Genomic DNA, 113,532 nt, shown 5'->3' with positions numbered 1-113,532 from the left:
GACCCATCTAGACCTTTCGTCTGATTTTCTATCCTCTTTTCCGGGCCCCAAGTTCGGCATTGACGGCATCCGCGAGCTATTGGGCGTGAATGATCGGCCGCTCCTGATGAGTATTTTCAAATCCGTGATCGGTCTGAGTGCTGCCGAGCTTCGGGAACAATTTATGAGACAGGCACAAGGCGGTGTAGATCTCGTTAAGGATGACGAAATTCTTTTCGAGAATGACCTGACCCCGATTACGACCCGAGTTCGTCTGTGCATCGAGTCAGCGAACATTGTTGAGCAGGAAACCGGACGCAAGCTCCTTTACGCGGCCAATCTTACCGGACGGACCTTTCAGCTTCGGGATCAGGCGCTGCGAGCCATTGATGCCGGAGCCAATGCCCTCCTGTTTAACGTGCTGTCCTATGGCTATGACGTCCTGCAGGAGCTGAGTGCAGATCCCGAAATTACGGTTCCTATTATGGCGCATCCTGCTCTCGCCGGAGCCATGTATCCGTCGCCTCATTATGGCATTGCCGCGCCCGTTCTGCTGGGCCAGCTGATGCGGCTGGCCGGAGCCGATCTGGTGCTGTTCCCTTCACCATATGGCTCGGTCACCATGCCTCGGGAAGAAAATCTTTCGATCCGGGACGAGCTGCATACAACAGCCCTTGGGGTTAAACGGAGCATGCCTGTTCCATCCGCTGGCATTCACCCTGGACTCGTACCTAAAATCATTCGTGATTTTGGCAGAGACGTGGTGGTGAACGCAGGGGGAGGCATACATGGTCATCCTTTGGGGACAGAGGCCGGCGGGCAAGCCTTTGTGCAGGCCATTGACGCTGCCATGCATGGAGTCCCGCTGTCCGAATATGCCGAGGCTCACCCGGAGCTGAAAGCTGCTCTGGAACTTTGGGGAGGAGAATAATACAGCATGATGATGAACAAGCAGCCTGTCGTCTTTTGCGACTTCGACGGCACGATTACGGACAATGATAACATTGTCGAGATTATGAAGCATTTTTTGCCGGAGGGCTATGAGGAAGTGATGCGCGCTACAGTGGAGCGGCAGATCTCTATCAAAGAAGGCGTCGGACGCATGTTTGCCCTCTTCCCTTCCTCCCGGCGTGAGGAGATCAAGAGCTTCGCGTTAGAGCAGGCCGTCATTCGTGAAGGCTTTCAAGAATATTTGCAGCATCTGCAGGACCACAGAATCCCGTTTTATGTAACGAGCGGCGGGATCGACTTCTTCGTTAAACCGCTTCTGGAGCCGTTTCATATTCCGGAGGAGCAGATTTACTGTAACAGTGCTGACTTTAGCCAGTCCCAGATTACGATTACCTGGCCTCATCCTTGTGAAGGCAGCTGCACCAATCAGTGCGGGATGTGTAAGGTGACCGTGATGAATCAATTCCCTTCCGATCAATATTACCGTATTTTAATTGGGGACAGCATTACTGATTTCGAAGGAGCCAAGATCGCCGATCTGGTGTACTCGCGCTCTACACTGACCAAACGGTGTGAGGAGCTCGGGGTTCAGCATGTTCCATTTCAAACGTTCCACGATATCATTGAGGATATGAAGCAGAAGACGCTTCAGGGGGTATGATAAATGAGATTTTCAGAGATTACTCTAGAAGAGAAGCAAGGCGCCCTTCAAGAGCTGAGACAGGTGAAGGAGCTGTTTGCACAGCGGGGCTGGTTTCCCGGCACGAGCGGCAATCTGTCCGTCCGTGTGGGTGAGTTTGACCGGGAGGACTTTCACTTTGCGATCACTGCAAGCGGCAAAGACAAGTCTGCCCATACGCCAGAGGATTATTTGTTTGTGGATCAGAACGGCAAGCCCGCTCAAGCCACGGCACTGAAGCCCAGCGCGGAAACCTTGATCCATTGTGAGATTTACCGTGAAACAGGCTGTGGTGCGATTTTTCACGTGCACACCGTGTATAATAACCTCATCAGTGAATATTATGGCGAGGAGGGCTTCGTGCCCGCCCAGAGCATCGAGCTTATTAAAGCGTTCAATATTTGGGAGGAGGATGCCAGCATCGCCATTCCGGTGCTCCCGAATTACGCAGATATCCCGAGTATTGCCAAGCTCGTACCGGGCGTATTGAACCAGACCATCCCGGGAATTGTACTTCGCAATCATGGAATTTATGCCTGGGGCAAGAATGCCTTTGAAGCCAAGCGGCATTTGGAGGCCTTTGAATTCATTTTTGAATACTTGTACAAAAAATTGCTGCTGGACGCCGCCCGCCCAGCAAAATAACCAGTACTCCAAGCCAAGGGCTGCCTGCCAAGATCCTGTATCTTAAAGGCAGCTCTTGTTCTTATGATATATGCATTTCCTGCACCAGCAGCGGCACAATCCATTGACGGAAAATATCGATCTTATGGCGGTCTTTCTTCCGCTTATCCTCCGTAAGAACAACAACGGTCTCCAGCTGGGGAATGACATACACAAATTGCCCCCCGAAGCCGCGGGCATAGTAATAGGACAGCTCTACCCCTTGTCCGAAGCCAGAACCTTCGCTCCTCTCGTCCCTAAACGTGTCCACCCACCAATGCCAGGCATAATGCCCGGAGCGCGGCGGCTCTGTGGCCATCCTGGGCTCTATAGACTGCTGCAGCAGACGCTCTGAGATGAGCTGAGTCCCGTCAAAGCACCCTTTTTGCAAATACAGCTGGCCGAAATGCAGCAGTGACTTCGGTGTCAGCTTCAGTCCGTAGCCGCCGGTATGCACCCCTTGCGGATCCATTTCCCACGCGTATTGTTCAATTCCGAGTGGACGAAAAAGCTGCTCCTCTGCAAAAACAGCCGTAGGCAGCCCCGACGCCTTCATCAGAATTCCAGACAGCACCTGAGAATTACCCGAATTATATTCAAACCGGCTACCCGGCACCTCACACAGCGGCTGCTCCAGCACAAATTGAATCCAGTCGGGGGATCTCGTCATTCGCGGAAATGATTTGGGACCGCCAAATTCAGTCCAGCTGATGCCGGACGACATCGTCAAGAGATGCTCCAGCGTCATCTCCGCTTTGTCCCTGTCTTCCGACGCTGCAAGCTGTGGAAAAAATGTCGAGACCGGCGTGCCTGCTCCCGGCAAAATCTTTTGATCCATAGCGATACAAATTAGCGCGGACAGAATGCTCTTCGTACAGGAATTGATTTTGGCCGGCTCCTTTTCTGCAGCCGCATCCCGGTAATACTGGAATTGCAGCTCTCCTCTGCAGCTAATGAGGCAGCTTCGCAGATCCACCTCTGCCATCTCATGCCTTAGCTTCTTGAAATCCATCATCACTCCAACTTTCTAATGCTTAATGATTCATTCTCTCATACCACTTGCCCGGTAAACAACCGCTTCATAAGGCAGAAGACGTCCATTACGCTCCAAACCCGTCGTACAATCGCTGTGATCCCTGTAGCTTCCGATGACAAAGACAGCCTGTTCTGCCCATGCCACCTCAGCACAGGAGAGTTCATAGCCGGCTTCCTCTCCCGTAAAGTTCAACAGGACCAGCCATGCCTCATCCTCCATCCAGCGCATATAAGCTAGGATTTGGCGGTGATCCTCCAGCACCCATTTGAAATCGCCGTAGACGAGGGTCTCGTGCTCCTTCCGCAGCCGGATGATCGATTTATAGTAATTCAGTACGGAATGAGGATCTTGTGTTTGCAGCTCCGTGTGAAGCTCTTGGTGCTTGGGATGCACCGGCAGCCATGGCTGCCCCGTGGTAAACCCGCCTTGATCACTTTCGTTCCACGGCAACGGCGTCCTGGCATGGTCCCTTGATTGACGGCGGATTCGCTGCATGATCTTCTCTTTGTCTTCTCCGCGCTCCTCAACCATCAACTGATAGTACGACAGAGATTGCTGATCCTTGAAATCCCCGATCTCCTGCAGCAAGGGATTGTGAATCATACCTAGCTCTTCTCCCTGAAAAATAAAAGGCGTACCTCGCAGCGTCATCAGCAGCGTAGCGATCATTTTGGCCGATTCCACCCGGTATGTCTCCGGGTCTCCAAAGGTATCCACCATCCTTTGCTGATCATGGTTGCTGACATAGATGCCGAACCAGCCCCCATCTTCCCCGATGTCCTTCTGCCATCGGCTTAAGACACTTCGCAGGTCCTCTAAGGTCCAGTTCTGGCTCTGAAACTCATCCTCCCGAGAACGTCCTAAGGTTGCTGCTTCCGGAGATAAAATCATATTCATTTCGTGCCGGGCGGGGTGAGTATACATCAGCACATCTTGATTTCTTACCTTCGATGCCTCTCCAGCTGTAAAAATAGGGTAATGACTGAACACCTCCTCATTCATTTCCTGCAGATAGGTATGAATATGAGGTCCGTTTTTAGTGAAAATGTCACCATTCGCCTGAAGCTTCTCCTGATTGGTATCCGGAAACCGCTGATCCTTGGACAATGAGTTTATGGCATCCAGACGAAAACCGTCAATGCCGAGCTCCAGCCAAAATCTCATCATCTTGTACATCTGCTGCCTCAGCGGAGGATAATCCCAGTTCAGGTCCGGCTGTCTGGCATTGTACAGGTGCAAATAATACTGCTCTGCCTGATCATCCCAGGTCCAGGCTGGAGTCCCGAGATAAGAGGTCCAGTTGTTAGGAGGGCCGCCATCACTGTTGGCGGGACGCCATATGTAATAGTCTCGATACGGGTTGTCTGCTGCTGAGCGGGACTGCTGAAACCAGGGATGCTGATCCGAGGTGTGATTTAACACTAAATCCATAAGCACCCGGATTCCCCGCTCATGCATTTCGTGGACAAGCCGCTTGAAGTCGTCCATTGTGCCATATTCGGGCTGGATCTCGTAATAGTCGGAAATGTCATAGCCGTAATCTACATTGGGAGAAGCATAGATTGGCGTGAGCCATACCGTATCCACTCCCAGATCTTGAATATAATTCGCTTTAGAGATTAGTCCCGCCAAATCACCGACTCCATCTCCATCGCTGTCCATAAAGCTGCGAGGATAAATTTCATAGATCACGCTTTCCTTCCAATACGCTTTGTTCATTTCTCCAGCCCCTCTCTCTATATAATAGCTGCTTCCAAAAAGTATGCTATAGCTCTTTATAACCGCTGAATCGCGCAAGGAAACGAGCAAGCCGCTGCTCTATGACATTGTGATAAAAAAAACCGCCGCCTCAAACCCACCAAAGGGCTCGAGACAGCGAGTATTTACTTACGCACCAGCCATACTGGCCGGCTGCTTGACGTATATTACCTGCCGATGTTACGGAACTTCTGGGCATAGGCTTTGGCCTCTTCGGCATTGCGCACCCGATTCCGACTCCATTCCAGCAAAATCCGGTCGATGTACCTGAAATGAACCTTGCCCGCGAATACGGCTTCTTTCAGCGCGAGCAGAATCAGCTCATCAGGATAGCGATCCTGATCCAGCCAGCCCGAGATCGTCTCCAGCTCCATGGGAGACAAGGGGCGGCCAAACTCCCGTTCAAATATCCGGAACAGATTACGTTCCTCCTTCACGGGCTGCTCAGCAGGCGGCCAGGCCTCTGCGGCACGAGACTCTTCCGAGAAGCGCTGGCCTGGCTTAGGCATCATCTCCGGCGGGGAGGACTGCTGTGAAGACAGCAGCGCCGCAAGCTTCTCATAGACTCCTTGCAGATTGTAACGCTCATACTGAATGCCGGCGTTCGGATCCCTGAATTCATCAATGGTGATCCACTGCGCCTTCATGAGCTTCTGCAGCTGCTCTGCGATCGCCTCCATCGGCGTGCCGGTCACTGCCTGAAGCTCTTCCAGGGATGGAAATGCATTCTGTTCATTCTGCTGAAACGACAGCAGATGAATGAGCAGCATACACTCCCTGTCGCTAAGACCGGCTCTTCGATAATTCCGCAATAAAGCATACGGAAGCAGCGTAACGCCCTGCTGCATTCCCGCTGCGGCACCGTCAGCCCAAGCTTGGGAAGAGCTCTGTACCTGTTCCTGTGGCTGTCTTTGGTTCGCCATGTAAATCAAGGGTACAGCCTGTAAAGCGTTCGAGGGAACGGAATAGTTTCACGCACGTGATCCAATCCGCAAATCCAGGCTACAGTCCGCTCCAGTCCCAGGCCAAAACCGGAATGCGGCACGGTACCATAGGTTCTAAGGTCCATGTACCACTGATAGTTTTCCATGGACAGCTCATGCTCCTTGAAGCGTTCCTCCAGCAGTTTGGGATCATCAATCCGCTGAGATCCGCCAATAATCTCGCCATAGCCCTCTGGGGCAATCATATCCGCACATAGTACAACCTCAGGACGATTCGGATCCGGCTTCATATAGAAGGCTTTAATTGCGGCAGGATAATGAGTAATAAACACTGGCTTCTCATACTTCTCAGCAATCGCAGTTTCATGCGGCGCTCCAAAATCCTCGCCCCAGGAAATTTCATGGCCCTCTGATTGAAGGAAGGAAATCGCTTCATCATACGTAATTCGCGGGAATGGAGCCTGGATGACTTCCAGCTTCGCCACGTCCCGACCGATCGCTTCCAGCTCTTTGCGGCAGTTCTTGACGACTGATTGCACAACATGGCTGATAAACGCTTCCTGGACCTTGAGGCTTTCCTCATGATCCGTAAACGCCATTTCCGGCTCGATCATCCAGAACTCAATCAAGTGTCTGCGCGTCTTGGATTTCTCAGCACGGAACGTCGGACCGAAGGAGTACACTTTACCCAGCGCCATCGCAGCGGCTTCCATATACAGCTGACCGCTCTGCGTCAAATAAGCATCCTCTTCAAAATATTTCGTGTGAAACAAATTGGTCGTTCCCTCTGCCGATGTCGGCGTCAGAATTGGAGGGTCCACCAATGTAAAGCCGTTATTGTCAAAATATTGCTGCACCGCGCGGATAATCTCTGCCCGAATAACCATGACGGCGCGCTGCTTCTGGCTGCGAAGCCACAAATGGCGGTGATCCATCAGGAAGTCTACGCCATGCTCTTTCGGAGTAATTGGATAATTCTCTGTAATATGAATAATTTCGATCTCGGTAATTGTCATTTCATAGCCGGACTGACTGCGCGGCTCTTCCCGAATGATGCCGGTCACGTATAGCGAGCTTTCCTGAGTCAGACTCTTCGCATCATTCCATAGCTGCTCTGACACTTCACTTTTGACAACGACACCCTGAATATATCCGGTTCCATCCCGCAGCTGCAGAAACTGGATCTTGCCGCTGGATCGCTTGTTCTGAATCCAGGCTCCAATCCTTACGGTCTCTCCTGCATGCTGATGAACTTGAGAAATTACACTTTTGGTGGTCATGCTTGTTCTCTCCTTAAACTGCTACTGTTGATTAGCCGCTGTTACGATGTTATGGGTATCCCTGGCAATAACCAGCTCTTCATTCGTCGGAATCACGAGCACCTCTACACGGGAATCCGGTGCAGAAATCCGTCTCGGTTCTCCGGAACGAATGGCGTTCAGCTCTGCATCCAGCTTGACGCCAAGGAAGGTCAGCTGCTCCAGCACCTTTTGACGAAGAACTACGGAATTCTCGCCTACACCTGCCGTAAATACAAGCACATCGACTCCATTCATGGCCGCGGCATAAGAGCCGATATATTTACGCAGACGATATTCATACATCTCGAACGCCAGTGTCGCATTGGCTTCGCCCTTATCCATGCCCTCGGTAATTTCCCGCATATCACTGCTCACACCGGAAATCGCCAGCAGGCCGCTGTGCTTGTTCAGCATGGAATTGACTTCGCTAACGCTCAGCTCTTCTTTATTCATTACATAAGGTACGATCGCAGGATCTAAATCACCGCTGCGTGTTCCCATCATAAGACCTTCCAGCGGCGTCATGCCCATGGAGGTATCTACAGACTGACCGCCCTGCACAGCCGTGACGGAAGCCCCGTTTCCGATATGGCAGGTGATGATTTTGAGCTCCTCAATAGGCTTGTCCAGGAACGTCGCAGCCGCTTGGCTTACATATTCGTGGGACGTGCCATGAGCGCCGTAACGGCGGACTTTATACTTATTATAAAGAACTCTTGGAATGGCGTACAGGTAAGATTTTTCAGGCATTGTCTGATGGAAGGCCGTATCAAATACGACAACCTGAGGCACATTCGGCATGTTAGTTTCGGCAGCCTTGATCCCCATCATCGAGGCAGGGTTGTGCAGCGGCGCCAGATCAAACAAGCGACGAATCTCGGCTTTGGCAGCATCATCCACGAGCGCAGACGCCTTAAAGGCTTCACCGCCGTGTACCACACGATGGCCGACCGCCTGAATCTCTTCAATAGAAGCAATCACACCATGCTCCTCATGGGTCAGCATGCTCAGCACCTTACGGATCGCGGTAATATGCTCCAGAATTTCACTAACCTCACTGACCTCCTGCTTCCCTGCAGGCTTGTGCGTCAATATTGAAGAATCCATCCCGATTCTTTCCACCAGGCCTTTGGCCAGAACCGATTCATCATTCATATTGTACAGCTGATATTTCAGGGAAGAGCTTCCCGCGTTAATGACTAATATTTTCACAGCCGGTCACCGTCCTTATCATACTTGAAGAAGCCTTCTCCGGTCTTGACACCCAGATGACCTGCACGCACCATCTTTTTTAATACAATGGATGGACGGTACTTAAGCTCGCCAAATTCCCGGAACATCCGCTGCAGTGCTGCCAGTACAGAGTCCAGGCCGAACCGATCTGCCATTTCCAGTGGTCCGTGCTGGAAGCTGTAGCCGATCCGCATGGCATCGTCAATATCCTCTGGCGAAGCAACACCCTCCTGCAGAAGATGGAGTGCTTCATTGATCAGGAGGCAGATCATGCGGCTTGATACAAAGCCCGGGGACTCGTAAACCATGATGCCTTTTTTCTCCACTACCTCTTCTACGAAGCGTTTGGTTTCAGTAAAGGTATTTTCAGAGGTTTTGAGACCCCGGATAATTTCGACCAGATCGACCTTCGATACCGGATGGATAAAGTGCATGCCAATGACCCGCTCGGGATACATGGTTGAGCTGGCCAGCTCGGTTAAGCTGAGCGAGGAGGTATTGCTGGCAAGTATAATGTGAGCCGGGCAAACCTGGTCCAGCTGCTCAAATACGGCTCTCTTAGCATCCAGATCCTCTGTAATCGTTTCGATAACCATGTCACAGGTCCCCAGCTCCGCAAAATGCGTCACCTTCTGAATGCGGCCCAGAATAAGCTTCTTCTCTGCCTGGGTAATTCCCCAGCGCTCCAGCTGCTTATCCAGACTGGTCTCAATCATATGATAAGAGTACTCAAGCTTTTCTGGCGTTTTCTCAACCAGCATGACATCGAGGCCTTTAGCGGCAAGCATTTCAGCAATGCCCTGGCCCATCGTCCCTCCGCCGATTACGCCGATTTTTTTGAAGTACATGGTTTACTCCACCCTTTCCTTAACATCCTATACTTTATTGTACCCTTCTTTCTGTAAACATACATTTATACGGGCACGGAATATAATAATATCTTAGCACGCTCAAAAAGTAAAAAAAAACAGCCAAGCATAAGAATTATGCTGGCTGAAGCGTGTTTTCACGGAATTGACAACGGAATTGCTCGCCGGATAAAATCTCTTCTCTCATCAGAATGTCCAGAGAGTGATCAAAGATCTGATGATGCTGTAGCAGCAGCTGCTTCGTGCGGCCCATGAGCTCCTCCAGGATCGTATTATTCTCTTTCATCAGCTCTTCGGTCGTAACCATATTCATATTGACGATGCCAAGCGAAGTCAGGCCGGACTTCATCATCGTCTCTACGATCGAAATGGATTGCTCGAAGTCGTTGCTAGAGCCCGTGCTGCGTCCCCCATAATAAATTTCTTCAGAGGCGGCTCCCGCGAGAGCAATCATAATCTGTTCCTCCAAAAAAGACTTCGTGTACAAGTACTGCTCCTGCTGCGGATTGTGCCGGACATAGCCCAGTGCCTTACCCCGCGGGCTTAAAGCAACCTGCTTTACGCTGCCTGGACGAACGAGCTCTGCCATAATGGCATGACCCAGCTCGTGAATAGCTACTCTCTTTTTCTCTTCGAGATTCGATTCCCGGTCGGAGCGTTCCCCCATCATTACCTTGTCAATCGCCATGGATAAATGGCGGTGATGAATCATTTCACTATTTTCACGCATCGTGTAGATTGCGGCTTCGTTCATGACGCTTTCGAGCTGCGCACCAGAGAAGCCATAGGCTTCTTCCGCAATTTTGTCCAGATCCACATTCGGGTGCAGCGGCTTGTTGCCGGCATGCAGATTCAGAATATGAGAACGCCCCTTCTTGTCAGGCAGGTCTACCTGAATATGACGGTCAAAGCGTCCCGGGCGAAGCAAGGCGCTGTCCAGCATTTCCTTGCGGTTAGTAGCTGCAATAACGAGAATCTTCGGCGACTCCGAGGAATAAATTCCGTCCATTTCTGTAAGCAGCTGGTTCAAGGTCTGGTCATACTCCCGCTGCTGTCCGCCTTCACGCTTTCCCCCAATGACATCGATCTCGTCTATAAAAATAATGGCGCTTTGCTTATTCTCTTTGGCTGCCCGTGTCCGTGCATCCTTAAACAAGTCACGAATCCGTCCCGCACCGACACCGACATACATTTCGACAAACTCACTGCCTGAGGCAGCGACAAAGACCGAGTTCGTGTAATGCGCCGCCGCCTTCGCCATCAAGGTCTTCCCGGTTCCCGGAGGGCCTGTCAGCAAAATCCCCTTCAGCGGCCGAATGCCGAACTTCTTGATCTCTTCATGCCGGTTCAGAAAATCCAGTGCTTCCCGGAGTTCCTGCTTGGCATTGTCCTGACCGCCGATCTCTTCAAAGGTCAGCTTCGCGGGCGCCGCTTTCTTCCGTTTCCGATCGTTGCCGGCCCCTACTGCGATTCCGCCTCTCATCTTAAGGACCATAAACAGGGCCCCGACCAAAGCAGCCGCGATCAGAATCGGCACCACGTTCAAGCCGATAAATGCCATAAATATAAACAATACAGGAACAAAGCCAATCAACGCTTCCTTACTCCATTTAGGCATGATTCCATACCTCCATTGTGCCGGGATGACGCGGCAGGATTATAAACTTGCCCGAGGTTCCATCGGACAGGCTGACATACACGTTCTGATCATCAATTTGCGCGACCGCTTTCAGGTTCGGCCTTTGATCGGCCAGCTGGTTCAATGCGGTTTGAATATCGGTATACTGCCGGTTATCCATAGCCTGGGCGACGGAGAGCATGGCGCTGTCCCACCACTCATTCAGCACGTCCGAGGAATGATCAGCCACCTCGATCATCAGCTCCCGCTGGTCAATGACGCTTTTACCTTCCTTCTGGATCTGGGACACCAAATCCCGAAGATCGGTTTCTGGCTGTAAATCGAGTTTCAAAGTGACCGTATTGCGTTTAATATCTATCTGAGAGTCATTGACTCCCTCATATTGTGACAGGACTTGAGCAATAGGATTCTGAAGAGCATAGTGACGGTACAGAAACCAGCCTCCAAAAAGCACGGAAGCCGAAACGACAACTGACAGCAAGATGGGAAATATGCGGAGCTTCAAGGTCAGTTCATCCTCTCTACATAAAGTGTACATAGGAAAGTATATCATTATAGCATTTACGACATAGCAGTTTTGAATACAAATAAGAGTATATCACATTATATATACGATTTCATTTACAACTGTGAAAATATTGAAAACAATTTGTTGTAAGCGCATTCATAGTATTGCACACCAATAAACACGCTGCCTCTGCATGAAAGGCGCGTGTTTATTCATGCTTATGGATTCGGTAATATAATATCTTCTCCGATCGGTTCACCATCGGCGAATCGAAAGAAACGGTAGCCTGTCTTGCCTTCATCACGGAAATGAAGCTGCCAGACATATTCATTCTCGTACATTCCGGGAACGAGACGCAGCATTGAGACTTCCGGAAACTGGCTGGAAATCAGGGAGGACATCTGCTTCTCACTCATGCCATCCTTCAAAGACTCTGCATGCACAAAGTCCCCTCCTGCAGGCACCCCGTCCTTCGTGAATTTCACCCATACCATAATGTTCTCACCCTTGGTGTCCAGCCCGGAAGCAACCCAGTAATTACTGTTCTCATCCCACACGGAGCGGTAGGTTTTCTCGACCTTGCCAAGTCCGCCATATTGCCTTGCAGCCTGAACGGCTGCCCGCTCTTTCTCCCAGGAGCGGGACATGACATCATTGTAGTAGATTTGAACAAAGAGCAGAACAAGCAATATGGCAGATAAGGTGAATAAGATACGTTTCGTTTTGGTTTTCAATTCAGTCCCCTCGCTCCCGCCATTATTGGGTCAAGAGAGCCTCGAAGGCTAGCTGTGCTTCCCTGCGGATCTTCTCTTCGTCCAGGGTCAGGCAAGCTCCATTCTTCACGAGCTGTCTGCCATCCACCCATACATGCTTTACATCCTTCGCCGAGGCAGAATAAACGGCATGAGAGATAAAGTCACTGTATGGCAGAAAATGCGGCTGATCCGTGTCCAGTGCAATGAAATCTGCTTTCATGCCTGCCTTCAGACGTCCCACCTGGTTCAGGAACAAGGAATCCGCTCCATATTCGGTGCCCATTCGCAGCGCCTCTGCAGCAGGAACAGCAGTAGGATCTCCACTGACGCCCTTGTGAATCAGAGCAGCGAGTCGAATTTCTTCAAACATATCCAGGTTGTTGTTGCTCGCCGGACCGTCTGTACCGAGAGATACCTTCACTCCCGCTTTCAGGAGCTCCGGTACACGGGCAATGCCGCTCGCCAGCTTCAGATTACTACCGGGATTATGAGAGACGCCGACCTGATGCGCGGCTAGAATGCTGATCTCCTCATCGGTAAGATGTACGCCGTGGGCAATCAGGCTAGGCCGGGAGAACATGCCCAGCTTCAGAAGATGCTCCACCGGCCGGACACCGTAATCCTTCACATTTTGCTCTACTTCATTGCGGGTCTCACTCATATGGGTATGCATCGGCAGATCCAGATCGATGGAAGCCTGTACAAATTTCTCAATATAGTCCGGCGGGCAGGTATACGGGGCATGTGGAGAAATCATCGTTGTAATTCGTCCATCCGCTTTTCCATGCCAGGATTTGGCGAAGTCAACCGCCTCGTTCAGCTTTCTCTGTTGTTCTTCCGGTGAGCACAGGCCGATCACCCCGCGTGTTAACACCGCCCGCATTCCAGATTGCTTCGTCACAGCCGCCACTTGATCCATATGATCATACATATCCAGGAAGGTCGTCGTGCCGCCCTTCAGCATCTCAAGAACGGAAAGAGAGGTACCCCAATAGACGTCTTGGGCCGTAAACTTCCCTTCCATTGGCCACATTTTCTCCTGCAGCCATACCTGGAGCGCCAGATCATCACCATAACCTCGCAGCAACGACATCGCTGTATGTCCATGAGTATTAATCAATCCCGGTAAAAACAGCAAATGGCTGCCGTCCATGACCTCGGTTCCCTCATCGATTTGCGGCTCCTCTTCCCCGATATACGTAATGATATCGTCCTCGATGAGCATGTATCCCGAAATGACAGTCTTTCCTTCCTCCAGCACGGCAAAGGTGCCGTTCTTAATGACCTGCTTCCGCGGTGTCATTGTTCATCTCCTCCTTCCCATTATCCAAATAGTAAGCCAGGCTTTGCAAATCTGTCGTAAAATCAGCCGTATGAATACGGATGTGAGATGGAGCCTTCAGAATGACCGGCGCGAAATTCAATATGGCCTCAATTCCAGCTGCAACCAGCATATCCGCAACATTTTGCGCCTCAATGTCCGGGACGGTGATGATGCCGATCCGAATGCTCAGCTTCTGAATCGTATCACTCAGCTCCTCCATCGGCAGCACGGTCAGGTTATTGATGCGTGTCCCCACCTTAGCGGTATGAGCGTCAAAGACCGCTACGATTTTCATATTATCCTTCAGAAAGGCATTATAGTTGGATAATGCATGTCCCAGATTTCCTGCACCGACAAGCACCACGTTAATTTGCTGATCCAGCTTCAGAATCTGGCGAATCTTCTCAATCAGATAAATGACGTCATACCCGATGCCCTTTCTCCCAAAATCCCCGAAATACGCAAGGTCCTTGCGAATCTGGGCAGGATTTAGATCCAGCCTCTGCCCCAGCTCCTGCGAGGAGACGGTGGCAACCTCTCTCTTATGCAGCTCATTCAAATAACGCAGATAGACAGGCAGTCTGCGAACCACAGCTTCCGAAATTTTATCCGATTTCATGCTTGCTCCCCCTATAGATTAAACTCAAGGCCGAACACTTTAAGTCTCTAACACTGGAACACTAACACACCTTATTCATGAATCAGGCTGAAGCCATTCCTCAATCCGAGATACCATCTGATCAGATCGCATATGCTCCATTTTCGGTCCGGGTAAAGAGTACAGAAAATACTTGCCGTAATAGGATTCAATAATTCTTGTATCATAAACAATGACGATGCCGCGGTCATTTGCAGTTCGGACGAGGCGGCCGAACCCTTGCTTGAAGCGGATGACTGCTTGCGGGACAGACAGCTTCATAAACGGATTCTTCTTCTGCTGCTGCAGCAGCTCACTCTTCGCTTCAACCAGCGGGTGGCTTGGCGGCTGAAAGGGAAGGCGGACAATGGCCAGGCAGGTAAGGGCCTCTCCTGGAATATCAACACCTTCCCAGAAGGAGCTCGTGCCCAGAAGAACCGAGGGACCGCTATCTTGAAACCGCCGGATCAGCTTGCTTCGACTCACGCCGTCCATCCCCTGTCCCAGGACGTGAATATCACGGGACTGCAGCAGCTCCTTTAACGGTTCATAGACTTGTCTCAGCATTTTGTAGGAAGTGAACAGCACCATCATTCGGCCCTGGGTCGCCACGGCCGCGTCAGCCAGCGACTGCACCAGGCTGCTGAGAAATTTGGGATCTCCCACCGTTCCCTTCACGCTCGGGAAGTCCCGGGGGACAATGAGCAGCGCCTGCTCCCGGTACTGAAACGGAGAAGGCAGCTGCACGGTGTCCAGACGGCTCTGTTCCGAGGCCTCCTGCAGCCCCAGGTTGTCAATCATATATTGGAATGATTTATCGACAGACAGGGTCGCAGAGGTGAGAATCACACTTTGCTTCTTATCAAAGAATAATGCCTTCAGCTGCTGTGATACGTCAATCGGGACAGCATAGAGCTGAAGTGACTTGCTGCGATAGCTGCTGTTGGCCTCCATCCAGTATACCGTTTCCTCGTGAGTCAGGCTCATAAAAAAGCGCAGCTCCTCCCGATGGGTGGCGAGGTCCTTAAACAAGCCGTTCAGATCCGTCACCAGACTGTCAGCGCTGTAATCATCCAGATCTTCTCTGAGCTCCTGGATCAGCACATCTCCCTGACGGGATAACTCTCCCAGGGTCAAGTAGATCTGATGCTCGATCTGCTGCAGCTCGGTCCAGGCCTTCGGCAGCTTCGACTTGGACAGCCGCAGCGTATATTGTCCTGCGTCGCCGGGAAGAGCATCCCCTCTCTCCGGAATGAGCTGGAACAGCTGCTCACTAAGCCGGTCCCAATGCTCTTTCACGCTAATAAGATCGGGGATCAGCCGATCCACAACCGCAGTCCAATCTCCAGATTTCTCATGGCCGGAGAGCTGGAGCAGCTGCCGAAGCGCCGGAAGCTGGCCGTTCTTGCTGTCCTTGTACAGACGCATCAGCGTATGCACGACCGAGAAATATTTCACGTTCAGTCCCAAATGCTTGCCAGCCACCTCTTCCAGCTGATGCGCCTCATCAATGACAAGGTTCTCGTAGGGAGGCAGCAGCTGATGGTTGGCCTTCACATCCGTAAATAGCTTGGAATGATTGGTAATGACGACATCTGCCAAGCCTGCTTCATGTCTCGCCCGGTGGTAGTAGCATTTCTTGAACCAGGGACAGGCTCTGCCCAGGCAGGAATCGGAGTCGCTGGACACACTATCCCAGAACTCGCCGTTTCGTCCGCCCAGATTCAGCTCCTCATCATCTCCCGTCTGGGTCTGAGTCAGCCACACCAGCATTTGAGCAGCAATGATAACATCTTCCTTCGGAGAGGCGAAGTCTTTTCTGTTTATTTTATGTTCAAATTTTCGCAAACACAAATAATGCTGCCTTCCCTTGAAGACGGCTGCTTTGAAAGGAAAGGGCACAACCTGATTCAGAAGAGGCACATCCCGCTCCCGCAGCTGCTCCTGCAGATTAATCGTATGGGTGCTGACAATGACCTTCTCTTCCTGCTTGACGCTCTGATAAATGGAGGGCAGCAAATAGCCGAGCGATTTGCCTGTTCCGGTTCCTGCCTCAATCAGCAGATGCTTGCGTTCATCCAAGGCCTCCATGACCTTGTTGAACATCATTTCCTGCGCTTCACGGCTCTCATAATGAGATAGCGTTTGCTGTAAATTGCGCTGAACCTGCTCCATAAATTCCGGAAAACCCACGTTCTTGAGCGGGTTACCCTCCTCTTCATCACGTACAGGCGGAATATCTGTCCAGTCCTCTACAGCCAGGGCAAGCTGACGATAGAACGTATAGCCGAGCTCACTCTCCTCATCCACCGGATGACGCTCCCGCTCTTCTCTCAAGCCATCAAAGAACCAGCCCATATCGCTGTCCTCATCGACAAACAGATCAGCCAGCCTTTGAATAGTCAGCAAGGGCAGCTTCTCCAGCTCCTCGAAACATTTCAGCAGAATATGTGCTGTTGCCAATGCGTCGCTGTCGGCCTGATGCGGCCGGTCATGCTGCAGCCCGAACTCAGCAGAAACCATGCCCAGCTGGTAGGTGTGCAAAGAGGGGAAGCATATTTTGAGAAAATGTATAGTGTCCAGAATCCGGCCGCTGAAGGGCAGGTACCCGCAGCGATCCAGTGCATTCTGCAAAAAATTAAAGTCAAACGTTACATTGTGGCCAACCAATATCACATCGTCCAGTAAAGGAACGAGCTGCATCATCATCTCTTCCAGCATCGGAGCATCTTTAACATCCTGCTCCGTGATCCCAGTCAGTCCGGTGATAAAGGGAGGTATCGGGATTCCCGGGTTTACATACGATCCGAATACACGGGAAATATGGCCGCCTTCTTCGATGATCGCCAGGCCTACCTGGATAATCTCATCTGTGGAATGGCTGCCCGTCGTTTCAAAGTCCAACACAGCATATTTCATTGAGCCAAATTCCTTCCCTACAGTCTACCTATCAGCATACCAGAAGTTACGCTTTTTGAACATTCCACACCCTGCCGGCACAAAAAGACGATGCTGCCATCCGCTTCTTTAAAGCGAAGGAGCATCGTCTTCGTGGCTTATAACAGCGAGATCAGCGGACTTCCGTACTGCAGTTCTCCCCGCTTTTGGTGGCAGACCTGCAGGTTGTTCAGAGGATCCGGCAATGTAGGATCCTGTTGAATCGCCAGAGTAAAGAACTCTGAGGCCTTATCCCTTGCTCCCTGAATCACCTGTATACAGCCCATTGCATTGTAAATGATGGCCTTCAGCTTCTTGTCCTCTGCACCAGGGAGCATCCCGAGCAGCTGCCTTGCAGCCTCTGACGTTTCCCCCAGATGCAGATGGGACATGGCAAGGTAGAGCCGGATTAAAGGACTGTCCGGGTATGATTCGGCCGCTGCCGTGAATTGAGATAAGGCAGGCTCAAACATCAGCAGCTTGTAATAGCCCTGTCCCCGGATAAACGTCTCCAGCTGCAGCTCCGGCGATCCGGTCGGCGGAAATCCCGGAGGTGCAGCCGTGTTCTCACGAAACACCGCCATTCTCTCCTCGAAGCGGAGCCACTCGTCAATGATGCCGTCACTCATCTGCTTGAGCAAATTCCAATTGTGCACCAGCGCTTGCTTTTGGGGGCCTTGAGCGGCAGGGTAATGCTTCACAATTTCATCGAACATGTTGTTCATTTCATCGAATACATGCTGAAACATGGAGTGCATCCCACCCTTAACCTGATAAATGAGTGATCAGTGCAGCCGACCTGATATCATTTTTTGTTAAGACGGGCGATTTCATTCGATGTCATGCCGTTACTTTCTGGTGTCATTCCCTTATCGCACCGTGGCGTGGATTTCGCGGTGCTCGGTTACGAGCGGCTTGTTGTTTCCATCCACAATGACGACGATCGGCTCATGCACCGCCGCTTCTTCTCTGGACAGCATCGCATAAGAAATGATAATGACAGAGTCTCCAGGCTGGACCAGCCTTGCAGCAGCACCATTCAAGCAGATCACGCCGCTTCCGCGCTCCCCTTTAATGACATAGGTTTCCAGACGGGCTCCATTATTGTTATTTACAATTTGAACCTTCTCATTTTCCAGCAAATCCGCGGTGTCCATCAAATCCTCGTCGATCGTAATGCTGCCGACATAATTGAGATTGGCTTCTGTGACCGTGGCGCGGTGAATTTTGGATTTCATCATCGTTCTGAACATCAGTTATACACCTGCTTTCGGTTGGTAAAGTACATTATCAATCAAGCGCGTCTTTCCGAATTTCACAGCTACTGCCAATATAACCGTCTCTGACAGACTGGATAATGTCGCATCGTCACTTACAGCCTGAAGCTGTGGGAAGAGCAGCACTTCAGCGTAATCAATCTGGGCCAAAGGGGCTTTGCTAATGACAGACCGCAGGTGCTCCTGCACCTCAGGAGCCGTCCTCAGGGAACCTTTTGTAATGCCTTCCAGCGCGGCACTAAGGGCCTGTGACAGCGATAAAGCCTGCCTCCGCTCTTCCGGGCTGAGATATACATTTCTCGAGCTCATCGCAAGTCCGTCCTGCTCCCTAACAAGGGGGCAGGGGATAACCTGAACCTCCAGATTCAGATCCGTCACCATCTGCTGAATCACCGCCACCTGCTGGGCATCCTTCATTCCGAAATAGGCATAATGCGGCTTTACGATATTAAATAGCTTGTTGACTACCGTTGTCACACCGTCAAAATGACCGGGGCGCGAAGCCCCGCACAGTAATGTGGTCAGCTCGCTCACCGCCACCTTCGTCTTGACCGGCTGTGGATACATCTCCTCCATGGTGGGCAGGAAGGCGATATCCACACCCTTTTCTTCAGCAATATGAAGGTCGCGTGCTTCATCCCGAGGATACGTCTCGAAGTCCTCCCCCGGTCCAAACTGGATCGGGTTCACAAATATGCTAAGCACGACGGTGCCGCATTCCATTCTTGCCCGCTCCAGCAGGCTGCCATGGCCCTCGTGCAAATATCCCATCGTGGGCACAAAGCCGATCGGTCCCATCCCTTTGGAAGTGACTCTCGACAGCTCAGTGCGAAGCGCTTGAATGGTACGAATGATCTGCATCAGCTGTTCACCTTATCCTTTTCCCGGGTGGCGCCGTAAAGCGTCGTCTCTACAGCCTTCTCTGCTGCCGCCTTGCCGCCAAAGACATGCTCTTCTGCCGGAAAAGACCGATTCTTGACCTCTTGAACATACCGGGACAGCCCTTCCGTAATGACCGCGCCAATGTCAGCATAATTCTTGACGAACTTTTTACTGCGGTAGTCTGACGTATACTTGAGCACATCATGATAGACGAGCACCTGTCCGTCACAGCCGCGCCCTGCACCAATACCGATGGTCGGAATGCTCAGCTCCTGACTGATAGCGGCTGCTGCTTCTTCCGTCACGAGCTCCAGCACAATGGCAAATGCGCCTGCCGCCTCCAGTGCCTTGGCATCCTTCATCAGACGAGCTCTGTCCTGCTCATCCTTGCCCTGCACCCGATAGCCGCCAATCTGATTCACCGCCTGCGGTGTCAAGCCGATATGTCCCAGCACGGGCACTCCGGCGCGGACTACGTGCTGAACGGTGTCTGCGATTTCCGCTCCGCCCTCCATTTTGACAGCATGGGCATGTCCTTCCTGCATCAGCCGGCGTACCTGGTCAAACGTATGATCAAGACTGCCGTGATACGTCAAGAACGGGAGATCCGCGACGATAAAGGTATGCTCAGCGCCCCGGGCTACTGCGCGGGTATGATACACCATATCCTCGATCGTGACCGGGATGGTGGAGTCGTAGCCCAGCACCACGTTGCCCAGAGAATCTCCAACAAGAATCATATCGACCCCGGCCTTCTCCGCCAGCTTTGCCGAAGGGTAATCGTATGCTGTGAGCATACTGATCGGGGTTTGGTCCTGCTTCATATTTTTAATTTTAATGATGTTTAAGGGTGTTTTGCCTGCCATGTGACACCATGCCTCCTTCAAATGACTTTGTGTGAAAACACAACAAAAAAACCTTGTTTAGCAGTACAGCTAAAAAGGTCCGATAGGCAAAAAAGAGTCACTTGCGATCGTCCCTTCTGTCTCGGTCCTTTCGGCTCAGAGCAGAATCCACAGATCTGTCCATGCAGTATGTTATTTGCTTGTATTGCTTCAATCTATATCCATCTTCAAAAGTGCAGTTCCGAGCAGCCCCGGATACCGCCTTTGGTTATGAGTATACCAAAAATAAAATGATTTCACTACCCCTTCTGCACGGGGCTAATACGGATATCACCGGAAAAAACCGGATAGTGGCTGCCGTCGCTTTTCTCAATCAGCAACGCACCTGAAGGATGAAGGCCTACCGCCTTGCCTGTCGTGACCCCGGCAGGAGACTGAACGCTGACTTCGCGGTTTAATGTAATGGAGGAGGCTTCCCACAGGCTTGCGATGGGTTGAAAACCGTCACGGTTATAGATTTTGTAGAGCTCCTCCAATTCATGCAGCACCGAAAGAATCAAATCATTCCTGTCTACCGCTCTGCCGCTCTCTTCTTTCAGCGAGGTGGCAATGGGCTGCAGCTCTTCCGGGTAGCTCTCCTTGGAAATATTCGCACTGATTCCAAGCCCGGCAATGCAGTAGCTGACACGATCATCCTCAGCCTTGGACTCCAGCAGGATGCCGCATATCTTTTTGTCGTTAATTAGAAGATCATTCGGCCACTTAATGCCCGCTGCAAGTCCGGTCATATTCCGGATACCTCTTTGAACAGCGACACCGCAGAGGAGGGTCAGCTGCTGCACCAGATGCAGCGGCTGCGACGGCCGCAGGATGATGCTCATCCAGACGCCTTTCCCATATGGAGAAAAGAAGGATTTTCCCATTCGTCCGCGTCCTCCTGTCTGTTCCTCAGCCAGGACCACCGTACCTTCAGGAGCACCCTCTTCCGCCAGTCTTCTTGCGTCCTCCTGCGTGGAAGGCGTCGTTGATAAAATATGCAGCTCTCTGCCCATGCCTCCTTGTAGAAATGTCTTCAGCTTCTCCTGCTCAAGCGGCATCGGCAGATCCGTAATCCGGTAGCCCAGACGCGGCAGAGCTTCAAACTCATAGCCCGCCTGTCTCAGCTTGTTAATCTGCTTCCATACCGCTGTCCGGCTGATCGACAGCCTGCGGCTGATTTCTTCTCCGGACAGAAATTGCTCCGGCTGCTCCAGAAACATATCCAGCAAAGACTCTTTCTTAAATTCCTTCATCGATAATCACCCGCTTTGCTTCTTCAATAAGTAAGGTTGTGTCATTGCCCACCTGTCCGGATGCTGCCAGCAGCAGCAGATGACTGAGCAGCGGCTTCATCCAGGGGCCGCCGCGGCGGCCCACTGCAGACAGCAGCCCGTCACCGGTCAAGGCGAGCTCTCTCAGGCTCTTGACCGGCATGCCGCTCAGCCAGGCTCTCGCCTGCGGAATGTCTACTGCTGGAGTACCGCCCGCTGTCTGAACAGCCTGCTGCAGCTCTAGCCACAGAGCGGCAATAGGCTCTCCCGCAATCAATACACAGCGAATCCATAATAACCGTGCCTGCTCGGATGTAAGGCCTTCGCTGTTCTCGGTCCAGGCCTCCTGTAGCTGCAGCAGCTTTTTTATAAGCTCCATCCGGCGGTTGGAGAAGGTCCATTGCCGCAGCAAGGGGGTCGAGGATGGAATACGGCAGCCTAGAAGGAGAAGGGCGTAACGAACGTCCACCTGCTCCGGGCTGCTCATCCTCACCGCAGGAATTGCAGAGATATAAGCAGACTGATGGCCACGGTACGGAAAAGGCATTTTCACATGTTCGTACAGCCGCCCTTCCCGAATCAGCTCCAGACCGCGCAGCGGATCGGGACCGGACATCAGCTTATCCAGCTCGGTTCGAATTCGTTCCATCGCAACCCACCCCAGGGTTGATCTCTGTTCCAGCAGTGCTGCCCAAGTGTCTTTAGCGATCATAAATCCAAAATTGGAAGCAAACCGGATACAGCGGATCATGCGCAGGGCATCTTCTTGAAACCGGACCTTTGGATCTCCGACACAACGAATCAGCCTGTCATCAATGTCGCTCCTTCCTCCGAAGGGATCGACAAAGCGTCCATCCATGGCGAGTGCCATTGCATTCATGGTAAAGTCACGCCGCCGCAAATCCTTTTCAATATCATCGACAAACTCCACCTCGGACGGGCGGCGATGATCCTCGTAGCCTTTTTCAATGCGATATGTCGTAACCTCGTAAGCGTGTCCATGCATAAGTACGGTAACGGTGCCGTGCTTCATCCCCGTAGGAATGACCTTCTCGAATAGTGACAGCGTCACTTCGGGCAGCGCATTGGTCGTAATATCCATATCATTCACTGTCCGGCCCATATACTCGTCCCTGACGCAGCCGCCCACCCAGAACGCCTCATGTCCTTCGCCCTGCAGAATCGAAATCACTTGGGCACTGCCATCTGCCAAATCCTTATCCGCATGCTTCCAGATTGTATTGTTATGAAGTTCTGCCATGGCACCCCTGTTCCTCTCGATACAAACAGCAAAAAGCTGAAGAACCATTCCCTGCTAGCACACAGGAGATGGATCCTCCGCTTTCTGCCCTAATACCCGGTAATAAATTTCTTCATATTTGCTGCGAATTTTCTCATTGCAAAATTCCGTTTTGGCACGCTTCAGACAAGCGGCCTTCAGACGCTCGGCAAGCGCGTCATTTCTGAGCAGCTCCATCGCGTATCCGGCCATGGCATGACTATCACCAATCGGTGCCAGGAATCCGGTCTCTCCATGGGTAACCAACTCCGGAATGCCTCCAGCAGTAGAGCCAATGGTTGGTACTCCACAAGCCATCGCCTCCAGCGCGACCAGTCCGAAGCTTTCCTTCTCGGAAGGCAGCAGCAATACGTCCGCCATAGACAGCACATGTGCAATTTCATCCTGTTTGCCCAGAAAATGCACATCGTCCGCAAGACCCAGCTCCTGGATTCTGCACTGAATCTTCGGCAGATCCGGTCCTTCGCCGACCAGCAGCAGCTTCGCAGGCAGCTCCCCACGAACCCGGGCAAATATATCGACCACATCCTGTACCCGCTTCACCGGACGGAAGTTCGAGATGTGCATCAGCACTTTCTCATGGGGCTGTGCATAATCCCGGCGCAGCGAAGCCGAGTCCTTCGGGTAATAGACCCGGGGATCCACAAAGTTATAGGTCAGGTCAATCTCCCGGGAGATATCCAGCACCGAGCGCGTCTCCGCAATCAAATCCTGGGACACGGCCGTCACCGCGTCACTTTCGTTAATGGCCAGCCGAATGAGATCCTTCAAGGATTCGTCCTGCGCCAGCACTGTAATATCTGTTCCATGCAGTGTCGTGACCACCTTCAATCGGTCACCAACCATCTGCTTGGCCAAAAAAGCACATACCGCATGCGGCACCGCATAGTGAACATGCATCACGTCCAGCTGCTGCATATTTGCCACTTGCGCCATCTTGGTCGCAAGAGACAAATCATATGGTGGATAGCGGAACACATAATAGTCGTTCACTTCAACTTCATGATAGAAAATATTTTTATGAAAAGCTCCCAGGCGAAAAGGAATGCTGTGGGCAATAAAGTGCACCTGATGCCCTTGCTCTGCCAGCAGCTTTCCCAGCTCCGTTGCCACAACCCCGGAGCCTCCAAGGGAGGGATAACAGGTGATGCCGATCTTGAGCGGCTTTTGTTTCACGGGATCAACCTCCTTCACGCACACTATGTACTTATGTTTATGCTTTCATGGTGTCAAACAGATGAACGGGAATCGGCGTCTTGGAGGCAAAGCCTTCTGCATAGGGAATCAAGCTGCGCTGTCCCAGCAAAGAATCGCGAGCCCGTACACGTTCAATATACCCTTCCGTGAGCGGTGTTGATACGGAGTCGGGATTGCCTTTTTCAAATTGGGACTGATAGCAGGATAGTGCCTTTATCTTATGGTCATAGTATTCAGTGATATCTACAATCATATCCGCCTTGCCCAAATCATTAATGAAATAGTAATAGAGCTGCTTCACATGGACGGGCGGAAGATCCGGCATGTACCGTCTCAGCTTGGCATTGAACACCGCTTCTTCTACCAGCCGGCTGCAGGCCACATGATCCGGATGACGATCCTCCCAGTACGGCGCAAACACGACAGAAGGCTGATAGGTGCGAATAACCTCAACAATTGGCGCAATATGCTCTGGCGTTATAAAAAGGCCTCGATCGGGCAGATCCAGGTTGCAGCGCAGACTCAATTCGAGCGAACGTGCAGCCGACTCCGCTTCGGTAAGCCTCAGCTCTACGGTTCCATTGGAGGACATCTCCGCCTTTGTCAGATCACAAATTCCCACCGCATAACCCGCAGTGGTATGCTTCGCAATTGTGCCGGCCATCCCAATCTCGGCGTCATCAGAGTGCGCGCCAAAGACCAGAATATCCAGCTTGAGCGGCTCTGTCATCACTGATCTACACCCGGCTTGTACTTGTGTACCAGCTCGCGCCAGCCTAGATCGCCCCGGTCAAGAGCCTTGACCAGCACTTCGGCGGTTGCAATATTTGTAGCTAACGGAATCCCGTATACATCACACAGACGAAGCAGTGCATTTATGTCCGGTTCATGCGGCTGAGCCATTAACGGATCCCGCAGAAAAATAATTAAATCCATCTCGTTCTGCGCTACCATAGCGCCGATCTGCTGATCTCCCCCGAGCGGACCGGAGGCAAATCGTTCGATCTGGAGTGAGGTCTGTTCCATGATTCTCGTGCCGGTAGTCCCGGTGGAGAACAGCTTGTGGTCCTCGAACACACTTTCATAAGCAAGCACGAAGTTAACCATTTCCTCTTTCTTCCGGTCGTGAGCGATAAAAGCGATATTCATCATATGGTTTCTCCTCTTCTCTCTACTCAATAAAATGATCGAAGCCGTAAATCATCCCTGTATATTCCATAACCTTCTGTACCGCCATTTTTACGCCAGGCATGTAGCCTGCGCGCTCGTAGGAGTCATGGCGAATTTTCAGGCTTTGTCCGAAGCCGCCGAAAATAACCTCCTGCTGGGCAAATACGCCAGGCAGGCGGACACTGTGGATTCTGAAGCCATTGTAATAGCCGCCGCGTGCGCCCTCAATGACTTCCTCCTCGCTCGGATTGCCTTGTCTCAGCTCCTCCCGGTTCGCTGCAATCAGCTCCGCGGTCTTGATGGAGGTGCCGGAAGGGGCATCCAGCTTCTGGTCTCCGTGCGTTTCAATAATTTCGACATGCGGCAAATATTTCGCGGCTTGAGCTGCAAATTTCATCATCAAAATAGCGCCGATGGAAAAGTTCGGGGCGATCAGGCCGCCGATTCCCTTGTCCTGACACTGCTTGTCCAGATCTTCAATCTGCTCCGATGTAAACCCGGTCGTTCCCATCACAGGCCTTACACCGTGCTTAATGGCCAGCGCAGTGTTACCATAAGCCGACTGCGGATTTGTGAAATCCACCATAACATCCGGCTTGCTCTCTACAAGCGCCAGCTCGAGATCTGAGGTTACGATAACTCCGCATGGCGGCAGGCCCACCAGCGAAGCGGCATCCTTGCCGCTATCGCTCATTCCAACGGCACAGGCAAGCTCCAGCTCCTCATCCTGCAATACCAGCTTCACAACTTCCTTGCCCATACGGCCGCCTGCACCGATCACGGCCACTCTGATTAGGTTAGACATTGTATTCCCTCCGATGTTGTTATGAATCATGCATATATAGCTTCAAGCGTTTTTTAAGTTCTTCCATTAATTGCTGCAGACTGCTTTCCTGCGGATATAGCCCAATGACATCCTTCAAGGCTGCCATGGCCAAGGCATGCTCATTCAGCTCACTGTAAACCATGGCAAGCCATACATACGCTTCCGGATCCAGCGGGTCCAGGGACACCGCCTGCTTCAACTGCTGGACCGCCTGATACAGCGCTGTGGAAGTGTATTGTTCCGGCTGCTCCAGCAGCTTCCGGGCCCCCTGCACCAGCGTCCGGGCCTGCAAATGCTGAAGATGCAGCACATAAGCAGGCTGGTCCGGCTGCAAGGCTGATGCTTTCTCCGCATGCAGCACAGCCTGCTCCAGGTATCCGCTGCGACCGTACGTGATCGAGCAGCGGTAATGCACCTCTGCGTCCCCCGGGTTCGCCTGCAAAGCCTGTTCAAACCAGCGAATCGCCTCTTCAAAATCGTTCTGCAGGATGCAGCGGTAGGCATTTTGAATATACGGGTTATTGTTCAATGGCTGTTCCTCCCCTGCGTTCAGGTTTGGTACAGCATATGTAAATAGAGCCTAATCGGTGTTTATTCGAGTCCACCGGTCTTTATCACGCGTATTAAATTTGTGCATGACCTTATCATGCGCCGCAGCCAAGTCAATCCCCTGCGCATTGGCAAAGCAAATGGCAATGAACAAAATATCACCCAGCTCCATCTCAATGGAGTTCTCTTCTTCATCCGCCTTTTTCGGCTTCTCTCCAAAGCGGTGGTTCACTTCTCGTGCAAGCTCCCCGACTTCTTCTGTCATTCGGGCCATCATGGATAAGGGACTGAAATATCCTTCCTTAAACTGAGAGATGTACCGGTCCACTTCGCGCTGCATCTCAGCCATAGACTTCTCCAAGCACTTACCCCTTTCCCACGCCAGCATATGACATGCCGTTATTCGCGGCCGCTTTTCTGTAATTCATCGACAGCATATGCGGCAACGTTTTAAACCTATGTTATCGTAAAGACGATTTGAAAACAAATTATTTTTTATTATCACTTCAATTTGGCATACTATGGAGAGCAACGGGAGAAATGACGAAGAAATACTTATTCTATAGGGGATGTGAGGAATTGCTGTGACGGTAGCCAAGCTGTTAATTCATCTGAAAGCGGTCATTCCAATTCTGGCAGGAACCGCTGTCTATGCCTTCGGACTGCTGTACTTTATCATTCCAAACGAGCTGATGGAGGGCGGCGTAACCGGGATTACCGTGCTGTTAAATTATGCTTTCGGTGTATCGCCTTCCCTTTCCACCATCATCATCAATGTGCCCATCTTCCTGCTCGGAATGAAAATATTAGGAGGACAGCAATCCATCTACACCGGAATCGGCATTGTTTCACTGACTTTTTTTCTCTGGATTCTGGAGGTGGCCATTCATTCCGGCTGGATTGTCCCTTTCCGAACAGAACAAGATTACATTCTAGCTTCTTTGTATGCAGGTGTGACTCTCGGCGCAGGGCTCGGCATTGTGTTTCGGTTCGGAGGAACGACCGGCGGCTCGGACATCATCGCAAGAATTTTAAACCGTAGATTTGGCTTCAGCATGGGACAGGTCATTCTCGGGCTGGATATTCTCATTATCGGTGTGTCCATTCTTTACATTCCGCTAGCCAAAATCCTGTATACGCTCGTCACGGTATTCATTGCCTCACGAGTCATTGATTTTATTCAAGAAGGCGCCTATGCCGCCAAAGCCTTCACCATAATCAGCGATCAAGCTCCCGCGATCGCGGATAAGATCACTTCCGAGCTGGACCGCGGGGTGACCCTGATTCCAGTTGTTGGCGGCTATTCCAGAGAGGCCCGTCAGATGGCCTACTGTGTCGTGTCCAGACAGGAAATCCGGCGATTGAACAGCATTGCGAAGTCTCTGGATCCCAGAGCTTTTATCATTGTCAGCGATGTTCATGATGTGCATGGCGAAGGATTTAAAGAAGAAGACTAGCCCTGGAATCAGGGCTAGTCTTAAGGAAGGTTGCACCTATATTTAGGGAGACCAAGGGCGATAGCCATCATAGGCTCCTTTATATTTACGGTACCCCGCAAAAGTTAACGCCGCCAAAATAAAGGCCGGCAATAACAGCTGACCCAGCCAAGGCCCACGGGCTTCTCCCAATGGAGCCAGAACGGGCTCATCCTTCTTTTTCCCGAAGAGCAGATTTAGCAGTTCATCTCCCTGGGCAGCAGCCTTCTTGGCCTCTGCATAGGGAGCATTGGATACAGCACCCTTGGCAAAGGAAAGCCAGGAATCCATCATGGATACCTCTTCCGGCTTGCGCTGAACGATAACGGCAGGCCGGATGAGCTCATAATGATCATGAAGACGGGTGAACGCTGCCTTCATCCCCGGCCTGTCCTGCTTGGCGGCGCTAATCTCTACCTGCTGCAGATCCTCTCGGAGCACCTTGTAATATTGAAGCCAGATCCCGTCCTTGGGATGAGTCAGGCTATCTGCGGCCAGCCTCAGCTTACCTGCAGCAATCATCCATTGTTCCGGCTCCAGCTGAGCTCTGGCGGTAGTTTCCTTCATCTCCACAATGGTTTCAGCTAAGGCCTGAATACCCTCCACAGTGGTCAGTCCCTGAAAGGAAGAAGCTTCGAATTGCTGCTGCACCTTGCGCAGGGATTGCTTGACTTCTTCTACCTTTCCCTCCTGCACCAGCTTGTAAAGCTGCTCTGTTTCTTTAACCAAAGCCTCAGCCTGCAGTTTAGCTGCCGGCGCCGGCTTCTGATTGCTGCCTGAGTGACTGCCCCAGACTGGCGACACTCCCCAGAGAGTCCATATAGCCAGGAAAACAGCCAGCATGAAGCCGCTGTGAGTCATTTTGGAAATCATAGGACATCCCTCCTGAAGCTATGGATATGCTGCAGGTGGAATTTATAGAACATGGGTTATCGTCCAGTTATCATATCACGAGGTGCACGTCCGGCTGCCCGCATGGCCCACCAGGCTAAAGCACCGCTAAAGAGCGTCAAGCTGAAGGTGAATACCTCTACAGCAATCAGATCGTCATTTAACACAGAAGGAAGCCAAGGGAAGACCATAAACGAATAATCAATCATATCATTCAGCAGTGTATACGTGATCGCAGCAATTAATGCCGGGCTTTGGAGATGAAATAAACGCACGTACAGGAGCACCTCTATCGCCATGGCTGAATGAGACGCTACTAACATCCAGTCCTGCCACACCAGCTCATTGCCCTGCGCTGCGCCTGCAAAGATCATGACACAGGCCCATATGCCATATTTAATAGAGGTTACGACGGCAAGAGCTTGTATCAGTGGCTGCAGGAGAATGCCTGCCATTCTCTTTGGCGGATACAGCAGCAGGATGAGTGCAAGGCAAAAAAACAAGCTCGCAGTGGGACTATCCGGGACAAATGGCAGCTGCCACCATGGACGGAATTCCGCTGTATATTGAAGCTGTGCTCCGTACCAAATGTATCCATAGATTGTACCGAGGCCGTTACAGATCAGCAGCAGCCATAGAAACCATGACTTTGCCAGAAACTCACGGCTCCAGAAATACTTGATGTTCAAGCTTACACTACCTCCTCTACAAAAAAACCTGATCGCAGAATACGATCAGGTTTATTGTGGCTTAACTTACTTATTCTGATTCAGCCTTCTGACTTGCCAGCCAGGTCGCAAGCTGATCCAGTTCTTCGTCCGTTACCTGTGACCTCATGGATGGCATTGCTCCACGGCCATTAACGATAACTTCAGAGATTTCTTCCTTGCTCAGTCGGTCACCTACGCCCAGAAGTGCAGGAGCGTTGCTCTGACCCTTCAGATCGGCAGCATGACATGCAATGCAGGTTGCTTTCTTGTAAATCTCCATCGCTGGATTATCTTTATCCACGATCGCAATGGTCTCCTCTTCCGCTTGCTTTGCATTAGAAGTCGGAAGACCCTGCTCATGCTTCGCATGGGCTTCTTCTTCACGAAGAATATGCTCTGCCTTTGTGCCCTGCTTCTCCAGCTCATGTGCGTAATGTGTCCAGGCAGCGTTGGTCAGGTAGATAACAGCCGCCAGTGACAGAAACATCAGAGTGGAAGCGATCGGCCGCTTGTAGAAGCGGCGTTCTTTGCCGGTGTCCAGGAACGGTGCCAGCAGCAATGCGCCAAATGCCACACCGCTGACGCCGAGAGTACCCAGTACAACATAATCTCCGGAAGCATATGGAAGCTTCAGGTATTCATACAGAAAGAGAAAGTACCAGTCCGGCATCGGAATAACCGATGCTCCCGGATCTGCCGGGTAGCCCAGAGGTGCTGGCTCCGAGATTGTCAGAACCAGAAAGCCTACGAGCACGACAACCCCTACCATCCACTCCTTCAGAAGGAAGTTAGGAATAAAGGCTTCCGACTTTCCCGGATACGCCGTGTAATCGGGCGGGGTAATAAACCCGGCACCCTTCTTGACGCGGGAATCACCCACGAATACAACTTTTTCATCAGGCTTGAAACCGTGTGCCATAAGTATGCCTCCCTTCTTCTTATAGTGGTCCTGAGATACCTTGTCTGCGGATCATGATAAAGTGCCCTACCAAGAGAGCAAGCAGAACAGCAGGAAGGAAGAACACGTGAATAGCGAAGAAACGAGTCAGCGTCTCGGCCCCTACAATTGTACCGCCCTGAAGCAGTTCCTTAATAACCGGTCCGAGATAAGGCACAGAGTTTGCGATTTCAAGGGTAACTTTAGTCGCAAAGTATGCTTTGTTATCCCAAGGCAACAGGTAGCCTGTTAATCCCAGGCCCAGCATCACGAAGAAAATCAGCATGCCGACAACCCAGTTCATTTCACGAGGCGCCTTATAGGATCCTGTGAAGAATACCCGCATTGTATGTAGGAACATCATAACAATGACAAGGCTGGCTCCCCAGTGATGCATGCCCCGGACGATCTGACCGAAAGCAACCTTCGTTTGAAGGAACTCAACGCTTGCGTAAGCGTTTATAATATCGGGTACATAGTACATAGTCAGGAACATTCCTGACAGAATCTGAATCACTGTGATAAAAAACGTCAAGCCGCCGAAGCAGTATACAAATGCGGAGAAATGATGCGCAGGGTTAACGTGTTCCGGAACCTCATGGTCCGCAACGTCTCTCCAGATCGGCGTGATATCGAGACGTTCGTCAATCCAGTTGTAGACATTCTTTAACATCCGAATCTACGCCTCCTATTTTGCTACTGTATTTGGGATGATTGCGCCGAGGTAAATCCATCCGCCTTCCTCTTTCACGTCGTACATGTCCAGAGGTTGCGGCGCAACAGCCAGGTTCTTGCCGTTCGCCGTATAGCGGGCGCCGTGGCAAGGACAATAAAATTCATTCGGATGGCTGTCATTATTGTTCCATCCTACCATGCAGCCCAAGTGCTTGCAGACAGGCGACAGCGCTACGATCTGTCCATCTTCTGTCTTGCTAATCCAGGCTGTTAGCTGTGCAGTGCTGTTATACCAGCCGTCCTGCTGCTTCAATTCGAAATCGAATTCTTGTGGCTCGGCGGTAATCTTGCTACCTTCCACTACTTTTACAAAAGATCCGTCTTCACCCTTTTGCAGGATTGGATCTACGGCGAAGCGGACCATAGGTATAACGACCCCTGCCGCCATGTAAGCTGTGGCACCGCCCAACGTATAGGTCAGAAATTGTCTGCGGGACATTTCCTTGCGCCGGGGAGGTTTGTGCGACTCTTCATGCTCGTCATTGTGGTTGTTATTCATCTGTATCAACCCCCTTTTGTCAACCGATCATTTGTTTTCAATGATTAAAATCACACGAATTACTAGGACATAATTATAATATATTAGGCACCTCTGACCGTCAAGAATTTGAATCCCGAATTTGGCTCCGCTTCCAAGGACGCTGTATGAAATTGTCGTATTTTCGTCACAATTATGTCAGGTTTGCGGTCCACATCTTGCTGATGGATTGACTTACTGCGGATTTTAGCTTGACTCCGGCTTCCTGCTGCAGCTTAGGAAGGGATAGAACCAATGAGCACTCGGGGACCTCCTCTTGGCTAAGCTCATGGTCTGCCGTAATGACGACGACATACGCAAAGCCTGCCGCTGAAGCCTTGCTGCAAATGCTGGAAAGCAATACAGATGCCCCTTCACCGCCATATTGCAGAGCAGGATAAGTTACAACTCTCCCCTTGAAAGGGATTTCAATCAGATCCATCAGGTCACGAAGACGCTCCAGCGCAGCCGTAACCTCCCACGGCATCTCTTCCCCGCTCAAACCCGTATAAGGAATCAGGCAGGTATCTACGAATGGCGCCAACTCTCCCCATCCCTCTGCCTCCACTTCACTAAATTTCATTTAAGGCATCCTTTCTGTACAATAAAATAAACTTATAGCGATTAAGCCTTGTTGTCCTATTATAAGTTTCATTCTTCTTTTAGGCAAAAAAAAAGAAGAAATGCGTAAGCATCTCTTCAATTTAATGTTTTCAGTTCATCCGTCAGGCTTCGGAAAGCCACCTTGTCGCCTGAAGCCAGAGCCTCGTCTATTTCTTTATACAGCTCCTCACTGCGATGCTTGCGCAATGCCTCGTCCCATACCATTTCTGCCGCAAGACCTAACATCACTTCATAAGTAACCTTCATTTTATCCATTCGGATGCACCTCCAAACTAAATGATTACATCGTTATCGTTATGCACTGTCCCGTGTCCAAGCTGGGGCGCGATCTCACCTGCTTTAATACCTAAGGGTGTCATTCGAATGACCGTACCCAGCGTTTGGCTTTCTCCCAGACGTAGCATCCCCAGATGGAGCAGCATTTTTACAATCCGCCGTTCCAGGATCATCCGGGGTGTATCATAATAAAAGGGGGTTACCAGGCTTCCAACTGTAGCGTGGAGCGAATCCATCGTCACCCATTCTTTAGCGCAGCGGCCAAGCCAATACACCAAGGAAGGAAGGTTAGGAACAGCGCTCTTATAAATTTTTAACCAAAAGCGGAATAGCTGTATCATGCTGACTTGATTTCCTGACAGAATACATTCTTTTCCATGCTCCGTCAGGGTTAAGCCGGCAGGCGTTTCCTGAACCCACCGCTGTGCTACGGCATAGTCGTACAGCAGCGCGAAACGGTCGGGATACTCGGAGCAGGACCTGCCATAACCGAATCTCCAAGGTCCTTTTGTAATGAGAGACTCTTCGATATGTAATGTGCTGAGCAACTGCTGCTGCTGCTTTCGGTACATAAAGCCCTCGGCATTCAGGGTAAGCTCATGCTCCTGGAAATACCTCAGCATGAGCTTCAGATCCTCTGTAATTAGGCCCTGCTCCTCCCGGTACACTTCAGGTGGCATAGAGACCTGCAATCCGGACTTCAGGTGCAGACTAAGCTCCTCTCGAAACCGTTCCTTTAAATCCTCCGGGACATGAAACATATATTTCGTGGAGGATGTGAAGCCGTTGAACAGCCAGCCACTGCGTCTGTACCTGGACACGGCCTCCCTGGGTGACTCTAATGCAGTCCGTGCAGGCTTGGAGCCGGGTGTCTCGTCAGACTTCTCCTCTAGTGAGGTATGACGTACGGCCGCCAGTAAATCCTCCAGACTATAGCTGCTCCGCGTGTCAAATACCAGATTGTTCAGAAACCGCAAGTCCCCTGGGGAGAAGCTTTTCCACTGTTCCTTCAGGAACTCTTTTCTGCCAGCTTTAATCAGTATGCTCTGAATCAATTCATGCTTGGAATTTCGCTTGCAGTCGCAGTCATAGTAACTGGCGATGTTGTTTAAATGGCTAATGTCGGCATAAGACAGCATGTCGGCTAGTTTCATTTTTTGCACCACGTCCTCACCTGTACTGCTGTATCGCATTTTTCATAAACCTGTTCTTTCGCTGACGTCCCTTTGGCTGATATGTTTAGAATTGACGGAAATGACGCCCGATAAACCTCCGGAACCAAATTTTGCTGAGATGCTCTATAGGTGAAAGGACAACAAAAAAGGACCCTCTCCAGGTCCTTCGGTGTACCCACAGCACAGGTAAACACCCCTTAGTGCTGCCTTTCTTCTATTAAATGCTGAGTACAATTCAGCAAAAGAGGCGTCCATTTCAAATCCGAGTGCTCCATAATGGTGAGAGACAAATTGCCGATCCGGTCAATCTGCAGCGACATATCCAGGCCTGCAAAAAGCTGTGCCAGAAACCCGCCATGACTTACGACCAGAAAAGAATGATCCGGATACTTACATAGCATTTCCTCCAGAAACGCCTTCCCCCGCTTCAATAGCTCTGCATCACTTTCTTGCCCGAGGTCTTGAAGCTTCCAGTTGCTACCGAACATTTGCTCACGTTCTTGAGAGGTTAAGCCCTCCACCTTGCCGTAAGAGCGCTCCAGCAGGCGTGAGTCCGGAGATTTCATCGGAATGTGCAGCATGGAAGCCAGTATAGCCCCCGTCTCCTCTGCGCGGGACAAGCCGCTGCTCATGACAAAATCCCATTCATAAGCCTCGGCAGCCAGACGCTTACCCAGCAGTCTTGCCTGAGAGCGTCCCTGTTCATTGAGAGGGATATCGGTCTGACCCTGAATTCTTCCGGCTGCATTCCATGCCGTCTCCCCATGCCGGATAAAGCCGATTCTCATGCCCTTCACCTGCCTTCATGTACATATGATTGTACTTAACGCCTTACTGCGCGGTTCAGCCTTAGGAGGAAATAGATCGCCAGGCTGACTCCAATAATGGATAGAATCATCCAATACTGCGGCTGACTGGGATCGATTCCTGCCACAAGCGGATCAATAATGCCGCTGCCAGGTCCCGGAATATCATAATGTATGCTATTGCCGGATGCATCGGAGCCTCCTGCAATCCCGGTGGGCAGGATGCCTGTAGATGGAATCTCCTCTACCGCCTGCTTCTGAATATTCCCCCGGAAGGCGAAGATGAGCAGGCTGCTGACAAATAAAGCAGTAAAGCCAGCGATCCACAGCGACAACCGCCTGCGGAATATTCTTCCTGACGCCTTCTCAGGGCCATTCTCCTCCACCAGCCAAGGAAAATCACGGTAAATACGATCCATGACGTTCCGGTTCATGATTTCTGCAGAGGCCAGGGAGGGCTCGAATTTGAGCTCCTGAACCATTTCCAGGCTTTCTTCCCAGGATTGATATTCCATCGCACAGGACGAACAGGTTAAGATATGCTGCTTCAGCCGGTAAACTCTCAGATCGTTGTCAGGGAGATCCCACACGATCTCCATCAGTTCCCGGGCTTCTTCGCATTTCATCTGCCTGTCATCCATTCTATGCCTTCAAATACTTGCTCTGCAAAATAAGGCTCCAGCTGAAGCTTCACACTGCTGCGGGCCCTGAACAACAACGATTTTACAGAGCTGACGCTCTGTCCTAGAATATCGGCAATCTCCTGGTAATCCAGCTGGTCGTACTCTCTTAGAATCAGCGCCGAACGCTGCTTCTCTGGCAAATTATTAATAGCCTCGCGGACCATCCTTACCTTCTCGTTCCGCAAAATAGCCTGCTCCGGGGCCACCTCTGGCGGTGCAATCGGAATAATTCCGCTCTCTTCAAGAGGCAGATTAGCCCCCCGCTGCTTGCGCAGCTCGCTAAGAACCGTATTCCGCGCAATGGTATACAGCCATGTTGAGAAGGAGGCATCCACCTCACGGAAGGAATGAAGACTGCGAAATGCTTTATAAAAGGTTTCGGAGCAAATATCCTCGGCCATCAGCTCCATGCCAGAGCTCTTCAGCATATGATAAACAAAAGCCATAATTTTACGTTGATATCTTCGCATTAATTCCGAATACAGCTCTACATTGCCTTGCTTAATTTCCATAATAAGTTGGGAATCGGTCATCTGATTTGTGTTCCTCCCTCGCCATCCTTCAGGACCTTGAATATGAATACATCTCTTCTGACAAGGACTCAAAGCTGCCGTAAGACCCTATAGCATACGCCTCATGATGTCTGACTATTCTATGTATTTGGCAAAATCCCCAAATCTTCTACATCGAACTCTATCATTGTAGCATATTTTGGAGCACATTTCATATTTTCGCACTAGAGTAAAGGGCAGATAAATTCTGCCCCTCCTCATCAAACCGTACGTGAGGTTTTCCCTCATACGGCTTTCCGATGTTCGTCATTCATGTGCGTGCAGATCACAAGAGCGTTTTAAGTCCACATTGTGAGGACAGTGCTTTCACTTCGCGTAATGAGCTCATCCATCGCGTGCGTTGACGTTTCTTGGCAACCCATTTGGCTAGTCGCTGGAGGATGTACCAGTCCAGTTTCGCCATCTTCTTTTGGCTGTAAGCTGTGTAGTAGTAGTTGCGCCACCCCTGTATTTTAGGGTTTAAGTATTCCAGGTGGTCCTGAAAGGTCTTGTGACGCATATTTGGCGGAGCAAGTCGCTCCTTCACGACCTCTCGGATTCGCTCTTCCGCCTTGCGACACAGCCACTGCTGGGTCGTATAGTATACTTTGCCTTTGGATGTCTCGGCTTTCGTCTTTCGATGGTGCATGCCTAGAAAATCAAAGCCTTCTTCTCCTGTCCATAGTCCAACGATGCGTGTCTTGGTTGGATGTAACGTTAGCTCTAGGCGGTCCATAATAACTCTAATGAGTTCGTACGCCCGATCTGCATCCTTCTTTGTTTTGCAGATGACCACCAGATCGTCCGCGTAACGTGTGAGTTCCCCCATTTTACTGCCATGCCGTTCCCACAGGAGATCAAAGTAATTCAGGTAGATATTCGCTAGCAGTGGTGAAATGACCCCACCTTGTGGTGTACCCAAATCTGAGCGTCTGACATTGCCTTCCTCCATGACACCCGCACTTAGCCACTTCCTCAACAGCTTCAGAATTCGTCTATCGCTGATTCGCATTTCTACCAGCTTAATGAGTTTCTCCTGATTAATGTTGTCGAAGTACCCTTGGATGTCGACGTCGACCACCCAATTTCCTTTGCGGTTACATGCTTTCCGAATGCGATCTAACGCTTGCTTTGCACTTCGTTTTGGCCTGAATCCGAATGACGTTTCCTGAAAATCCGCCTCGAAGATCGGTTCCATGACGAGTTTCGCTGCCATCTGGATGACGCGGTCTCTCACTGTGGGAATGCCGAGCGGTCGCTTTTTGCCATCCTTCTTCGGAATGTAGTAGCGCCTTACGGGTTGCGGATGATACTCGCCTTCTTTAAGAAGCCGTTGACATTCGTGTACAAAGCATGTTTCTCCTTGTTTTTCGATATCTGCCAATGTTTCTCCGTCGATTCCAGCTGAACCCTTATTAGCTCGTACTCTTCGCCATGCCTCCCACAGGATGTCTATTCGATAGACCTTGTCGTACAACGCGTGAAACCTTCGCTTCTTGTTTTCCTTGGCCGCATGACCTAGTTTCTCTTGGAGTTGTTGAACGTTTTCCTTTGGTGTTGTTAGCCGTTTGGCATTCACTGACTCGTACCTCCTTATGAAACTTGAACAAAGCAGGGCTCCTTCCCTCCTGCAGGTTGTGTTGTCCTGCATTCTTCGGTACTATGAGCCCCTCGGACTCCCTTCCTGCAGACGGTTCACTTCACCTTTTAGGCTTATAGAGCGTCTCTTTACGGTTTCAAAAAAAAAACGTGCAGGGGAGGGCCTCCCCAGTTCACTGCATCCTCTTTCATACCATGCCGATCCCCATACGCCGGAGGATTCTTCACTGCTGATCCAAGTTCTAAACAGCTTCCGTGGCCTTCGTCCAATGCAGCGAGACTCGGCATCCTCTCTTCCCTCTTGCGAGGCCTTTTTGACGACGCGGCAGAATTCACTTTATGTTACGGCCTGGTACGTTGCTCGCCCCATCTCTGACGGGTGCTTTCGTCAATACGCTTCTACTTACAGATTTCGCCATAAGCAGGTATCCTAGCTACACAGGGGCTTGGTCCCTCCTGTGACCGGATTTTCACCGGCTAGAGAATGCGTACTTAGCTGGGCACGCGACAAAAAAAAAGAGGCCGCGAAAGATTCGCGGCCGTTGTTCATGTAGAACAACACAGTTATTGGATAGGAGTGGAGAGAAACCATACTGTACTTTTATTATATGTATACGTTTTCATTTTGTCAACACTAAAGCGGAAAAATTTGTTTCCGCTCTTCAAACGTGTCTATAAGTATACGGTGTAGCCTTTGGACTGCAGCAGCTCCATGGCCTTTTCCTGCTCTTTTACATTGCGGAAGGACAGCCGCATAACCCCGGGGACGTCCTCCCGACTCTCAATAATCTGGATGTTACTGAGGTTAACCTGATTATGTCCAAGCTCGGAAGTAATCTTTGCAATGATGCCGGGATGATCGGGAACATCCAGATAAATGTCGTACCGGGAGACGATCATGCCTTTTCTGCGTTCCGGCAGCTCATTGCGGAAGGCGCCGGCTTTCTGAAAGGCATCCTGAATGCCGACTCCATCCTCCCGCTCCAGCATAGACACAAACTTCTGTATTTCCTGATTCCAGTCCTGCAGAAGCGGCAGCAGCACCTTTCGGTTATTGACCAGAATGTCTCTCCATACCACAGGATCGCTGGCCGCAATGCGGGTCACATCTCTAAACCCTCCAGCCGCAAGCAGCTGGTAAAGTGGATTGCTGTCATTGTACTGACTAATCTGGTTGACCAGGGCCACCGCAATAATATGAGGAAGATGGCTGATGGCGCCTACAATCTGATCATGCTGCTCAGGATCGACCTGTACGACATGAGCCCGAGTATGGGAGAGCAGATCGGCAAGAGAGCGAACCTGATCCTCCGGCGTTTCCGGAGGCGGCGTCAGCACGTAATAGGCATTCTCGAACAGCAAGGAAGAGGCGGCACCTACGCCAGCCCTTTCCGAGCCGGCCATGGGATGTCCTCCAATAAAGCAGGCCTCTTGAAATTGCAATCTCCGTGCACAATCGGCAATGCTGGATTTCGTACTGCCTACATCGGTAATAATACATCCCGGCTTCAGGGCCATCTGGCTTAGTCGGGTAACATACTCCTCGAGGCGGCCCACCGGGACACATAGAAAAATATAATCGGCATCCTGAGCTGCTTCCTCTATGGATAGCGTCACCTTGTCAACGACGCCTCTGGCAGCAACCTGCTCGGCATAGCTCTCATCATGGCTAAAGCCTGTCACCGTAAGGCCAGGCTTTCCTTTGAAGCACATGGCAAGCGAGCCGCCGATCAGGCCAACACCGAATATTGAAATATTTATGTCTTGATCATTGGACATCTTCAGCTTCACTACTTTCAAAGTTACAGTCTAGGCAGGTGCTTGGATCTCGCGCAGCACTTCTTCCAGGACGGAGGCAAATGCCTGATTTTGCTCCGGTGTTCCCACACTGACCCGGATATATGTCGGGTAGTGTGCAAAGCCGGGACGTACGATAATCCCTTGTCTCAGCAGCTTGTCGAACACATCTTTGCCCGAGGTCTTGACATCAACCATTACAAAATTGCCTTGTGACGGGAAATAGCTCAAGCCGAGACGGTCAAATTCTTTTTGCAAAAAGTCCCGTCCTTCTGCATTCAGCCTGCAGCATTCTTCAATAAAGCCTTGATCTCCAATCGCTGCTTTCGCTGCAGCCTGCGCCGAACGATTCGTATTAAACGGCTCCCGCACCTGGTTGATCAGCGTTATGACCTCCGGCTGAGCAATCCCATACCCGATACGCAGGGAGGCCAAGCCGTAAATCTTGGAGAAGGTGCGAAGAATCACCAGATTGCTGTATTTCTCCATCAGCGGAACGCCCTGTGGATAGCTCTCATCTGTCACAAACTCATAATAAGCTTCGTCCAGCACAACCATAACACTGGACGGCACCGCGTCCATAAATGAGATCAGGTCACGTTCTGCCACAATGGTTCCGGTCGGATTGTTCGGGTTACACACCCAGATAATCTTGGTCTTGTCCGTGACGGCGGCCAGCATGCCATCCAGATCGTGAACACCATTCTTCAGCGGCACTTCAATGCTGAGTGCACCTTCAATGTCGGCATTGCTCTTATATACCGAGAACGTCTGGTCGGCCATAATGGTCTCGTCACCGGGAACGAGAAATGCCCGGGTAATGAGCGCGATAACTTCATCCGAGCCGCAGCCAAAAATCAACGAGGATTTGGCAACCCCAAGATATTCCGATAGCGCTGTGGTCAGCTCCGCTGCGCCGCCGTCCGGATACACACTGACATTGGATAACTCAGTAATGATCGCTTCTTTCGCTTTCGGTGAGCAGCCATATGGATTTTCGTTAGAGGCCAGCTTGATGACTTCGTCCAGTCCCAGCTCGCGCTTCACCTCTTCAATCGGCTTACCCGGCTGGTAGACCGGCAGATTGACTATGTTTGATTTAGGCTTCATATTCATTCACTCACCCTTCGTGTACTTTACTGCCTTTTAACTGAGATACAAACTCCCGGATTTGCTGCAGTCCCTGCGCTTTGGTCTCTGCCTTCTCAAGCAGGGGAATTGCGGCTTCGATCTGTCGCACAATAGCACTGCCCACGACGACACCATCGCAAATCTCGGAAAAGCGGGCGACCTGCTCGCGGCTTGAAATCCCGAAGCCGATGGCTACCGGAATGTCTGTCAGCTGCTTGACCGTATTCAGGAAAGGCTCAATGCCACTGTAGAAATCCGTCCGCTCACCCGTTACGCCCAGCGAGGATACACAATACACAAAGCCGCTGGCATCACGGACAATATTCTCGATCCGCTCATGAGAGGTTGGAGCGACTAACGGGATCAGATGAACTCCTGCCGCCTTCGCCTTACTGCGAATCTTCTCAGATTCTTCAATGGGCAAATCCGGAATAATGAAGCCGCTAATATCGTGAGTCACAACCTCTTGTATAAAAGTATCTAGTCCCATTTGGAGCACGGGATTATAATACGTAAACAAAACAAATGGCAGCTTGCTGCCCGCTTGTCTTGCCTGCAGCGCGGTTTCCATACAGGTCCGAATCGTAACGAAGCTGCGCAGTGCACGCTCCGAAGCGCGCTGAATGACAGGTCCGTCCGCTAAAGGATCGGAATAAGGCACTCCCAGCTCCACAATATCGGCACCCGCTGCCTCAATCTCGGAAATGATATCCAGCGTGACTGCCGGATTAGGATCACCAACGGTAATGAACGGAATCAGTGCCGTTTCACCGGCCGCCCTTATTTTTTTAAATGCTTCATCCATCCGGTTCATAGGGTGTTACCTCCCGTGTATGCCATAATGGACTCTACGTCCTTGTCTCCCCGTCCGGACAGGCAAATGACGATAATATCCTCCTCGGTCCAATCCGCAGCCATCTTCGCCACTTGAGCTACTGCATGCGCCGACTCCAGCGCAGGGATTATCCCCTCCGTCCGGCACAGCAGCTGCAGAGCCTCCAGCGCCTCCTGATCCGTGATCGGTACGTACTGGACCCGCTCAATATCCTTCAGATAGGAATGCTCCGGACCTACGCCTGGGTAATCCAGACCGGCAGAAATGGAATGAGCTTCCTTCACCTGGCCGTAATCGTCCTGAAGCAGGTAACTCATCGAGCCCTGAAATACACCCTTGGTTCCCTTGCTCATTGTAGCCGCATGCCGATCGGTTTCTACCCCTTTACCAGCCGCCTCTACACCAAAAAGCTGGACCTCTGCATCCTCCAGAAACGGATAGAACATGCCGATGGCATTGCTTCCGCCGCCAATAGGTGCAAAGATGCGATCCGGCAGACGACCTTCCATCTCTAACATCTGCTTGCGGGTCTCATCGCCGATAATGCGCTGGAAATTCCGAACCATCATTGGATACGGATGAGGGCCAACCGCCGAGCCGAGGCAATAAAAGGTATCCTCAACGTGACTGACCCAGTAGCGCAGCGCTTCGTTCCCGGCATCCTTCAGTGTCCGGCTGCCTGAGGTGACTGGTACAACCTCTGCTCCCAGCATTTTCATGCGGAATACGTTCAGCTGCTGACGTTTAGTATCCTCTTCGCCCATAAACACTTTGCACTCCAGCCCCAGCAAGGCGGCCACTGTGGCCGTGGCCACACCATGCTGGCCGGCGCCGGTTTCAGCGATAACCTTGTTCTTGCCCATGCGCTTGGCCAGTACCCCTTGGGCAATCGCATTGTTAATTTTATGGGCACCGGTGTGATTCAAATCCTCACGCTTTAAATAAATCTTGGCTGATCCCAGATGCTTGCTGAGACGCTCCGCATAATAAAGCGGTGTCTCTCTGCCAGAATATTGCTTCAACAAATAAGCGATCTCCGCTTTGAATTCCGGATCATTCTCGTACCGCTTATATTCCTGCTCTAGTTCGATCAAGGCGTTCATTAATGTTTCCGGGACGAAGCGGCCTCCAAAATCACCGAAACGTCCATGTATATCGGGAAGCTGTATCATATGGATTTCACCCTTTCCACAAATGCGTTCACTTTTGCTATATCCTTCACACCCGGCGCGCTTTCGACTCCGCTGGAGACGTCCACCCCATCGGGCTGAAACTGGAGAATTAAATCTTGAACATTGTCTGCGTTCAGGCCGCCTGCTACAAACAGCGGGATGCCATGGCGGCGTGTCCACTGCTGATATTCAGGAATGGACTCCCAGTCAAACGTCTGGCCGGAGCCGCCGCCGTATTCCGGATCATACGTATCCAGCAGCAGGGCGTCAATGCTTCCGACATAGCTCGCCAGCTCCTGAAGATGGTCTTTCCTGGCGTCCCCGCTGCGTACCGAAACAGCTTTATAAACAGAAACCGGGAAGCTCTCTTTCACTTCCCGGCAGAACTGCGAGGTTTCCTGTCCATGTAGCTGCACAACCTCCAGCGGGACATGGGCAAGCACCTCCCGCAGCTCCTCCATGGAAGGGTTGACAAAGACCCCGGCTGCCGCAGGCTGATCAGTCTGATCCCACTGACGGAGCAGCTCGGCAAGCTCTTTGGCCCGCTCTGCTGTGACCTGGCGTTTACTTCTTGCAAATACAAAACCGATCAAATCCACGGGTAAGTTTATCATCGATTTTAGCACTTCAACGTTCTGAAGTCCACAGATTTTTAGAAGGGGAGCGCTCATGCGAGCCCCTCACTTTTGAAGTCCTGTACACGTGTAACAGGGCCCATCAGCTCGGTGACAGCGGCAGAAACATCGGGCTGCCGCATGAAATGCTCTCCAATAAGTACACCTTGTGCGCCTGCAGCTGATAGATACTGAATGTCTTCTTTTTTACTGATGCCGCTCTCGCTGATCAAGGCAATACCGGACGGAATCAGAGCACTAAGCTCCTTCGTGATCGACAGCGAGGTCTCAAACGTCTTCAGGTTGCGATTATTGACTCCTACCAGGGAGAGGCCTTCCAGCTTTAGCGCAATGCTGAGCTCCTCCTGGTCGTGCACCTCGACCAAGCAGTCCAAGCCGATCGAGCCGGCCACACCCATAAAATGCTCCAGCTGGGACGGTGTAAGAATCGCTGCAATTAACAGGACCGCATCCGCTCCAAGCAAGCGGGCTTCGTAGATCTGTGCCTCGTCTATAACGAAGTCCTTGCGCAGCAGCGGAAGGCCAACAGCCTGCCTTACCTGCTGCAAATAAGCGGCGCTGCCTTGAAAGTAGTGCACGTCGGTCAGTACTGACAAGCAATCCGCACCGGCCTCTTCATAAGACTTGGCTATCGATACGGGATCGAAATCGGGACGAATGAGTCCCTTGGAAGGCGAGGCCTTCTTCACTTCGGCAATCAGACCCATATCCCGGCTTCGGGAATGCAGCAGCTTGTTTGCAAAGCCGAGCGTGTCTGGCAGTCCTTGAATCTGCTCCCGCACATGATTCAGATCAAATCCGCGATACAGCTCCGCCAGCTCCTCTTTCTTCGTTGCGACGATACGATCAAGATACATAGGTCAGTTCCTCCGTTTTGGCAATTAATTGCTCCAGCTTGTTCTGGGCCGCACCTGAATCGATCGCCTGCGCGGCCTGGCCTACACCCTCTGCCAGAGTCTCCGCGAGACCGGACACATAAATACAGGCTCCGGCATTAGCTAGAACGATGTCACGGTAGGCATTCTGTTCACCCTGAAGAACACCGCGAATGATACTCGCATTCTCCTTAGCATCTCCGCCAATGACCGCCTGCATAGGATGGCGGCGAAGTCCTAATTCCTCTGGTTCAATATCAAATGTAGATATTTCACCGCCGCGAAGCTCACTGACCCGGGTCGGTGCAGAAACGCTGATCTCGTCCAGGCCGTCATGACTGGTGACCACCATAGCGCGCTTTAGCCCCAGCTCTTTAAGCACCTGCGCGATCGTTTCTGTTTTATGAATATCATAAATGCCCAGAAGCTGCCGGTCTGCTCCCGCCGGATTGGTCAGCGGCCCCAGCATGTTGAATACGGTGCGAATCCCCAGCTCTTTGCGCGGGCCTGCAGCATGCTTCATTGAAGGATGATAGATTTGCGCAAACAAAAAGCAGATGCCTATATCCTCCAGGCAGCGGGAGGCCTGCTCGGCATTCAGATGAATGTTGACCCCAAGCGCTTCCAGCACATCCGCACTTCCAGCACGGCCGGAGGCCGAGCGGTTACCATGCTTCGCGACACGAACGGAGACGGAGGATGAGATGATCGCCGAAACGGTTGAAATGTTAAACTTGTGAATTCCGGATCCTCCGGTGCCGCAAGTATCAAGGAGCTGTGTACGTTCTGTCCGCACGCGTCCACCCGATCCCCGCATCGCTTCTGCGAAGCCGGTAATTTCCTCCACCGTTTCACCTTTCATCCGCAATGCTGTCAAGAGGCCGCCAATTTGTGACGGCGCAGCTTCTCCTTCCATAATGCTCTGCATAACCTGTCTTGCTTCTTCCCGGCTTAGATGCTGTCCTTCCACGATCTTGGACAGACCTTTAAGAATACCATCCGCATTGCCCACACCGATCTCCTCCTTCTTCTCTATTCATTTAGGGTTATATTCGAAAAAATAATCCTGATTCGTCACATGATCAGGCTTCGGCTCCGGCGGAAACATCTCCTCTGCTACCCGGATCGCCTTCAGCATCCCCTTCGCCTTGTTTACCGTTTCCTCGTATTCCTTCTCTGGCACCGAATCCCAGACGATGCCCGCTCCCGCCTGAACATAGGCCTTGCCTTTGCGGAAAATAATTGTGCGGATGGTGATACAGGAATCCATGTTGCCGGCGAAGCCTAAATAACCAATCGCTCCCGCGTACGCTCCTCTGGCTTCCCTCTCCAGCTCTGCGATAATTTCCATAGCTCGCAGCTTCGGCGCACCGGAGACGGTACCCGCCGGAAGACAGGACAGAAATGCATCAAAAAAGTCCTTATCCTCTCGCAGCTTGCCCGTCACGCTGGAGACGATGTGCATGACATGGGAATACCGTTCAATCTCCATAAAGGACTCACATTTCACGGTACCGAATTCACTGACACGCCCCAAATCATTTCTTCCTAAATCCACCAGCATGAGATGCTCGGCGCGCTCCTTCTCATCCTGCAGGAGATCCTCTGCCAATGCTTTGTCCGCAGCCTCATCGGCTCCCCTCGGCCGGGTACCGGCAATAGGCCGGGTTTCGAGCCGGCCGCCGTCTACTTTGACGAGCGCCTCCGGCGACGTTCCTACTATAATTTCTTCATCCATTTTCAAGTAGTACATATAGGGTGATGGATTCACTGTCCGAAGCACCCGGTAAACATGGAGCGGGGAAACCTCGGTATCAATATGAAAGCGCTGGGATAGCACAACTTGAAAAATATCACCGGCGCGAATATATTCCTTCGCCTTTTCCACATTTGCGATATATTGCTCCTTGGTCATGTTGGACTGAATGTCCTTCGGCTCCAGGTTAACCGGAATGCCTCTGGCGTTCACATTCTCACGAGGTCCCTGCTCCTGCAGCTGTCCCGCTGTCGCTTCAAGCCTGCTGCACACCTCATGATAGGATCGCCGAATCTCCTCATCGGTGTCTCCTTCCTTAATATGGACATTACCCAGAAGCAGAATGTGCTGCTTGATATGGTCGAACACGATAATCTGGTCGCAGAACATAAAACGAATATCGTCCATTCCCAGATCGTCCAGCGCATGCGCCGGCAGATTCTCATAATATTGCAGCAAATCATACCCGAAAAAGCCAATCGCGCCGCCTGTAAAAGGAGGCATCTCCTCTAGCTGCGGGCTTCGATATCCTCTCAGCAAGGCCTTCAGCTCCTCCACGGGCTTGCCGTTCAGCTGTTTGCGCTCGCCGTCCACCTCCACCTCAATGGTGCCGTTCTTGCCTTTAATCATCAGGAAGGGATCCGTACCGATAAAGGAATAACGCGCCCATTGAACGCCGCCCTCCACACTTTCCAGCAGAAACGCTCTTTCACGCTCGGCGTAACGCTGGAATAATCGGATCGGGGTTTCCATGTCGGCCAGCAAACGTACCGCTACGGGAATCAGGTTATACCGTCCTGCCAGGCTGATGACCTGCTCTACAGATGGACTCGCCATGCTCTCTTCCTCCTTAAAATTGCTTTGAAATGTTTATCTTAAAAAGCCAAAAAGACCCCTACCAAGGGTAGAGGTCACAAATTCAGAGTATATAAAGAGCACATATGAGGTTTCCTGATATTCTCCTGGACATTAACATCATGAATATAGGCGGTTTCATCAGCCCATATCACGCTACGTCAGGATATAACGAAAACAAACATCTCATATGCCGGATGCTATCAATCAGTCTCATCTCTGCTCAACTATACTCAGCTACACTCTACTCTGCTCATCTGCCCTTGATTATACATGATAAGTGCTTTTCCGTGCAACCCTGATTTCTATGAGGAAGCCGTCGATGACAGATCCGGCCGCAGGCGCTTGGCTTCATTGAGATAGACATGCTTGATGTCCTGCTGGCTTTTTTCAGTATTGACCTGAACCATGAGGCGTATGCAGCGCGGAAGGCTGCCCTCAACCGGTATCTCCACAGAACACATCAATGGAACGAGCTCCCAGCCGTCCAGGTTGCGAATAGCCTTTGCCGGAAAGGCTGCATTCAGATCCTGTGTCATGGTGATCCAAATATTGCTGATAAATTCCGGTTCAAGATCATTGCTCGAAATGATCTCCTGAAGCAACACAATCGTTTCATTCAAAATTTCCTGCTCGTTATTACCGGATACCGTAGTGGCACCGCGAATGCCGCGATTCATCATCATCCCTTGATCCCCTCTTTCTGTAAACGTTCCACAACGCTGCGTACTACGGTCACAGGCACATCCTTGACGATGCTGACACGACCGATTTCTTCCGGCACAATAAATACCATTTGTCCTTCTGAAAATTTCTTGTCGTGCTGCATGGCTTCCATGACTTCATCGACGGAAACATCCCCAGGCAATGTCACCGGCAGCTGTATCGCCTGCAGCATCTTCACCGTTTCATCGTACAGGCCGCTTCTTCCCAGCTCCTCCGCGAGCATCGCGGAGCCTGCCATCCCGATTGCGATGGCTTCCCCGTGCAAAAAACGTCCATATCCGCCGACAGCCTCAACAGCATGGCCGATGGTATGTCCCAGATTAAGAACCGCTCTCCATCCGCTTTCCCGCTCATCTGAGGATACGACCTCAGCCTTAATGGCACAGCCGCGCTCCAAACCATACGTTAAGGTATCCGCATCCAGAGCCAGTAAATCATCGGCGTGCTCCAAGCACCAGTATGCAAAATCCCGATCCAGAATCAGGCCGTGCTTCACCATTTCGGCCAGCCCCGCTGATACTTCGCGGGGAGGCAGCGTAGTCAGCGTATCGACATCATAAAGCACCATGACGGGCTGATGAAAAGCCCCGATCATATTTTTGGCCAGAGGATGGTTCACCGCCACCTTCCCACCAACGCTGCTGTCATGCGCAAGAATGGTCGTCGGAATTTGTACAAACGTAATGCCCCGCATATATGAGGCTGCCACAAAGCCAGCAAGATCTCCCACGACCCCACCGCCCAGTGCAAAAACGGCCGAGCTTCGATCCAAACGGGAAGATATCGCCGTCGTCATGACTTCTTCGTAAACCTTTAATGACTTTGAGCCTTCACCTGCTGGAACAATATGTACTGCTGCATCATAACCTGCTTCCGCCAAACTGCTCTGAACCCGCTCCAGATAATGAGGGGCCACGCTTTCATCGGTAACGATGAGATGCCGGCTCTTACGAGTGATTCCCCGCTCTTCGCAATAGGTTCCTGCCTTGCTTAATAAATCCCGTCCAATATAAATCGGGTAGGATCGTTCTCCTAAATGGACTTGAAGTGTTTTCATGAACGTTCGCCCCTTAAAGTTTTAGGACTGTAAACCGCTAAAATCCTTGTCAGACCATTATAGTACAGCAGGCATGCTTTGACAAGAATAGATGACCATGTAACTACCCTTCCGGTGCCCTGTAATCAGGTTTCTGACTGATCCTGAAAACACAAAAAAGAGCCCTCCCCCAGATTCATTAAATCCAGGAAAGCAGCTCTTCGATCGGGCCTCACTTGACTTTGCTATACAGACGGCTTGGCTCCCGATGCATCGGCGCCGTATTACCCTCTGCCGATGACAAGACAGCAGATAATTGAAGCTTGTCCACGCCGAGCAGCTGCGCACATTCCTGTATGCTGAACAGCCCTTGGCGGTAAGCATCAATGACCTTGCGTTTATCCATACCTCAACCTCCAGACTCTGGCTTCATTGGCATAGTATGGATGGCGCAGCTACAAATTATGCAGGTATTTATGATTGGATTTTGCGGTAGAAGAACGTTTCTGCGGTCTCTAACCCGTACTGCCCCGGGTTAAATATCTGCTCCGTGCTGCCTACAAACAGCACACCGCCAGGCCGCAGGCTGGCAGCAAACTTGTGATAGAGCTTGTGCTTTGCCTCTTCAGTGAAATAAATCATCACATTGCGGCACACGATCAGATCAAATCCGGTTTCAAACCGGTCTGTAAGCAGGTTCTGCTTCTGAAACCGAATTCCCTTCTTCAGCTGGGGATCAACACGGAATACCGGTCCTTCTTCCTTAAAATAACGGGAAGCAATCTCACGCGGCACGTCCTTTAACGACCTTTCCACATACAAGCCCTCTTGCGCACGTGCCAATGCGCCTTCATCCAGATCACTGGCCAGAATCGTGCTGCCAGAAAGCAACCTCTCTTCTGAGAGAATCATAGCCAGCGTGTAAGGCTCCTCCCCGGTAGAGCAGGCGGCACTCCATACCTTAAGTCGGCCGGATGGCTTCATCTCCGGCAGCACCTTGGTGCGAAGCACTTCCCATCGATTCGGATTCCGCCAGAATTCCGATACGTTGATCGTCATTCGATCCAGAAACTCCTGAAACAGCAGCTTGTCCTTCATCATCGCTTCGTAAAAAGCCGCAAACGATGAGTACCCGTTCTTCATCCGCAGGGTAGTCAGTCTGCGCTTCATCTGGGTTTCTTTATATTCTGCCAGATTGATTCCCGTGCTGCGCTCAATATTCAGGATAAAGCCGGAGTAATCCGGATCCTGTCCGATCTGCTCACATTGCATGGATTCTTACCTTCCCTGTCCCAGAATGACGTGCTTAACTCCAGCGGCTCATGCTTTTGTCATAATCCACGATCTCCTGGCTGTCAAAAAAGTTACCGATCTCGCGTTCCGCGCTTGCAGGAGAATCTGACCCGTGGATCAGATTACGGGGGGTATGACAGGCGAAGTCACCGCGAATCGTTCCCGGCTGGGCCTCTGTCACATTGGTTTTTCCGATGACTATTCGGGACAGCTCGATAATGTTATCGCCTTCCCACACCATCGCAAAGACAGGTCCCGACGTAATAAAGGAAACGAGATTCGGGAAGAAATCCTTACCTTCGTGCTCCGCATAATGCTTTTTGGCCTGTTTCTCTGTTACCTGCACGAATTTGCCAGCAACCAGCTTAAAGCCTTTATCCTCCAGACGGCTCACGATGCGGCCAATCAGACCCCGCTGAACACCATCCGGCTTGACCATTAAAAAAGTACGTTCCATGGTTCTCATCACTCTCCAATGTAATTTGTGATGCACTACGGTTCTAACGTAAATTTCAAGATAGGGCAATGTACGAAATTAAGTCTAGTATGAACGCTTGGTTACAAAATGTGCAATATCTTTTAAATGTTTTTTGGTACGGATATCCGGAAGATGGTCCAGAGCTTGAATCGCCTTGGCAATGTACCGGCTCGCAAGCTCCTCGGATTGCTGGATTCCTTGGCTCCCGCGGATGAGAGAAATCGCCGTACTGACGTCCCCTTGTCCGTCTTGCTTGTGAATCTGTTCAATTTCCTGCAGCAGCGGCTCCCGCGTCCTGGCATCCTGCAGAGCGAAGATGACCGGCAGTGAAATATTACCTTGACGGATGTCGCTGCCCGGCTGCTTGCCGATCTGCTTCTCAGTGCCGCAGACGTCGAGCAGATCATCCTGAATTTGAAAAGCCATGCCGACGTTGTACCCGAATCGGTACATCGCTGCAGCCTTTTGCCGGTCGGCATCTGCAGCCAGGGCTCCAAGCTGACAGCTAACGGCAATCAGGAGCGAGGTTTTTCTGCGAATGCGCAGCAGATATCGCCTGACATCCTGCTCCACATTAAAGAAATCCCGGATTTGCTCCATTTCTCCGATCGTCATTTCGACCATAGCCTTGGACAGAATCTGGTGAATTTCCGGATTGGATAGAGCTGTCGTCATTTCCAGGGCTTTTCCATATATGTAATCTCCGGTGTACATCGCGATTCGATTGTCCCACTTGGCCTTGACCGTCGGCTTCCCCCGCCTCATGTCGGCATTATCGATAACATCGTCATGCACCAGAGAAGCACTATGAATCAGCTCTAACGGAACGGCAATATGCTTGAGCTTCTCAATATCGTAATTTCCGAATTTGCCGCCCATAAGCACAAAGACAGGACGCAATCGTTTGCCGCCAGCCTTCAGCAGATGTAGCGACGTTTCGACCAGCTCCGAATCGCCGCCCTCAATGCTCCGGTACAGCTCCTTCTCAATGAGATCCATGTCCTTCTTTAAGGCTCCAAAAATGTCCAGTCGTTTCATTCCTTCACCTGCACTACGAATTTGTCATTCCAGATCTCGGGATATACCCGGGACGGCAGCAGACCCAGCTCATGCGCATATTTGAAATACAGCTGAAGGCCTTGCTGCTTGCCGTCATCCAAATCATACTCCAGATTGCTGAAGTAGGTCTGCCAGTATTCTTGAGAACCGCCGATCACGGCTCTGGCTTCATCAATAATAGGCTGAAGCTCACTCAGACCCTTTGACTTGCTAGCCTGAAACATCTCCATAATCGCCTTCATTCTGCCCGGTGACTGCTGAACAGCAGCCCGGTTTACGGCCCAAACAGCATAGGTCATACTGCAGCCCGTATACTCCTTCCACCAGCGTCCCAGGTCAGTTACATGATATTTATGGTTGCTCCAGGAGGCCTTGATCGCATGATCTCCAATGAGCAGAGCACCGTCCGCTGATGCCATCATCAGGTCCAGATCCGGCTCCATGGTTATAAATTCGGGAGAGCCGTTGAGTGATTTTTTCATTAGGATCTTCAGCAGATTAACCGATGTCGCCGACGTGTTCGTCAAAGCGATCCGGGAGTGAACCAGCTGGGATAAGGGCTTTTGAGAGAACAACAAAATTGACTTGACGTCCCCGTCCGAGCTCACAGACAGATCCGGGAGCAGCAGCAGCTTGTCTGCCGCTTGTCCATATGCGAATGAGGATAGCGCGCCGATATGAATGCTTCCCTGCTGCATACCTTGATTCAGCACCGCGGGAACAGCCGTGAGCAGCTCCGCTGGAAAGGGAAGCTTGCCGGGATCTGCATAATGGAACAGCGGCCATGCATTCGTATAGCTGATCTTGCCGATCACCGTTTTTCCGTCAGGCCTGGACATCGTGGTCACCCCATCTTGCAAATAGTTCATGCTGGATCCCGACGCTGTCCAGCACTTTACCTACAAGAAAATCTACAAGGTCCTCCAGAGTCTGAGGATGGAAATAGAACGCTGGCATAGCTGGTATGATCTTGACGCCCAGTCTTGACAGTGTCAGCATATTTTCGAGATGGATTGCGTGCAGCGGAGTTTCTCTTGGCACGAGCAGAAGCGGACGCCCTTCCTTCAGCATCACATCTGCAGCCCGAGCCATCAGATTATCAGAAGCGCCATGCGCGACAGAGGACAGCGTGCCCATGGAGCACGGCATGATGATCATCCCTTCCACCAGATAAGAGCCGCTGGCAATGCCTGCTCCGATATCACCGATGGCGTGATACGTATAGCTCCCGGCGTACGCCCCGAAGTGCTGCTGCAACAGATCCTCACGGTGAGTTCCCTGCCACCCCAGCTCCTCCTTCAGCACACGCCACCCGGCATTCGAAATCACCAGATGCACATCCATGTCCATAGATAAAAGAACCTGGATAAGCCGAACTCCGTAAATGGAGCCGCTGGCCCCTGTAATGCCTACAACCCAGCTTCGCTTCCGGTTGTCCGTCATACGTATTTCACCACCGAGTCGATTAAGGTAAATACGAACATAATCATGCTTAGAGCAATATTCATCGTAAAAAAGGCCGTTTGCAGCCTGCTCATATCGTTCGGCGATAGAATGTAGTGCTGATAGAACAAGATACCGCAGGCAATCAGCGCTCCTGCTAAATACCACCCGCCCAGCGGCGTGATGATCCAGAGCAGAATCAATCCTGCAGCGGTAATCACATGAAAGCCTCGAGCGAACCAAAGCGCACGGCGCAGTCCAAACCGGGAAGGAATGGAATATAAGCCTTCCTTGCTGTCAAACTCTTCATCCTGACAAGCATAAACGACATCGAAGCCGGCGGTCCAGAAGGCAAGCGCCAGATAGAACACCATCGCTCTCCAGTCCAGCTGCCCGGTTACCGCAACCCAGCCTCCTAACGGAGCCAAGGCGGTGGTCAATCCAAGCACGACATGACAGAGCCAGGTGAAGCGCTTCGTGAAGGAGTAAATGACCAGAAAGAAGAAGGCGATGGGCAGCAGGCGGAACGCAAAAGGATCCAGTTCAATCGTAGCCCAGATAAACAGTGCAAAGGATACGATAATAAAAACAATCGCCTCCACCGGCTTCAGCAGCCCGGCTGGAATAGCCCTCTGAGACGTTCTGGGATTCTTGGCATCAATATACTGATCTGCAAGGCGGTTAATGCCAAAGGCCGCGCTTCTGGCCCCGAACATCGCAAGAAAAATCCACCAGATATCCATCCAGGGCGGGAGATCGCCAAACACTGCGGCGGCACCTGCAATAGCTCCCATGAATGCAAAGGGCAGAGCAAACAACGTATGCTCTACTTTAATCATTTCTAAATATACGCCAATTTTCTTAAACATCCTTCTTCTCCTTGATTCCCAGGTGTAAGGCAGCAATGCCACCGGTCAAGGGGAAGGCTTTGACATTGGTAAGCCCGATGTCCGTAAAGACTCCAGCCAGCTCCTGCCGGCCCGGAAACATCTTCAAGGACTCCGGAAGCCACTTGTACTGCTCATACCGCTTTGCAACCACTTTACCCATCATGGGCAGCATCTGCTGAAAATAAAAATAATAAAGTCCTTTAAATGGCTGCCAGGTTGGCTTGGACAGCTCCAGGCACACGACCATGCCTCCCGGCTTCACAACTCGCTTCATTTCCTTCAGCACCTGGACATAGTCCGGCACATTTCTCAAACCAAAGCCAATCGTTGCGTAATCAAATGAATTGCTGTCATAAGGCAGGCTCATGGCATTCCCCTGAACGAGCGTAATCTGGCGGTCCAGGCTGCTTCGATCAATCTTCTGCTGACCCACGCCCAGCATGCCTGCACTAAAGTCCAGTCCGACTATGTGTCCGGTTTCACTTGCACGGGCCATACTAATCGTCCAGTCACAGGTTCCACAGCATAAATCAATGGCGGTGTTCCCCGGCTGCATATTCATCTGCTTCATAGTGAATTTGCGCCACGCTTTATGCCGCCGGAAGCTGAGAAGATCATTCATCATATCATATTTGCCGGCAATGCTTTCAAATACCGAGTGAACATACTGCTCTTTCGGATGCTCTTCGCCCTGATGCTGATTGGCGGATGTTCTGGATGTGTTATTTCCCAACGTCTGCTCCCTACCCTTCTCTAACGGCACGGCGGCAGGTATTCAAGCGTTCCATGAACGGCTGTGACGCCATTCTGATCTGATTGCCGCCGCTCTCTCCTAGTGCCAGCCATGCTTCTTGTATGTTCTCCAGAGACTGGCTCAGCTTGTCCATCAGCTTATCCATAGATCTGTGCTTCAAGAGCAGCTGCTTCCAATCCTTGAGTTGCAAATCCTTGCGGGCCAGCAGCTTCTTGTCTTCCTCCAGCCCATTCTCCAGAACGAGCCAGTAGCTGTAGCCTTCCTTGCCTGCTTCCGGCGATGCGGAACGATCCATTTCGCGCATCAGCAGCTCACAGCGTGTGAATTCCTGCAGGAGCTGCCTCCAGGTCCCTGCTGCCGAAGCATCCAGCAACGGCGTAAAAGAAAGAAACAGCTGCATATTCAGCTGTACCATGTTTGACAGGTATTCTTCTGAAGTCAGGAGCATGCTCTTCATTTTACTATACAGCTTCATCTTCATCACATTCACTTCACTGACAGCACGGCTCATAAGTGCAATGCTTTGTATGTCACCGGATCTTGAGAGCAGCTGGTAGAACAGGCTGCTAAAGTAATCGCCCGCAAGTACCTTCAGCTGCCTCGATCTCATCTCCTGCTCATTCCGGACCTCCGTGACCGTGTCAATGCCTTCATGCGTGTCGAGACCCATCTGAACCAGTGAAGCAGCGAGCGCTGCTGTTTCCGAGCGTTCCGGTCCGCGATGCAGAGCGTGATTCTGCATAAATATGTATAGTAAATGAACTCGGGCATCCGGAAACTCCGGCAGCTCGGTATGATTCTGAATCATGTCATATTGCAAATATTTCTGGGCTATTGCGGGAACGCGATACGGTTTCATTCTCAGCCTCCGTGCACTTGATGTACTACAGTCACGTTGTGATTACAATCTAATCTATTATAACACATCATGTCGCGGCGTACATGCCTGTATATTGTATTTTAACCCTGAGCGTCCTGCTGAACTGCCTTTAGCCACAGATTTGTCAGAGTCAGATGCAGCTGCTCTGTCGCCTGTTCTGAAAAAGCTCCTGACTTCTGCTGGGATAGACCTTCACGCAGCTCCTCTGTCCAGTGTTTCCTGTCCACGGAAGCCGCCAGCAGCAGCTGCTGTCTCCCTGTCCAAGGATCTGCAGCTATAAAGCGTAGATAGACATGCTCAATGTTGCCGACCTGCTCAAAGGCATAGCTCAGCAGCTCCAGAAGCTGCCGATGCACCATCACGGTGGAATGCTTCGCCTGCTCCAGCCGAAGATCGATCGAAAGCGCAGCCCCTTGAAGCGCTGCACGCTGCAGCTGTCCCGCCAGCTTCAAGGCATTCAGCTCATCCACGATATTCAGCTCGGTCAGTTCTCGTTTTGACATCTGGTCTGCCATAAAGACAGCAGAAGCTGCTTCATCAGAGGTCCCTGCCTGCAGCGGCATCCCTGAAATGCTTAACAGCAGCACTGCACCTGCCACAGCAGGCAGCAGGACCGCCGCGATCCCCTTATGCTTCATACGCCAGCCGCTCCTTTCTTTCTATTCATTGTCCTCCTGCCTAATCACGGTCATACCTCATATGTACAAAATAAAAAAGCAGGCTATGCCTGCTTTTTTAATGAATTTCAGCTGCCAGACTCCATTCTGCCGTGCTTCGTCATGACTTCTGCTTTTCCCCGAATTTTTACGGCCGAGGTATGATCCGTGAATTGAGCAATAATGATTTCACCTTTATCGAGCTTCTCGGTATGATGAAAACGGGTATCCTGTCCCCGGGTCAAGCCAATGACCTGAACACCGCTTTCCAGCGCCTTGACGACAAAGTAATCACCGCTGCGTGCATCCTCCATATACCTTCTGTGCCCCCTGTCCTTTAAAAGAAAGGACCGTGAATAAATTCACGGACCTTTCTTGTAGGTAATATGTAGAAATCTTTATTTAATTCCGTCTTTGAGCGCTTTACCAGGTTTAAATGCAGGAATTTTGCTCGAAGGGATTTCGATTTCTTCACCTGTTTGTGGGTTGCGGCCTTTACGTGCGGAACGCTCGCGCACTTCAAAGTTACCAAAACCAACCAGCTGAACCTTATCTCCATTTTGCAGAGCTTCGGAAATCGCATCAAATACCGCGTCTACGGCTTTCGTTGCATCCTTCTTGGAAAGCTCTGTAGCTTCAACCACCTGATTGACCAGATCTGATTTATTCATTCTTTCACCTCCCTGCAAGAGCTGTACATACTTGATATTCACTGTTTCCGATTTGAAGCAAAATATACGTATTTCTGGCCGTTTCGCCCGATGAAATTACTTATGCTTTTGGCGCGAACAGATTTATAGTAATACAGTCAAATCATAATTTCAAGACTTTTAGGTCCAAGATCATCCATTCATAAGAAAAAGCAACCACAAATCGGCTTATTGAGCCAGATTTTGGTTGCTAAGAAACTCTTCATAGGGCTACAGAATGATCGCAATCAAGCCGCCGGAGCCTTCATTAATAATGCGTCCCAGTGTTTCCTGGAGCTTGTAGCGGGCATTGTCCGGCATCATCGCAATCTTACCCTGAATGCCTTCGCGGACAATAGAATGCAGCGAGCGGCCAAAAATGTCTGACTCCCAAATCTTGATCGGGTCGTTCTCAAAATCCTGCATCAGATAGCGAACCAGCTCTTCGCTCTGCTTCTCCGTCCCGATAATTGGCGAGAACTCAGACTCCACATCCACACGGATCATATGAATGGACGGCGCTGTCGCTTTCAGGCGAACCCCGAATCTCGTGCCTTGGCGGATCAACTCCGGCTCATCAAGCGCCATCTCTGCCAGTGAAGGTGCTGCAATGCCGTAGCCGGTCGTCTTCACCATTTCGAGTGCCTCGGCGAACCGGTCATATTCCCGCTTCGCATGGGAGAACTCCTGCATCAGCTGCAGCAAATGGTCCTTGCCCCGGATTTCAACACCGACAACCTCCATCAGAATCCGGTCGTACAGCTCATCCGGTGCGAACAGGTCGATTTCGGCAACGCCCTGACCCATATTCATACCGCTCAGACCGGCCTGGTCAATGAAATCATATTCCATGAATTGACCGACAACACGGTCGACATCCCGCAGCCTTTTTATATCCTTGACGGTATCCCGTACCGAATTCTCATAGTTGCTGCGAAGCCAGTGGTTCTCATTGAGCACCATAACCCAGCTCGGAAGATTCACATTCACTTCATGCACCGGAAATTCATATAATACCTCTCGAAGGACGCCGGTTACGTCCTCTTCACTCATGCTTGCCGCGCTCAAGGTCATGACCGGAATATCATATTTGGCAGCCAGCTCGCTGCGCAGCTGCAGTGCCTCCTCGCTCTTCGGGCGAGTAGAGTTAATGACAACCACAAAAGGCTTGCCGACTTCCTTCAGCTCCTCGATCACTCTTTCCTCGGCGTCGACGTAAGAGCTTCTCGGAATTTCAGCAATGCTGCCGTCCGTCGTAATGACGACACCCAGTGTCGAATGCTCCTGAATGACCTTACGCGTTCCAATCTCGGCAGCCTCCTGGAATGGAATCGGCTCCTCGAACCATGGCGTCGAGATCATACGCGGACCATTTTCATCCTCATAGCCCTTCGCGCCTTCCACGGCATAACCGACACAGTCTACCATTCTGACATTGACCTCAAGGCCCTCTGTCACTTTGATCTGTACCGCATTGTTCGGTACAAACTTGGGCTCTGTTGTCATAATTGTCTTTCCTGCTGCACTTTGCGGCAGCTCATCGACCGCCCGTACGCGATCCGCTTCATTCGTAATGTTCGGAAGCACGACTGTTTCCATGAACCGCTTGATGAAGGTTGATTTTCCCGTCCGGACTGCACCGACGACACCCAGGTATATGTCCCCTCCTGTTCGCTCGGCAATGTCCTTGAAAATGTCCACTTTTTCCAAAAGAGATCCCCTCCTCAAATTACTCCGAAGGAAAAATGCTATTAAGAGCATCCGCTTCGTGTTTCCTCTCACAGCTAAAGCCATTGCAGCATTTGAGCAGCCTTACCATGCCGCCAGCAGTCCGCCGCCCGGATTCCGAAGAGAGACATGGAAACGGCAAAGCGGCGTAACTCGTACATGCATTAGGACTAGTAACATCTTATTGTTCCGGGACTCAAAATATGCCGCCGTCTTTTAAAAGATTAAAAGGTTTTTGTAAGCACCCTACTGCCTCCAACCATCTTTATGTGTTGTATTTGCAAATATGCTACTGCCGGCAGATCAAATCACAAAAAAAAGCACCTCTGGCACGTATGTCCAGAGATACTTATAAGAGTGCGGGTTATGAAGAGCCTGGCTGAGGCACAGGCTGATTGTTCTCCCAACGGTAAGGGACCGACTTCACGGGCACATAAAACGATTCCGATTCCAGATATACTCGAAGATCCTGGTCCGGCTGAGGCTCCTGCCCATTTTTCTGAATAGCTTGCATAATGTCAAATGCGTAATCGATATAGACCTTGCCGCCCTGATCCATCATGAGCACGACATCCTGGCCAGAATAGAAGCTCTTCAGCTTCCAATTCTTTGCATCGGTCTTGGATATATCAACGGCCGTGAAGCCGGGATACAGCTCTTCTCCAGCCGGGAGCTTTCCTTGATCAGACTTGTAGCGGTCGACCGACATCTGCATATCATTTATCTTTTGCACGGTAAGCAGATCCATCACTTTAACGAGCGGCTCCTGCTCTTCATTAATAATCAGAAAGCGCCCGCTGCCGCCCTTTTCAAAAGCGGTTGTCGGAATTTCATCCATATAGCCCATATTCTTGAGCTTGTCCAGGTCTACCCGGTATTTCTCATAACGCGGTATCTCTTCACCTGCAGTCATGATCGGCAGCAGTGATGTTTCTTTAAAGTAATCATCCACGGCACCTTGAATTCGACGCACACTTTCCCGATAAGATACCTGCTCTTCCTGTGAATCCTCATTGGGATACATACAGCCGCTAAGCAGCAGGACGCCAATAAGTGCTATTGCAGCCAGATACATATTTTTCACTGGATTTCACCACTTCCCTTTAAATAAAATCCTCCCGATCCCGATTTCTTGCACTCTCCAACTGTCGGCGCACTGCCGCCTTCAGCGGATCCTCCGGCACTTCAACCTGCACATGATCATGAACAACCGTTTGACACGAGAAACGAATGCCTTCATCAATCAGCGTTCCCAGCTTGCGGCGCTCCTCTTCCTTCGGAGGCAGTACATGACTGCTCTCTTCTTCGGTGAGCTTAACCTTGCACATGAGGCAGCCCATTTTGCCGCCGCAGCGGGTCGGGATGTGAACCCCGGACTGTCTGGCTGCAGCCAGTACAGTAACTCCGGGTCTGACGCTGACGGTTTTGCCTTCCGGCATAAAAGTAACCTCACACTTCAGTTCAAGCTCCTCCTTACTCTGATGAAGTTTCCCCGCTTAACCCTTATGAATTCCTGCCAGCTCCTGAATGCGCAGTGTATGCTCACTGTTCAAGGTGTAACGGGATAACATATCTTGAAGCAGCGCGTGGTGCTGATCCGGACGGTATCTGATAGCTTGTCCAATGGCCTGATACCGATCCTCACGATCTCTCAGTACATTAAATAAGAGCTCATGGCTCAGAGGTGTTAAACGGACAGAAGTACCGTGAAGCAGCACATCCGGCGCAGCAGGATATAAAAGCTCCATTTCCACAGTATACAAACTGCCGCCTGAACACACTTCAAAGCCGCCAACCAGCTCGGCCTCTATGCTGTCCAGTTCATAACGGCTTAACACGGACTTATACATACCCTCTTGATCCAGGCGCGGCTGACTCAACGCATAGGCTGCCAGCTGCTCATGAAGAGCCTGAATCCCTTCCAGGTCACTATACACGTCCAGATCCCGCGGCGGCTTATCCAGCTGCACTCCTTGAAGGAGCAGCGAGCAGCTGCCACCCAGCAGCCAGGGCGTTGAGAGGTCTTGAAGTAAAACAGACAGCTGCTGCAACGCTCGGGACAGTCCCGGCATATCCTCTACATTCATGTATTTCACCTGCTTCCTCAAGCTGCATGCAGCCCTTCTCCATTAGGTGATCGAGGCCAGTCCGGTAATAAAGCCGATCAGCATCATCATAAATGCCACAAAGGACAAGCCGAAGCGTACCGCTCCCTTGGTCTTGCTTCGGGCGAATGTAACGACGATCACGGACAACGCCATAATCAGCAGTGCGATCATGGACAGCCACATCTTTTGCATTGGATCCAATTTAATATTGCCCCCTGTCTTTCTCTAAAATGTCTGCCCTAATTATATCATGACTTGGAATCTCCTCCTATCCTTCCACGCAAAAAGACCGCTGTATCTGCACACAGCGGCCTCATGTTTCTCAAAACCTTCACACTTTACTTGTTCATCATCATTTTCATCAAAGCTTCCATATTGCTTGGGTTCATCCCGCTTTTTTTGACGGCCGCGATGATCTCTTTGACGGTCTCTTCGCTGACAGGCACGTTCGCCATCGCCGAAACCTGCTTGATGAGCTGTCGAAGCTGGGCATCATTCTGCAGCGTTGACGGCTTCACGGTATTGGCCAGCTTTTTAACAGCTCCCGAAGAAATCTGCTTGCCGCTTTTTTTATTAATCGCGCTTAATACATCTTTAGGAAAGTTTTTGCTCATGTCCACCCCTCCTCCGGCAATCCTCATACTATCGTATGAAGCAGGAGGTCAAGGTGTGATTAAGCTAGGAATGCCACTGCTCCCAGGTTTGGAGCGGCATCATTTCCATTTCCGTCTTCGGATCCCGTCCCATCAGGTTCATGACGGCTGTCCGAGGATCCCGCTGCTTAAAGAGCACATGATAGAGCTGATCCGCAATCGGCATTTGTACCCCGTGCTTTTCAGATAGCGCAAAGGCAGCCTGGGTGGTGCGAACCCCTTCCACAACCATGCCCATCGAGCTTAGAACCTCCTCTAGAGCCTTTCCCTCACCCAGAAGGTAGCCTGCGCGCCAATTCCGGCTGTGGCGACTCGTGGCGGTCACTACGAGGTCCCCAATCCCGGCAAGGCCGGCAAAGGTAAGTGGATTTGAGCCCATCTCAATCCCGATTCGGGTTATTTCAGCCAGTCCCCGTGTCAGCAGAGCCGCCTTGGCATTATCACCAAATCCCAGACCGTCAGACATCCCGGCACCCAGCGCGATAATATTTTTAAAAGCGCCAGCCAGCTCCACGCCGATCATGTCCCGATTCGTATACACTCTGAAATCATGGTTCATAAACAGGTCCTGAGCCGCCGCCGCCGCTTCACTGCTTGCCGAGGCTACCACGACCGTGGTTGGACACTGCCGGATGACTTCCTCCGCATGACTTGGACCCGACAACACGACGATGTCGCCTTCACTGCGCCCAAGCTCCTCCGAGATGACCGTTGACATTCGCTTTAAGGATTCAATCTCAAAGCCCTTGGTCGCGTGAATGATCAACGCATTGTCCTTGACACAGGATTTCAGCTGACTGCAAACTGATCTCATCGCTGACGACGGAGCAGCGATCAGTACTGCGGCAGCCCCGCGGACAGCCTCCTCCATATCTGTTGTCGCCTTCAGCTGTGGAGATAGCGTAATCCCCTTTAAATAACGGTGATTACTATGCTGCTCATTGATCTCCCGAACCTGCTCCGCATTCCGGCTCCAGATCATCACATTCAGCTTTTTGGAGACCAGGACACTCGCAAGCGCAGTCCCCCAGCTGCCGGCCACCAGCACCGCCACTTTATCAGACAACGCGTTTCCCTCCTTTAGAAGCTCCTCCTGAGCCCAGCTTGTTCTCTTTCCCCTGCATGATCTTGACAATGTTGCTTCGGTGACGCCAGAATGCAAACACCCCAATAATCAAGCTGGTCCAGAATACCGGCCAAGGATAGCCCATCAGCAGAAGAAACAGCGGCGTCAGAAGCACAAAGATCAACGATCCCAGCGAAACATATCGAGTAAAGACAATAGACAGAATAGCAATGATGCCCGCAAACAGCGCAGGCAAGAAGCAGAGTGTAGCCAGCACACCGATCGCAGTTGCAATGCCTTTTCCACCGCGGAAGCGGAAGTACACGGGCCAGTTATGGCCAATTATAGCTGCAATCCCGCATAAACCCGGCAGCCAGGCATTGCCGTCTCCAACCCAAACCCCGATCCATACAGCAGCAATGCCCTTGAGCACATCCAGGGCGAGAACGAGCACGGCCGGTCCTTTACCCAGAACCCGCAGTGTGTTTGTTGCCCCTGCATTACCGCTGCCATGCTGCCGGATATCAATCCCCTTCAAGAGCTTCGCCAGCAGCACACTAAAGCTTACAGACCCCAGCAAATAACTTGCAATGAATCCAACGATGTTCAGAATCAAGCCGTTCTCCCCTAACTTTCATCGGACTTTCGCCGTGTAAATATACGTATCGGAGTGCCTTCAAAATTAAATGCTGCACGAATTTTGTTCTCCAGATAGCGTTCATACGAGAAATGCATGAGCTCCGGATCATTGACAAACACAACCATCGTCGGCGGCTTCACAGCGACCTGAGTCGCATAATTAATCCGCAGTCTTTTTCCTTTGTCTGTCGGCGGAGGATTAATAGCTACCGCATCTGACACCACATCATTCAGCAAGTGCGTCTGAATCCGCAGCGAATGCTGCTCCGCAACATGCTTCACCACAGGCAACAGCTTCTGCAGGCGCTGCTTCGTCAAGGCGGACAGGAACACAACCGGTGCATAGGTCATGAACAGAAAATGATCACGGATCTTGTTCTGAAAGTGCTGCATCGTCTTGTCGTCCTTCTCCACCACATCCCATTTGTTCACGACAAATAGGGACGCCTTGCCCGCTTCATACGCATAGCCGGCAATATGCTTGTCCTGCTCGATAATGCCCTCTTCGCCGTTGATCAGCACAAGCACTACATCTGCACGCTCAATTGCGCGCATCGCCCGCATAACGCTATATTTCTCCGTCGTTTCATACACTTTGCCTCTCTTGCGCATCCCCGCCGTATCGATCAGGACATAGCGCTGGCCATCCTTTTCAAAAGGGGTGTCAATCGCATCCCGGGTTGTACCCGCGATATCGCTTACAATAACCCTCTCTTCGCCCAGAATGGCATTCACAAGGGAGGATTTCCCAACATTCGGGCGTCCGATCAAGGCTACCTTGATAACATCCTCATCGTATTCTTCCTCTGTCAATTCAGGCAGTGCGTCCACGACTTCATCCAGCAAATCGCCGATCCCAGTACCATGGCTGCCTGAAATCCCAATGGGATCACCGAAGCCCAGGCTGTAGAATTCGTATATATCCTCGGCACGCTTCATGTTATCCACTTTATTAATCGCGAGCAGAACCGGCTTCCCGGAGCGGAATAGAATTTGAGCGACCTCTTCATCAGACTGTGTCAGCCCGGCCTTGGCATCACACATAAATACAATCACATCGGCTTCTTCAATGGCCAGCTCAGCCTGAATTCGAATGGACTTCAGGATCATATCCTCACCGTCGATCTCAATACCGCCAGTGTCAATGACGCTGAATTGCTTGCCGTTCCACTCGGCATTTCCATAAATACGATCCCGGGTTACTCCCGGTTTATCTTCAACAATGGCTAGTCGATCACCAATCAGCCGATTAAAAATCGTGGATTTACCAACGTTCGGCCTTCCGACAATAGCCACAACGGGTCTTGCCATGTTCACTCCTCCTGTCAATTCTTACGTTTATCATCATAGCAAAAAACAGTACAATTGGCTAACCTTTCATGCACCTTTTATTCATGTTGCCCATCATGGGCATACATATAAACAACAAACGGCGAACCCAGCTGGGTTCGCCGACGATGATTATAATAGTCGCTTGAACGTGCGTGATCTGGCTACAGTCTACTTGAATTTGCTCAGCTTGTCGCCGAAGCGCTCACCCAGCGTTACGCTCATGCCTTGGTTGTTCAAGGACACATTAGGGTTATCCTTCAGGTCAATTTTCGGACCTTTGGATGCTCTTTCGCCTCTTGGCGATGGAGCAGGAGCCGCTGGAGCTTCTTCCGTTTCCTTGATGCTGAGGCTGATCCGCTTCTCGTCCAGGTTCACATCCAGAACCTTCACTTGTACCTCTTGTCCTTCTTTCAGAACCTCTTGAGGAGTTCCAATGTGCTTGTGGGAAATTTGAGAGATATGAACCAGGCCTTCAACGCCTGGAGCCAGCTCCACAAATGCACCGAAGCTCACAAGACGCTTCACTTCACCGGTAACCACATCACCAATGTTGAATTTGTCAGATGCTGATTCCCATGGGCCCGGCTGAGCAGCTTTGATACTGAGGCTGATCTTGCCTTTCTCTGGATCGACCTTCAGCACCTTCACCTTAACCTGCTCTCCTTCGGACAGTGCATCCGACGGCTTCTCCACATGGCTCCAAGCGATCTCGGAAACGTGAACCAGTCCGTCTACACCGCCTACATCAACGAATGCTCCAAATTGAGTCAAGCGCTGAACCGTTCCTTCCAGCACTTGGCCTTCCTGAAGGTCAGCCATCACCTGCTGCTTGTTGGCTTCAAACTCCTCTTCCAGAACTTCCTTCTGGGAAAGAATAACCTTGTTGTTCTCGCGGTCCAGTTCTTTCACCTTTACGCGAAGGGTACGACCCTTGTAATCGCTGAAGTCTTCTACAAAATGACGCTCAACCATCGAAGCCGGGATAAAGCCGCGTGCACCGACGTCTGCTACGAGACCGCCTTTAACAACATCAGCGACAGTAACCTCGAATACGTCCTGGTCTGCGAAGTGCTTCTCAAGCTCTTCCCAAGAATTCTCAGTGTCAATTGCACGCTTGGACAGTACCAGACTCTCCTTGTCGTCATTAATGCTGACAACCTTGCACTCTACCTCTTGACCTACTTGAACCGCTTCAGAAGCGTTGTCAAGCTGTACCGAGGAAAGCTCGCGGACAGGGATCACACCGTCATATTTATATCCAATGCTTACATAAGCTTGGTTATCCTCCAGTTTGACGATCGTCCCTTTTACAGTGTCCCCTTTTTTCAAGGATACGATTTGGTCCAGCTGATCTTGAGTTTCAGCATTTTCTTGATTTCTTGTTTCTTCCGACATGTCAATAACCTCCTCAATTCAAACCCCATTTATTTAAACTCGCGTGTGCGAAGTTCAAAACATCATTATGCATGTTATAGCTTGCCATAAAGTATTTCACAATTATTCATCTTCACAGCGGCTACTCCCGGGTCGGCTGACCTGTGGCCTGCATTTCCCGGATACGGCTCATAATCATAGCTGTTACCTGCTCCAGTGTCTCAGGTGACTTGCTGTCCTTATAAGAGGATAAATCAATCGGCGCGCCGTAGATAATGCGGGTCTTGCGAAACAGCTTGTATTCTCCAACAATGGCCGCCGGTACAACCGCAGCGTCACTGCGAAGTGCAAAGCTTGCTGCTCCCCGCTTCGCGGCTTCAGAATCTGAGTTCCTCGTTCCCTCTGGGAAAATCCCCATAATCTCTCCGCCTCGTAAAATCTTGAGGGAGTTCTTAATGGAATCCTTGCTGACCCCGCCCCGCTTGACCGGAAAAGCTCCCAGCTGCTTCACGAGCCAGCCGAACAGAGGAATCTTGAACAGCTCTTCCTTCGCCATAAATTTAACCTGGCGCTTCACATGAATGCCTACCGAAATCGGATCTCTCAGGCTAATGTGATTCGCACAGATCAGCACTCCACCCTGATCCGGAATGTTGTGAACGCCTACCGATTCAAAGCGGTACAGCATTTGAAACAACGCCCGGACAACAGCTCTGCAAAACACATAAATCATTGTTCTTTCTCCCCATCCATACGAGTTCTACAAAAAGAAGTGATATACTCGACGACCTCATCAATATTCATGTCCGTCGTATCCAGAAACACAGCATCCTCCGCACGTCGAAGCGGTGATACTTCACGTTCCTCATCAAGACGGTCACGCCTGGCGATATCAGTCTCAAGCTGCTCTAACGTTATCCCTTCTGCTTTGTCCAACTCCTTGAATCGGCGGAGAGCTCTTTCCTTCACGCTGGCCGTCATGAAAATCTTGACCTCTGCAGCAGGCAGCACCGTAGTTCCAATGTCACGGCCATCCATGACAACGCCCTTCGATAAGGCCATCATTCGCTGCAGATGAACCAGATGGTGCCGAAGATCCTCAATTTGAGCATAACGGGACACCTCGGAATTTACTTTTTGGGAACGGATAAAGGGCGTGACGTCCTCCCCGTTCAGCAATACCATCTGACCTGATTCATGCGGTTTTAATTCAATCACCATATTTTGCACCGTTTGAAGCACTTTCTGCTCATTTTCTGCAGAAATTCCATGACTTTGCATATACCAGGTCACCGCCCGGTACATAGCTCCGGTATCCACATATATGTACTGAAGCCTGCTAGCCACCATTCTGGCTACGGTGCTCTTGCCTGCCCCAGCGGGTCCATCGATGGCAATGTTGATTCTGTTCTGTTCACCAGTCCCCTTCGTATGCACCGGGGCATTCCTCCTCAAACCTAAGCCTCAAGAAAAAAGCAGGCAAAGCCTGCGACGTGAAAATTATACCACACTACAGGAACTGATGCAAAAAGCTTCCCCAACAAATGCCTTTCCAATCCCTGGAACAACCGCGTCATTCAGCGGTTTCGGAAATCAAACTGCCTTTCGAAGCAATAGCGGATGAGCTTCTGACGCTCCATGTCAGAGATGCGGCTCAGCTTGACCATGACCAGTGATCTGGAGCCGGAAATTTCTTTGATGCGAACGACTTCTCCGCTGAAAGGGATGTGCTCGATTGCGCCGTTCTTGTACGCCGCCAGAAGCCAGCAATCCAGTGTCTCACCATCAGCAATACCATGATGGCTCTCTGCATAAAGTGAAACGCCGCCGCCGCCAACATCCTCAGTTCTCGTGACGAACTGCTTCCCGGATTCGGTCGTAACAGCAACCTCAAGATCGGCCTGCACCCGGAGAAAGCTTCTTCTCTGGATTCTGGAGATCGACTCTTCCTCCGGCCTGCGAATGCGGATCTGGCGAATGACATCTTCGTGAAATCCAAGAACATAGCTGTTGAAGTAATTTTTGACCCCGCCCTCAGTCACGAAATACAGAGATAGCTCATCTCCCAAAAAGAGCTTCTTCAGTCTGCCGGATCCTTCCTCAATCGGAACCTCTATGTACAGCGACTGCTCGTCCATTTCCGCAATCCTGGATTTGTACACAATCCTGGATGCTGCTTCATCCCCGGTATCAATCTGAATAAATAATACCTCGTTAATCTTTGGAAACACCCTGATTCCTCCCCCTGCTTCTCACCGCCTTATTATATCACGGCCCGGCACCCCTGATCTTCAGTAAATTTTCCAGAATTGAAAAATTTCACTCTGCATTTCATCGCTTACGGAGCATGGGCACATACGCAGCACAAAATAACTCAAGCCCCCGGCAAGATACCGGGGACTTGAGTGGGTCAGCAGGGTTTGAGATGTGCCGCCGCCATAGAAATGCTCAATAACTAGCACGAAGCGGCATGCAGAAAGCTTAATTCATCCCTTCATCGGCTTCCTTGACAACCTCTACCGTCTCTTCCAGACCGGTGTCGGCATTGATGAATATTTTATACTTCGAGCCGTTGATCCGGCCTCCAATCTCGTAGCACAGCGTATCCTCATCCCGATCATTTTTGATCAGCGCTTTTCGAGTATACTGTTCCTTGAAATCGCCATTCAACGTGTTCCGTGCTTCTTCAAGACTGAGCTTGGCCTCCGGCACCTCACGATTGTCCTGGTGTTCATATACGAACTCACTGGCCTGGAAACCGATAATATCGCCGTTATCCAGGGCAGACCGCACCGTCATTTTTTCGGGATAGATCAGGGTGTCGTCCTGCTGACGGACAAATGTGAAGTTGACCAGATTGTCATAGGGATCTGCAGATACAGCCTTCATGCTGCGATACCCCTTCTTCTCCAGGAATTGCTCCGCCTTCTCCATCGCCTGCTGAACTGAGACCTGCTTGCTGCCGACCTGGCGTCCGTCCGTGTAGGAAATCAGCAATCCTCCCTTGCGGGTAAAATCCATACTGATTGGCTGCATGCCTTCAGCCTGCACCGTCGCGGTATAAGACTCCCAATCTGTGCCCTGGCCGTTGGCGATGATCGTGCACTCCGCACCCTGTCCCAGATCTGCAAACTTCAAAGCCTTGCGCTGAATATCCTCTTCATTTACGGCTACACCGGACAGCATTTTGACGGAACGCTTGGTATACATGCTGCTTACGGACGGTCCCCATTCGAGCTCGGGATAGGCCTCCACCTTTTTGTTCACCGACGAGAACCCGTCAATGATGCTGTTACCTGCCAGCTCCTGCTGACTTGTCATAGCCATATCTACATCAAGCCAGCGCAGCTTCTGTGATAGAGCAGTGTTCTGCACTTCCTGCAAATCCTTCGTAATTTCGCCGGAATTCTGATAGAGCTGCTTCAGCGTTTTGGCTTCGGTGTCGCTAAGCGGCTCCTTCGTCAGGTCCCGGACACCGGTCTTGTACGAAAAGTTGGCAATCCGGGATAGAAACTCCTCCGTTTTCTCCAGAGACAGTGTGGACAGTGGCAGCTGATTGAGTTCATTCTGCGCCTCACTGGTCAATCTCCAGACGTTCATCAAGCTTTTCCGCTGCATGCCCTGTGACGCCGTATTGACCGCAATCGAGTTGCCGATTTCATCATGAATACGGTCCATATGATAGGACAGGTCATGAAACGCGCGCTGATATTGATTCTCCGCGTGGATCTCAACGGCATTACGTTCCTCTTTTAACTGATTTCCCCACACGAGCGAGCCGATGAACAAGATGGCGGTGACCGGAAACAGGACCGCACTAATGCGTTTATACATCCAATAGCACTCCTTTCTTCTGAATCCTGACGTTAGTTTGACTAGAAGAAAGTGGTTCTATGCATTAGTTCTCTTCTTCGATTTCAAAATGACTCTGGTTATCGCACAAGCATTGCTTGAAGCCCGTTTCAATGCGTCCGCCATCTTTTTTGCCGCGCAGCACGTAGCGTTCCCCGCATTCCTTGCAGCGGATTTTCACCTTCACCCTCAACATAAAAAAAGACACCTCCATGTATAGTCTCCCGCAGCTGTGCGTGCAGGGGCTCTATTGTGAAGTGTGTCCGCTATATTTAAGTTTTAACCTCTTCGTCCTTGTGGATCATACGAAACGGCGAACGGTTATTGGCTCGTGCAATCTTGCCCATGGCTCCGTACCAGAGCAGAACCATCATCGGAACGATGAACCACAGCCAGCTGTTCTTAAAGGTATTCAAAATAAGGTCATACAGTGCATGATACGCCCATGGAATGAGTAGTGACATCAGCAGGAATCTGCGGCTCAAAGAGCCTTTGCTAAACTTGGCACGCCCCAGATAGTATCCCATAATAACTCCAAACATGGCATGACCCGAAACCGGCAGCATCGCCCTGATCATCATCGGAGCAAAGGCGCCCTGACTATACCAAGCATACAGGATGTTCTCCGCACTGGCGAAGCCGAGTGAGATGGCCGCAGAGTACAGAATGCTGTCATACGGTTCATCAAACTCTACATGATTGTAGATGAGATGGAACAGAACGAACCACTTTAGAAACTCCTCCACGCCGCCTGAAATGAACACGGGCTCGATGAACATGATGCCACCGAACCAATTCAGCATGCCCTTCTGGATAATGAGAACAGGGATCACAATTAGAAATCCGAACAGGAACATCCGCAGGACCATATGCAGCGGCTCCTGATCGTATTTGTCTTTGAGGTAGAAATAGGTCAGCAGTGAAAGACCCGGTGCCAATGCAGAAGCCAAAATCGTAAACACCAGCACCGAATCCCCCCCTTCACTCAGAGACAGCTTTAATGCTGTCATCGACAATGCTAGTTATGACTTGGAAAGTGGAGACAGATTTGTCCTATAGCATCCTCAGCCATCACCTTGGTGCCATATTCTTCAAGAACCGCTTCACTGACCGTTGATGAGTGGCCAAATTCAGATAAAACCGCGGTCAGCGCATTCAGCTTCTCAGCCGTGAACTGCTCCGCATCAAACCACAGATACCATTTATCCTTATAGCTGTACAGCGTTCCGGCATGGTCGGTAACTAGGCTCAGCATATGAGCGGCCTCCACCACGATCTCGAAATCGTTGAAAGCGTACATTACACTGCCGTTGTGCTCAAGAGTCAGCTCCATCTCATAGACTTCATCGGGCATTTCATCCTCGGACAGTCCTCCGAAATGATGATCGTACTTTCCACGGGTTACAATGACGACCATGCCTTGGGAAGGAAGAGCAAAGACCTCGACGGCCAGCGGGCCCGTGGCGTCAAAGCCCAGCTCGCTATAAGCCTGATCCATCATCTCCGTGAACAGGTCATATACCTTCGGTATCTCCTGCCACATTTCTTCTCTCTGGATTCCCCGATCGCTGAGATCGTCGAACGTGAGGAAAATCCGAATCTTATCTTGACCCAGACGTTCTATTTTCATGACAGGATCCTCCTCTATATACCAAGTAGTAATAACATAATATGATGCCTCAAATAGATCATTGCTAAAAATAGTGATCTATATTGATTTTATCATTTAATACCCACAAATGCACGTAAATATGTAGCTGCCCAAAAAAAGAATCATCCCGGAAAAACATCCGAAATGATTCTACACTTGCTAAATGGGTTACAAACCCGGTATGACTGTATGCGTCTCGTTCAGGATTTGCTCAACCTCATGCTTAACATCCGGGTTTTTCTTGATGAAATCTTTTAGCATATTCAGGTTGGCAGCCTTCGAATGGTCCGATGCCGATACCCCGTGCTGAACATTCGGGGATGGAGAAGAAAATCTGCTGCCTGTACTGGGGGAGCTGCCGTTATGGCTGCCACCTCCGTTTGCTGTATTTCCAGCAAGGTCTTTCATTTTGTCCTTCGCTCCGCCGGTCAGCTGGTCAAGATTACCGCTCTTAACCATGGACATCATGGAAATGCCGCGCTTGGACATCATGCGGTATACTGCCGCTCCGACAATGACACCGTATATAAATGACGAAGTCTTCACCAAATCAAGCCTCCTTATATGATAAACTCATGTCTAGTGTTCTCGGTCGGCCCTGAACTCATGCGATATAAAAAAAGGAAAGTGAGATGGATTCATGGTTAAACAAACAGCTGTGCTGCTGCTGGCAGCCTGCCTTACGCTTACCGCCTGCAGCCAATCCGAGCCCGTGCCGGAATCAACGGAGACAAGCTCCCAGCCTGGGCAACAGGAAGACTCAGGAACAAGTAACGAAGCCTCCGGTCAAAGCCCGGAAGACACGATGAAAGATCAAACAGAGACGCCAACCGAAGCCCCGTCTACCGGAGATCGTCAGGACAGCCCAGCTTCTTCTGAAGAGTCAGAGGCCTCAAATGATTCGCAGGATCTCGCTACTGAAGGTGAAGACCATCAAGGCGAAGCGGAGCCTAGGAAGAATACAGACCAAGGCGAGCAACCAGAGGTCGCAGTGATGCGGTACCATATGAACAAGATATATAACATTGTACCTAGTGAGGAAAGTGCACCGGAGAAGGTCGTATTGCTCACCTTTGACGATGGCCCGAAGGAGGAAGAAATGCTTCTTCAGCTTCTGGATACGCTGGACAAGCATGATGCCAAGGCTATCTTCTTCGTGAACGGCTATCGTGTGGAAGAGAACCCCGAGCTGTTAAAGCTGATTCATGACCGGGGGCAAACGATCGGTAATCACAGCTGGGACCATATCAACCTCAAGAAAGAAAATCCTGCCTCCGTGAAGCAGCAGATTGAGGATGTCCAGCAGATTGTTGAGCAGGAAATTGGCGTGAAGCCGCGCTTTTTCCGGCCGCCGTTCGGCTCGGGAGGAGATACTGTCAAGCAGACTGCCAAAGAGAATGACCTTCTGTTCATGACCTGGTCCAACGGCTCCCTTGACTGGGATGCCAGCACACGCAACAAGCCGGAGGCGGTGATCCGGAATGTCATGGAGCAGCTTCATCCCGGCAGCAATATTTTGATGCATGAGCTTCCATGGACCGTGGACGCATTGGACGAGCTGCTGACCCAGCTGAAAAGTAAAGGCTATGGCTTTGTCAATCCGGAGGAAATAGAACCGGAGATGAAATAATCGGCTCAACCTGCCATCCAAAGAAACACCCTGACGGCTCCTTGTAAGGAGGGTCAGGGTGTTCTTGTTAATGTGATCAGATGATACTCGGACGGACAACACAGTCTTATAGGAATGTGAGACGTGCCAAAGCCCCGGCTGATCAAGAGCTTGATGACTTCGTTAGACCTTCGGCTGCGGTACAGATCAAACCAGCCGGAATCGTATTTCTGATAATAAAATGGTTCCAGGCGAATCGCACCCAGCAGCGGCAGCACGATCTGTCCTCCATGCGTATGTCCCGACAAGATTAAATCACAGCCAAGCTTGGCTCTACCCTTGATCCAGATGGGATCATGTACAAGGACGATATGATAGGAGTCGTTTTTGGCTTTTCCCTTATAATTGCTAAAAGGGTGTTTCCGCGTCTTGGGCTGCATATATCCCGTCAGTGCAATGTGATCGCCGCCCTTTTCAAGCACCAGCGTTTCGTCCTTCAACAGCCTCACTCCGGCACTCCTGAGCAGCTCCTTCACCTTGACGGCTCCCGCGTTGAGATCATGATTACCCAGCACAGCATAGGCCTGTGAATGGGAAGACAAGATCTTCAAGTTGTGCTCCACTCTTGATAAAGGAACCCCCTTTTCGGTCAAATCACCGCCAATCAGCACCAGATCAGCACGGGCCAATGAGTCAGACATTGAAGCCATAGACAGCTTGCGCCGGTGAATATCCGAAATAAACAGAATGTGAAGCCCGTCAAAGCCTTCCGGAATCCGGGAAGAGCTCACACTCTCCTCTCTGACCCGGTATCCAAAAGCCTCTATACTCATCCATATCCATAACAAAATTAATATTGTAGCCAAACCGGCAACGATCCACAGTATCAAAATATATCCTCCAGTGAAGGTGCTCCAGCCAGCCCCCACCAAAGCAGCCCAGCCATCAGCAGCATAAATAAAATAATTAATGAATTGACAAACCACTTGCTCATCCGCACACGCTGAGATGAATAGGTTCGGGATCTTGAAGGCGTGCTGGAGCCACCGGAGGCCGGCTTTGGAGCTGGCTTTGCAGCAGGCTGTCCTGATGCCTTTTCGGCTGGCTTGCGGACTCTTGCAGCCCCGCGGCTGCCTGCAGCGTTGGAAGCCTTCCTGGCCTTCACTGAAGCTGATGATCTGGATGCAGAAGCATGATGATCCTTTGAAGTCACTGCCTCTTTTCGGGTCCGGGAGGCCTGGCTTCGTGTTGTCTTTGATGTATCTCTTGTTTTCTTATCCGATGGCTTCGGTTTGGAGCTTTTACGTCCGCGCTGATGCTTCTCTACTCTGCTTAATTTCTCCATCGCTATCCTTTCTGTTGTCGAAAACGGATGGCAAGCCCCGATATTAGATCAATCAAGAAATGACATACAATCGGCGCCCACAACGAGCCGGTCTGGATATATATATAACCCAGCCCATAGCTGCTGAGAAACACCCAGCCTGTTGGAAACCAGTGCCTTAAATAACGCACATGGATTAAAGCAAAGAGGATACTTGTCCAGTAAGGACCGATCGCAAATTGAATGGCTCCCCGGAACAGAAGCTCCTCACAAATAGAAACCACTAGGGCAATGACCACGATATGCCACACCGGCCGCCCTTTGAACAGCAGCTCGTTGATGCCGCCGTCGTCCATACTGCTTTCTGGCAAAACGCGGGATATTAACAGATCTGCAGCCAATAAAACGATCGCCAGCCCAGCGCCCCAATAGATTACGTTCCAGCTGCCGGAGAGCTCCAGCAGCTGGATCGGATTCCGGTGCTGGAATAAAATCCAGACCAGCGCTGCTACCAGCGTCAAACCCTGAGTTAAGTACAAATTAATGAGCAGCAGTCTGTCGGTTAGCTGGTGAGGCTCTATTTTTTGAATTTTGAATTTGAATTTTTTCATGATAGCCTGCCTGTCTATTCATAGATTTGCCGTAAGAGCATCATAGCAAAAAACCATCCCCCTGTAAAAGTCACCTACTGTCTGCCAAGGTCAAGGTCATGGCTGAAGCAGCCTAAAAACTTATTGACACGATGATACCTCCATGTTACATTATGTAAAAAATTAAGATGAAAACCGATGATGGAAACAAGGTGCTTCACATGCTCCTCAGAGAGCCGATGGCAGGTGTAAATCGGCGGGTATAGGTGCCTTGAGCGATCCTGAGATATTTCGCTGAAAGAGAAGTAGGCGCAATCGGATGATATCCGTTACCAATCATGGCCCAGATCGGCCGCTTGAGGCTGCTTGATAGCAGTGAATAAGGGTGGTACCACGAAATAACTCTCGTCCCTTACTACGGAAGTAGTATGGAGATTGGGGGTTTTTTAATATTACAATCTCTTTGCCGCATCACCGCGTCCCCTTAACTATGGGTGTAATGGACTGTATTTACATACAGACCTTATTCTATATTGAATTCCAGCAAAAGTGTTCAAGGAGGAAGAGAAACCATGTTTAAAGTTTTGGTATCGGATCCGATCAGTGATCTGGGTATTCAGCAGCTGATGGATGCAGCCGATGTGCAGGTAGACAAAAATACCGGGCTCAGTGAAGACGAGCTTACTGCCATTATCGGAGATTACGACGCATTGCTTGTACGAAGTCAGACCCGCGTGACTGAGAAAATTATGTCGGCGGGCTCCCGCCTCAAGGTGGTTGGCCGCGCAGGTGTTGGCGTGGATAACATTGATCTGGAAGCTGCTACGAAGCGCGGCATTGTCGTTATCAATGCCCCGGACGGAAACACGATTACGACTGCTGAGCATACCTTCGCCATGATGATTGCACTTGCCCGCCATATCCCGCAGGCTTATGCGAAGACGGTGTCCGGCACCTGGGACCGCAAATCATTCCTCGGCGTCGAGCTGCGCAACAAAACCTTGGGCGTAATGGGCATGGGACGGATCGGGAGTGAAGTTGCCCGCCGTGCCAAGGCTTTCGGCATGAGCATTCTTGCTTATGATCCATTCCTGACTGAAGAACGCGCGGAGAAGCTGGAAGTGACGCTCTCTTCCGTGGAGAACATTATCCGGAATGCGGACTTTATTACGGTTCATACTCCGCTTACTCCAGAGACCCGTCACATGATCAGCAGACCGCAATTCGAAATTATGAAAAAGGGCATGCGCATCGTGAACTGTGCCCGCGGCGGTATTATTGATGAGCTGGCGCTCGTGGAGGCGATTGATGAAGGGATCGTTGCCGGCGCGGCGTTTGACGTATTCGAGCATGAGCCTCCAGCAGCGGATCATCCGTTCCTGAGCCATCCGAAAGTCATCGTGACCCCTCATCTGGGCGCATCCACGATTGAAGCTCAGGAAAATGTAGCTATTGACGTATCAGAGCAAGTACTGCACATCCTGCGGAACGAGCCGTTCAAGAACGCCGTCAACTTCCCGCTGGTTGCTGCGAATGTGATGAACAAGCTGCAGCCTTACTTCCCGCTGGGCGAGAAGCTTGGCAGTGCTGCTGCTCAAATCTCGTCTCAAGCCATCCAGGAAATTCACGTCGATTATGCCGGCGAGCTGGCTGAGGTGGATACCCAGGCACTGACTCGCTATATCGTGAAGGGTGTTCTGGAGCGTCATCTGGGCAGTGAAGTGAACATCGTGAATGCGATGCATCTCGCGAAGAGCCGCGATCTGCATGTGGTTGTTTCACAGACTCCAAAGACCAAGGGCTTTACGAATCTCGTGACCGTTACCCTCAAGACTCAAAACGGCGGAGAGCATCTTGTAGCCGGCACCCTACTGCACGGGTACGGTGAACGTATTGTGCGTCTGGACAAGTTCCCGGTCGATATTGCACCACAAGGTCACCAGATCCTGATCTCCCACAACGATAAGCCAGGCATCATTGGCCGCGTTGGAACCCTGCTGGGTGAGAACGATGTTAACATCGCCTCCATGCAGGTAGGACGTAAAGTTATTGGCGGCGAAGCGATTATGTTCCTCACAGTGGACAAGAACGTTCCTAAAGAAGTGCTGGTGAAGCTGACTGGCCTCAGCGACCTGAACACCGCTCAAGAAATCGTGCTTTCCTAATTCCTGGCTTCATGGCAAAATGTCCTGCGAAATCTTTCTTTCGCAGGACATTTTTTTTGTATACAGCCTCTTCTATTGTTCCACGTTGAACAAGAATAACAGCGTCATTCAACAAAAAACACCTCCCTGCAGGAGGCGTCTTTGTCGGAAACTTGAAAATGAATGCAGGAAATATCAGGAACCGCGGTTGTCCATCAGGCTTGTCAGTCCGGTATAACAAAGGTAAACCTTGTCCCCTCGCCTACGACACTATCCACTGTAATTTGTCCCTTGTGCGCCTCTACGATGTTCTTAACGATGGCTAGACCAATCCCCGTACCGACGGTTTCACCGCGTACACGGGCCTTGTCTGCCTTATAGAAGCGGTCAAATACAAAAGGTACATCAGCAGAAGGAATACCTACACCCTGATCAGACACTTCAAACTGAATGGCCGCCGCGCTGCCGGTCAGCGAGATCCGCTCCAGTGTAATGGATATCCCTTTGCCAGAGGGTGTGTGCCGGATTGCGTTATCCAGCAGGTTGGTCAGCACCTGCTCCAGCTTGTCCTCATCTGCAGCGTTCAGCAGCAGATTCTGACTGCGCTTGTAAAGCGTCAGCTCAATGTCCTGCTCCTTGGCACGAACCGCGAATTTCCGGGTTACCCGCTCACACAGCTCCCCGGCATCGACCTTCTGCAGGTCGAGCTCGGCATGACCCGCTTCCATCCGTGTCAGATCCAGCAGATCCTTCACCAGCCGCCCCATCCGTAAGGACTCTTCATGAATGACCTGGATGAGCTCACGGCTCTCTTCCGGTGAAGCTGCCATACCATCAAGCAGCGCTTCACTGTAGCCCTGCATCATCGACAGCGGGGTTCTGATTTCGTGTGACACGTTCGCAATGAAGTCGGTTCTCATCTTCTCCAGCTTCACCTGCTCCGTAATATCTCGCAGCACCGCAACCGCTCCGCGCTTGATATCATCCGAATACAGCGGCGCCATGTGCGCCTCCCAGACCCCCTGCTTGACATGCAGATCTGCCATCTGATCACGCCCCTCCCGCATCGTCTTGTTGAACAATGCAATCAGCGGCTCCGGCATCACCTCGGCGGCCCATCCGCCGCCCTCCAGATCCTTGTCCCATTTCAGGCCCTGCCAATTCTCCATCACCTGTCGTCCCGGTGGGTTCGCAAGAATAACATCGCCATTATTATCAAATGTAATCACTGCATCGCTCATACTGCGCAGTACGCTCGAAAGATGCTCTTTCTCATGGTTCAGGCTTCGGATGGTCGTCTCCAGCTCTGCCGCCATATGATTAAACGTATTCGCCAGTTCGCCGATTTCATCGCTGGTCACAAGCTTCAGACGCGTATCATAGCGTCCCCGCCGAATCGCGTTGGCAGCCTCAATCAGCTTCTGCATCGGCTGTGTAATCTTGGTAAGCAGGAACAGACCGAAGAAGGTCGTCATCGCAAAGCCGATAATGGATACATACGTGAAGAGCCGCTTGATGTCTCCGGAGTTGGAGGAATTAAACACGGTATCGATATAAGGAAGAAGAAACAGTCCCAGCGTCAGAAGGACACAGGCTACAAGCAGTGTAATTGTAATCCACAGCTTGCCGACAAGGGTACGCCAGAATTTCACGTTATTTCGGAACCTCCAGCTTATACCCGACGCCCCAAACCGTCATAATCATGGAGGCCGCTTCCGGTGACATTTTGTTCAGCTTCTCACGCAGACGCTTGACGTGAGTATCTACCGTACGCAAATCGCCGAAAAACTCATAGTTCCATACGTCCTTCAACAGCTCTTCCCGGGAAAAGACCTTATCCGGAGAAGAAGCCAGGTAATGAAGCAGCTCATATTCCTTCGGAGTCAGGTTGATTTCGCGGCCGCCCGCGCTCACCCGGTGCGCATCATGCTCAATAACCAGGTTCGGAAATACGATACTGCTGCTGCTGGACGTGGATTCCTTGGACAAATAGGCCGTTGCAGAGGAACGCCGCAGGATTGCCTTCACTCTGTATATGACCTCACGGGGGCTGAAGGGCTTCACAACATAGTCATCTGCACCGACCTCAAAGCCCTGAACCCGATTAATCTCCTCGCCTTTGGCTGTCAGCATCAGAATCGGGGTAGATTTCACCTGTCGCACACGTGCACAGACCTCAACACCGTCCATACCCGGAAGCATGACATCAAGCAAAATCAAGCCATAGTCCTCTGAGGTTGCTTTCCGCAGAGCCGTCTCCCCGTCCTCGGCCTCCTCGATTTCATACCCCTCTTTTTCCAAATACATCTTCAAAAGACGTCGGATGCGCTCCTCATCATCCACAACCAATATCCGGTTTCCATGATCACTCATGAGCCACAACTCCTTCTTCGTCATATGGAAAATCAGAAGCAGCCCTGTAGCATCCGCTAAGAACCCTTCTGATTTGTTAACCACTTATTCTTTACTTGAATATTATTCCGTACCTGCGTAGGAATGCAGGCCTGCAATAATTAAGTTGACACCCACCAGCGTAAACATGACCACGATAAAACCGAGCACACTCAGCCAGGAGGAGTTCTTGCCCTGCCAGCCTCGAGACAGGCGAAGGTGGAGGTAAATGCTGTAAAACAGCCAGGTAATGAGCGCCCACACTTCTTTCGGATCCCAGCCCCAGAATCGGCCCCAGGCAATTTCGGCCCAGATCATGGCGAAGATCAGACCTCCCAGGGTAAAGATCGGGAAGCCGATCGCGATAGCCCGGTAGCTGATCTCATCCAGATCATCCGGATCGAGCCGGTTCAATGCCGGCTGAATAAACTGGGCAATAGGTTTGCGCAGGAGAACGCGAATCAAAGCATATAATACCAAGCCGCTCAGGATAGACCAGAGCACCGTATTCAGCTTGCGGGCCGCATTGATGCCCTCCATCCAGGACGGCGCCTGAAACAGCGGCTTGCTCATGCCCAAGAAGCTGTCGAAGGCGATAGTCTCACTGTTATAGGGTGATACGATCGGCGGCATATCATACTCCACCTGAACGGTCTGATCCTGCTGCAGCTTTTCATTCCATTGAACCTGGGAAAAGGAAGCCTCATATCCCGCCGCACGGAAGCTGTAGACAGATACCATAAATCCGATCATAACCACGATCAGGAACATACAAAATTCCAGCCATCGCTGTTCTTTGCGATCTGATCGCTCGGCACTGCTGAAGTTTACTGTGCGAAGCAAGTGCATCAGACCTGCAATAAAGCCCACCGCGAAGAATGCATCTCCCAAGGAAGCCATGGTGACATGAATGCCAAGCCAGTAGGACTGCAGCGAAGGAATCAGCGGCTGTACCTCTTGAGGAAATACAGCTGCGTAAGCCATAATCAAAATCGTCAGCGGCAGTGCAAACAGGCCCAGCAGCGATTTCTTATAAAGCATGTATAGCACAATAAAGGCCACCATAATAGACATGGATAAAAAGGTCATAAATTCATACATATTGCTGACCGGCACATGGCCGGCCCAGATCCATCGGGTTATGAAATAGGTCAGGTGACCAATAAGACCCAGAACCGCGGTGTAAAAAGCTATTTTTCCCCACTTGGCCAAATGGACCTCAGGATCCCGCTTTCGAAAACGCTTGCCCATGACCGCAACCCCATAAAAGGTAAAGGCCAGGCAGTATAAGAAAAAAGCTGCGATAAAGGCATCACTGCTAAAATCTATTAATGTCATGCTTTGCTCCCCCCGTTATTTACCAATGACTTCTCATCTACGTCCAGATCCATCTCTTTAAGGACCGCAGCAATTTCTCTCCTCAAGCCGAACCAGTTCTTGTTCGTATGAGCGCCCAACGTCAATACGCCGTGATCCACCCGGAGCCAAATCCGCCGATGCTGAAAATAAAAGCCCAGCACCAGACCCAGCATGCCGATGCCTGCTCCAACCCACACAAACGGCATCGCCTTATCAATCCGAATGTTGAGATAGGTCGTCGATTCTGAAAGCTCGACATTCTCCATTGACGATACCTGAAGATCAAATTTCAGCTCTCCCCCGCCCAGCTGCCTGTTCAGAGCATCCTGCTGAAAGCGTTCCTTATCAATCTGTTTCGGAAAGTAGAAATACTGGACTCCCGTCTCAGGCAGATCAGGACCCTCGATCAAGAACAAAAAGGCAGGCGCGTTCGGATTCGACGACATGTTGGCCGGCTTTCCATCCGCATTCAAGCCGAAATCCGTATAGAGATCCTTCACGGTCAGCGTATAGGGCCCGACCTTGTAAGCCTTCTCCGGATAGTTCATGTCCAGCTTGAACGTCCCATATTCTTCTCCGGTCACCGCGTCAGTCAAAGCTGGCGTCACCGAGATGAGAGTCGGCGTGAGATCGTAGTCAAATTGGTAGGCCTTCAAGCCTTCATAATTCAAGGGATGGTTGACTTCAATATTGTGACGCATGACTTCCTTCAGCTGAGGCTCCTCTCCAAGCTCACAGCCCGCAAGGCATTCATAAAGGATAGCCTTGGTTTCAAATTTCTCGGGCAGAATCTTGCCTTTGCCCTGAAATTCCTTCGGGAGATCCTCTTCACTGTAAAACTGCACCGAAAACCCGTCATTCTGCAAATAGTAGCTCGTATCCGGGATGAGCTTGGGCTGGCCTTCCGGAAACGCCATATGCGTGTCCATATGAAGACCCGGAAGTCCTCTAGCGAGCACAGCTAGCAGGAAGACGATCAAGCCAATATGAAGCACATAAGGACCCCACCGGCTGAAGCGCTGCTTCTCTGCAAGCAGTGTTGACCCGTCCGTGCGGACCCTGTATCCTTTTTTGCGGATTTTGGGGGCCACATGCTCCACCCACTGCACTCCGTCTCCATGAATGTCAGCCTCAAGACTCACACGCTGCCGCTTCAGGAAGGACAGATGCTTTGGAATCCGCTGACGGCTCAGTGCCTTGTACAGAGGCAGTACCCGATCCAGGCTGCAGATGACGAGCGAAGCCCCGATCAGAACCAGCAGCAGCACAAACCACCAGGACGTATATGTATGGGATAAACCGAGCAGATAATAAATATGGCCCAGCTGCCCATAGTTTTCTTGGTAATAAACAGACGCATCAATATTCAAAAAGGTGCTTTCCTGAGGATAGATCGAGCCCAGCATGGCACCGATGGTCGTGATCGTAATTAAATAGATCGCCACTTTCACCGAGGAGAAAAAATTCCATACGCGGTCAATAACCCCGGGGTTGTCCTTCTGCGAGCGTCTGGCGACGCCGTCATAACGCATCTCCAAAAGGTCCTGCGCCGCGGCTTCCTCGTTCAGCGGCTTGCCGCACGCCTCGCACAGCACGGTGCCGACCGGATTCTGATGGCCGCACTCGCATTTTGTATTCTGGATGCGGCTGTTACCTGTTTGCTCATTCATTTCGCATTCACCAACTGCCCGATCTGTTTATCCAGGGTGTCAATGTTCAGCTCTCCGATGGTAATGCGGTCAATCTTTCCATCCGGCGTCACAAAAAAAGTGGTCGGCATCGGCCCCACTCTAAAGCTTTCGACAGCCTTGCGGTCCGGATCCATGAGAATCGGAAATTCCACACCCATCTTGGCTGCAAAATTCTCGACCACCATGGGCTTCTCCCCCACATTAATGCCGACAATGACCACATCCTGGTCCTTCCATTTCAACCATTGCTCCTGCAGGGCGGGCATTTCCCGGACGCAGGGCTCGCAGTAGGTCCCCCAGAAATTAATGACCCTCGCCTTGCCCTCCATCTCGTCCATCGTGTGGACGGCTCCGTCCATTCCGAGCAGCTTATAGCCCGGCACGTCATCCCCAGCCTTGGGGGCACTATTCTTTCCTGTAACGACGGTCGTTACAGCATAAACACCCAGCAGGACGATTGCCAGCAGGATGAAAACTTGTACCCATTTTTTCGTGTTACCTGTCATGCTGCAGCATCCTTTCTATGACAACCTTCATCATGAACTCCATAAGGTGTGAACATCCTATGAACATTATAACGAAGATTGTCAATAAAACAGGAAGCCAATTTGAAAATTATGTGTCAGGTTCTGCGCCGTGGAGGTCGTTTCCCCTCAGGCTTGCTGTTTTTGGCGGACATTGCCATCTGAACCAGCCTGTTAATCTCATCTGGTGTCAGGTGGCGATAGATGCCCCGCTTTAAATTTTGCAGCAGCAAATCTCCATAAGAGATACGCTTTAGCCGGATTACCGGATGGTTGATCGCCTCGAACATCCGGCGGACCTGTCGGTTACGTCCCTCATGAATGGTAATTGAAATGACGGCCTGCTTGTTGTCAGGATCGACATCCTTGTATTCCACTTCTGCCGGCGAGGTCATGCCGTCCTCCAGCATAATACCCTGACGAAGCTTGTCCAGCCCCTCCCCGTGGGGAACTCCCTTAACCGTTGCCAGATAAGTCTTCGGAACATGATACTTCGGATGGCTCAGCAAGTTCGCAAATTCGCCATCATTCGTAAGCAGCAAAAGCCCTTCCGTATCATAGTCCAGCCGTCCGATCGGATAGACGCGCTCACGCACGCCCTTCAAATAATCCGATACGATCTTACGGCCTTCCGGATCGGAAGCGCTGGTAATAACGCCTTTCGGTTTATTCAGCATGACATAGACTTTCTTCTCATTCTTGATCGGCTTTCCGGATACCGTAATTTCGTCCTGATCCGGGTCTGCTTTCGTGCCGAGTGCTGTCACGGTCTCACCGTTCACCTGCACCTTGCCGCCCAGAATAAGCTCTTCACACTTACGCCTGGAGGCTATCCCGGCCTGTGCCATGATTTTTTGTAATCTCTCCATGTTTGTTAGGTCACCTCATCCCTAATGATACCCACCTGCGGGATAAATCACAAGCGCATTCCATGGGAAATTGATACCGGGACAGGTGTCGTGGTGCGGAAATAAATATAACGGAGAAATCTCATAGCGCCGGGACAGCTCAATAATGATTTTGCTGGCTTGAAACAGCTGCCTTTTTTGGTAGAAATCCATTAAGCTATATTCCAGATTAAAGTCACCCTCCAGACAGATATGAATATATTCAGGGTGCCGAAGTGACGGGGCAGCTTTTACCGACCCATCCCTCAAAATCATAAAATCCCAATCCTCCTCCTGATGATCTCGTTCCGTACAAGCCGTGTGGTGGATAATAAAGCCTTCGAAATTCATAGGAGCCCTCCATTTCCTCTGACATGCCACAGTATATGAGACAGAGGGTCAGGGCGTATGGATACCTGTCACTATGAAATAATTAAAAAGCCTCCTTATCCGAAGACAAGCAGGCAAAAAAAGATGGCAGCAATAAATCCGATGATGTCCGAGAACAAGCCGACCTTCAAGGCATACCGACCCTTTCGGATCCCGACCGCGCCAAAATATACAGTGAGTACATATAGCGTAGTATCCGTGCTGCCCTGAATGGTGGAGGCAATCCGGCCGATGATGGAGTCCGGCCCGTAGACATGGATCAGCTCGGTCGTATAGGCCAGGGAGCCCGTTCCGGTCAGCGGGCGAAGCAGACCCAATGGCATGATTTCCGGCGGTACGCCAAGACCCAGCAGAAACGGGCCCATCCAGGAGGTCATGGCCTCCAGCGCGCCGGAAGCGCGGAACACACTAATGGCCACCATCATACCGACAAGATGCGGGATGATGGATATGGCGGTCGAGAAGCCGTCCTTGGCACCATCCACGAAGGTTTCATAGACCAGTACCCTGCGGGCGAAAGCGAACAATGGGATAAAGGCAATCACGATCGGAATCATCCAGACAGAGATGAGATTCATCAGCTCTAGCACGGGGCGTCACCCTCTTTCGGGGTATGAGGCCAGGCCGGAGGCTTTTTCTTTTTCGATTGTGAGATGAGCCGATGCCTGCACCAGCGGTCAGCCATAATTGCCGCCAGCGTAGCGACCGCTGTCGCCATCAGCGTCGTGCCTACAATTTCAGCGGGGTTAGCGGAATGATAATTCATCCTTATCGCGATTAGCGTCGTCGGAATCAAGGTGATGCTCGCGGTGTTCAATGCCAGCAAGGTGCACATAGCCGGGGAGGCCTGCTCCTTGTCCGGATTCAGCTTCTGCAGCTCCTGCATGGCCTTGATTCCCATTGGTGTTGCTGCATTGCCGAGGCCAAACAGATTTGCGCTCATATTAGATAGAATGTAGCCGAAGGCTGGATGATTTTTCGGGATGTCAGGAAATAAATACCTTACTACCGGTCCCATTAACCGGGCGATCTTCGCCAGGAGGCCCGAATCCTCTGCCAGCCTCATTAATCCCAGCCAAAACACCATAATACTGATCAAGCCAAAGGATACGGTTACGCCAGTCTGAGCTCCATCGAAGACGGCTTTGGTAACGTCCTCGATGTTCCCGTTCACGGCGGAAAAGATAAATCCGATCAAGATCATTCCCATCCAGATGACATTTATCATCCTAGTTCCCCCTTTCGGACATGATCCTTCTTTAATCTCCCAAGAACTTGCGGAGCACAATCCCTGCAGACCTTAAGAAGCCTTGCTTCTCTGTTTGGTGCCAGGTTTCGCGTGCATGCTCCTCATCCTGCTGCTCTTTTGGAATCAAGCTGCCTTCTTCGTACACCGGCACCCGTCCGATCACTTCACCATGCAGCGACAGCTCGATATACCCTCTTCTCCCGAACGACAGATCCGGCTCCACCGCTTTGTGCAGGACGAGCTTGTTCTTGACAAGCGCCTGCTCTGCCGGCAGCAGTGCATAGGCAAAGCGGTTCCCGGCTTTCAGCGGCTGTCCTTGAACCGCTTGGCCCTCCTGAATCAGCTGATGCAGCTGAAAATGCTCAAAGCCGTAATCCAGCAGCTTGCCGTGATCATTCCAGTCGTTCCCATCATTAAGGGTGACAACGGCCAGCTGCTGTCCGTTTCTCGTGGCCGAGCTGACAAGGCAGCGTAATGCTTTTTTCGTATAGCCGGTCTTGACGCCGTCAGCACCTTCATACAGATGCAGCATTTTATTTTTGTTGCTCCACTTATAATCCCAGCTCTCATTCGGGTTGGGCGCCTTCTTGACCTCGGTCTTGACGATCTCGGCGAAATCGGGATTGTGCAGCGCGTAAGCCGTAAGCTTGGCCATATCGTTAGCCGTTGAATAGTGCTCATCATGGTCGAGTCCGTGCGGATTCATAAAATGGGACCCCGTCATCCCCAGCTCAGCCGCCTTCTCGTTCATAAGCAGCACAAAGCCCTCCTCTGAGCCGCCGACATGCTCTGCGATAGCCGTAGCTGCATCATTGCCTGACCTCAGCATTAACCCGTACAGCATATGCTCCAGCAGCATCTCCTCACCAAGCTTTAGAAATAATGAGGAGCCTTCTTTGCCGAAAGCATTCTTGCTCACCTTCACCTGGGATTTCAAATCTCCATGCTCAATCGCGACGATTGCCGTCATGATTTTGGTCAGACTGGCGACACGCATCCTTTTGTTGCCTTCTTTACTGTACAGCAGCCTGCCGGAGCTGACGTCAATCAGTGCTGCCGATTCCGCGTAATTACCCGGTGGAGATGGCATTGCGAGTTGCTGCTCTACACGCTCGGCATGCACAGTCATAGCCAGACTGAACGGGAAAGGCAAGCCTGCAGGTCCGAGCAGGAGCAGCACTCCGAGAAGCCATGTGGAAGCCAGTCTAAGCTGCAAGTTACGTTTTATTTTCATGGGAATCCTCCGCTAAAGTGATATGTTGTACAAGTATATGCGGGACAGGCTGCAGGTATGTCCTTATGCTCACCAAACACAAAAAAGAGGCTATCCCAAAAGATCTAGGGTCTTGCGGGATGGCCTCGTTTGTTGTTGAGAGATGCTCGTTTCGTCCTCTCCGCTGATTCGTGCATGGATCAGCTTTATCTCTACATGGATTTAGAAGACGACATTCCATGCAATCCCCTTGTTGCTCAAGAAGGCGGTAATAGACCAAAAGTCAGAAATGGCGATGCAGGGATAACCTCCCCAACATCGCCATTTCTTCATTACTGGCCTAATTTTTCATAAAGAGAACTGTCTCGTCATTCAAAAAACTACTTCGGGGACAGCCCCTTCGCTGTAGCTGGGCTCGGCTTAATGGGAATGGCCGTTACCGTTCTGGGAACCAGAAGCATCCTTCGCGGTTTCATTCCCCTGATTGCTGCTTTGGAACATGGACTGAATCTGCTCCAGCAGGTAAGGCGTCGAGTCAATAATACGCTCGAACAGATGCGTCTGGTTGTCCAGCGGAACGATGTGAACGCCATCCTTGCCGACTACGAGAAACGCAATCGGCCGGATCGATACGCCGCCGCCGCTGCCGCCGCCAAAAGGCAGTGTCGCCTTTCCGCCGTTCTGTGTCCCGCCGTTCGGTGAACCGTCGGAACTGGAATTATAATCACTGCCGCCTGCAGCGAAACCGAAGGCAACCTTGCTGATCGGAAGAATTACCGTACCGTCCGGTGTATTGACTGGATCTCCGACAATGGTGTTCACATCGACCATTGCTTTAATATTTTCCATCGCGGTCTGCATCAAGCCTTGAATCGGGTGATCGGACATGATCATTACTCCTTTACGCTGTTTTGATATAGCCTTAAGTAGGTCCTGCTGTTTATCATCCCCTAATGCAAACAGACTATGTAATGCCGATTCCTGCCGACCCAAGGATGATGCCGATGTTTCATGGCCTCAAGCTTGATCCAGCTCTCGCTGCAGGGTGTTTTTCCAGGTCCGAAGTCCGCCTTCCACTCTCCACACCCGAATCCACAGCGCAAGCCCCGCCTTCACCAGGGCATATACCTTTACGCGCAGATCGACATCCAGAGCACTTGACAGCTGCGGCGGCCCGTTAAAATCCGGAATAATAAACAGCTCCGGCTTGCCATGCAGCTTCACATGATACGACAGCCAGCCAAGGATCATATGCTTGATCCCCCACAGAGCTCCTGAAGCGGTGGCCGTTTGAGCTGCATCATCGAGGGCAAGGCTTGTAGACCAGAACACGGAAGACACGTTGAAGATCCGAACCGACCTCAGCATCCATGTCTTGAACCCGTCCGTAGCCTGAAGCAGCTTCTTCATATCCTGAAAGGCCAGGCGGGAGCGTGCATCGGGATCGGATTTACCCGACGGATCGATCCATTTCCCGAAGAAGCGTGAAGGCGGCTGCTGCTCCTCTACCACTTCCTCTTTGAAGGAATGCAGAGGCAGCTCCAGCGTCTTCTTGAACAAGCCGTATAAGGAATGAATATGAATGACCATGGAGTACTGACGGGCTGCCAGCTTGATCCGAATCCCCAGCTTTACGGTCGAACCCAGCACAAGGCAGGCACACACCAGCAGCAATCCTCCTACAAATAAGCCACCAACAACCCATGCATTCATATCATGCCCTCCAGCACCAGATTCTTACTGCCTGTCTTTTCTCTGGGTTAGTATGGCAATTACGAAAGAAATCATACGGCATGTCAAAAAGCCCGGGAAGCCCGGGCTCTAGGTAGTCCACATTATGAATTGACGTCATCCAAAGTAAGCTGCTGCTCATCCAGCTTGTCAAACAGCATTTGGGTTTCCTCTTCCAGGCTGTCGCCATCGCCCTCAAACTGTGAAGGCTCCGGCAAATCCTGAATGCTGCCCAGGCCAAAATAATCAAGAAAAGCCTTGGTCGTTCCATACAGGATCGGTCGGCCGATGGCCTCTGCGCGCCCCACTTCAACGATTAGACCCTTGTTGGACAAGGTCTGGATGGCTCGCTCTGCCTTAACCCCGCGGATCTCTTCGATCTCCACTCGGGTAATGGGCTGCCGGTAGGCCACAATTGCCAGCGTCTCGAGTGCGGCCTGAGATAACGAGGATCTGGAAGGCGAATATGCCAGCCGCTCGAAATACTCGGCATGCTCTGCCCGCGTCGCCAGCTTGTAGCTGCCTGCAATCCGTACAATTTGAAGGCCTCGCCCTCCCGCTTCGCAATCCGCCTTCAGCTCCTCCAGCGCATCGGTAATCCGTTTTGCCGACTGCTCGGTAATTTCGGCCAGCTGCTTCACGGACAGCCCTTCTTCTCCCGAGAGAAACAAAAGGCCTTCAATAAGTGATTTCAGCTTCGGTAAATCCATCAAACTTGACTTCCCCTCTCCACTCCATCACGATGTCATCAAACAGCTTCTCCTGAAAAGCGAAAATCTGCTTCATCTTCATTAGTTCCAGTATCGCCAGAAACGTAACCACAATCTCATGGCGCACCATGTCCTCATGGAGCAGCCTGGAGAACAGAACCCGGCCTCCCGGCCCTTGAGATGCAAGAACGTTTACTACTTCCCGAATCCGGTCCTTGACCGAGATTTCATCCCGCTGGATGCGGGCATAGGAGGTGCGCTTAACTGCCTTGCTCAAGGCTCGCTGAAAGGCAGCAATCAGATCCGAGGCATGCAGCCCCTGGACGGGATTCTCCTCGGCGATCGGCATATACGGCGACAGATCCTCCGGCTCTTTGGAATAAATCAGACTGCGCTCCCATTCCTTCTCGTGCAGATGCTGGGCAATGCCCTTATACTTTCGATATTCAATCAGCCGCTGCACCAGCTCTGCACGGGGATCAAAATCATCCTCCATGTCCATATCAAAGTCATCCATTTCGATGACCGGCGGCTTGGGCAGCAGCATTTTGCTCTTGATCGACAGCAGTGTGGCAGCCATCACCAGAAATTCACTCGTAATTTCCAGCTCCAGCTCCTTCATGCTCTGCAGATACGTCATGTACTGTTCCGTGATCTCACTGACGGGGATATTCTGGATATCGATTTCCGCTTGATCAATCAAATGCAGCAGCAGATCCAGCGGTCCTTCGAAGGTCTCCAGCTTGTACAATACGGTCACAATCCATCCTCCCGCCACAAAAAAATAAAATGCAGTGCCCTGTAAAAGAGCACTACATTAAATAAGCACTATTTTAGCTGTTTCGTCAAGTTCGCCATTTCAATTGCGGCCATTGCAGAATCCCAGCCCTTGTTCCCGGCCTTCGTGCCTGCCCGCTCAATGGCCTGCTCGATGTTCTCTGTCGTTACAACACCGAAAATGGTCGGTACGCCGGTCTTCAGGTTGATCGCGGAAACTCCCTTGGCTACCTCGTTGCACACGTAATCATAGTGTGTAGTAGAGCCGCGAATGACCGTCCCAAGCGTAATGATGGCATCGTATTTGCCGCTTTCCGCCATTTTTTGGGCGATCAGAGGAATTTCAAAGGCTCCCGGTACCCATGCCACATCTGTTTCCTCCTCCTTCACACCGTGGCGCTTCAGTGCATCCAGCGCACCGCCCAGCAGCTTGCTCGTAATAAATTCGTTAAAGCGCCCTACCACGATGCCGTAGCGCAGTCCCTCGGAGACGAGATTTCCTTCAAATACATTTGCCATGAATATCAACCTTTCTTTATATGAATTTTATATGAATTAAAAGAGTAAACATCAGCTGGTGCTTTCACAATTGCGGTTACTGTCGCAGATCAGCGGTTCTGGTCCTCATTTTGCTCAATATCATCAAAGGTCAGCATATGACCCAGCTTCATCTGCTTCGTATGAAGATAACTGGTGTTATCCTCATTCTCCGGCATCTGAATCGGGACCCGCTCCACGACCTCCAGCCCATAGCCCTCCAGGCCTTTAATCTTGCGGGGATTGTTGGTCAGCAGTCGGATCTGGCGAATCCCTAAATCCTTCAGGATCTGTGCGCCAATGCCGTAATCGCGCAAATCAGCGGGAAAGCCCAGCTTGAGATTGGCATCGACGGTGTCCAGCCCTTCCTCCTGCAGCTTGTAGGCCTTCAGCTTATTAATCAAGCCGATGCCCCGGCCCTCCTGCCGCATATACAGCAGCACGCCATTGCCCGCTTCATGGATCTGCCGGAGTGCAGCTTCAAACTGCGGACCGCAGTCACAGCGGTGGGAGTGAAACACATCCCCTGTGAGACATTCGGAGTGCACCCGGACCAGAACCGGCTTCTCTCCGTCAATCTCACCCTTCACGAGAGCTACATGCTCTTTATGATCCACGTCATTACTGTAAGCTACGGCCTGAAACACACCATAATCTGTCGGCATGCGTACTGAAACCTCTCGATTCACTAGCTTCTCGGTTGCATTGCGATACTGGATCATATCCTTGATGCTGATCAGCTTCAGGTCAAATTTACGGGCGATTTCGACCAGATCAGGCAGCCTCGCCATACTTCCATCTTCCTTAATAATCTCACAAATAACGCCTGCCGGGTAGGACCCGCACATCCGGGCCAAGTCGACAGCGGCCTCAGTATGCCCCGCGCGGCGCAGCACCCCGCCCTGCTTCGCAATCAGTGGAAACATATGCCCCGGCCGGCGAAAATGGAAAGGTCCGGCTGTGGGATCCATGATACCTTGTACCGTCATAGAGCGCTCCATAGCTGAAATCCCGGTCGTCGTCTGAACATGATCGATGGAAACCGTGAAGGCCGTACCGTGAAAATCTGTATTCTGCGCCACCATCGGTTTAAGGTCCAGCTCCTGTGCCCGCTCCGCCGTCATAGGCATACAGACCAAGCCCCGGCCTTCACGAATCATGAAATTGATGACCTCAGGTGTCGCTTTTTCTGCCAGCGCTACAAAATCCCCTTCATTCTCCCGGTCTTCATCATCGACGACGATGACGACCTTACCATTCATCAAATCCTCCATCGCTTCGGCAATGGAGTGGAACTGAAACGGCTCTTGCATGTCAACCCTCCTCCTTCTTGTGTGCTTTTGTATCTCATGCGAATCCGTGTTCCGCCAAATAATCCATGCTGACAGAGCTAGATTTGCTTTTGTGATGACCTGATGTACGAGATCCGTAGTGAAGCAGGTGATCTACGTATTTGCCCAGAATGTCATTCTCAATATTGACGGAATCTCCGGCCTTCTTTAAAGCCAGCACCGTCTCCTCAAGCGTATGGGGAATAATGGATACCGTAAAGCTGCTCTCGGTCGTATCCACCACCGTAAGACTGATTCCGTCCAGGGTTACGGAGCCCTGTGGAATAATATATCTGAACATATCCCGATCCTGAGGAACGATTTCATACATTACCGCATTCTGATCCGGCTTCACCCGGGAGATTACACCCGTGCCGTCCACATGACCCTGAACAATATGTCCGCCGAAACGGCTTCCCGCAGCCATTGCCCGCTCCAGGTTCACTTTACTGCCGGCCTGCAGCACTCGCAGATTCGTATGGCGGTAAGTCTGCGGCATAACATCCACTGTAAATAACCCGTTCTCTATGGAGGTCGCTGTCAGACAGACGCCATTTACGGCGACACTGTCGCCGAGCTTCAGATCATCCATAATCCGGGAAGCCGATATAGCAAGCACCATAGCCTCACCGTTCCGGCCAATGCGCCGCATTTCTCCAATCTCCTCAATAAGGCCTGTAAACATGGATCAACCCTCCTTATCGCTGTTTTTTTCCTGTCCGTCAAGGAGTTCCCTTCTCCACACCGGCTTGCCGGAAATCATAATATTATCCTCCAGCTGCTCCATGCTTAAATCCTCCAGGACGACCGCCTCGCTCATCTGCTCGACGCCTCCGAACATGAAGCTGGAGGGTGCTCCCAGGCCTCCCGCAATTTTGGGAGCAATAAACAGAATGATCCGGTCTACCAGCTCCTCCTCCAGCATCGAGCCGTTCAGCGTGCCCCCGCCCTCCAGCAGAATAGAGGCTATTTCTCGCTGTCCCAGCTGCTTCATTGCTGATGTCATATCGACACGCGGTCCCGCTCCGCAGTAGATAATCTCGGCCCCCAGCTCTTGCAGGGCCTTGGCTTTGTCCTCATCACTCTGCTCGGTTGTCAGAATCAGCACTTGTGAGATTCCATCCTGCAGCAGCTTGCTGTCCATCGGAATTCGCAGCTTCGAGTCCACCACAATCCGAATAGGATGAATACCTGGCACGGGCAGACGGGTGGTCAGCTGCGGATTGTCGGCAATCACGGTGGATACGCCCACCATAATTCCTTGATGCCGGTGCCTTAGCGTATGCACTCTGGTCCGGGATGCAGCATTTGAGATCCATTTGCTGTCGCCGGTCTTGGAAGCGATCTTGCCGTCCAGGGTGCTCGCTGTCTTTAAGGTAACATAAGGCATACCGGTCGTAATATATTTGATAAAAGCCTCATTCAAGCTCACAGCGCGCGCCTCCAGGACGCCCGTCTCCACCTGAATCCCTGCTGCCTGAAGCATCTGGATTCCTCGTCCTGCGACCTGAGGATTCGGATCCTGCATCGCAATCACCACGCGGGAAACACCTTCGGCAATCAGACGTTCACTGCAGGGCGGCGTCTTGCCATAATGGCTGCACGGCTCCAGTGTAACGTAGACCGTACTGCCTGCAGCAAGCTCCCCTGCCATATTGAGCGCATGCACCTCGGCATGAGGCGTTCCTCGCTCCAGATGAGTACCTACACCAGCCAGCCGGCCTTGATTCACGACAACACAGCCCACGACAGGGTTGATTCCGGTCTGTCCCTGCGCTTTGTCTGCCAAATCCAGGGCAAGAGCCATATAGTATTCATCGTTCATCACTTGCATTGCCCATTCACCCACTTTGAAATGATCTAGCTGTTACAAAATGAAACTTTAAGAATACAAAAAGCCCTGAGTCTGGGGTTTATCCAGATCAGGGCATGTTTAATGGGAGTACACCAAAAATCATTCCGGTGATAAACAGCTCAAAGCAACGCAAAGAAAAGCAGAGAAAGGCAATCATGCCCTCCGGCAAGTCTTGTATCGTTATCTTTGTGAAATTTGACACACAGGAAAGCAATGATTTCTCAGTGAGGCACAGCACAAATAAAGTGCTATGCGCTCTTCTCCTTCTCCCATCCAGACTATACTGTCGGTCCCGGATTTGCACCAGGTCCACCGGCTCTACGAAGTAGAGACGGGTCACGGACTGAGTTCGAAGAGACATCTGCACAGCGTGCACTCTCCGTCCATCACCGCCGGTAGGGAATTTCACCCTGCCCCGAAGGATATGATATTCAGCTATACTTTGCAACCTATGAAGTCATGTTACCATATTTAAAATTAATAAAGCAACAATGAGGCGAAAAGCGCTTAGCAAGGATCAGCCCAAAAAAAAGCCCTCTCAGACACATACTGCCTGAGAGGGCTGCTTCCTTGCTATATTGTTTCTACGCTTCCCAAACCTTGACTTCCTTCATCTTATCGCCAGGCTTCACATTGTTAACATGCTCCATACCGCTGGTTACTTTACCAAAAACAGTGTGCACGCCGTCCAGGTGAGGCTGCGGGGAATAGACGATGAAGAACTGGCTGCCGCCGGTGTTGCGTCCCGCGTGTGCCATGGACAGTACACCCGTCTCATGCTTCGTAGTGTTGGTAGCTGTTTCACAGTTAATGGTGTAGCCAGGACCGCCCGTGCCGTTGCCTACAGGGCAGCCGCCTTGAGCCACAAAGCCCGGAATTACACGGTGAAAGCTCAGTCCGTTATAAAAGCCGCTGTTCGCCAGCTTCTCAAAGTTTGCTACTGTGTTTGGCGCTTCCTCCGGCAGAAAATCAATTTCCACCATGCCGCCGTTTTCGAGTTCGATGGTTCCTTTTTTCATTCCAATCACGTCCCTTTACGGTATGATAGCCGCTCATCAAGCGGCCTCAGCACTGCTCTCAAAGACTCACGTTGTCCATTGTATCGTATAATTCTCCCAAAGGAAAGGAGGCCCGGCTTGGCCTGCGCCTTAGGGGCCTCCTTCATCCCAGAAATGCATTGGTTATGCTAATTACTTCAGGACACTTTCCTTGCTGATGCGCTCAGGCACCACGTCCAGGTGAACGATGTCCTCCAGGCTTTCGCGGCGAACCACAAGATCACTTTGGCCGTCCTTCACGAATACGACCGCCGGCTTACGGATCCGGTTGTAGTTGCTGGCCATGGAATAGTTATAAGCACCTGTGCAGGCTACAGCCAGCAAATCACCGGACTCCACCTTCGGCAGATCCAGATCCCAGATCAGCATATCTCCACTCTCACAGCATTTACCGGCGATGGATACCGTCTCTTCCACCTTGTCGTTCGCGCGGTTCGCGAGAATGGCTTCATAACGGGATTCGTACAGAGCCGGACGCGGGTTGTCTGTCATGCCGCCGTCTACGGCTACATATTTCCGAACCCCTGGAATGTCCTTGCTCGTGCCAACCGTGTACAGTGTTGTACCTGCGTCGCCTACGATACTGCGGCCTGGCTCGACCCAGATTTCAGGCAGCTCTTCGGCGATACCTGCAAAGTGATTCTTCACCGCATCGGTAATGGCCTTCACATATTGGGACACCTGCAACGGAGTATCGCCTTCCACGTAGCGGATACCGAAGCCGCCGCCCAGGTTGACGACAGTAAAGGTTACGCCCAGCTGTTCCTTTACCGAAGCCGCAAATTCAGCCACACGCTGAACTGCCATCTGGAAGCCTTCGACCTCAAAAATCTGGGAGCCGATATGGGAATGCAGCCCCAGCAGCTCCAGATTGTCTTGCTGCGAAGCCAGCTTCACAGCCGTGAAGGCAGAGCCGTTACCAATATCAAAGCCGAACTTGGAGTCTGTCTGGCCGGTCGAGATATATTCATGCGTGTGAGCCTCAACGCCTGGGGTTACGCGCAGCAAAATTTTAACCTGCACCTTCTTCTCAGCGGCAATCGCCTGAAGCATGTGCAGCTCCACCTCATTGTCGACAACAAAGCAGCCGATCTTGGCGTCCAGCGCCATCTCGATCTCTTCGATCGTCTTGTTGTTGCCATGGAAGTGAATACGCTCTGCCGGGAAGCCCGCCTGCAGCGCTGTGTACAGCTCGCCGTCGGATACAACATCCAGGGACATGCCTTCCTCTTCTGCCAGACGGCACATCGCCATAACGCAGAACGCCTTGCTGGCATATGCCACCTGGAATTTCAAGCCGGACGCCTTAAAAGCTTCGATATATTCTCTTGCCCGGTCTCTGACCGCTTGCTCATCCACAATATAAAGAGGGGTGCCATACTGGGCTTTCAGCTCTGAAGTGTCACAGCCCCCGATTTCAAGATGTCCATTCTCATTGATTGTGCTAGTACCGTGTAGAAACATGCCTGCAATTCCTCCGATCAATATTTTAAAAATGGGTAATCGAGTAATTCTACACAGTATAGCAGACAAGACCCTCAAAAAGAAATGGATTATTACACAGAACGTTTGTATTGATTAAGTTTGATTGCCCGGCTTCATCTCAGGACCCATCTTGCTGTTGTCCCTCGTTTTGTTGATGGACGGGCGTTTTCTGGAATACAGCAGCGGCTTGCGGAGCAATACCTCGCCCATAGCCTTTGCACTAAAAGGAATAAACGGCCACAGGTAGGAGGAGTTATACGAGCGATGTGTAGTCAACAGCACAATGAGCAGCGTCGTCCCCGCGACAAAGCCCTTTACACCGAACAGCGCCACCGCAATCAGCAGCACCAAACGGACAGCACGGTTGGCAAGCCCCAGCTCATAGCTCGGTGTCGCAAACATTCCGATCGCGGCCACAGCCATATACAGAATAACCTCATTGACGAAGAATCCGGTTTTGACCGCAATGTCTCCAATCAGGATGGCAGCAATCAGGCCCATGGCTGAGGCCAGCGGCGTCGGTGTATGCACCGCGGCCAGCCGCAGCAGATCCACACCAAACTCAATGATCAGAAACTGCATAATGATCGGCAGCTTTGCATTCTCCTGCGGACCGAGAATCTCGAGAAAAGGCGGCTTGAGCTCGGGATGGACGACCAGCAACATCCAAAGCGGGAGCAGAAACATGGAGGCCAGTATTCCGCCAAAGCGAATCCAGCGCAAATACGTTCCCATAAACGGCGTCTGCCGGTTCTCTTCGGCATGCTGACATAAATCAAAGAACGTGGTCGGCATGATCATCACGCTGGGCGATGTATCCACCATAACCACGACCCGTCCCTCCAGCAAATGAGAGGCGACTACATCGGGTCTTTCCGAGTATCTGACGAGCGGATAGGGATGCCAGCCGCGGTTGACGATGGCCTCCTCCAGCTGCTTGTCCGCCAGCGGAAGTCCTTCCAAGTCCAGCTTGTTAATCTTGTCGCGGATGGCTTCCACCTGAACCTGATCGACGATATCATCCACAAAAACAATGGCAACATCCGTCTGTGTCCGCCGTCCGACCTTCATAATCTCACAGTTCAGTCCCGGGTCACGCACCCGCCTGCGGATCAGGTTGATGTTCGTGAGCAGGGTTTCGGTGAAGCCGTCGCGCGCTCCGCGGACGACTCGCTCCACCTCCGGCTCTGCCGGACTACGCGACGGATAGCTGCGGGTATCCAGGATAATCGCCCGGTTCTCGCCTTCTATAAAGATGGCACTTTGGCCTACCAAAGCCTCGTTGATCGCCTCGCTCAGCTTCAGCGTGTCAGCTACCTGAACGAACGGAATATACTGGTTCTTGATCGCTTGGACCGGGTGAGACTTTAAATCCCGGGTGTCCAGCAGGGTCAGCCGGTTCAGGATCAATGTCGTCACGTCACTGTTAATCAGGCCATTGACGAACAGGATCGCGGTGCTTCGGCCTCCGATGACCATTTCCCGCAGCACGATGTCAAAGGAGCGGTTCAGACCGACAATATCCTCCAGAGCGCTCTTTAAATCCTTCAGCCTGACGGGGATTTCATCCTTTCCCAGCCAGTATTCTACCGATTCCTCTGTATTGGCCGAGGTTTCGGCATCTCTTTTTTCCAGATGGGCCTTCTCCTTCATTTCTTTCATGACGCTTGGCGGAACCGGGGGAACCTCATCTCTGCCGAATCCGGTCGATTTGTCTTCCATTTCTTCCATCGTCATTCTCCTCCTTGATGGGGATGGGCTAAGGCCTGTAAATAAACCAGTCAAACAGTGAGCCTGCGACCTTTCCGGCTACCATCGCCATGAGCAGGCCGAATAAATACCCTGTCATCTTCAGCCTTTTGGCGAGAATCGGCAGGACATTCAGCACCTCCGTCAGCGCCGCAGCCAGCAGTCCGATAAAGATGCCGCACCATAATCCGATCAAAGTGCTGGTAATCCGTCCCAACGGAATACTCCAATGCCAGAAATCCGCCAGTGTTCCGATCAGCGAGCCGCCGATCAGTGCACCCTCGTACCAGTGAACCCGGTGATAGGTGCGCGTTAACTGAGCCAGCCTCGGAATAATATCCAGCACGATGATCAGGGCGATCACTCCGCCTCCCACGGCAACGCCGCCGGCAACGCCAAGCAGAATAGACAGTGCATCATGAAGCTTGAGCATTACCGCCGTCTCCCTGACGAAGGCCCAATATGCGTTGTGCGGCTGCGATATTCCTCGGCTACGACAAACTGGTCAAGATTTTCTTGATACAGAAACATTTCCACTTCCAGCGGGGTCGGCTCTTCATTCCATTTTTTCTTGAACAGATGGTTAAAAAAAACGGTCATCCCGAAGCCGATCCCGAGCGAATATGCCGTCTGAAACAGATACGGATGCTCATCCCGCTCCCCGGTGACCATCTCCACAATCCGAACCTGCACCTCCAGCATGTTCACATCCGCGTGGAAGTTCATAATCGTCAGCGCGGAGCCGAAGAACAGCAGCAGCCAGACGAGTGGAAACCAGATCCAGGACGGCTTGGCCTCTCTTCCCGTCAGCTCAATCAGCGTATGATTATGTCCCATCGGCTCGATGCGGGCACCAGGGATCAGCATCAGAATCTTCGGGATGATCTGAATAAGATCCAGCAGCAGGCGATTGCCTTCCTTCTCCTTGGGCACAGCGATCACCAGATTACGAAGCGGCTCCTCCCATTCGCGGTCACAGATGAGAAAAGCAACCTGACCCAGCATAATAGGCTGACTGCGCGGAAGTGAGATTCGGCTGCGAAGCTGAACAAATATAGTCGGAGCGGGATTCCTGTTCATCCAAAAACACTCCTTCACTGCTAAATTGCTTTTAGTATGGGAAATTCAAGTCGGTTCTACTCTTTGAAGCTTTTCCAGTTCAAGCCAGGCTTGTATCGCAAAAAGGACCGCCACTGCCAGACCCTGCATCTGGAGTGACGGCCCTTTCGCTACTGGGCAATCTGATTTTTGATGTTTTGAAGAATTTTTTTCTCCAGCCTGGAAACCTGCACCTGGGAAATTCCCAGCCGCGAGGCTACCTCCGACTGAGTCTGGTCACGGTAGTACCGCAAGTAGACAATCAGCCGCTCCCGTTCGGAGAGTCCTTCAATGGCCTCATTGAGAGCCAGCTTGTCAAACCACCGTTCCTGAGATTCGTCGGCGATCTGATCCATCAAGGTAATAGGATCTCCGTCGTTCTCAAACACGGTTTCATGAATCGAGGTGGGAGGCTTGTTCGCCTCTTGTGCAAACACAACCTCCTCCGGGGTGACGCCCAGCTCCTCAGCGACCTCCTTCACGGTCGGGAGTCGGTCAAGATGCTTGGAGAGCTCGTCTCTCTTCTTGCGCACCTTGTTCGCCATTTCCTTCAGCGAGCGGCTGACCTTTAGCGTCCCGTCATCACGGAGAAAGCGCTGAATCTCGCCGATAATCATCGGTACAGCATAGGTTGAGAATTTCACGTCATAGCTGAGATCAAATTTGTCCACAGATTTCAGCAGTCCGATACAGCCGATCTGAAACAAATCCTCCGGCTCATATCCGCGGTTCATAAAGCGCTGCACCACCGACCAGACCAGACGAATGTTACAATTCACCAGTGTATCCCGGGCCACATTATCTCCGCTTTGGCTAAGTGCGATCAAACGTTTAACCTCAGCGTCGTCCAAATAAGTCTGCGAAGCTTTCTTCACATCGGCATCCATGTGTCCAACCCCTAATTATACAAAGCTTTCTTGGATTCAATCCTTTTTTTCATTTTGATCGCGGTGCCGGATCCCGGCTCACTGACAACATCGAATTCATCCATGAAGTTTTCCATGATCGTAAAGCCCATGCCTGATCTTTCCAGCTCCGGCTTGGAGGTATACAGCGGCTGCTTCGCCATCTCCAGATCCTCAATTCCCTGACCACGGTCCTCAATAATCAACGTGATAACGTCCCCGTCAATGGACGCTTGAATCCGCACTTTACCCTGGGGATCACTGTCATAGCCATGAATAATGCAGTTGGTCACGGCCTCGGACACGACGGTCTTCAGGTCACTCAGCTCATCCATGGTTGGGTCCAGCTGAGAGATAAAGGCTGCCACGGCGACCCGGGCAAAGCCTTCATTCTCTGATTTTGCCGCGAATTCAAGCGTCATGAAATTATGCTGTGCTTGTGATTCACTCATGACACAACCTCCAAACCCGAAAGTGCAGTAGCCTCGTCTTCATAGATCGGCATAATCTTAAACAGGCCCGACATTTCCAGCAGGCGGTACACCGCCGGCTTCACATCGCATACCGCCATTTTTCCGCCCTTTTGCTTTATAATCTTGTAACGACCCAGGATTACACCGAGTCCCGAGCTGTCCATAAACTCCAATTCTTTAAAGCTCAGCACCAGATGCTCCGTCTGCCGCCGTGAAATCGCCTCATCCAGCTGCATTCGGACCAGATCTGCCGTATGGTGATCCAGCTCCCCTGACAGCCTGACGATCAGCACGTGGCGCTGATGCTCCATATCTACGTTTAAATTCATGCTTGCTCACTCTCCTCCCTGACTTGAACAAGGATTTCTACGAAGTGATTTCACTTTCCTGCTCCCCGACAAAACTAGAAGAAAACCCCTATGAATCTACATGAAACAGCTGCTGGGTCGTGCGCTTGAACAGCTTCCAGAACCCGGCTCTCTGAATTGCTGAGGAGGAGGTCAGCTCAAATTCCTTGATCAGCGCCTCTCCCTGATACACCTTCAGCGTCCCGAGCACCTGGCCTTCTGTGACCGGAGCAGCAATGCTTTCAGGCAGAACAATCTCATGACGCAGCTCCTCGGTTTTACCGCCTTTTTTTACAAGAACGCGGTAATCCTGCTCCGCCTGCAGCTGAATTTGAGGCTCGGAGCCTTTGGAGACCTTGACGGTACCCAGCATCTCGCCCTTTTTGAACACGGCATGCATTTGATACTGGGCGAACGCGTAATCGAACATTTTAGATATTTCAGCATTTCTGATTTTCGTATCCGGTGCTCCCAGCACGACCGCCACTGCACGAAGGCCGTCCCGCTGCGCTGTGGCAGACAAGCAGAACTTGGCTTCTGACGTATACCCGGTTTTCAGTCCGTCTGCGCCGGCATAGAAGCGTACCAGCTTGTTCGTATTGACGAGCCAAAAGGGCTTCTCGGAGTCCTTGCGCAAATAATCCTGAAAGGCTCCTGTATATTTCGTAATACCCTCATATTGCAGCAGCTCACGGCTCATGAGTGCAATGTCGTGGGCGGAGCTATAATGATTCTCGGCAGGCAGTCCATTACAGTTGACAAAATGAGTATCCTTCATCCCGAGCTCTGCTGCCTTTTCATTCATCATGCGAACAAATTCTTCCTCCGACCCGGCAATCTTCTCCGCCATAGCCACTGAGGCATCATTTCCGGAAGCCATCGCAATGCCCTTCAGCATCTCTTCCACCGTCATCTCTTCACCCGGCTCCAGAAAAATCTGCGATCCTCCCATGGATGCGGCATACTCACTCGTGCGAACGAGATCGGTCCACTTGAGCCGCCCTTCATGAATGGCCTCCATGGTCAGCAGCATGGTCATAATCTTGGTAATGCTGGCCGGTGGCAGCTTATCATGGCTGTTCTTTTCATAAATGATTGTGCCTGTATCGGCATCCAGCAACACCGCGGAGCGCGCATTCGGAGCCAGCTCACTGCCCGCGTTCTGTCCGGCTGTCTTTTCTTCAGCATAACCGGGAGCAGCATGGAGCAGCATGCAAACCGCTAACAGACCGGCTATCAATGTTTTTTTCACGAGGTCCCCTCCTGACATAGGTTACAGCTAGCCGCAGATGCGGTTATGAATCCATTGTCGTCAGGTTGTCACTAGATTATTCCAATTCCCGAGATGCATACCATAATATTTACTTCTTTGGACATGTAAAAAAGGCCTGGAACCGTGCACCAAGCACGGTTCCGAGCCTCTGTTCTAGCGAGTAATTGTCACGTTTACATTCCAGGAATAATGGCCGTCACAAGATCCAGGAAGGTCTCCCGGACCATTTCCGCGGTCTCCATGACCTCGTCATGAGATAACGGCTGGTCCAGAATGCCTGCTGCCATATTGCTGATGCAGGAAATGCCCAGCACCTCCAGACCGGCATGGCGGGCGACTATAACCTCTGAAACGGTAGACATTCCTACTGCATCTGCCCCTAGGGTGCGCAGCATCCGGATTTCTGCCGGCGTCTCGTAGGTAGGGCCAAGCAGCCCCGCATACACGCCCTGCTGCAGCGAAATACCGCGCTGCTCCGCCGTGCTCAAAGCGAGGCGGCGAAGGCGGCGGCTGTAGGCCTCCGACATATCCGGAAAGCGCACGCCGAGTGACTGATCATTGGGACCGGTCAGCGGATTGACTCCGGTCATGTTCAGATGATCCGTAATCAGCATCAGATTGCCTGGCTCAAAATCCATGTTTACACCGCCGGCTGCATTCGTAACGAGCAGGCTCTGCACGCCGAGCTGCTTCATGACTCTTACCGGAAAGGCCGTCAGCTCCGGGCCGTAGCCCTCATACATATGAAAACGGCCCTTCATCATGACAACCGGACGCTCCTGGATGAATCCCAGCAGCAGCTCGCCGTCATGGCCTTCCACTGTCGATACCGGGAAATGAGGAATTTCGTGATAAGGAATTGACACGGTACCTGTCAGCAAATCCGCCAGCACGCCGAGGCCGGAGCCCAGGATCAGTCCCACCTCCGGCTTCACGCCCCCTTTGCCTGCAATATAAGCTGCTGCTTCTTGAATCTTTTGACCTTGTGTTGCTGTCATTTCATGCACCTCTCCCTAAAGTTTAGCGTGTTTATTTCAGTTGTTCCAAAAAGCTTTGACCGTGCTCCGGCATCTTGGCTTTGAAGTTATCGGCGATCGTGGCGCCGACATCGGAGAACGTACTTCTCAAGCCCAGATCTCCCGTTTGCATGAGCCCCGGGCTGTATGCGAGCAAAGGCACAAGCTCCCGGGTATGGTCCGTCCCGGCATGAACCGGATCGTTCCCGTGGTCCGCGGTCAGAATGAGCAGATCGTCGTTCTTCAGCTGATTTAAGAGATCCGGCAGAGCATCATCAAACTCCTTCAGCGCCTGTCCATAGCCTGCTGGATCGCGGCGATGACCGTACAGCGAATCGAAATCCACAAGATTCGTAAACAGCAGACCGTGGAAATCCTTGGTCAGCTGGCTGATCGTTTCCTCGACACCGTGCTGATTGCTCTTGGTTGGATAGGATTGCGTAACCCCTTCATTCGTAAAAATATCGCTGATCTTGCCAACCGCAATTACATCCAGCTCCTGCCTTGCCAACGCATTCATTACGGTAGGCTCCGGCGGCTTGACCGCATAATCATGCCGGTTTGGCGTTCGTTTGAATTGTCCGGGCTGGCCTGTATAGGGCCTTGCAATGACTCGTCCCACTGAGAATTCCGGCTGCAATGTCAGCGTCCGGGCTATTTCACACGCCCGGTACAGCTCTTCCAGCGGGATAACCTCCTCGTGAGCTGCAATCTGAAATACACTATCCGCCGATGTGTAGACGATCCAGGAGCCTGTCCTCATCTGCTCTTCGCCGTATTCTTCAATAATTTCAGTGCCGGAGGCCGGCTTGTTGCCCAGCACCTTGCGTCCGGTCGCCTGCTCGAATTGAGCAATCAAGGCTGATGGAAAGCCGTTCTCGTAAGTGTTAAACGGAGTCTCCACCTTGAGGCCCATCAGCTCCCAGTGCCCGGTCATCGTGTCTTTGCCCACCGAAGCCTCCTGCATTTTGCCAAAATAAGCCTTGGGCTGAGTCGCAGCACTTACCTGCGGCAGACCTTCAATGTTACCCAGTCCCAGCTTCTGCAAATTCGGCAGCTGTAAATGGGGGTTATGCTCTAATATGTGGCGCAGGGTATGCGCTCCTTCATCTCCGAACTTATTCGCATCCGGCGCTTCTCCGATCCCTACGCTGTCAAGAACAATCAGGCAGATTCTGCGAAACGGTGTGGTATGGGATAGTGTCATATTCAATCACTCCTTGGCCTTGTAGTCTGAATCGTTCATTACACCAATTGGGGGTCGTCTATTGCAAGATCATCACTGCGGCTTCCCGGCCCGGGGATGAAAATGGTCGTAGACCTCCTTCATGCTGCTTCTGCGGGACGTCAGGTAGATTTGGGTCGTCGATAAATCAGAATGACCCAGCATCTCCTGCACGGAGCGTAAATCTGCTCCATTATCCAGCAAATGAACCGCGAAGGAATGCCTAAGAGTATGAGGCGTGATGTCTCCCTGAATCCCCGCCTCTTGGCTGTACTTCTTCAGGATTTTCCAGAATCCCTGGCGGCTTAGCCGCTGTCCCCGGCTGTTCAGAAACAGTGCCGGTTCACGATCCTCTTGCTTCAGCAGCTTGAGGCGGTGCTCATCTACATAATGCTTCACACACTGGGCTGCTAGTGGGCTCACCGGTAAAATCCGCTCTTTACCGGAGCTGCCTTTGCAGCGGATAAATCTCAGCTCGGTGTGAACATCCTCCACATCCAGATTGATAAGCTCCGACACGCGAATGCCTGCAGCATAGAGCAGCTCCAGCATCGCCTTATCCCGGGCTCCCGACGCAGTTGCTGCAGCAGGGGCTGACAACAGGCTGTCTACCTGCTCGATGGTCAATGTGCTTGGCGTTTTACGTTCGGCTTTGGGCGATTCCAAATGCACAGAGGGATCCTGCTGCAGCATCTGATTTCTAACCAGATATTGAAAAAAAGATTTCAGCGATACGATGCTCCGCATAACTGTGGATACCGCTCTCCCCTGCTGCTTCAGATGCCCGATATACAGACTGAGCTGCGTCCGGTTTACATCCACCAGATGCTCCGTGCCCCGCTCGGCGGCATATTCCATAAATCCTGTAATATCATTGCGATAGGAAGCCAGCGTGCTGGGACTCAAGCCTTTCTCGTCCGCCATGTACGTGATATAGCTTTCCAGGTGCTCTTTCATTGCATATTCTGCTCCTTCACTCCGCCTTCATATACCACTCGCTTTACTCTCCATACCAATAATACAGCTTGAGCCGATCACCAGGCGAGAAGGAATGGCTCGGCAGATCATTCGGGTTAAAGGCCTTGATTGCATGTCCGACAGGCACCCGGTACGGATCAGGCGGAATCATCCAGCTGCCAGCCCAGTCCAGCAGGACATAAAACATCAGGGTGAGCATCGCAAACGCCATGGTAAAACGAAGAAACGCCCCTATTTTTCGAATTGAAATAATCATTCACAGACCCCCTACACGCAGATGGTATCCCTACCAGATTATGAAGCATCTGTCCCGGGTATGACCGAACGTCTTGGAAGAGCCTGGTCTGGCTTGGCAGAGGGCCTATCATTCACTAAACGCAAATGACAGCCGTGAACCCGTGCTTCCATCACCCTCACGCCGCCGCAGTCTCAAAGGCCTCAAAAAAAGCCCTCCCGGAAATGTTCTTTCCGCAAGAGGGCTGTTCTGTCGCGTGAGTTTCTAATCCATTCCTTTATAGCCGGTTAGGCCTGTTCACCATGATCCGGGCTGTCCTTCTCCTTGCATCGGTAACAGATGCCGTGGAAATCAAGCCGGTGATCATGAACGGTAAAATTAAATTCCTTCTCCAGCCGTTCCTCCAAAGGTCCCAGCCAATCCTCACGGATCTCGTCCATGCTTCCGCATTGAGTACATATTAGATGATGGTGATGATGCTTCGATGTATCTGTACGCAGATCGTACCGGGCAACGCCGTCACCGAAGTTAATCTTCTCGACCACATGCAGCTCACTCAAGAGCTCCAGGGTCCGGTACACGGTCGCCAGGCCGATTTCAGGAGCTTTCTCTTTGACGAGCATAAACACATCTTCTGCGCTGAGATGATCGTCCTCATTCTCCAACAATACGCTGACGGTGGCTTCCCTTTGGGGCGTTAATTTATAGCCTTGGGATTGTAACTGCTGTTTGATTTTGTCGATCCGTGCTTCCATCGTTCCCCTCCCCCTTGGAAATCACTGCACGCAATTGTCACTTCCTTCATTATAGGGGGACTTTACAAACAAAGTCAAACGGTTTTCACAGTCAAACAGGGCCTCATGACGGCAGCAGTAAAGGCGCGACCCACCTCATCATCTGGGGAGAGATCCAGGTCTCCAGCGACGCCGCCACCAGCATTAGCAGGGCCATCAGAGCCATAACACCTGCATAAGCGGCAAAGGGCTTCTTCAGGCTTCCTCCCTTCTGGGAAAGCAGGCGGCTTCGTATAATATACAAGGAGAATCCCATAGCGGCCACGCTGCTGATTAACAGCACCGGAATGAGAAGCAGATTGTGCGGAACGACAGAAACGAGCGCAAAGAGCAGCCCTTTCCAGGCGTATTGTCCGACCATGTATCCTACGGTGAAGCCGATCAGCACCCCTTTTAAAAAATCAAGCACTAGAATGCCCGGCAGCCCGATTACCGACAGACCAAGCAGGAAGATCAGTCCGATCCACTTTATATGCAGGACAGCAATGCTGCGGAAGTCTGGCGGGGCATCGCTGCCGCTATCGCCCAGACTCACAAACAAATGCTGAAGATATCCCGCGAGATCCTGCTGCTGCTCCAGGGACAATGCATTGACCATTAGCGCCCCGAACAGCACGCCAACGAGAAACAGGACGGCCACGAACACGTAGAGCGGCAGCTGGTCCTTCAGGCTTTGACGCAACCATGTCATCGGGATTATACGCTCCTTTCAGAAGGTCTCTCCCTACACTCTATGACATAGCTTGGCCTCCTATGACGGCGGGGCGTAAACCTCCCGCCGAATTGCATAAATGTGCACACCTCAACCGCCGCATCTTTATCCATGCATGGAATATTTATGTCCAAATCAATCACCTCTGACAATAAGACTGCATAAGGCGAGAAAGGGTTCCCTTTTATTGCAAAAAAACCTTTCTTCTGTTCTCGGTTTCCAGATTTCACGGAAAAGCGAGGTTCCAAAAGAAAGGTTTTAATAAAACTAGCTAGGCTTCGTAATTCTCCCGTAAACACCGCCGCCGCCGGAGGATAGCTGCAGCGTACCGCGGCGAGCCATCAGAATATGACGAGCAATGGCTTCTCCCGCAGTCCTGGTAAGCTCCTCTTCAGAAGCCTGATGAAGGATCGCCATTTCGCTTCCGAAGGCGGCCAGGAGCCGTTTCAGCGTGACTTTTCCCAAGCCCGGAAGGAATTCCAGCGGTACCTGAACAAGATATGGCGGGCGGTGCACAGGAACGACAGGCTCCCTCCGGTCCGCAATGGAAAGAATTCGGTCCAGCACGCCTTGAACGGGGTTCAGGCTTCCGCACAGCGGGCAGCGATGTGGTGTGGAATGATTGAAATGCTCCTCCAGGACACTGCCGCAGCTACGGCAAAAGGTCCGATGATATTTACCCAGCCGGGGGTCCAGTCCGTAATTCCGGACAACCCGTCGTCCTTTTTTGCGCTGGATGGCCATAACAAATTCGTCATACGACGGATGATCCAATAACAGGACATTGTACTCACGGCCGATTTTAGAGAGGGAATGGGCATCCGAATTAGTCAGAAACGTAAACTCATCCAGCTCAGACAGCAAACCTGCCATAGAGGTATCCGCACTCAAGCCCAGCTCGACCGCAAAAATGAGTGAAGGGTCCAGCACACGCTCCATCCGGTCTGACATACTGCCGTAAAGGCCTTTATACGGCGTGAAGATATGTGCCGGAATGAGCAGCCCTCCGCGCTCCGCAACCTCCCGCTGCAGGCTCCGCGGCTCAACATACAAGCGCTGAGAGCTAAGCTGAACATTTTTCATAGAACGAGACATCCATAATGTAAAGCTCTTCATGTCCGCAAGCGTCCGCAAATAAACAAGCACATGGCAGGCTCCCAGCTCCGGAATCGCAACTTCAAGCTCACAGCCTAACAGAATGACCGTGTTCTCATAGGCAATCCCTCCGCCTGCAAGCTCCTGCATCACACCGTCGCGCAAGCAAGCCTCAATATCTGCCTGTACAAAAGGAGAATGGCAGTCAATGATCCCGATCATATGAATGCCCTTGCGCTCCGCGGCCTCTTTGGCTATAGCTTCAAAGGTTAGATTTTTGCTGCCGCTGATCTTGACAGACTGCCCGTTGCCCGCTCTGCCAATGTGAATATGGAAGTCACCATAATAGGGCTGCAGGTGATCCAGATTCGCTGTGGACACCTAAAGGCTCCCGGTCAGCTTGTATATTTTCCAGGCGTAGACAGCCATGATCGTTTTGGCATCGCTAATCCGCTCCTCCTGAATCAGGCGCTCCGCCTCCTCCAGCGTAACCTCTGTCATCTCCAGGAATTCATCCTCGTCGGGCTGCATCGCTCCGGCCTGAAGCTCCTCAGCCAGATATAAATGAATGATCTCGTCGGCAAAGCCGGGCGAGGTGTAAAAGGATTGCAGCTTCCGGATCGTTCCGCAAGAGTAGCCCGTTTCTTCTTGAAGCTCTCTTTTCGCGGCTTCCAGCGGATCCTCTCCCGGCTCCAGCTTGCCAGCAGGAATTTCGACCTCTGTCCGGCCAAGGGGCTGCCTATACTGCTCCACGACTAGCATTTTGTCCTGATGAAGCGCAAGGACGGCAACAGCTCCCGGGTGCCGCACAACCTCTCTCGTAGCCATACTGCCATCCGGCAGCATCACGGTATCAACCTGAAGAGAAATGATCTTGCCATTAAAAATAGAATCGCTGGAAATGGTGCTTTCATCTAGCGCTTCATTCGCGGGGTGACGGGAATCCGCAGATGGGCTCATGTAAAATAACCTCCTTGGTATAAAAACGTCATGTCTGACCATGCTTTTGCATAGGGTGTATTATATCAAACTTTCGATGAAAGAAGGAAACAGGCATGAAGAGCTATCGCGGCACAAATTCGATTCACTGGGTGGGACAGGCCTGGCAGATTAAAATCATGCTGAAGCAATGGCAGCAGACCTGGGGTCCAGATGCCCGAATCCAAGATTTGATCCACGACAAAATGGTGTATAAACGCGAAAAATAACCTCTATTCTTAGGACTATATACTTATTTTTCGACTTTTTTCTATTTTTTTCGTACTTTCACCATGACTTTTTCCCTTTACGAGTGTTCTATACATGGGAGGTTGCCTATGAGAGAACTTATGGATTGGAATTACGAACATGAACCAGCACCGTCACAGCCTTTTGCACTCGGTCAGTGGTACGAGAGACGCGGAAGGCTTCATAAAGCGCTGTCCTGCTTTAAGGCAGCCGCCCTGGATTTACCGGTTCAAGGACATCACCCGGCCGGCCAGGCCACTCCATCGGAGCTATGGATGCACTACGGAAGAATTCAAGCCAAATTAAATCGTGCTGCCGAAGCCGATCAAGCCTTCAGACAAGCCTTGCTGCTGGGAGGCGGCGATATTCTGCCGGCGTTACAGGAGTGGGCCGCGCTGCTTCATAAGAATAAATGGTCAGATTCAGAAATTTACGAGCGTTTTAGGTCTGAGGATGTCCTTCAGCTTGTCCCCCCGCAGGCCGCAGGGGAAGCCTTAATGTATATCGGTGCTTATGCCGAAGCTGCCCGCTGCTATGACTCGGTGCCTGCTCTGACAGGCGGAGACAGAATCAAGCATATTCAGTGCCTGATTCTGTGCCGGCGTCTGGAGGATGCCGTGTCATTGATTCTGCAATGGCTTCAAGGTCAGGATGCAAGCCCAAGCCTGCTCACATCCGAGGAGTCCAGCTTCGCCAATCATGCCTTGCTGCTCTGCCAGTGGAGATTACACGGGATTGTTCCGGAACCGGCTGGAGACAGCGCCCCTAGCTTTCGCCAGCAAATGGCTAACACGGCTATATCGCTAGGCATGCTTGCTGAGGCCGAGCAGCTATTACAACGTGAAGGAAGAAGCGGGGAGCTGCGGCTGATACAACATCTTTATGAGGAAGGGTACTTCAAGAGTGCACTGGAGCGGCTGCAGCATATCCATCTTAGCAGCTCCGAGCTGACTCATTGTGAGGCTGCAAGAATCCAGATGATTCGCGCCGAGCTGCTGTACGATCAGCATCTATATGCAGAAGGCGCAAGTGCGTTTAAGCTGCTCCGCTTGCAAAGCCCTCACCTCATGCTTGCCAAATACGGTGAAGCAGCATGCTGCCTTCAGGCTTCACTAAGCTCGTTATCCGCCCGGATTGAGAAGCTGTGTGCGTCACCCGCGGCTCAAGAACAGGTGGTTCGTTATATGGAATGCATCCACAGTGCGCTGCATGTGCTCGAAAGCAGCGGCTGGCATACCTCCTGGACACCGGGCCAGCTTAGAAGAGAAGCAGCCCCCCGCCAGGCGGCATGCTTAAACTAGTGAAGTATGCTCCATACAATAACAAGGGGGAGCATATCAAAGTACATTCTTGTTTAAAGAGGCAGCTCTCTTGAGTGAGATCTGAAGCAAAACATAAAGACATGGTGGAGTCAGGGAGGGGATCCCAGCACCGCCATGTCTTTTTTAGGGTCTATTGCCGTCTTCTTCAACAGGTTATGAGCAAGCGAAAGCCATCACACCAAGAAATTTGGGGGCAACAGCAAGGGGAGGAACGTTACGTACGCGGAGCATCTCGCAACAACAAACGAGGCCATCCCGCAAGACCCTAGATCCTGTGGGACAGCCCCTTTTTTTTGCGTGCTTCTTAATGCGCCTTAATGCTGAGTCTCTTGAAAAAGAGAAAGGACAATTGTGGCTGCCTTTACAAGATTATCCGCATGGATGCGCTCTTTCGTGGTATGGATGTTCTCATAGCCTACTGCCAGATTCACCGTCGGAATGCCAAGTCCGTTAAATACATTGGCATCACTCCCGCCTCCCGAAGTAAACAGGCTAAGCTTCAGGCCGGCCGCCTCAATGGCTCGCTTCGCAAGCTGAACAACCTCGTCATGCTCGTTGTAGCTGTATGCCGGGTAAATAATTTCGCTGCGAAACTCACTTTTGGCTCCATACTCGCGTACCGTCGTTTCCAGCGCTTCCCGCATATTCGAGATTTGCTGCTCTACCTTCTCCTGGACGATACTGCGTGCCTCTGCATCAATCTGTACGTAGTCACACACGATGTTTGTTGGTCCACCGCCTTGAAACTTGCCAATGTTGGCTGTCGTCTCTTTATCGATCCGGCCCAGCTTCATCGCGGCAATCGACTTTGCGGCGACCTGAATGGCGCTGATGCCGTCCTCGGGGTTGACTCCGGCATGTGCTGACCTACCATGAATGACCATCTGAATGCGCGCCTGGGTAGGCGCCGATACGGCAACAGAGCCAACCTCTCCGTTCGAGTCAAGGGCGAAGCCAAAATCAGCGTCAAGCAGATCCGGCTGCAATGCCCGAGAGCCGACAAGTCCAGACTCTTCTCCGGCTGTTATGACGAACTGAATCTGACCATGAGGCAGGTTGTTCTCCTGAACCACCCGGATGCTTTCCAGCAATGCGGCAAGCCCTGCTTTATCATCCGCACCCAGGATCGTAGTTCCGTCACTGCGGATATATCCGTCTTCCCCAAGCTCCGGCTTCACCCCTTTCCCTGGTGTTACGGTGTCCATATGACAGGTGAATAAGAGCTTGGGAGCATGCTCAGCCTGCTCCGCCTCCCAGGTTACAATGAGGTTGCCCGAGCCATGACCTGTTCGCTCTTTGGAATCATCCTCCTGCACTTGAAGGCCCAGCGCGCCGAATTTTTCTTTCAGTACTTCACTGATCTGTTCCTCGTGCCCGGTTTCACTATCAATGGAGACAAGCTCCATAAATTCATTCAGGATTCGTTCCCGGTTTACCACTGGACTTCCCTCGCTTTCTCTGATAAGTTACAATAAGTCTAAACGTTGAACCGTCGGGGACAACCTGCATCCGTTCATGAACTCAAAATTAAAGGAGTAGCATCATGCAGCAAAAAAAATGGTTTCGCATCGTCATCTACCTCATGCTGGCCGCTATGATCGGCTCTACCCTGTTTATTGTGCTTGAGCCTCTGCTTGTGCCATAGCGCCCCCTGAATGCATGCTTCAAGACCAATCAGGCGGCAGCTTAGCCTCATAAGGAAATACCCGGGTGAAGCATGCTGTAATCTCCCGGGCCGCTTCCTCCATGTCGATTTCCCCTCCGATACACTCTTCCAGCGAGGTAATGCCATACTGCTGAATTCCACACGGAACGATGCCGGCAAAGCCTTCCTGCTTCACCTGATCCTTAATGTTAAGCGCAAAACCATGGCTAGTAATAAAGCCACGGTGCTGCCGCGCCTTATTAAACTTCACCCCAATGGCACAGATCTTGGCGTCACCGACCCAGACCCCCGTATATTCCGGCTTTCTGCAGGACTGAATCCCAAACTGCTCTAGATAGTCCATGATGACCTGCTCCAGGCTGCGAAGATAGCCGTGCAGATCCAGCTGCTTGCCTCCCTCCAGGAGCAGCAGCGGGTACCCGACCAGCTGCCCGGGGCCATGATACGTAATATCCCCGCCACGGTCAATCTCAAACAGCGTAATTCCCCGCTCCTTGAGCTCGCGCTCATCCAGAAGCAGATGCTCCGGATGGCGCTGAGAGCCCATGGTATAGGTAGGCGGATGCTGGAGCAGCATCAAAGCCTCATTCGATTGTCCCTGATCAATCTGGGAGGCGCGTGCTTTCTGCAGGTCCCAGGCGGCCGCATAGTCCAGCTGAGGCGTATAGGTCACATCGAGCGCTTTTGTCATTGTATCTACCACCTTCAACAGAACGGGATGAATTAATACAGCTTAGTATCCGGTGTAAAGCCCTCCAGATTATCCTTGACCCGCTGCAGGAATCGTCCGCAAATGACACCATCCAGAATTCGATGATCCAGTGACAGGCACAGGTTTGCCATCGACCGGACCGCAATCATGTCATTAATGACGACAGGCTTCTTCACAATCGATTCAAAGGTGAGGATCGCAGCCTGTGGATAGTTAATGATCGGATAGGACAATATAGAGCCAAAGGACCCGGTATTATTCACCGTGAAGGTCCCTCCCTGCATATCATCCAGCGTGAGCTTGCCTTCTCGGGTTTTGCGGGCCAGCTCCTCGATTTCCCGGGCAAGGCCGGCAATGTTTTTTTGATCTGCATTCTTGATGACGGGAGTCATCACAGAGTCCTCGGTGCCTACAGCCAGCGACAGATTGATATCCCGCTTGACAACGATCTTGTCTACAGCCCAGTAGGAGTTCATAATCGGGTAATCCTTGATCGCACTGACGACCGCCTTCAGCAGAAAAGCAAGGTAGGTCAGGTTGACTCCCTCTTTGCGCTTGAACTCATCCTTCACCTTGCTGCGCAGCAGAACCAAATTGGTCACATCGACCTCGATCATCGTCCAGGCATGCGGAATTTCAGAGACGCTTTGACGCATGTTCCGGGCAATCGTATTTCGAATTGGCGTCACATCAATATACTGCTCGGAACGGCCAGAACCGGCTTGCTCCACCTCGATCTTCGGAATTCGCGGCATTTCAGTAAGATGCAGGCCGGAATGCCGCACGTCAGGAATGGCTGTGTCCAATGGCTGGCTGCTGCGCGAAGCATTAGGCTCCTTGCGCGGCTCAAAAGGCGAGGCGGAAGCCGGGCTAACTGCTACATCTCCAGTGTCCCCTGCCGCCGGAGCCGGTTGCTCCATTGCCTTCATCACATCTTTC

At 51.4% G+C, this 113,532-nt stretch carries 126 protein-coding genes, 1 riboswitch and 1 other annotated feature (2 of these 128 only partly in view); of the genes, 9 read left to right on the top strand and 117 right to left on the bottom strand.

What is annotated here, in order from left to right; genetic code table 11:
* The 3 genes in view from E6C60_RS09375 to mtnB are tightly spaced (at most 6 nt apart) and all read left to right on the top strand, a layout consistent with a single transcriptional unit that may run on beyond the window.
* Positions 1-910 carry the 3' portion of a 2,3-diketo-5-methylthiopentyl-1-phosphate enolase gene (locus E6C60_RS09375; protein ID WP_138225616.1) on the top strand. 308 nt of this gene lie to the left of the window's left edge, so the window shows 910 of its 1,218 coding nt (coding positions 309-1,218); its start codon lies off the left edge, out of view; the stop codon is at positions 908-910.
* 6 nt (positions 911-916) lie between these two features.
* The gene (locus E6C60_RS09370) at positions 917-1,591 is read left to right on the top strand and encodes a 2-hydroxy-3-keto-5-methylthiopentenyl-1-phosphate phosphatase (protein WP_138225615.1); all 675 of its coding nucleotides are present in this window, start codon (positions 917-919) and stop codon (positions 1,589-1,591) included.
* A gap of 3 nt (positions 1,592-1,594) precedes the next feature.
* Entirely contained in the window at positions 1,595-2,254 is a 660-nt protein-coding gene (gene mtnB, locus E6C60_RS09365; RefSeq protein ID WP_138225614.1) for a methylthioribulose 1-phosphate dehydratase, read from the top strand.
* A gap of 61 nt (positions 2,255-2,315) precedes the next feature.
* Here mtnB and E6C60_RS09360 read toward each other — a convergent pair whose 3' ends face one another.
* From E6C60_RS09360 to E6C60_RS09245, 24 genes are all read right to left on the bottom strand, one after another.
* A complete protein-coding gene (locus E6C60_RS09360; protein WP_175415256.1) occupies positions 2,316-3,287 on the bottom strand; it encodes a serine hydrolase domain-containing protein in 972 nt (323 codons plus the stop codon).
* Between the two features lie 27 nt (positions 3,288-3,314).
* Positions 3,315-5,027 carry a glycoside hydrolase family 13 protein gene (locus E6C60_RS09355; protein WP_138225613.1) on the bottom strand — a complete coding sequence of 571 codons (1,713 nt, stop codon included), beginning with the start codon at positions 5,025-5,027 and terminating at the stop codon, positions 3,315-3,317.
* Positions 5,028-5,233: 206 nt separating this feature from the next.
* Positions 5,234-5,989 carry a DnaD domain-containing protein gene (locus tag E6C60_RS09350; protein ID WP_138225612.1) on the bottom strand — a complete coding sequence of 252 codons (756 nt, stop codon included), beginning with the start codon at positions 5,987-5,989 and terminating at the stop codon, positions 5,234-5,236.
* Positions 5,990-5,994: 5 nt separating this feature from the next.
* Positions 5,995-7,290, bottom strand: coding sequence for an asparagine--tRNA ligase (asnS, locus tag E6C60_RS09345; RefSeq protein WP_138225611.1), 1,296 nt, complete (start codon positions 7,288-7,290; stop codon positions 5,995-5,997).
* 21 nt (positions 7,291-7,311) lie between these two features.
* Positions 7,312-8,523, bottom strand: coding sequence for an acetate/propionate family kinase (locus tag E6C60_RS09340; protein WP_138225610.1), 1,212 nt, complete (start codon positions 8,521-8,523; stop codon positions 7,312-7,314).
* Entirely contained in the window at positions 8,520-9,392 is an 873-nt protein-coding gene (locus tag E6C60_RS09335) for a 3-hydroxyacyl-CoA dehydrogenase family protein (protein ID WP_138225609.1), read from the bottom strand. The genes E6C60_RS09340 and E6C60_RS09335 overlap by 4 nt, the downstream gene beginning before the upstream one ends.
* A gap of 136 nt (positions 9,393-9,528) precedes the next feature.
* Complete coding sequence (locus E6C60_RS09330) at positions 9,529-11,031, bottom strand: AAA family ATPase (RefSeq protein ID WP_138225608.1); 1,503 nt, start codon at positions 11,029-11,031, stop codon at positions 9,529-9,531.
* Positions 11,024-11,533, bottom strand: a complete 510-nt coding sequence (locus E6C60_RS09325) for a cation transporter (RefSeq protein WP_233281185.1) — start codon at positions 11,531-11,533, stop codon at positions 11,024-11,026. The genes E6C60_RS09330 and E6C60_RS09325 overlap by 8 nt, the downstream gene beginning before the upstream one ends.
* A 245-nt stretch (positions 11,534-11,778) precedes the next feature.
* Positions 11,779-12,294: a cell wall elongation regulator TseB-like domain-containing protein gene (locus E6C60_RS09320; RefSeq protein WP_138225606.1), complete on the bottom strand. Its 516-nt coding sequence runs from the start codon at positions 12,292-12,294 to the stop codon at positions 11,779-11,781.
* 22 nt (positions 12,295-12,316) lie between these two features.
* Complete coding sequence (locus tag E6C60_RS09315) at positions 12,317-13,618, bottom strand: amidohydrolase (RefSeq protein WP_138225605.1); 1,302 nt, start codon at positions 13,616-13,618, stop codon at positions 12,317-12,319.
* Positions 13,593-14,258, bottom strand: coding sequence for a redox-sensing transcriptional repressor Rex (locus E6C60_RS09310; RefSeq protein ID WP_138225604.1), 666 nt, complete (start codon positions 14,256-14,258; stop codon positions 13,593-13,595). Before E6C60_RS09310 ends, E6C60_RS09315 begins: the two co-directional genes overlap by 26 nt.
* Before the next feature lie 75 nt (positions 14,259-14,333).
* Complete coding sequence (gene dinG / locus E6C60_RS09305) at positions 14,334-17,195, bottom strand: ATP-dependent DNA helicase DinG (RefSeq protein WP_138225603.1); 2,862 nt, start codon at positions 17,193-17,195, stop codon at positions 14,334-14,336.
* Between the two features lie 137 nt (positions 17,196-17,332).
* A complete protein-coding gene (locus E6C60_RS09300; RefSeq protein WP_138225602.1) occupies positions 17,333-17,962 on the bottom strand; it encodes a tetratricopeptide repeat protein in 630 nt (209 codons plus the stop codon).
* 120 nt (positions 17,963-18,082) lie between these two features.
* Positions 18,083-18,466, bottom strand: a complete 384-nt coding sequence (panD, locus tag E6C60_RS09295; protein ID WP_138225601.1) for an aspartate 1-decarboxylase — start codon at positions 18,464-18,466, stop codon at positions 18,083-18,085.
* 3 nt (positions 18,467-18,469) lie between these two features.
* Entirely contained in the window at positions 18,470-19,351 is an 882-nt protein-coding gene (gene panC / locus E6C60_RS09290; protein WP_138225600.1) for a pantoate--beta-alanine ligase, read from the bottom strand.
* Positions 19,351-20,238 (bottom strand): 3-methyl-2-oxobutanoate hydroxymethyltransferase, encoded by an 888-nt coding sequence (panB, locus tag E6C60_RS09285; protein WP_138225599.1) that lies wholly within the window; start codon positions 20,236-20,238, stop codon positions 19,351-19,353. The genes panC and panB overlap by 1 nt, the downstream gene beginning before the upstream one ends.
* Positions 20,239-20,516: 278 nt before the next feature.
* On the bottom strand, positions 20,517-21,509 hold the full coding sequence (locus tag E6C60_RS09280) for a biotin--[acetyl-CoA-carboxylase] ligase (RefSeq protein ID WP_138225598.1): 993 nt from the start codon (positions 21,507-21,509) through the stop codon (positions 20,517-20,519).
* Positions 21,496-22,788 carry a CCA tRNA nucleotidyltransferase gene (locus E6C60_RS09275; RefSeq protein WP_138225597.1) on the bottom strand — a complete coding sequence of 431 codons (1,293 nt, stop codon included), beginning with the start codon at positions 22,786-22,788 and terminating at the stop codon, positions 21,496-21,498. The genes E6C60_RS09280 and E6C60_RS09275 overlap by 14 nt, the downstream gene beginning before the upstream one ends.
* A 54-nt stretch (positions 22,789-22,842) precedes the next feature.
* A complete protein-coding gene (gene bshA / locus E6C60_RS09270; protein WP_138225596.1) occupies positions 22,843-24,003 on the bottom strand; it encodes an N-acetyl-alpha-D-glucosaminyl L-malate synthase BshA in 1,161 nt (386 codons plus the stop codon).
* Between the two features lie 37 nt (positions 24,004-24,040).
* Complete coding sequence (gene bshB1, locus E6C60_RS09265; protein ID WP_138225595.1) at positions 24,041-24,754, bottom strand: bacillithiol biosynthesis deacetylase BshB1; 714 nt, start codon at positions 24,752-24,754, stop codon at positions 24,041-24,043.
* Positions 24,754-25,176 carry a methylglyoxal synthase gene (gene mgsA, locus E6C60_RS09260; protein ID WP_175415255.1) on the bottom strand — a complete coding sequence of 141 codons (423 nt, stop codon included), beginning with the start codon at positions 25,174-25,176 and terminating at the stop codon, positions 24,754-24,756. Before mgsA ends, bshB1 begins: the two co-directional genes overlap by 1 nt.
* 19 nt (positions 25,177-25,195) lie before the next feature.
* The gene (gene dapB / locus E6C60_RS09255; RefSeq protein ID WP_138225594.1) at positions 25,196-25,999 is read right to left on the bottom strand and encodes a 4-hydroxy-tetrahydrodipicolinate reductase; all 804 of its coding nucleotides are present in this window, start codon (positions 25,997-25,999) and stop codon (positions 25,196-25,198) included.
* A gap of 19 nt (positions 26,000-26,018) precedes the next feature.
* Positions 26,019-26,549, bottom strand: coding sequence for a tetratricopeptide repeat protein (locus tag E6C60_RS09250; RefSeq protein ID WP_138225593.1), 531 nt, complete (start codon positions 26,547-26,549; stop codon positions 26,019-26,021).
* A 51-nt stretch (positions 26,550-26,600) separates the two neighbouring features.
* A complete protein-coding gene (locus tag E6C60_RS09245; protein WP_138225592.1) occupies positions 26,601-26,930 on the bottom strand; it encodes a nucleotide pyrophosphohydrolase in 330 nt (109 codons plus the stop codon).
* 223 nt (positions 26,931-27,153) lie between these two features.
* Here E6C60_RS09245 and E6C60_RS09240 point away from each other — a divergent pair, with 223 nt between their 5' ends.
* The gene (locus E6C60_RS09240; RefSeq protein ID WP_138225591.1) at positions 27,154-28,026 is read left to right on the top strand and encodes a YitT family protein; all 873 of its coding nucleotides are present in this window, start codon (positions 27,154-27,156) and stop codon (positions 28,024-28,026) included.
* A gap of 42 nt (positions 28,027-28,068) precedes the next feature.
* Here the strand turns inward: E6C60_RS09240 and E6C60_RS09235 are convergent, their stop codons facing one another.
* The 52 genes from E6C60_RS09235 to E6C60_RS08990 all read right to left on the bottom strand — a co-directional run bounded on the left by E6C60_RS09235 (position 28,069) and on the right by E6C60_RS08990 (position 71,457).
* Positions 28,069-28,917, bottom strand: a complete 849-nt coding sequence (locus E6C60_RS09235) for a sporulation protein YpjB (RefSeq protein WP_138225590.1) — start codon at positions 28,915-28,917, stop codon at positions 28,069-28,071.
* Between the two features lie 56 nt (positions 28,918-28,973).
* Complete coding sequence (locus E6C60_RS09230) at positions 28,974-29,624, bottom strand: DUF1405 domain-containing protein (protein ID WP_138225589.1); 651 nt, start codon at positions 29,622-29,624, stop codon at positions 28,974-28,976.
* Positions 29,625-29,694: 70 nt separating this feature from the next.
* Positions 29,695-30,564 (bottom strand): menaquinol-cytochrome c reductase cytochrome b/c subunit, encoded by an 870-nt coding sequence (locus E6C60_RS09225; protein ID WP_138225588.1) that lies wholly within the window; start codon positions 30,562-30,564, stop codon positions 29,695-29,697.
* Positions 30,565-30,583: 19 nt separating this feature from the next.
* Entirely contained in the window at positions 30,584-31,255 is a 672-nt protein-coding gene (gene qcrB / locus E6C60_RS09220; protein WP_138225587.1) for a menaquinol-cytochrome c reductase cytochrome b subunit, read from the bottom strand.
* Positions 31,256-31,270: 15 nt separating this feature from the next.
* Positions 31,271-31,816, bottom strand: coding sequence for a Rieske (2Fe-2S) protein (locus E6C60_RS09215; RefSeq protein ID WP_138225586.1), 546 nt, complete (start codon positions 31,814-31,816; stop codon positions 31,271-31,273).
* A 172-nt stretch (positions 31,817-31,988) separates the two neighbouring features.
* Positions 31,989-32,417 carry a DUF2487 family protein gene (locus E6C60_RS09210; RefSeq protein ID WP_138225585.1) on the bottom strand — a complete coding sequence of 143 codons (429 nt, stop codon included), beginning with the start codon at positions 32,415-32,417 and terminating at the stop codon, positions 31,989-31,991.
* Positions 32,418-32,533: 116 nt separating this feature from the next.
* The gene (locus tag E6C60_RS09205; RefSeq protein WP_138225584.1) at positions 32,534-32,713 is read right to left on the bottom strand and encodes an IDEAL domain-containing protein; all 180 of its coding nucleotides are present in this window, start codon (positions 32,711-32,713) and stop codon (positions 32,534-32,536) included.
* A 17-nt stretch (positions 32,714-32,730) separates the two neighbouring features.
* Entirely contained in the window at positions 32,731-33,888 is a 1,158-nt protein-coding gene (locus E6C60_RS09200; RefSeq protein WP_138227709.1) for a hypothetical protein, read from the bottom strand.
* Positions 33,889-34,106: 218 nt separating this feature from the next.
* A complete protein-coding gene (locus E6C60_RS09195) occupies positions 34,107-34,697 on the bottom strand; it encodes a histidine phosphatase family protein (protein ID WP_138225583.1) in 591 nt (196 codons plus the stop codon).
* A 35-nt stretch (positions 34,698-34,732) separates the two neighbouring features.
* Positions 34,733-35,341, bottom strand: a complete 609-nt coding sequence (locus tag E6C60_RS09190; RefSeq protein ID WP_138225582.1) for an anti-sigma factor — start codon at positions 35,339-35,341, stop codon at positions 34,733-34,735.
* Positions 35,338-35,931, bottom strand: coding sequence for an RNA polymerase sigma factor (locus E6C60_RS09185; RefSeq protein WP_138225581.1), 594 nt, complete (start codon positions 35,929-35,931; stop codon positions 35,338-35,340). The genes E6C60_RS09190 and E6C60_RS09185 overlap by 4 nt, the downstream gene beginning before the upstream one ends.
* 304 nt (positions 35,932-36,235) lie before the next feature.
* Positions 36,236-37,528 (bottom strand): group II intron reverse transcriptase/maturase, encoded by a 1,293-nt coding sequence (gene ltrA / locus E6C60_RS09180; RefSeq protein ID WP_138225580.1) that lies wholly within the window; start codon positions 37,526-37,528, stop codon positions 36,236-36,238.
* A 692-nt stretch (positions 37,529-38,220) separates the two neighbouring features.
* A complete protein-coding gene (locus E6C60_RS09175; protein ID WP_138227708.1) occupies positions 38,221-39,327 on the bottom strand; it encodes a prephenate dehydrogenase in 1,107 nt (368 codons plus the stop codon).
* Between the two features lie 30 nt (positions 39,328-39,357).
* On the bottom strand, positions 39,358-40,455 hold the full coding sequence (gene hisC, locus E6C60_RS09170) for a histidinol-phosphate transaminase (protein ID WP_138225579.1): 1,098 nt from the start codon (positions 40,453-40,455) through the stop codon (positions 39,358-39,360).
* Positions 40,456-40,465: 10 nt separating this feature from the next.
* Positions 40,466-41,290, bottom strand: a complete 825-nt coding sequence (gene trpA, locus E6C60_RS09165; RefSeq protein WP_138225578.1) for a tryptophan synthase subunit alpha — start codon at positions 41,288-41,290, stop codon at positions 40,466-40,468.
* A complete protein-coding gene (gene trpB, locus E6C60_RS09160; RefSeq protein WP_138225577.1) occupies positions 41,287-42,483 on the bottom strand; it encodes a tryptophan synthase subunit beta in 1,197 nt (398 codons plus the stop codon). Before trpB ends, trpA begins: the two co-directional genes overlap by 4 nt.
* Entirely contained in the window at positions 42,480-43,154 is a 675-nt protein-coding gene (locus E6C60_RS09155; protein WP_138225576.1) for a phosphoribosylanthranilate isomerase, read from the bottom strand. Before E6C60_RS09155 ends, trpB begins: the two co-directional genes overlap by 4 nt.
* The gene (gene trpC / locus E6C60_RS09150) at positions 43,151-43,975 is read right to left on the bottom strand and encodes an indole-3-glycerol phosphate synthase TrpC (RefSeq protein WP_138225575.1); all 825 of its coding nucleotides are present in this window, start codon (positions 43,973-43,975) and stop codon (positions 43,151-43,153) included. The genes E6C60_RS09155 and trpC overlap by 4 nt, the downstream gene beginning before the upstream one ends.
* Positions 43,965-45,005: an anthranilate phosphoribosyltransferase gene (gene trpD / locus E6C60_RS09145; RefSeq protein ID WP_138225574.1), complete on the bottom strand. Its 1,041-nt coding sequence runs from the start codon at positions 45,003-45,005 to the stop codon at positions 43,965-43,967. The genes trpC and trpD overlap by 11 nt, the downstream gene beginning before the upstream one ends.
* Positions 45,006-45,029: 24 nt before the next feature.
* The gene (gene trpE, locus E6C60_RS09140) at positions 45,030-46,586 is read right to left on the bottom strand and encodes an anthranilate synthase component I (protein WP_138225573.1); all 1,557 of its coding nucleotides are present in this window, start codon (positions 46,584-46,586) and stop codon (positions 45,030-45,032) included.
* Between the two features lie 323 nt (positions 46,587-46,909).
* On the bottom strand, positions 46,910-47,287 hold the full coding sequence (gene aroH, locus E6C60_RS09135; protein WP_138227707.1) for a chorismate mutase: 378 nt from the start codon (positions 47,285-47,287) through the stop codon (positions 46,910-46,912).
* Positions 47,287-48,387 carry a 3-dehydroquinate synthase gene (gene aroB / locus E6C60_RS09130; protein ID WP_138225572.1) on the bottom strand — a complete coding sequence of 367 codons (1,101 nt, stop codon included), beginning with the start codon at positions 48,385-48,387 and terminating at the stop codon, positions 47,287-47,289. The genes aroH and aroB overlap by 1 nt, the downstream gene beginning before the upstream one ends.
* Before the next feature lie 211 nt (positions 48,388-48,598).
* Entirely contained in the window at positions 48,599-48,772 is a 174-nt protein-coding gene (locus tag E6C60_RS20915) for a hypothetical protein (protein ID WP_175415254.1), read from the bottom strand.
* Positions 48,773-48,840: 68 nt separating this feature from the next.
* Positions 48,841-49,638 (bottom strand): CheR family methyltransferase, encoded by a 798-nt coding sequence (locus E6C60_RS09125; RefSeq protein ID WP_138225571.1) that lies wholly within the window; start codon positions 49,636-49,638, stop codon positions 48,841-48,843.
* Positions 49,639-49,672: 34 nt separating this feature from the next.
* On the bottom strand, positions 49,673-50,116 hold the full coding sequence (ndk, locus tag E6C60_RS09120) for a nucleoside-diphosphate kinase (RefSeq protein WP_138225570.1): 444 nt from the start codon (positions 50,114-50,116) through the stop codon (positions 49,673-49,675).
* An 84-nt stretch (positions 50,117-50,200) separates the two neighbouring features.
* The gene (locus tag E6C60_RS09115; RefSeq protein WP_138225569.1) at positions 50,201-51,175 is read right to left on the bottom strand and encodes a polyprenyl synthetase family protein; all 975 of its coding nucleotides are present in this window, start codon (positions 51,173-51,175) and stop codon (positions 50,201-50,203) included.
* Entirely contained in the window at positions 51,172-52,035 is an 864-nt protein-coding gene (locus tag E6C60_RS09110; RefSeq protein WP_138227706.1) for a menaquinone biosynthetic enzyme MqnA/MqnD family protein, read from the bottom strand. Before E6C60_RS09110 ends, E6C60_RS09115 begins: the two co-directional genes overlap by 4 nt.
* Positions 52,022-52,639 carry a UbiX family flavin prenyltransferase gene (locus tag E6C60_RS09105; protein WP_138225568.1) on the bottom strand — a complete coding sequence of 206 codons (618 nt, stop codon included), beginning with the start codon at positions 52,637-52,639 and terminating at the stop codon, positions 52,022-52,024. Before E6C60_RS09105 ends, E6C60_RS09110 begins: the two co-directional genes overlap by 14 nt.
* Positions 52,636-53,508, bottom strand: coding sequence for a UbiA-like polyprenyltransferase (locus E6C60_RS09100; protein ID WP_138225567.1), 873 nt, complete (start codon positions 53,506-53,508; stop codon positions 52,636-52,638). The genes E6C60_RS09105 and E6C60_RS09100 overlap by 4 nt, the downstream gene beginning before the upstream one ends.
* Positions 53,501-54,262 (bottom strand): demethylmenaquinone methyltransferase, encoded by a 762-nt coding sequence (locus tag E6C60_RS09095; protein WP_138225566.1) that lies wholly within the window; start codon positions 54,260-54,262, stop codon positions 53,501-53,503. The genes E6C60_RS09100 and E6C60_RS09095 overlap by 8 nt, the downstream gene beginning before the upstream one ends.
* A 10-nt stretch (positions 54,263-54,272) precedes the next feature.
* Positions 54,273-55,142, bottom strand: a complete 870-nt coding sequence (locus tag E6C60_RS09090; protein ID WP_138225565.1) for a heptaprenyl diphosphate synthase component 1 — start codon at positions 55,140-55,142, stop codon at positions 54,273-54,275.
* 101 nt (positions 55,143-55,243) lie between these two features.
* Complete coding sequence (locus E6C60_RS09085) at positions 55,244-55,801, bottom strand: hypothetical protein (protein WP_138225564.1); 558 nt, start codon at positions 55,799-55,801, stop codon at positions 55,244-55,246.
* 107 nt (positions 55,802-55,908) lie between these two features.
* Positions 55,909-56,133 carry a trp RNA-binding attenuation protein MtrB gene (gene mtrB / locus E6C60_RS09080; RefSeq protein ID WP_138225563.1) on the bottom strand — a complete coding sequence of 75 codons (225 nt, stop codon included), beginning with the start codon at positions 56,131-56,133 and terminating at the stop codon, positions 55,909-55,911.
* Positions 56,134-56,217: 84 nt separating this feature from the next.
* Positions 56,218-56,508 carry an HU family DNA-binding protein gene (locus E6C60_RS09075; protein WP_407669156.1) on the bottom strand — a complete coding sequence of 97 codons (291 nt, stop codon included), beginning with the start codon at positions 56,506-56,508 and terminating at the stop codon, positions 56,218-56,220.
* Positions 56,509-56,739: 231 nt separating this feature from the next.
* On the bottom strand, positions 56,740-58,218 hold the full coding sequence (spoIVA, locus tag E6C60_RS09070; RefSeq protein WP_138225561.1) for a stage IV sporulation protein A: 1,479 nt from the start codon (positions 58,216-58,218) through the stop codon (positions 56,740-56,742).
* A 382-nt stretch (positions 58,219-58,600) separates the two neighbouring features.
* Entirely contained in the window at positions 58,601-59,311 is a 711-nt protein-coding gene (locus E6C60_RS09065) for a DUF3939 domain-containing protein (protein WP_138227705.1), read from the bottom strand.
* Positions 59,312-59,339: 28 nt separating this feature from the next.
* Complete coding sequence (locus tag E6C60_RS09060) at positions 59,340-59,675, bottom strand: 2Fe-2S iron-sulfur cluster-binding protein (protein ID WP_325053198.1); 336 nt, start codon at positions 59,673-59,675, stop codon at positions 59,340-59,342.
* A gap of 57 nt (positions 59,676-59,732) precedes the next feature.
* Positions 59,733-60,323, bottom strand: a complete 591-nt coding sequence (locus E6C60_RS09055; RefSeq protein ID WP_138225559.1) for a hypothetical protein — start codon at positions 60,321-60,323, stop codon at positions 59,733-59,735.
* A 42-nt stretch (positions 60,324-60,365) separates the two neighbouring features.
* A complete protein-coding gene (locus E6C60_RS09050) occupies positions 60,366-60,545 on the bottom strand; it encodes a DUF2768 family protein (protein ID WP_138225558.1) in 180 nt (59 codons plus the stop codon).
* Positions 60,546-60,682: 137 nt separating this feature from the next.
* Positions 60,683-60,958, bottom strand: coding sequence for a stage VI sporulation protein F (locus E6C60_RS09045; RefSeq protein ID WP_138225557.1), 276 nt, complete (start codon positions 60,956-60,958; stop codon positions 60,683-60,685).
* 64 nt (positions 60,959-61,022) lie between these two features.
* Complete coding sequence (locus tag E6C60_RS09040) at positions 61,023-62,063, bottom strand: NAD(P)H-dependent glycerol-3-phosphate dehydrogenase (RefSeq protein WP_138225556.1); 1,041 nt, start codon at positions 62,061-62,063, stop codon at positions 61,023-61,025.
* Complete coding sequence (gene plsY / locus E6C60_RS09035; protein ID WP_138225555.1) at positions 62,056-62,679, bottom strand: glycerol-3-phosphate 1-O-acyltransferase PlsY; 624 nt, start codon at positions 62,677-62,679, stop codon at positions 62,056-62,058. The genes E6C60_RS09040 and plsY overlap by 8 nt, the downstream gene beginning before the upstream one ends.
* Positions 62,680-62,690: 11 nt before the next feature.
* Entirely contained in the window at positions 62,691-64,013 is a 1,323-nt protein-coding gene (gene der, locus E6C60_RS09030) for a ribosome biogenesis GTPase Der (protein WP_138225554.1), read from the bottom strand.
* Positions 64,014-64,202: 189 nt separating this feature from the next.
* Entirely contained in the window at positions 64,203-65,429 is a 1,227-nt protein-coding gene (gene rpsA, locus E6C60_RS09025) for a 30S ribosomal protein S1 (protein WP_138225553.1), read from the bottom strand.
* 121 nt (positions 65,430-65,550) lie between these two features.
* Positions 65,551-66,141, bottom strand: a complete 591-nt coding sequence (locus tag E6C60_RS09020; RefSeq protein ID WP_138225552.1) for a lysophospholipid acyltransferase family protein — start codon at positions 66,139-66,141, stop codon at positions 65,551-65,553.
* Entirely contained in the window at positions 66,138-66,845 is a 708-nt protein-coding gene (cmk, locus tag E6C60_RS09015) for a (d)CMP kinase (RefSeq protein WP_138225551.1), read from the bottom strand. The genes E6C60_RS09020 and cmk overlap by 4 nt, the downstream gene beginning before the upstream one ends.
* 140 nt (positions 66,846-66,985) lie before the next feature.
* Positions 66,986-67,639, bottom strand: a complete 654-nt coding sequence (locus tag E6C60_RS09010) for a flagellar brake protein (RefSeq protein WP_138225550.1) — start codon at positions 67,637-67,639, stop codon at positions 66,986-66,988.
* 250 nt (positions 67,640-67,889) lie between these two features.
* Complete coding sequence (ypeB, locus tag E6C60_RS09005) at positions 67,890-69,242, bottom strand: germination protein YpeB (protein WP_138225549.1); 1,353 nt, start codon at positions 69,240-69,242, stop codon at positions 67,890-67,892.
* Between the two features lie 64 nt (positions 69,243-69,306).
* On the bottom strand, positions 69,307-69,474 hold the full coding sequence (locus tag E6C60_RS20910; RefSeq protein WP_175415116.1) for a hypothetical protein: 168 nt from the start codon (positions 69,472-69,474) through the stop codon (positions 69,307-69,309).
* Between the two features lie 58 nt (positions 69,475-69,532).
* Positions 69,533-70,228 (bottom strand): glutamic-type intramembrane protease PrsW, encoded by a 696-nt coding sequence (gene prsW, locus E6C60_RS09000; RefSeq protein WP_138227704.1) that lies wholly within the window; start codon positions 70,226-70,228, stop codon positions 69,533-69,535.
* A gap of 50 nt (positions 70,229-70,278) precedes the next feature.
* Positions 70,279-70,890 (bottom strand): genetic competence negative regulator, encoded by a 612-nt coding sequence (locus E6C60_RS08995; RefSeq protein ID WP_138225548.1) that lies wholly within the window; start codon positions 70,888-70,890, stop codon positions 70,279-70,281.
* A gap of 189 nt (positions 70,891-71,079) precedes the next feature.
* Complete coding sequence (locus tag E6C60_RS08990; protein ID WP_138225547.1) at positions 71,080-71,457, bottom strand: hypothetical protein; 378 nt, start codon at positions 71,455-71,457, stop codon at positions 71,080-71,082.
* A 94-nt stretch (positions 71,458-71,551) separates the two neighbouring features.
* Between E6C60_RS08990 and E6C60_RS08985 the strand changes: the two genes are divergently transcribed.
* A complete protein-coding gene (locus E6C60_RS08985; RefSeq protein ID WP_138225546.1) occupies positions 71,552-72,541 on the top strand; it encodes a polysaccharide deacetylase family protein in 990 nt (329 codons plus the stop codon).
* Positions 72,542-72,594: 53 nt separating this feature from the next.
* On the opposite strand, the gene E6C60_RS08980 is transcribed toward E6C60_RS08985, so the two are convergent.
* The 3 genes from E6C60_RS08980 to E6C60_RS08970 are packed head-to-tail and all read right to left on the bottom strand — an operon-like array spanning position 72,595 to position 74,455.
* Positions 72,595-73,410 (bottom strand): metallophosphoesterase, encoded by an 816-nt coding sequence (locus E6C60_RS08980; protein WP_233281184.1) that lies wholly within the window; start codon positions 73,408-73,410, stop codon positions 72,595-72,597.
* Positions 73,407-73,865, bottom strand: coding sequence for a hypothetical protein (locus tag E6C60_RS08975; protein ID WP_138225545.1), 459 nt, complete (start codon positions 73,863-73,865; stop codon positions 73,407-73,409). Before E6C60_RS08975 ends, E6C60_RS08980 begins: the two co-directional genes overlap by 4 nt.
* Positions 73,866-73,867: 2 nt before the next feature.
* Positions 73,868-74,455 carry a CPBP family intramembrane glutamic endopeptidase gene (locus tag E6C60_RS08970; RefSeq protein WP_138225544.1) on the bottom strand — a complete coding sequence of 196 codons (588 nt, stop codon included), beginning with the start codon at positions 74,453-74,455 and terminating at the stop codon, positions 73,868-73,870.
* Between the two features lie 168 nt (positions 74,456-74,623).
* Positions 74,624-74,850: a binding site (T-box leader), on the top strand.
* A 156-nt stretch (positions 74,851-75,006) separates the two neighbouring features.
* On the opposite strand from E6C60_RS08970, the gene serA reads away from it, so the two are divergent.
* A complete protein-coding gene (gene serA / locus E6C60_RS08965) occupies positions 75,007-76,599 on the top strand; it encodes a phosphoglycerate dehydrogenase (protein ID WP_138225543.1) in 1,593 nt (530 codons plus the stop codon).
* Between the two features lie 203 nt (positions 76,600-76,802).
* Here the strand turns inward: serA and E6C60_RS08960 are convergent, their stop codons facing one another.
* The 35 genes from E6C60_RS08960 to E6C60_RS08790 all read right to left on the bottom strand — a co-directional run bounded on the left by E6C60_RS08960 (position 76,803) and on the right by E6C60_RS08790 (position 108,626).
* Positions 76,803-78,230, bottom strand: coding sequence for an ATP-binding protein (locus tag E6C60_RS08960; RefSeq protein ID WP_138225542.1), 1,428 nt, complete (start codon positions 78,228-78,230; stop codon positions 76,803-76,805).
* 1 nt (position 78,231) lies between these two features.
* Positions 78,232-78,951: a response regulator transcription factor gene (locus tag E6C60_RS08955; protein WP_138225541.1), complete on the bottom strand. Its 720-nt coding sequence runs from the start codon at positions 78,949-78,951 to the stop codon at positions 78,232-78,234.
* 102 nt (positions 78,952-79,053) lie between these two features.
* Complete coding sequence (gene ccsB / locus E6C60_RS08950) at positions 79,054-80,307, bottom strand: c-type cytochrome biogenesis protein CcsB (RefSeq protein ID WP_138225540.1); 1,254 nt, start codon at positions 80,305-80,307, stop codon at positions 79,054-79,056.
* Positions 80,304-81,998: a cytochrome c biogenesis protein ResB gene (locus E6C60_RS08945; RefSeq protein ID WP_138225539.1), complete on the bottom strand. Its 1,695-nt coding sequence runs from the start codon at positions 81,996-81,998 to the stop codon at positions 80,304-80,306. The genes ccsB and E6C60_RS08945 overlap by 4 nt, the downstream gene beginning before the upstream one ends.
* Positions 81,995-82,525, bottom strand: a complete 531-nt coding sequence (locus tag E6C60_RS08940; RefSeq protein ID WP_138225538.1) for a redoxin domain-containing protein — start codon at positions 82,523-82,525, stop codon at positions 81,995-81,997. Before E6C60_RS08940 ends, E6C60_RS08945 begins: the two co-directional genes overlap by 4 nt.
* Positions 82,526-82,641: 116 nt before the next feature.
* A complete protein-coding gene (locus E6C60_RS08935; protein ID WP_138225537.1) occupies positions 82,642-83,412 on the bottom strand; it encodes a pseudouridine synthase in 771 nt (256 codons plus the stop codon).
* A 21-nt stretch (positions 83,413-83,433) separates the two neighbouring features.
* Positions 83,434-83,781 (bottom strand): peptidoglycan recognition protein family protein, encoded by a 348-nt coding sequence (locus E6C60_RS08930; RefSeq protein WP_138225536.1) that lies wholly within the window; start codon positions 83,779-83,781, stop codon positions 83,434-83,436.
* Positions 83,782-83,876: 95 nt separating this feature from the next.
* The gene (locus E6C60_RS08925; RefSeq protein WP_175415410.1) at positions 83,877-84,398 is read right to left on the bottom strand and encodes a spore maturation protein; all 522 of its coding nucleotides are present in this window, start codon (positions 84,396-84,398) and stop codon (positions 83,877-83,879) included.
* Positions 84,399-84,403: 5 nt separating this feature from the next.
* Positions 84,404-85,048 carry a nucleoside recognition domain-containing protein gene (locus tag E6C60_RS08920; protein ID WP_138225534.1) on the bottom strand — a complete coding sequence of 215 codons (645 nt, stop codon included), beginning with the start codon at positions 85,046-85,048 and terminating at the stop codon, positions 84,404-84,406.
* 31 nt (positions 85,049-85,079) lie between these two features.
* On the bottom strand, positions 85,080-86,198 hold the full coding sequence (locus E6C60_RS08915; RefSeq protein ID WP_138227702.1) for a D-alanyl-D-alanine carboxypeptidase family protein: 1,119 nt from the start codon (positions 86,196-86,198) through the stop codon (positions 85,080-85,082).
* A gap of 504 nt (positions 86,199-86,702) precedes the next feature.
* Positions 86,703-87,170 (bottom strand): GerW family sporulation protein, encoded by a 468-nt coding sequence (gene ytfJ, locus E6C60_RS08910; RefSeq protein ID WP_138225533.1) that lies wholly within the window; start codon positions 87,168-87,170, stop codon positions 86,703-86,705.
* A 129-nt stretch (positions 87,171-87,299) separates the two neighbouring features.
* Positions 87,300-87,995 carry a DUF2953 domain-containing protein gene (locus E6C60_RS08905; RefSeq protein ID WP_138225532.1) on the bottom strand — a complete coding sequence of 232 codons (696 nt, stop codon included), beginning with the start codon at positions 87,993-87,995 and terminating at the stop codon, positions 87,300-87,302.
* Between the two features lie 122 nt (positions 87,996-88,117).
* The gene (gene scpB / locus E6C60_RS08900; RefSeq protein WP_138227701.1) at positions 88,118-88,723 is read right to left on the bottom strand and encodes an SMC-Scp complex subunit ScpB; all 606 of its coding nucleotides are present in this window, start codon (positions 88,721-88,723) and stop codon (positions 88,118-88,120) included.
* On the bottom strand, positions 88,692-89,483 hold the full coding sequence (locus tag E6C60_RS08895; protein ID WP_138225531.1) for a segregation and condensation protein A: 792 nt from the start codon (positions 89,481-89,483) through the stop codon (positions 88,692-88,694). Before E6C60_RS08895 ends, scpB begins: the two co-directional genes overlap by 32 nt.
* A gap of 68 nt (positions 89,484-89,551) precedes the next feature.
* Complete coding sequence (gene ribH, locus E6C60_RS08890) at positions 89,552-90,019, bottom strand: 6,7-dimethyl-8-ribityllumazine synthase (RefSeq protein ID WP_138225530.1); 468 nt, start codon at positions 90,017-90,019, stop codon at positions 89,552-89,554.
* 89 nt (positions 90,020-90,108) lie between these two features.
* Positions 90,109-91,350, bottom strand: coding sequence for a bifunctional 3,4-dihydroxy-2-butanone-4-phosphate synthase/GTP cyclohydrolase II (locus E6C60_RS08885; RefSeq protein ID WP_138225529.1), 1,242 nt, complete (start codon positions 91,348-91,350; stop codon positions 90,109-90,111).
* Positions 91,351-91,384: 34 nt separating this feature from the next.
* On the bottom strand, positions 91,385-92,053 hold the full coding sequence (gene ribE, locus E6C60_RS08880) for a riboflavin synthase (RefSeq protein ID WP_138225528.1): 669 nt from the start codon (positions 92,051-92,053) through the stop codon (positions 91,385-91,387).
* A gap of 3 nt (positions 92,054-92,056) precedes the next feature.
* Positions 92,057-93,202, bottom strand: a complete 1,146-nt coding sequence (gene ribD / locus E6C60_RS08875; RefSeq protein WP_138225527.1) for a bifunctional diaminohydroxyphosphoribosylaminopyrimidine deaminase/5-amino-6-(5-phosphoribosylamino)uracil reductase RibD — start codon at positions 93,200-93,202, stop codon at positions 92,057-92,059.
* 278 nt (positions 93,203-93,480) lie between these two features.
* Positions 93,481-93,650, bottom strand: a riboswitch (FMN riboswitch).
* Between the two features lie 157 nt (positions 93,651-93,807).
* Positions 93,808-94,242: a peptidylprolyl isomerase gene (locus E6C60_RS08870; RefSeq protein WP_138225526.1), complete on the bottom strand. Its 435-nt coding sequence runs from the start codon at positions 94,240-94,242 to the stop codon at positions 93,808-93,810.
* A gap of 171 nt (positions 94,243-94,413) precedes the next feature.
* On the bottom strand, positions 94,414-95,745 hold the full coding sequence (gene lysA, locus E6C60_RS08865) for a diaminopimelate decarboxylase (RefSeq protein WP_138225525.1): 1,332 nt from the start codon (positions 95,743-95,745) through the stop codon (positions 94,414-94,416).
* Positions 95,746-95,859: 114 nt separating this feature from the next.
* Positions 95,860-97,488: a spore germination protein gene (locus E6C60_RS08860; protein ID WP_138227700.1), complete on the bottom strand. Its 1,629-nt coding sequence runs from the start codon at positions 97,486-97,488 to the stop codon at positions 95,860-95,862.
* A 37-nt stretch (positions 97,489-97,525) separates the two neighbouring features.
* Positions 97,526-97,948: a stage V sporulation protein AB gene (locus tag E6C60_RS08855; RefSeq protein ID WP_138225524.1), complete on the bottom strand. Its 423-nt coding sequence runs from the start codon at positions 97,946-97,948 to the stop codon at positions 97,526-97,528.
* Positions 97,948-98,595: a stage V sporulation protein AA gene (locus tag E6C60_RS08850; RefSeq protein ID WP_138225523.1), complete on the bottom strand. Its 648-nt coding sequence runs from the start codon at positions 98,593-98,595 to the stop codon at positions 97,948-97,950. The genes E6C60_RS08855 and E6C60_RS08850 overlap by 1 nt, the downstream gene beginning before the upstream one ends.
* 149 nt (positions 98,596-98,744) lie before the next feature.
* Entirely contained in the window at positions 98,745-99,500 is a 756-nt protein-coding gene (gene sigF / locus E6C60_RS08845; protein WP_138225522.1) for an RNA polymerase sporulation sigma factor SigF, read from the bottom strand.
* Between the two features lie 11 nt (positions 99,501-99,511).
* Complete coding sequence (gene spoIIAB, locus E6C60_RS08840) at positions 99,512-99,970, bottom strand: anti-sigma F factor (protein WP_138225521.1); 459 nt, start codon at positions 99,968-99,970, stop codon at positions 99,512-99,514.
* Positions 99,967-100,320, bottom strand: a complete 354-nt coding sequence (spoIIAA, locus tag E6C60_RS08835) for an anti-sigma F factor antagonist (RefSeq protein WP_138225520.1) — start codon at positions 100,318-100,320, stop codon at positions 99,967-99,969. The genes spoIIAB and spoIIAA overlap by 4 nt, the downstream gene beginning before the upstream one ends.
* Before the next feature lie 88 nt (positions 100,321-100,408).
* On the bottom strand, positions 100,409-101,590 hold the full coding sequence (locus E6C60_RS08830; protein WP_138225519.1) for a D-alanyl-D-alanine carboxypeptidase family protein: 1,182 nt from the start codon (positions 101,588-101,590) through the stop codon (positions 100,409-100,411).
* Positions 101,591-101,784: 194 nt separating this feature from the next.
* Positions 101,785-102,609, bottom strand: a complete 825-nt coding sequence (locus E6C60_RS08825; protein WP_138225518.1) for a purine-nucleoside phosphorylase — start codon at positions 102,607-102,609, stop codon at positions 101,785-101,787.
* A 31-nt stretch (positions 102,610-102,640) separates the two neighbouring features.
* On the bottom strand, positions 102,641-103,834 hold the full coding sequence (gene deoB, locus E6C60_RS08820; RefSeq protein ID WP_138225517.1) for a phosphopentomutase: 1,194 nt from the start codon (positions 103,832-103,834) through the stop codon (positions 102,641-102,643).
* A 72-nt stretch (positions 103,835-103,906) separates the two neighbouring features.
* Positions 103,907-104,809, bottom strand: coding sequence for a site-specific tyrosine recombinase XerD (xerD, locus tag E6C60_RS08815; protein WP_138225516.1), 903 nt, complete (start codon positions 104,807-104,809; stop codon positions 103,907-103,909).
* Positions 104,810-104,852: 43 nt separating this feature from the next.
* Positions 104,853-105,086 (bottom strand): DUF4227 family protein, encoded by a 234-nt coding sequence (locus E6C60_RS08810; RefSeq protein WP_138225515.1) that lies wholly within the window; start codon positions 105,084-105,086, stop codon positions 104,853-104,855.
* 266 nt (positions 105,087-105,352) lie between these two features.
* Complete coding sequence (gene fur / locus E6C60_RS08805; protein WP_138225514.1) at positions 105,353-105,820, bottom strand: ferric iron uptake transcriptional regulator; 468 nt, start codon at positions 105,818-105,820, stop codon at positions 105,353-105,355.
* A gap of 103 nt (positions 105,821-105,923) precedes the next feature.
* Complete coding sequence (spoIIM, locus tag E6C60_RS08800) at positions 105,924-106,550, bottom strand: stage II sporulation protein M (protein ID WP_138225513.1); 627 nt, start codon at positions 106,548-106,550, stop codon at positions 105,924-105,926.
* Positions 106,551-106,838: 288 nt separating this feature from the next.
* The gene (locus E6C60_RS08795) at positions 106,839-108,047 is read right to left on the bottom strand and encodes an endonuclease Q family protein (protein WP_233281183.1); all 1,209 of its coding nucleotides are present in this window, start codon (positions 108,045-108,047) and stop codon (positions 106,839-106,841) included.
* The gene (locus E6C60_RS08790; protein WP_138225512.1) at positions 108,048-108,626 is read right to left on the bottom strand and encodes an NUDIX domain-containing protein; all 579 of its coding nucleotides are present in this window, start codon (positions 108,624-108,626) and stop codon (positions 108,048-108,050) included.
* A 95-nt stretch (positions 108,627-108,721) separates the two neighbouring features.
* Here E6C60_RS08790 and E6C60_RS08785 point away from each other — a divergent pair, with 95 nt between their 5' ends.
* Both E6C60_RS08785 and E6C60_RS08780 read left to right on the top strand, forming a co-directional pair.
* On the top strand, positions 108,722-108,874 hold the full coding sequence (locus E6C60_RS08785) for a Z-ring formation inhibitor MciZ (protein WP_138225511.1): 153 nt from the start codon (positions 108,722-108,724) through the stop codon (positions 108,872-108,874).
* A gap of 108 nt (positions 108,875-108,982) precedes the next feature.
* Positions 108,983-110,194: a tetratricopeptide repeat protein gene (locus E6C60_RS08780; RefSeq protein WP_138225510.1), complete on the top strand. Its 1,212-nt coding sequence runs from the start codon at positions 108,983-108,985 to the stop codon at positions 110,192-110,194.
* Positions 110,195-110,529: 335 nt separating this feature from the next.
* Here the strand turns inward: E6C60_RS08780 and E6C60_RS08775 are convergent, their stop codons facing one another.
* Positions 110,530-111,654, bottom strand: coding sequence for a tripeptidase T (locus E6C60_RS08775; protein ID WP_138225509.1), 1,125 nt, complete (start codon positions 111,652-111,654; stop codon positions 110,530-110,532).
* A 104-nt stretch (positions 111,655-111,758) separates the two neighbouring features.
* Between E6C60_RS08775 and prli42 the strand changes: the two genes are divergently transcribed.
* Positions 111,759-111,860 (top strand): stressosome-associated protein Prli42, encoded by a 102-nt coding sequence (gene prli42 / locus E6C60_RS08770; RefSeq protein WP_138225508.1) that lies wholly within the window; start codon positions 111,759-111,761, stop codon positions 111,858-111,860.
* Positions 111,861-111,879: 19 nt separating this feature from the next.
* Here the strand turns inward: prli42 and lipB are convergent, their stop codons facing one another.
* A complete protein-coding gene (gene lipB, locus E6C60_RS08765) occupies positions 111,880-112,572 on the bottom strand; it encodes a lipoyl(octanoyl) transferase LipB (RefSeq protein WP_138225507.1) in 693 nt (230 codons plus the stop codon).
* A 32-nt stretch (positions 112,573-112,604) separates the two neighbouring features.
* Positions 112,605-113,532 carry the 3' portion of a dihydrolipoamide acetyltransferase family protein gene (locus E6C60_RS08760; RefSeq protein WP_138225506.1) on the bottom strand. The gene runs 446 nt beyond the window's last position, so only the last 928 of its 1,374 coding nucleotides appear in the window; the start codon falls outside the window, past its right edge; the stop codon is at positions 112,605-112,607.

Origin of the sequence: Paenibacillus algicola (assembly GCF_005577435.1) — a bacterium.
GTDB lineage: Bacteria > Bacillota > Bacilli > Paenibacillales > Paenibacillaceae > Paenibacillus_AQ > Paenibacillus_AQ algicola.
Note: the sequence above shows the minus strand (reverse complement) of the source record. Positions and strands in the feature narration are given on the sequence as shown.

What these genes read in the sequence shown, in the direction of transcription:
- E6C60_RS09370 (WP_138225615.1), top strand. Translation starts at nt 917, where the DNA reads ATGATGATGAACAAGCAGCCTGTCGTCTTTTGCGACTTCGACGGCACG.
- mtnB (WP_138225614.1), top strand. Translation starts at nt 1,595, where the DNA reads ATGAGATTTTCAGAGATTACTCTAGAAGAGAAGCAAGGCGCCCTTCAA.
- E6C60_RS09360 (WP_175415256.1), bottom strand. Translation starts at nt 3,287, where the DNA reads ATGATGGATTTCAAGAAGCTAAGGCATGAGATGGCAGAGGTGGATCTG.
- E6C60_RS09355 (WP_138225613.1), bottom strand. Translation starts at nt 5,027, where the DNA reads ATGAACAAAGCGTATTGGAAGGAAAGCGTGATCTATGAAATTTATCCT.
- E6C60_RS09350 (WP_138225612.1), bottom strand. Translation starts at nt 5,989, where the DNA reads ATGGCGAACCAAAGACAGCCACAGGAACAGGTACAGAGCTCTTCCCAA.
- asnS (WP_138225611.1), bottom strand. Translation starts at nt 7,290, where the DNA reads ATGACCACCAAAAGTGTAATTTCTCAAGTTCATCAGCATGCAGGAGAG.
- E6C60_RS09335 (WP_138225609.1), bottom strand. Translation starts at nt 9,392, where the DNA reads ATGTACTTCAAAAAAATCGGCGTAATCGGCGGAGGGACGATGGGCCAG.
- E6C60_RS09330 (WP_138225608.1), bottom strand. Translation starts at nt 11,031, where the DNA reads ATGCCTAAATGGAGTAAGGAAGCGTTGATTGGCTTTGTTCCTGTATTG.
- E6C60_RS09315 (WP_138225605.1), bottom strand. Translation starts at nt 13,618, where the DNA reads ATGACACCGCGGAAGCAGGTCATTAAGAACGGCACCTTTGCCGTGCTG.
- E6C60_RS09310 (WP_138225604.1), bottom strand. Translation starts at nt 14,258, where the DNA reads ATGAAATCGGATAAAATTTCGGAAGCTGTGGTTCGCAGACTGCCTGTC.
- dinG (WP_138225603.1), bottom strand. Translation starts at nt 17,195, where the DNA reads ATGAAATATGCTGTGTTGGACTTTGAAACGACGGGCAGCCATTCCACA.
- E6C60_RS09300 (WP_138225602.1), bottom strand. Translation starts at nt 17,962, where the DNA reads ATGTTTCAGCATGTATTCGATGAAATGAACAACATGTTCGATGAAATT.
- panD (WP_138225601.1), bottom strand. Translation starts at nt 18,466, where the DNA reads ATGTTCAGAACGATGATGAAATCCAAAATTCACCGCGCCACGGTCACA.
- panC (WP_138225600.1), bottom strand. Translation starts at nt 19,351, where the DNA reads ATGCAGATCATTCGTACCATTCAAGCGCTTCGCACTGAGCTGTCGAGA.
- panB (WP_138225599.1), bottom strand. Translation starts at nt 20,238, where the DNA reads ATGGCAGGCAAAACACCCTTAAACATCATTAAAATTAAAAATATGAAG.
- E6C60_RS09280 (WP_138225598.1), bottom strand. Translation starts at nt 21,509, where the DNA reads ATGAAGGAATTTAAGAAAGAGTCTTTGCTGGATATGTTTCTGGAGCAG.
- E6C60_RS09275 (WP_138225597.1), bottom strand. Translation starts at nt 22,788, where the DNA reads ATGGCAGAACTTCATAACAATACAATCTGGAAGCATGCGGATAAGGAT.
- bshB1 (WP_138225595.1), bottom strand. Translation starts at nt 24,754, where the DNA reads ATGACAGAGCCGCTCAAGCTGGATATTCTGGTCTTTGGCGCGCACTCT.
- mgsA (WP_175415255.1), bottom strand. Translation starts at nt 25,176, where the DNA reads ATGATGAATATCGCTTTTATCGCTCACGACCGGAAGAAAGAGGAAATG.
- dapB (WP_138225594.1), bottom strand. Translation starts at nt 25,999, where the DNA reads ATGTCTAACCTAATCAGAGTGGCCGTGATCGGTGCAGGCGGCCGTATG.
- E6C60_RS09235 (WP_138225590.1), bottom strand. Translation starts at nt 28,917, where the DNA reads ATGATTTCCAAAATGACTCACAGCGGCTTCATGCTGGCTGTTTTCCTG.
- E6C60_RS09225 (WP_138225588.1), bottom strand. Translation starts at nt 30,564, where the DNA reads ATGGCACACGGTTTCAAGCCTGATGAAAAAGTTGTATTCGTGGGTGAT.
- qcrB (WP_138225587.1), bottom strand. Translation starts at nt 31,255, where the DNA reads ATGTTAAAGAATGTCTACAACTGGATTGACGAACGTCTCGATATCACG.
- E6C60_RS09215 (WP_138225586.1), bottom strand. Translation starts at nt 31,816, where the DNA reads ATGAATAACAACCACAATGACGAGCATGAAGAGTCGCACAAACCTCCC.
- E6C60_RS09210 (WP_138225585.1), bottom strand. Translation starts at nt 32,417, where the DNA reads ATGAAATTTAGTGAAGTGGAGGCAGAGGGATGGGGAGAGTTGGCGCCA.
- E6C60_RS09205 (WP_138225584.1), bottom strand. Translation starts at nt 32,713, where the DNA reads ATGGATAAAATGAAGGTTACTTATGAAGTGATGTTAGGTCTTGCGGCA.
- E6C60_RS09200 (WP_138227709.1), bottom strand. Translation starts at nt 33,888, where the DNA reads ATGAAACTAGCCGACATGCTGTCTTATGCCGACATTAGCCATTTAAAC.
- E6C60_RS09195 (WP_138225583.1), bottom strand. Translation starts at nt 34,697, where the DNA reads ATGAGAATCGGCTTTATCCGGCATGGGGAGACGGCATGGAATGCAGCC.
- E6C60_RS09190 (WP_138225582.1), bottom strand. Translation starts at nt 35,341, where the DNA reads ATGAAATGCGAAGAAGCCCGGGAACTGATGGAGATCGTGTGGGATCTC.
- E6C60_RS09185 (WP_138225581.1), bottom strand. Translation starts at nt 35,931, where the DNA reads ATGACCGATTCCCAACTTATTATGGAAATTAAGCAAGGCAATGTAGAG.
- E6C60_RS09175 (WP_138227708.1), bottom strand. Translation starts at nt 39,327, where the DNA reads ATGTCCAATGATCAAGACATAAATATTTCAATATTCGGTGTTGGCCTG.
- hisC (WP_138225579.1), bottom strand. Translation starts at nt 40,455, where the DNA reads ATGAAGCCTAAATCAAACATAGTCAATCTGCCGGTCTACCAGCCGGGT.
- trpA (WP_138225578.1), bottom strand. Translation starts at nt 41,290, where the DNA reads ATGAACCGGATGGATGAAGCATTTAAAAAAATAAGGGCGGCCGGTGAA.
- trpB (WP_138225577.1), bottom strand. Translation starts at nt 42,483, where the DNA reads ATGATACAGCTTCCCGATATACATGGACGTTTCGGTGATTTTGGAGGC.
- E6C60_RS09155 (WP_138225576.1), bottom strand. Translation starts at nt 43,154, where the DNA reads ATGAGCGCTCCCCTTCTAAAAATCTGTGGACTTCAGAACGTTGAAGTG.
- trpC (WP_138225575.1), bottom strand. Translation starts at nt 43,975, where the DNA reads ATGTATCTTGATCGTATCGTCGCAACGAAGAAAGAGGAGCTGGCGGAG.
- trpE (WP_138225573.1), bottom strand. Translation starts at nt 46,586, where the DNA reads ATGGCGAGTCCATCTGTAGAGCAGGTCATCAGCCTGGCAGGACGGTAT.
- aroH (WP_138227707.1), bottom strand. Translation starts at nt 47,287, where the DNA reads ATGATGAATCGCGGCATTCGCGGTGCCACTACGGTATCCGGTAATAAC.
- aroB (WP_138225572.1), bottom strand. Translation starts at nt 48,387, where the DNA reads ATGAAAACACTTCAAGTCCATTTAGGAGAACGATCCTACCCGATTTAT.
- E6C60_RS20915 (WP_175415254.1), bottom strand. Translation starts at nt 48,772, where the DNA reads ATGGATAAACGCAAGGTCATTGATGCTTACCGCCAAGGGCTGTTCAGC.
- E6C60_RS09125 (WP_138225571.1), bottom strand. Translation starts at nt 49,638, where the DNA reads ATGCAATGTGAGCAGATCGGACAGGATCCGGATTACTCCGGCTTTATC.
- ndk (WP_138225570.1), bottom strand. Translation starts at nt 50,116, where the DNA reads ATGGAACGTACTTTTTTAATGGTCAAGCCGGATGGTGTTCAGCGGGGT.
- E6C60_RS09115 (WP_138225569.1), bottom strand. Translation starts at nt 51,175, where the DNA reads ATGAAACGACTGGACATTTTTGGAGCCTTAAAGAAGGACATGGATCTC.
- E6C60_RS09110 (WP_138227706.1), bottom strand. Translation starts at nt 52,035, where the DNA reads ATGTCCAGGCCTGACGGAAAAACGGTGATCGGCAAGATCAGCTATACG.
- E6C60_RS09105 (WP_138225568.1), bottom strand. Translation starts at nt 52,639, where the DNA reads ATGACGGACAACCGGAAGCGAAGCTGGGTTGTAGGCATTACAGGGGCC.
- E6C60_RS09100 (WP_138225567.1), bottom strand. Translation starts at nt 53,508, where the DNA reads ATGTTTAAGAAAATTGGCGTATATTTAGAAATGATTAAAGTAGAGCAT.
- E6C60_RS09090 (WP_138225565.1), bottom strand. Translation starts at nt 55,142, where the DNA reads ATGAAACCGTATCGCGTTCCCGCAATAGCCCAGAAATATTTGCAATAT.
- E6C60_RS09085 (WP_138225564.1), bottom strand. Translation starts at nt 55,801, where the DNA reads ATGAAGCATAAGGGGATCGCGGCGGTCCTGCTGCCTGCTGTGGCAGGT.
- mtrB (WP_138225563.1), bottom strand. Translation starts at nt 56,133, where the DNA reads ATGGAGGATGCACGCAGCGGTGATTACTTTGTCGTCAAGGCGCTGGAA.
- E6C60_RS09065 (WP_138227705.1), bottom strand. Translation starts at nt 59,311, where the DNA reads ATGTATCTGGCTGCAATAGCACTTATTGGCGTCCTGCTGCTTAGCGGC.
- E6C60_RS09060 (WP_325053198.1), bottom strand. Translation starts at nt 59,675, where the DNA reads ATGCCGGAAGGCAAAACCGTCAGCGTCAGACCCGGAGTTACTGTACTG.
- E6C60_RS09055 (WP_138225559.1), bottom strand. Translation starts at nt 60,323, where the DNA reads ATGAATGTAGAGGATATGCCGGGACTGTCCCGAGCGTTGCAGCAGCTG.
- E6C60_RS09045 (WP_138225557.1), bottom strand. Translation starts at nt 60,958, where the DNA reads ATGAGCAAAAACTTTCCTAAAGATGTATTAAGCGCGATTAATAAAAAA.
- der (WP_138225554.1), bottom strand. Translation starts at nt 64,013, where the DNA reads ATGGCAAGACCCGTTGTGGCTATTGTCGGAAGGCCGAACGTTGGTAAA.
- rpsA (WP_138225553.1), bottom strand. Translation starts at nt 65,429, where the DNA reads ATGTCGGAAGAAACAAGAAATCAAGAAAATGCTGAAACTCAAGATCAG.
- E6C60_RS09020 (WP_138225552.1), bottom strand. Translation starts at nt 66,141, where the DNA reads ATGATTTATGTGTTTTGCAGAGCTGTTGTCCGGGCGTTGTTTCAAATG.
- ypeB (WP_138225549.1), bottom strand. Translation starts at nt 69,242, where the DNA reads ATGTATAAACGCATTAGTGCGGTCCTGTTTCCGGTCACCGCCATCTTG.
- E6C60_RS20910 (WP_175415116.1), bottom strand. Translation starts at nt 69,474, where the DNA reads ATGGAGGTGTCTTTTTTTATGTTGAGGGTGAAGGTGAAAATCCGCTGC.
- E6C60_RS08995 (WP_138225548.1), bottom strand. Translation starts at nt 70,890, where the DNA reads ATGAAAATAGAACGTCTGGGTCAAGATAAGATTCGGATTTTCCTCACG.
- E6C60_RS08985 (WP_138225546.1), top strand. Translation starts at nt 71,552, where the DNA reads ATGGTTAAACAAACAGCTGTGCTGCTGCTGGCAGCCTGCCTTACGCTT.
- E6C60_RS08975 (WP_138225545.1), bottom strand. Translation starts at nt 73,865, where the DNA reads ATGGAGAAATTAAGCAGAGTAGAGAAGCATCAGCGCGGACGTAAAAGC.
- E6C60_RS08970 (WP_138225544.1), bottom strand. Translation starts at nt 74,455, where the DNA reads ATGAAAAAATTCAAATTCAAAATTCAAAAAATAGAGCCTCACCAGCTA.
- serA (WP_138225543.1), top strand. Translation starts at nt 75,007, where the DNA reads ATGTTTAAAGTTTTGGTATCGGATCCGATCAGTGATCTGGGTATTCAG.
- E6C60_RS08955 (WP_138225541.1), bottom strand. Translation starts at nt 78,951, where the DNA reads ATGAGTGATCATGGAAACCGGATATTGGTTGTGGATGATGAGGAGCGC.
- ccsB (WP_138225540.1), bottom strand. Translation starts at nt 80,307, where the DNA reads ATGACATTAATAGATTTTAGCAGTGATGCCTTTATCGCAGCTTTTTTC.
- E6C60_RS08945 (WP_138225539.1), bottom strand. Translation starts at nt 81,998, where the DNA reads ATGAATGAGCAAACAGGTAACAGCCGCATCCAGAATACAAAATGCGAG.
- E6C60_RS08940 (WP_138225538.1), bottom strand. Translation starts at nt 82,525, where the DNA reads ATGACAGGTAACACGAAAAAATGGGTACAAGTTTTCATCCTGCTGGCA.
- E6C60_RS08935 (WP_138225537.1), bottom strand. Translation starts at nt 83,412, where the DNA reads ATGGAGAGATTACAAAAAATCATGGCACAGGCCGGGATAGCCTCCAGG.
- E6C60_RS08930 (WP_138225536.1), bottom strand. Translation starts at nt 83,781, where the DNA reads ATGAATTTCGAAGGCTTTATTATCCACCACACGGCTTGTACGGAACGA.
- E6C60_RS08925 (WP_175415410.1), bottom strand. Translation starts at nt 84,398, where the DNA reads ATGAATCTCATCTCTGTCTGGATGATTCCGATCGTGATTGCCTTTATC.
- E6C60_RS08920 (WP_138225534.1), bottom strand. Translation starts at nt 85,048, where the DNA reads ATGATAAATGTCATCTGGATGGGAATGATCTTGATCGGATTTATCTTT.
- E6C60_RS08915 (WP_138227702.1), bottom strand. Translation starts at nt 86,198, where the DNA reads ATGACTGTGCATGCCGAGCGTGTAGAGCAGCAACTCGCAATGCCATCT.
- ytfJ (WP_138225533.1), bottom strand. Translation starts at nt 87,170, where the DNA reads ATGTCCGATCACCCGATTCAAGGCTTGATGCAGACCGCGATGGAAAAT.
- E6C60_RS08905 (WP_138225532.1), bottom strand. Translation starts at nt 87,995, where the DNA reads ATGAATGCATGGGTTGTTGGTGGCTTATTTGTAGGAGGATTGCTGCTG.
- scpB (WP_138227701.1), bottom strand. Translation starts at nt 88,723, where the DNA reads ATGGATTTACCGAAGCTGAAATCACTTATTGAAGGCCTTTTGTTTCTC.
- ribH (WP_138225530.1), bottom strand. Translation starts at nt 90,019, where the DNA reads ATGGCAAATGTATTTGAAGGAAATCTCGTCTCCGAGGGACTGCGCTAC.
- E6C60_RS08885 (WP_138225529.1), bottom strand. Translation starts at nt 91,350, where the DNA reads ATGCAAGAGCCGTTTCAGTTCCACTCCATTGCCGAAGCGATGGAGGAT.
- ribE (WP_138225528.1), bottom strand. Translation starts at nt 92,053, where the DNA reads ATGTTTACAGGCCTTATTGAGGAGATTGGAGAAATGCGGCGCATTGGC.
- ribD (WP_138225527.1), bottom strand. Translation starts at nt 93,202, where the DNA reads ATGCAAGTGATGAACGATGAATACTATATGGCTCTTGCCCTGGATTTG.
- E6C60_RS08870 (WP_138225526.1), bottom strand. Translation starts at nt 94,242, where the DNA reads ATGAAAAAAGGAACCATCGAACTCGAAAACGGCGGCATGGTGGAAATT.
- lysA (WP_138225525.1), bottom strand. Translation starts at nt 95,745, where the DNA reads ATGTTTCTACACGGTACTAGCACAATCAATGAGAATGGACATCTTGAA.
- E6C60_RS08860 (WP_138227700.1), bottom strand. Translation starts at nt 97,488, where the DNA reads ATGGAAGACAAATCGACCGGATTCGGCAGAGATGAGGTTCCCCCGGTT.
- E6C60_RS08855 (WP_138225524.1), bottom strand. Translation starts at nt 97,948, where the DNA reads ATGCTCAAGCTTCATGATGCACTGTCTATTCTGCTTGGCGTTGCCGGC.
- E6C60_RS08850 (WP_138225523.1), bottom strand. Translation starts at nt 98,595, where the DNA reads ATGAACAGGAATCCCGCTCCGACTATATTTGTTCAGCTTCGCAGCCGA.
- sigF (WP_138225522.1), bottom strand. Translation starts at nt 99,500, where the DNA reads ATGGATGCCGATGTGAAGAAAGCTTCGCAGACTTATTTGGACGACGCT.
- spoIIAB (WP_138225521.1), bottom strand. Translation starts at nt 99,970, where the DNA reads ATGAGTGAATCACAAGCACAGCATAATTTCATGACGCTTGAATTCGCG.
- spoIIAA (WP_138225520.1), bottom strand. Translation starts at nt 100,320, where the DNA reads ATGAATTTAAACGTAGATATGGAGCATCAGCGCCACGTGCTGATCGTC.
- E6C60_RS08825 (WP_138225518.1), bottom strand. Translation starts at nt 102,609, where the DNA reads ATGACAGCAACACAAGGTCAAAAGATTCAAGAAGCAGCAGCTTATATT.
- deoB (WP_138225517.1), bottom strand. Translation starts at nt 103,834, where the DNA reads ATGACACTATCCCATACCACACCGTTTCGCAGAATCTGCCTGATTGTT.
- xerD (WP_138225516.1), bottom strand. Translation starts at nt 104,809, where the DNA reads ATGAAAGAGCACCTGGAAAGCTATATCACGTACATGGCGGACGAGAAA.
- E6C60_RS08810 (WP_138225515.1), bottom strand. Translation starts at nt 105,086, where the DNA reads ATGATTATTTCAATTCGAAAAATAGGGGCGTTTCTTCGTTTTACCATG.
- fur (WP_138225514.1), bottom strand. Translation starts at nt 105,820, where the DNA reads ATGGAAGCACGGATCGACAAAATCAAACAGCAGTTACAATCCCAAGGC.
- spoIIM (WP_138225513.1), bottom strand. Translation starts at nt 106,550, where the DNA reads ATGACATGGTTGCGTCAAAGCCTGAAGGACCAGCTGCCGCTCTACGTG.
- E6C60_RS08790 (WP_138225512.1), bottom strand. Translation starts at nt 108,626, where the DNA reads ATGAGCCCATCTGCGGATTCCCGTCACCCCGCGAATGAAGCGCTAGAT.
- E6C60_RS08785 (WP_138225511.1), top strand. Translation starts at nt 108,722, where the DNA reads ATGAAGAGCTATCGCGGCACAAATTCGATTCACTGGGTGGGACAGGCC.
- E6C60_RS08780 (WP_138225510.1), top strand. Translation starts at nt 108,983, where the DNA reads ATGAGAGAACTTATGGATTGGAATTACGAACATGAACCAGCACCGTCA.
- prli42 (WP_138225508.1), top strand. Translation starts at nt 111,759, where the DNA reads ATGCAGCAAAAAAAATGGTTTCGCATCGTCATCTACCTCATGCTGGCC.
- lipB (WP_138225507.1), bottom strand. Translation starts at nt 112,572, where the DNA reads ATGACAAAAGCGCTCGATGTGACCTATACGCCTCAGCTGGACTATGCG.